The sequence below is a fragment of the Rhodosalinus sp. FB01 genome, from assembly GCF_041365715.1.
Taxonomy (GTDB): domain Bacteria; phylum Pseudomonadota; class Alphaproteobacteria; order Rhodobacterales; family Rhodobacteraceae; genus Rhodosalinus.
Genome location: NZ_JBGFSH010000005.1, coordinates 53,250 through 164,205 on the forward strand (window position 1 = coordinate 53,250; position 110,956 = coordinate 164,205).

At 69.2% G+C, this 110,956-nt stretch carries 110 protein-coding genes, 2 tRNA genes and 1 pseudogene (2 of these 113 only partly in view); 59 read left to right on the plus strand and 54 right to left on the minus strand.

The window, feature by feature from the left end:
- Both aroC and AB6A65_RS09005 read left to right on the plus strand, forming a co-directional pair.
- A protein-coding gene (gene aroC, locus AB6A65_RS09000) for a chorismate synthase (RefSeq protein WP_371038039.1) crosses the window boundary here: on the plus strand, positions 1–380 show its final stretch. Its footprint begins 724 nt before the window's first position; the window shows 380 of its 1,104 coding nt (coding positions 725–1,104); its start codon lies off the left edge, out of view; the stop codon is at positions 378–380.
- 5 nt (positions 381–385) lie between these two features.
- Complete coding sequence (locus tag AB6A65_RS09005) at positions 386–1,330, plus strand: AEC family transporter (RefSeq protein ID WP_371038040.1); 945 nt, start codon at positions 386–388, stop codon at positions 1,328–1,330.
- Here AB6A65_RS09005 and AB6A65_RS09010 read toward each other — a convergent pair.
- The 3 genes from AB6A65_RS09010 to AB6A65_RS09020 form a co-directional block, all read right to left on the minus strand.
- A complete protein-coding gene (locus AB6A65_RS09010; RefSeq protein ID WP_371038041.1) occupies positions 1,327–2,217 on the minus strand; it encodes a DMT family transporter in 891 nt (296 codons plus the stop codon). The genes AB6A65_RS09005 and AB6A65_RS09010 overlap by 4 nt on opposite strands.
- A gap of 175 nt (positions 2,218–2,392) precedes the next feature.
- On the minus strand, positions 2,393–2,680 hold the full coding sequence (locus AB6A65_RS09015) for an HU family DNA-binding protein (RefSeq protein ID WP_371038042.1): 288 nt from the start codon (positions 2,678–2,680) through the stop codon (positions 2,393–2,395).
- Between the two features lie 140 nt (positions 2,681–2,820).
- Positions 2,821–4,299 carry an AMP nucleosidase gene (locus AB6A65_RS09020; RefSeq protein ID WP_371038043.1) on the minus strand — a complete coding sequence of 493 codons (1,479 nt, stop codon included), beginning with the start codon at positions 4,297–4,299 and terminating at the stop codon, positions 2,821–2,823.
- Between the two features lie 92 nt (positions 4,300–4,391).
- On the opposite strand from AB6A65_RS09020, the gene AB6A65_RS09025 reads away from it, so the two are divergent.
- Together AB6A65_RS09025 and AB6A65_RS09030 are read left to right on the plus strand one after the other, a co-directional pair.
- The gene (locus AB6A65_RS09025) at positions 4,392–4,835 is read left to right on the plus strand and encodes a VOC family protein (RefSeq protein WP_371038044.1); all 444 of its coding nucleotides are present in this window, start codon (positions 4,392–4,394) and stop codon (positions 4,833–4,835) included.
- Complete coding sequence (locus tag AB6A65_RS09030) at positions 4,832–5,584, plus strand: class II aldolase and adducin N-terminal domain-containing protein (RefSeq protein WP_371038045.1); 753 nt, start codon at positions 4,832–4,834, stop codon at positions 5,582–5,584. Before AB6A65_RS09025 ends, AB6A65_RS09030 begins: the two co-directional genes overlap by 4 nt.
- A gap of 7 nt (positions 5,585–5,591) precedes the next feature.
- Here the strand turns inward: AB6A65_RS09030 and AB6A65_RS09035 are convergent, their stop codons facing one another.
- Together AB6A65_RS09035 and AB6A65_RS09040 are read right to left on the minus strand one after the other, a co-directional pair.
- Positions 5,592–6,524, minus strand: coding sequence for a calcium/sodium antiporter (locus AB6A65_RS09035; RefSeq protein WP_371038046.1), 933 nt, complete (start codon positions 6,522–6,524; stop codon positions 5,592–5,594).
- Between the two features lie 129 nt (positions 6,525–6,653).
- A complete protein-coding gene (locus AB6A65_RS09040; RefSeq protein ID WP_371038047.1) occupies positions 6,654–7,292 on the minus strand; it encodes a class I SAM-dependent methyltransferase in 639 nt (212 codons plus the stop codon).
- A gap of 123 nt (positions 7,293–7,415) precedes the next feature.
- On the opposite strand from AB6A65_RS09040, the gene AB6A65_RS09045 reads away from it, so the two are divergent.
- The 5 genes from AB6A65_RS09045 (at position 7,416) to infB (ending at position 14,474) form a co-directional block, all read left to right on the plus strand.
- Entirely contained in the window at positions 7,416–8,687 is a 1,272-nt protein-coding gene (locus AB6A65_RS09045; protein WP_371038048.1) for an MFS transporter, read from the plus strand.
- Positions 8,688–9,042: 355 nt separating this feature from the next.
- Positions 9,043–9,615, plus strand: coding sequence for a ribosome maturation factor RimP (gene rimP / locus AB6A65_RS09050; RefSeq protein ID WP_371038049.1), 573 nt, complete (start codon positions 9,043–9,045; stop codon positions 9,613–9,615).
- A 6-nt stretch (positions 9,616–9,621) separates the two neighbouring features.
- Positions 9,622–11,334 carry a transcription termination factor NusA gene (gene nusA, locus AB6A65_RS09055; protein ID WP_371038050.1) on the plus strand — a complete coding sequence of 571 codons (1,713 nt, stop codon included), beginning with the start codon at positions 9,622–9,624 and terminating at the stop codon, positions 11,332–11,334.
- A 23-nt stretch (positions 11,335–11,357) separates the two neighbouring features.
- Positions 11,358–11,978, plus strand: a complete 621-nt coding sequence (locus tag AB6A65_RS09060) for an RNA-binding protein (protein WP_371038051.1) — start codon at positions 11,358–11,360, stop codon at positions 11,976–11,978.
- A gap of 9 nt (positions 11,979–11,987) precedes the next feature.
- Positions 11,988–14,474, plus strand: a complete 2,487-nt coding sequence (gene infB, locus AB6A65_RS09065) for a translation initiation factor IF-2 (RefSeq protein ID WP_371038052.1) — start codon at positions 11,988–11,990, stop codon at positions 14,472–14,474.
- A gap of 265 nt (positions 14,475–14,739) precedes the next feature.
- Here the strand turns inward: infB and mutT are convergent, their stop codons facing one another.
- Genes mutT through AB6A65_RS09080 form a run of 3 tightly spaced genes read right to left on the minus strand, consistent with a single transcriptional unit; the run spans position 14,740 to position 17,228 of the window.
- Positions 14,740–15,141 (minus strand): 8-oxo-dGTP diphosphatase MutT, encoded by a 402-nt coding sequence (mutT, locus tag AB6A65_RS09070; protein ID WP_371038053.1) that lies wholly within the window; start codon positions 15,139–15,141, stop codon positions 14,740–14,742.
- Positions 15,138–16,367, minus strand: coding sequence for a bifunctional glutamate N-acetyltransferase/amino-acid acetyltransferase ArgJ (gene argJ, locus AB6A65_RS09075; protein WP_371038054.1), 1,230 nt, complete (start codon positions 16,365–16,367; stop codon positions 15,138–15,140). Before argJ ends, mutT begins: the two co-directional genes overlap by 4 nt.
- A 3-nt stretch (positions 16,368–16,370) precedes the next feature.
- Positions 16,371–17,228, minus strand: a complete 858-nt coding sequence (locus AB6A65_RS09080; protein ID WP_371038055.1) for a peptidylprolyl isomerase — start codon at positions 17,226–17,228, stop codon at positions 16,371–16,373.
- Between the two features lie 176 nt (positions 17,229–17,404).
- On the opposite strand from AB6A65_RS09080, the gene secA reads away from it, so the two are divergent.
- The 4 genes from secA to AB6A65_RS09100 all read left to right on the plus strand — a co-directional run bounded on the left by secA (position 17,405) and on the right by AB6A65_RS09100 (position 25,637).
- Positions 17,405–20,170: a preprotein translocase subunit SecA gene (secA, locus tag AB6A65_RS09085; protein WP_371038056.1), complete on the plus strand. Its 2,766-nt coding sequence runs from the start codon at positions 17,405–17,407 to the stop codon at positions 20,168–20,170.
- A gap of 138 nt (positions 20,171–20,308) precedes the next feature.
- On the plus strand, positions 20,309–21,343 hold the full coding sequence (locus AB6A65_RS09090) for a hypothetical protein (RefSeq protein WP_371038057.1): 1,035 nt from the start codon (positions 20,309–20,311) through the stop codon (positions 21,341–21,343).
- 22 nt (positions 21,344–21,365) lie between these two features.
- Positions 21,366–22,931, plus strand: a complete 1,566-nt coding sequence (locus AB6A65_RS09095; RefSeq protein ID WP_371038058.1) for a substrate-binding domain-containing protein — start codon at positions 21,366–21,368, stop codon at positions 22,929–22,931.
- Between the two features lie 126 nt (positions 22,932–23,057).
- Positions 23,058–25,637 carry a response regulator gene (locus AB6A65_RS09100; RefSeq protein WP_371038059.1) on the plus strand — a complete coding sequence of 860 codons (2,580 nt, stop codon included), beginning with the start codon at positions 23,058–23,060 and terminating at the stop codon, positions 25,635–25,637.
- Positions 25,638–25,694: 57 nt separating this feature from the next.
- Here the strand turns inward: AB6A65_RS09100 and yaaA are convergent, their stop codons facing one another.
- From yaaA to AB6A65_RS09115, 3 genes are all read right to left on the minus strand, one after another.
- Positions 25,695–26,477 (minus strand): peroxide stress protein YaaA, encoded by a 783-nt coding sequence (gene yaaA, locus AB6A65_RS09105; protein WP_371038060.1) that lies wholly within the window; start codon positions 26,475–26,477, stop codon positions 25,695–25,697.
- 31 nt (positions 26,478–26,508) lie between these two features.
- Positions 26,509–28,554 (minus strand): DNA helicase RecQ, encoded by a 2,046-nt coding sequence (gene recQ / locus AB6A65_RS09110; protein WP_371038061.1) that lies wholly within the window; start codon positions 28,552–28,554, stop codon positions 26,509–26,511.
- Between the two features lie 93 nt (positions 28,555–28,647).
- Positions 28,648–28,935 (minus strand): YggT family protein, encoded by a 288-nt coding sequence (locus tag AB6A65_RS09115; protein WP_371038062.1) that lies wholly within the window; start codon positions 28,933–28,935, stop codon positions 28,648–28,650.
- Between the two features lie 129 nt (positions 28,936–29,064).
- Between AB6A65_RS09115 and AB6A65_RS09120 the strand changes: the two genes are divergently transcribed.
- From AB6A65_RS09120 to AB6A65_RS09150, 7 genes are all read left to right on the plus strand, one after another.
- Positions 29,065–29,637, plus strand: coding sequence for an acyl-CoA thioesterase (locus AB6A65_RS09120; protein ID WP_371038063.1), 573 nt, complete (start codon positions 29,065–29,067; stop codon positions 29,635–29,637).
- A gap of 33 nt (positions 29,638–29,670) precedes the next feature.
- Complete coding sequence (locus AB6A65_RS09125; RefSeq protein ID WP_371038064.1) at positions 29,671–31,035, plus strand: MFS transporter; 1,365 nt, start codon at positions 29,671–29,673, stop codon at positions 31,033–31,035.
- Positions 31,005–31,919 (plus strand): penicillin-insensitive murein endopeptidase, encoded by a 915-nt coding sequence (gene mepA / locus AB6A65_RS09130; protein ID WP_371038065.1) that lies wholly within the window; start codon positions 31,005–31,007, stop codon positions 31,917–31,919. Before AB6A65_RS09125 ends, mepA begins: the two co-directional genes overlap by 31 nt.
- A 92-nt stretch (positions 31,920–32,011) precedes the next feature.
- Positions 32,012–32,620, plus strand: coding sequence for a VUT family protein (locus AB6A65_RS09135; protein ID WP_371038066.1), 609 nt, complete (start codon positions 32,012–32,014; stop codon positions 32,618–32,620).
- 258 nt (positions 32,621–32,878) lie between these two features.
- Positions 32,879–33,301 carry an alternative ribosome rescue aminoacyl-tRNA hydrolase ArfB gene (gene arfB / locus AB6A65_RS09140; RefSeq protein WP_371038067.1) on the plus strand — a complete coding sequence of 141 codons (423 nt, stop codon included), beginning with the start codon at positions 32,879–32,881 and terminating at the stop codon, positions 33,299–33,301.
- A gap of 362 nt (positions 33,302–33,663) precedes the next feature.
- On the plus strand, positions 33,664–34,278 hold the full coding sequence (locus tag AB6A65_RS09145) for a hypothetical protein (RefSeq protein WP_371038068.1): 615 nt from the start codon (positions 33,664–33,666) through the stop codon (positions 34,276–34,278).
- Entirely contained in the window at positions 34,275–35,270 is a 996-nt protein-coding gene (locus AB6A65_RS09150) for a DUF262 domain-containing protein (RefSeq protein WP_371038069.1), read from the plus strand. The genes AB6A65_RS09145 and AB6A65_RS09150 overlap by 4 nt, the downstream gene beginning before the upstream one ends.
- 4 nt (positions 35,271–35,274) lie before the next feature.
- On the opposite strand, the gene pncB is transcribed toward AB6A65_RS09150, so the two are convergent.
- From pncB to pncA, 3 genes are read right to left on the minus strand one after another with little or no spacing between them, the layout of a single operon-like run.
- A complete protein-coding gene (gene pncB, locus AB6A65_RS09155; protein ID WP_371038070.1) occupies positions 35,275–36,567 on the minus strand; it encodes a nicotinate phosphoribosyltransferase in 1,293 nt (430 codons plus the stop codon).
- Positions 36,568–36,620: 53 nt separating this feature from the next.
- Positions 36,621–37,340, minus strand: coding sequence for a YkgJ family cysteine cluster protein (locus tag AB6A65_RS09160; protein ID WP_371038071.1), 720 nt, complete (start codon positions 37,338–37,340; stop codon positions 36,621–36,623).
- The gene (gene pncA / locus AB6A65_RS09165) at positions 37,337–37,942 is read right to left on the minus strand and encodes a bifunctional nicotinamidase/pyrazinamidase (RefSeq protein WP_371038072.1); all 606 of its coding nucleotides are present in this window, start codon (positions 37,940–37,942) and stop codon (positions 37,337–37,339) included. Before pncA ends, AB6A65_RS09160 begins: the two co-directional genes overlap by 4 nt.
- Positions 37,943–38,049: 107 nt before the next feature.
- Between pncA and AB6A65_RS09170 the strand changes: the two genes are divergently transcribed.
- From AB6A65_RS09170 to AB6A65_RS09190, 5 genes are all read left to right on the plus strand, one after another.
- Positions 38,050–39,030: a rhodanese-related sulfurtransferase gene (locus AB6A65_RS09170; RefSeq protein WP_371038295.1), complete on the plus strand. Its 981-nt coding sequence runs from the start codon at positions 38,050–38,052 to the stop codon at positions 39,028–39,030.
- Positions 39,030–40,145 (plus strand): DUF4147 domain-containing protein, encoded by a 1,116-nt coding sequence (locus tag AB6A65_RS09175; RefSeq protein ID WP_371038073.1) that lies wholly within the window; start codon positions 39,030–39,032, stop codon positions 40,143–40,145. The genes AB6A65_RS09170 and AB6A65_RS09175 overlap by 1 nt, the downstream gene beginning before the upstream one ends.
- Before the next feature lie 6 nt (positions 40,146–40,151).
- A complete protein-coding gene (gene thpR, locus AB6A65_RS09180) occupies positions 40,152–40,694 on the plus strand; it encodes an RNA 2',3'-cyclic phosphodiesterase (protein WP_371038074.1) in 543 nt (180 codons plus the stop codon).
- Between the two features lie 177 nt (positions 40,695–40,871).
- Entirely contained in the window at positions 40,872–42,332 is a 1,461-nt protein-coding gene (locus AB6A65_RS09185) for an amidohydrolase family protein (protein WP_371038075.1), read from the plus strand.
- On the plus strand, positions 42,332–43,063 hold the full coding sequence (locus AB6A65_RS09190; protein ID WP_371038076.1) for a hypothetical protein: 732 nt from the start codon (positions 42,332–42,334) through the stop codon (positions 43,061–43,063). The genes AB6A65_RS09185 and AB6A65_RS09190 overlap by 1 nt, the downstream gene beginning before the upstream one ends.
- Before the next feature lie 159 nt (positions 43,064–43,222).
- On the opposite strand, the gene gyrB is transcribed toward AB6A65_RS09190, so the two are convergent.
- The 6 genes from gyrB to AB6A65_RS09220 all read right to left on the minus strand — a co-directional run bounded on the left by gyrB (position 43,223) and on the right by AB6A65_RS09220 (position 50,583).
- Positions 43,223–45,640 carry a DNA topoisomerase (ATP-hydrolyzing) subunit B gene (gene gyrB / locus AB6A65_RS09195; protein ID WP_371038077.1) on the minus strand — a complete coding sequence of 806 codons (2,418 nt, stop codon included), beginning with the start codon at positions 45,638–45,640 and terminating at the stop codon, positions 43,223–43,225.
- Between the two features lie 85 nt (positions 45,641–45,725).
- On the minus strand, positions 45,726–46,346 hold the full coding sequence (locus AB6A65_RS09200; protein WP_371038078.1) for a LysE family translocator: 621 nt from the start codon (positions 46,344–46,346) through the stop codon (positions 45,726–45,728).
- Positions 46,347–46,383: 37 nt separating this feature from the next.
- On the minus strand, positions 46,384–47,487 hold the full coding sequence (gene recF, locus AB6A65_RS09205; RefSeq protein WP_371038079.1) for a DNA replication/repair protein RecF: 1,104 nt from the start codon (positions 47,485–47,487) through the stop codon (positions 46,384–46,386).
- Between the two features lie 99 nt (positions 47,488–47,586).
- Positions 47,587–48,243, minus strand: a complete 657-nt coding sequence (locus tag AB6A65_RS09210; protein ID WP_371038080.1) for a GntR family transcriptional regulator — start codon at positions 48,241–48,243, stop codon at positions 47,587–47,589.
- Positions 48,240–49,370 carry an acetylornithine deacetylase gene (argE, locus tag AB6A65_RS09215; protein WP_371038296.1) on the minus strand — a complete coding sequence of 377 codons (1,131 nt, stop codon included), beginning with the start codon at positions 49,368–49,370 and terminating at the stop codon, positions 48,240–48,242. The genes AB6A65_RS09210 and argE overlap by 4 nt, the downstream gene beginning before the upstream one ends.
- Positions 49,270–50,583 (minus strand): M24 family metallopeptidase, encoded by a 1,314-nt coding sequence (locus AB6A65_RS09220; protein ID WP_371038081.1) that lies wholly within the window; start codon positions 50,581–50,583, stop codon positions 49,270–49,272. The genes argE and AB6A65_RS09220 overlap by 101 nt, the downstream gene beginning before the upstream one ends.
- Before the next feature lie 185 nt (positions 50,584–50,768).
- On the opposite strand from AB6A65_RS09220, the gene AB6A65_RS09225 reads away from it, so the two are divergent.
- The 9 genes from AB6A65_RS09225 (at position 50,769) to AB6A65_RS09265 (ending at position 60,458) form a co-directional block, all read left to right on the plus strand.
- Positions 50,769–51,050: a hypothetical protein gene (locus tag AB6A65_RS09225; RefSeq protein WP_371038082.1), complete on the plus strand. Its 282-nt coding sequence runs from the start codon at positions 50,769–50,771 to the stop codon at positions 51,048–51,050.
- The gene (locus AB6A65_RS09230) at positions 51,040–51,270 is read left to right on the plus strand and encodes a hypothetical protein (protein WP_371038083.1); all 231 of its coding nucleotides are present in this window, start codon (positions 51,040–51,042) and stop codon (positions 51,268–51,270) included. The genes AB6A65_RS09225 and AB6A65_RS09230 overlap by 11 nt, the downstream gene beginning before the upstream one ends.
- Positions 51,270–51,749, plus strand: coding sequence for an Lrp/AsnC family transcriptional regulator (locus AB6A65_RS09235; protein ID WP_371038297.1), 480 nt, complete (start codon positions 51,270–51,272; stop codon positions 51,747–51,749). The genes AB6A65_RS09230 and AB6A65_RS09235 overlap by 1 nt, the downstream gene beginning before the upstream one ends.
- A gap of 107 nt (positions 51,750–51,856) precedes the next feature.
- Entirely contained in the window at positions 51,857–53,341 is a 1,485-nt protein-coding gene (locus tag AB6A65_RS09240; protein ID WP_371038084.1) for an NAD-dependent succinate-semialdehyde dehydrogenase, read from the plus strand.
- Between the two features lie 156 nt (positions 53,342–53,497).
- A complete protein-coding gene (locus AB6A65_RS09245; protein ID WP_371038085.1) occupies positions 53,498–54,868 on the plus strand; it encodes an aspartate aminotransferase family protein in 1,371 nt (456 codons plus the stop codon).
- A 154-nt stretch (positions 54,869–55,022) separates the two neighbouring features.
- On the plus strand, positions 55,023–56,159 hold the full coding sequence (locus tag AB6A65_RS09250) for an ABC transporter ATP-binding protein (protein WP_371038086.1): 1,137 nt from the start codon (positions 55,023–55,025) through the stop codon (positions 56,157–56,159).
- A 222-nt stretch (positions 56,160–56,381) separates the two neighbouring features.
- Complete coding sequence (locus AB6A65_RS09255; RefSeq protein WP_371038087.1) at positions 56,382–57,449, plus strand: extracellular solute-binding protein; 1,068 nt, start codon at positions 56,382–56,384, stop codon at positions 57,447–57,449.
- A gap of 114 nt (positions 57,450–57,563) precedes the next feature.
- Entirely contained in the window at positions 57,564–59,261 is a 1,698-nt protein-coding gene (locus AB6A65_RS09260; protein WP_371038088.1) for an ABC transporter permease, read from the plus strand.
- A gap of 3 nt (positions 59,262–59,264) precedes the next feature.
- On the plus strand, positions 59,265–60,458 hold the full coding sequence (locus tag AB6A65_RS09265) for an ABC transporter permease (RefSeq protein WP_371038089.1): 1,194 nt from the start codon (positions 59,265–59,267) through the stop codon (positions 60,456–60,458).
- A gap of 298 nt (positions 60,459–60,756) precedes the next feature.
- On the opposite strand, the gene AB6A65_RS09270 is transcribed toward AB6A65_RS09265, so the two are convergent.
- Positions 60,757–61,623, minus strand: coding sequence for a branched-chain amino acid aminotransferase (locus tag AB6A65_RS09270; protein WP_371038090.1), 867 nt, complete (start codon positions 61,621–61,623; stop codon positions 60,757–60,759).
- A 169-nt stretch (positions 61,624–61,792) separates the two neighbouring features.
- Here AB6A65_RS09270 and AB6A65_RS09275 point away from each other — a divergent pair, with 169 nt between their 5' ends.
- The 6 genes from AB6A65_RS09275 to dxs are packed head-to-tail and all read left to right on the plus strand — an operon-like array spanning position 61,793 to position 67,066.
- Complete coding sequence (locus tag AB6A65_RS09275; RefSeq protein WP_371038091.1) at positions 61,793–62,305, plus strand: MarR family winged helix-turn-helix transcriptional regulator; 513 nt, start codon at positions 61,793–61,795, stop codon at positions 62,303–62,305.
- Positions 62,305–63,018, plus strand: a complete 714-nt coding sequence (locus tag AB6A65_RS09280; RefSeq protein ID WP_371038092.1) for a response regulator — start codon at positions 62,305–62,307, stop codon at positions 63,016–63,018. The genes AB6A65_RS09275 and AB6A65_RS09280 overlap by 1 nt, the downstream gene beginning before the upstream one ends.
- A gap of 51 nt (positions 63,019–63,069) precedes the next feature.
- Positions 63,070–63,999 (plus strand): histone deacetylase family protein, encoded by a 930-nt coding sequence (locus AB6A65_RS09285; protein ID WP_371038093.1) that lies wholly within the window; start codon positions 63,070–63,072, stop codon positions 63,997–63,999.
- Positions 63,996–64,241: an exodeoxyribonuclease VII small subunit gene (locus AB6A65_RS09290; protein WP_371038094.1), complete on the plus strand. Its 246-nt coding sequence runs from the start codon at positions 63,996–63,998 to the stop codon at positions 64,239–64,241. Before AB6A65_RS09285 ends, AB6A65_RS09290 begins: the two co-directional genes overlap by 4 nt.
- Entirely contained in the window at positions 64,241–65,110 is an 870-nt protein-coding gene (locus AB6A65_RS09295; RefSeq protein WP_371038095.1) for a polyprenyl synthetase family protein, read from the plus strand. The genes AB6A65_RS09290 and AB6A65_RS09295 overlap by 1 nt, the downstream gene beginning before the upstream one ends.
- A gap of 27 nt (positions 65,111–65,137) precedes the next feature.
- A complete protein-coding gene (gene dxs, locus AB6A65_RS09300) occupies positions 65,138–67,066 on the plus strand; it encodes a 1-deoxy-D-xylulose-5-phosphate synthase (RefSeq protein ID WP_371038096.1) in 1,929 nt (642 codons plus the stop codon).
- Positions 67,067–67,160: 94 nt separating this feature from the next.
- Here dxs and AB6A65_RS09305 read toward each other — a convergent pair whose 3' ends face one another.
- The gene (locus AB6A65_RS09305) at positions 67,161–68,021 is read right to left on the minus strand and encodes an SDR family oxidoreductase (protein WP_371038097.1); all 861 of its coding nucleotides are present in this window, start codon (positions 68,019–68,021) and stop codon (positions 67,161–67,163) included.
- A 108-nt stretch (positions 68,022–68,129) separates the two neighbouring features.
- Between AB6A65_RS09305 and paaA the strand changes: the two genes are divergently transcribed.
- The 6 genes from paaA (at position 68,130) to AB6A65_RS09335 (ending at position 71,765) form a co-directional block, all read left to right on the plus strand.
- Positions 68,130–69,128: a 1,2-phenylacetyl-CoA epoxidase subunit PaaA gene (gene paaA, locus AB6A65_RS09310; RefSeq protein ID WP_371038098.1), complete on the plus strand. Its 999-nt coding sequence runs from the start codon at positions 68,130–68,132 to the stop codon at positions 69,126–69,128.
- A gap of 64 nt (positions 69,129–69,192) precedes the next feature.
- Positions 69,193–69,477 (plus strand): 1,2-phenylacetyl-CoA epoxidase subunit PaaB, encoded by a 285-nt coding sequence (gene paaB / locus AB6A65_RS09315; protein ID WP_371038099.1) that lies wholly within the window; start codon positions 69,193–69,195, stop codon positions 69,475–69,477.
- Entirely contained in the window at positions 69,477–70,214 is a 738-nt protein-coding gene (gene paaC, locus AB6A65_RS09320; protein WP_371038100.1) for a 1,2-phenylacetyl-CoA epoxidase subunit PaaC, read from the plus strand. The genes paaB and paaC overlap by 1 nt, the downstream gene beginning before the upstream one ends.
- Positions 70,214–70,705, plus strand: a complete 492-nt coding sequence (gene paaD / locus AB6A65_RS09325; protein ID WP_371038101.1) for a 1,2-phenylacetyl-CoA epoxidase subunit PaaD — start codon at positions 70,214–70,216, stop codon at positions 70,703–70,705. Before paaC ends, paaD begins: the two co-directional genes overlap by 1 nt.
- 11 nt (positions 70,706–70,716) lie before the next feature.
- Positions 70,717–70,917, plus strand: a complete 201-nt coding sequence (locus tag AB6A65_RS09330; RefSeq protein ID WP_371038102.1) for a hypothetical protein — start codon at positions 70,717–70,719, stop codon at positions 70,915–70,917.
- Between the two features lie 2 nt (positions 70,918–70,919).
- On the plus strand, positions 70,920–71,765 hold the full coding sequence (locus tag AB6A65_RS09335; RefSeq protein WP_371038103.1) for a 2Fe-2S iron-sulfur cluster-binding protein: 846 nt from the start codon (positions 70,920–70,922) through the stop codon (positions 71,763–71,765).
- 91 nt (positions 71,766–71,856) lie between these two features.
- On the opposite strand, the gene AB6A65_RS09340 is transcribed toward AB6A65_RS09335, so the two are convergent.
- The 3 genes from AB6A65_RS09340 to AB6A65_RS09350 all read right to left on the minus strand — a co-directional run bounded on the left by AB6A65_RS09340 (position 71,857) and on the right by AB6A65_RS09350 (position 74,143).
- Positions 71,857–72,438, minus strand: coding sequence for a hypothetical protein (locus AB6A65_RS09340; RefSeq protein ID WP_371038104.1), 582 nt, complete (start codon positions 72,436–72,438; stop codon positions 71,857–71,859).
- A gap of 81 nt (positions 72,439–72,519) precedes the next feature.
- Positions 72,520–73,920 carry a selenium-binding protein SBP56-related protein gene (locus AB6A65_RS09345; protein ID WP_371038105.1) on the minus strand — a complete coding sequence of 467 codons (1,401 nt, stop codon included), beginning with the start codon at positions 73,918–73,920 and terminating at the stop codon, positions 72,520–72,522.
- Between the two features lie 146 nt (positions 73,921–74,066).
- Positions 74,067–74,143 (minus strand) — tRNA-Arg (locus tag AB6A65_RS09350).
- 121 nt (positions 74,144–74,264) lie between these two features.
- Here AB6A65_RS09350 and AB6A65_RS09355 point away from each other — a divergent pair.
- Positions 74,265–75,281 (plus strand): LacI family DNA-binding transcriptional regulator, encoded by a 1,017-nt coding sequence (locus AB6A65_RS09355; protein ID WP_371038106.1) that lies wholly within the window; start codon positions 74,265–74,267, stop codon positions 75,279–75,281.
- A 91-nt stretch (positions 75,282–75,372) separates the two neighbouring features.
- Entirely contained in the window at positions 75,373–76,596 is a 1,224-nt protein-coding gene (locus AB6A65_RS09360) for a histidine kinase (RefSeq protein WP_371038107.1), read from the plus strand.
- 9 nt (positions 76,597–76,605) lie between these two features.
- Here AB6A65_RS09360 and AB6A65_RS09365 read toward each other — a convergent pair whose 3' ends face one another.
- Positions 76,606–77,748, minus strand: coding sequence for an alpha-D-ribose 1-methylphosphonate 5-triphosphate diphosphatase (locus tag AB6A65_RS09365; protein WP_371038108.1), 1,143 nt, complete (start codon positions 77,746–77,748; stop codon positions 76,606–76,608).
- A 35-nt stretch (positions 77,749–77,783) separates the two neighbouring features.
- Between AB6A65_RS09365 and AB6A65_RS09370 the strand changes: the two genes are divergently transcribed.
- Positions 77,784–78,467 carry a DUF1045 domain-containing protein gene (locus tag AB6A65_RS09370; protein WP_371038109.1) on the plus strand — a complete coding sequence of 228 codons (684 nt, stop codon included), beginning with the start codon at positions 77,784–77,786 and terminating at the stop codon, positions 78,465–78,467.
- On the opposite strand, the gene phnN is transcribed toward AB6A65_RS09370, so the two are convergent.
- The 4 genes from phnN to AB6A65_RS09390 are packed head-to-tail and all read right to left on the minus strand — an operon-like array spanning position 78,449 to position 81,381.
- Positions 78,449–78,991, minus strand: a complete 543-nt coding sequence (phnN, locus tag AB6A65_RS09375) for a phosphonate metabolism protein/1,5-bisphosphokinase (PRPP-forming) PhnN (RefSeq protein ID WP_371038110.1) — start codon at positions 78,989–78,991, stop codon at positions 78,449–78,451. The genes AB6A65_RS09370 and phnN overlap by 19 nt on opposite strands.
- Positions 78,988–79,677 (minus strand): phosphonate C-P lyase system protein PhnL, encoded by a 690-nt coding sequence (phnL, locus tag AB6A65_RS09380; protein WP_371038111.1) that lies wholly within the window; start codon positions 79,675–79,677, stop codon positions 78,988–78,990. The genes phnN and phnL overlap by 4 nt, the downstream gene beginning before the upstream one ends.
- Positions 79,678–79,702: 25 nt before the next feature.
- The gene (gene phnK / locus AB6A65_RS09385; protein WP_371038112.1) at positions 79,703–80,536 is read right to left on the minus strand and encodes a phosphonate C-P lyase system protein PhnK; all 834 of its coding nucleotides are present in this window, start codon (positions 80,534–80,536) and stop codon (positions 79,703–79,705) included.
- Positions 80,533–81,381, minus strand: coding sequence for an alpha-D-ribose 1-methylphosphonate 5-phosphate C-P-lyase PhnJ (locus AB6A65_RS09390; protein ID WP_371038113.1), 849 nt, complete (start codon positions 81,379–81,381; stop codon positions 80,533–80,535). The genes phnK and AB6A65_RS09390 overlap by 4 nt, the downstream gene beginning before the upstream one ends.
- A 101-nt stretch (positions 81,382–81,482) precedes the next feature.
- Between AB6A65_RS09390 and AB6A65_RS09395 the strand changes: the two genes are divergently transcribed.
- On the plus strand, positions 81,483–81,641 hold the full coding sequence (locus tag AB6A65_RS09395; RefSeq protein ID WP_371038114.1) for a hypothetical protein: 159 nt from the start codon (positions 81,483–81,485) through the stop codon (positions 81,639–81,641).
- A 2-nt stretch (positions 81,642–81,643) separates the two neighbouring features.
- On the opposite strand, the gene AB6A65_RS09400 is transcribed toward AB6A65_RS09395, so the two are convergent.
- Genes AB6A65_RS09400 through phnG form a run of 3 tightly spaced genes read right to left on the minus strand, consistent with a single transcriptional unit; the run spans position 81,644 to position 83,801 of the window.
- The gene (locus AB6A65_RS09400) at positions 81,644–82,753 is read right to left on the minus strand and encodes a carbon-phosphorus lyase complex subunit PhnI (RefSeq protein ID WP_371038115.1); all 1,110 of its coding nucleotides are present in this window, start codon (positions 82,751–82,753) and stop codon (positions 81,644–81,646) included.
- Complete coding sequence (gene phnH / locus AB6A65_RS09405) at positions 82,753–83,328, minus strand: phosphonate C-P lyase system protein PhnH (protein ID WP_371038116.1); 576 nt, start codon at positions 83,326–83,328, stop codon at positions 82,753–82,755. Before phnH ends, AB6A65_RS09400 begins: the two co-directional genes overlap by 1 nt.
- Complete coding sequence (phnG, locus tag AB6A65_RS09410) at positions 83,328–83,801, minus strand: phosphonate C-P lyase system protein PhnG (RefSeq protein ID WP_371038117.1); 474 nt, start codon at positions 83,799–83,801, stop codon at positions 83,328–83,330. The genes phnH and phnG overlap by 1 nt, the downstream gene beginning before the upstream one ends.
- Before the next feature lie 107 nt (positions 83,802–83,908).
- On the opposite strand from phnG, the pseudogene phnF reads away from it, so the two are divergent.
- Both phnF and AB6A65_RS09420 read left to right on the plus strand, forming a co-directional pair.
- Positions 83,909–84,619 (plus strand): annotated as a pseudogene (gene phnF / locus AB6A65_RS09415) (phosphonate metabolism transcriptional regulator PhnF).
- 113 nt (positions 84,620–84,732) lie between these two features.
- Entirely contained in the window at positions 84,733–85,914 is a 1,182-nt protein-coding gene (locus AB6A65_RS09420) for an alpha-D-ribose 1-methylphosphonate 5-triphosphate diphosphatase (RefSeq protein WP_371038118.1), read from the plus strand.
- Between the two features lie 183 nt (positions 85,915–86,097).
- On the opposite strand, the gene AB6A65_RS09425 is transcribed toward AB6A65_RS09420, so the two are convergent.
- The 12 genes from AB6A65_RS09425 to AB6A65_RS09480 all read right to left on the minus strand — a co-directional run bounded on the left by AB6A65_RS09425 (position 86,098) and on the right by AB6A65_RS09480 (position 97,700).
- Positions 86,098–86,712, minus strand: a complete 615-nt coding sequence (locus AB6A65_RS09425; RefSeq protein WP_371038119.1) for a chloramphenicol acetyltransferase — start codon at positions 86,710–86,712, stop codon at positions 86,098–86,100.
- A 19-nt stretch (positions 86,713–86,731) separates the two neighbouring features.
- On the minus strand, positions 86,732–88,081 hold the full coding sequence (gene phnE / locus AB6A65_RS09430) for a phosphonate ABC transporter, permease protein PhnE (protein ID WP_371038120.1): 1,350 nt from the start codon (positions 88,079–88,081) through the stop codon (positions 86,732–86,734).
- Positions 88,082–88,083: 2 nt separating this feature from the next.
- Positions 88,084–88,947 (minus strand): phosphonate ABC transporter, permease protein PhnE, encoded by an 864-nt coding sequence (gene phnE / locus AB6A65_RS09435; protein ID WP_371038121.1) that lies wholly within the window; start codon positions 88,945–88,947, stop codon positions 88,084–88,086.
- A 63-nt stretch (positions 88,948–89,010) separates the two neighbouring features.
- Complete coding sequence (gene phnD / locus AB6A65_RS09440; protein ID WP_371038122.1) at positions 89,011–89,910, minus strand: phosphonate ABC transporter substrate-binding protein; 900 nt, start codon at positions 89,908–89,910, stop codon at positions 89,011–89,013.
- Between the two features lie 64 nt (positions 89,911–89,974).
- Positions 89,975–90,799 carry a phosphonate ABC transporter ATP-binding protein gene (gene phnC / locus AB6A65_RS09445; protein ID WP_371038123.1) on the minus strand — a complete coding sequence of 275 codons (825 nt, stop codon included), beginning with the start codon at positions 90,797–90,799 and terminating at the stop codon, positions 89,975–89,977.
- Between the two features lie 153 nt (positions 90,800–90,952).
- On the minus strand, positions 90,953–91,945 hold the full coding sequence (locus tag AB6A65_RS09450; RefSeq protein WP_371038124.1) for an ABC transporter substrate-binding protein: 993 nt from the start codon (positions 91,943–91,945) through the stop codon (positions 90,953–90,955).
- A gap of 67 nt (positions 91,946–92,012) precedes the next feature.
- Positions 92,013–92,861 (minus strand): ABC transporter permease, encoded by an 849-nt coding sequence (locus AB6A65_RS09455; protein ID WP_371038125.1) that lies wholly within the window; start codon positions 92,859–92,861, stop codon positions 92,013–92,015.
- Complete coding sequence (locus AB6A65_RS09460; RefSeq protein WP_371038126.1) at positions 92,858–93,799, minus strand: ABC transporter permease; 942 nt, start codon at positions 93,797–93,799, stop codon at positions 92,858–92,860. Before AB6A65_RS09460 ends, AB6A65_RS09455 begins: the two co-directional genes overlap by 4 nt.
- A gap of 9 nt (positions 93,800–93,808) precedes the next feature.
- Positions 93,809–94,603: an ABC transporter ATP-binding protein gene (locus tag AB6A65_RS09465; protein WP_371038127.1), complete on the minus strand. Its 795-nt coding sequence runs from the start codon at positions 94,601–94,603 to the stop codon at positions 93,809–93,811.
- Between the two features lie 44 nt (positions 94,604–94,647).
- The gene (hydA, locus tag AB6A65_RS09470) at positions 94,648–96,099 is read right to left on the minus strand and encodes a dihydropyrimidinase (RefSeq protein ID WP_371038128.1); all 1,452 of its coding nucleotides are present in this window, start codon (positions 96,097–96,099) and stop codon (positions 94,648–94,650) included.
- Positions 96,100–96,130: 31 nt separating this feature from the next.
- Complete coding sequence (locus AB6A65_RS09475; protein ID WP_371038129.1) at positions 96,131–96,445, minus strand: hypothetical protein; 315 nt, start codon at positions 96,443–96,445, stop codon at positions 96,131–96,133.
- A 4-nt stretch (positions 96,446–96,449) separates the two neighbouring features.
- Positions 96,450–97,700, minus strand: coding sequence for a Zn-dependent hydrolase (locus AB6A65_RS09480; protein ID WP_371038130.1), 1,251 nt, complete (start codon positions 97,698–97,700; stop codon positions 96,450–96,452).
- A 196-nt stretch (positions 97,701–97,896) separates the two neighbouring features.
- Here AB6A65_RS09480 and AB6A65_RS09485 point away from each other — a divergent pair, with 196 nt between their 5' ends.
- Positions 97,897–98,520 (plus strand): TetR family transcriptional regulator C-terminal domain-containing protein, encoded by a 624-nt coding sequence (locus AB6A65_RS09485; protein WP_371038131.1) that lies wholly within the window; start codon positions 97,897–97,899, stop codon positions 98,518–98,520.
- Between the two features lie 36 nt (positions 98,521–98,556).
- Positions 98,557–98,799, plus strand: a complete 243-nt coding sequence (locus AB6A65_RS09490; protein WP_371038132.1) for a hypothetical protein — start codon at positions 98,557–98,559, stop codon at positions 98,797–98,799.
- 88 nt (positions 98,800–98,887) lie between these two features.
- On the opposite strand, the gene preA is transcribed toward AB6A65_RS09490, so the two are convergent.
- Together preA and AB6A65_RS09500 are read right to left on the minus strand one after the other, a co-directional pair.
- On the minus strand, positions 98,888–100,180 hold the full coding sequence (gene preA / locus AB6A65_RS09495; protein ID WP_371038133.1) for an NAD-dependent dihydropyrimidine dehydrogenase subunit PreA: 1,293 nt from the start codon (positions 100,178–100,180) through the stop codon (positions 98,888–98,890).
- Between the two features lie 34 nt (positions 100,181–100,214).
- Entirely contained in the window at positions 100,215–101,537 is a 1,323-nt protein-coding gene (locus AB6A65_RS09500) for an NAD(P)-dependent oxidoreductase (protein WP_371038134.1), read from the minus strand.
- Between the two features lie 365 nt (positions 101,538–101,902).
- Here AB6A65_RS09500 and AB6A65_RS09505 point away from each other — a divergent pair, with 365 nt between their 5' ends.
- Positions 101,903–102,295, plus strand: a complete 393-nt coding sequence (locus tag AB6A65_RS09505; protein ID WP_371038135.1) for a hypothetical protein — start codon at positions 101,903–101,905, stop codon at positions 102,293–102,295.
- A gap of 176 nt (positions 102,296–102,471) precedes the next feature.
- On the plus strand, positions 102,472–102,642 hold the full coding sequence (locus AB6A65_RS09510; protein WP_371038136.1) for a DUF1127 domain-containing protein: 171 nt from the start codon (positions 102,472–102,474) through the stop codon (positions 102,640–102,642).
- 288 nt (positions 102,643–102,930) lie between these two features.
- On the opposite strand, the gene AB6A65_RS09515 is transcribed toward AB6A65_RS09510, so the two are convergent.
- The 7 genes from AB6A65_RS09515 to leuC form a co-directional block, all read right to left on the minus strand.
- A tRNA-Pro gene (locus AB6A65_RS09515) sits at positions 102,931–103,007 on the minus strand.
- A gap of 55 nt (positions 103,008–103,062) precedes the next feature.
- On the minus strand, positions 103,063–104,169 hold the full coding sequence (leuB, locus tag AB6A65_RS09520; RefSeq protein ID WP_371038137.1) for a 3-isopropylmalate dehydrogenase: 1,107 nt from the start codon (positions 104,167–104,169) through the stop codon (positions 103,063–103,065).
- 35 nt (positions 104,170–104,204) lie between these two features.
- Positions 104,205–105,164, minus strand: coding sequence for an endonuclease/exonuclease/phosphatase family protein (locus AB6A65_RS09525; RefSeq protein ID WP_371038138.1), 960 nt, complete (start codon positions 105,162–105,164; stop codon positions 104,205–104,207).
- Between the two features lie 131 nt (positions 105,165–105,295).
- Complete coding sequence (locus tag AB6A65_RS09530; RefSeq protein ID WP_371038139.1) at positions 105,296–106,117, minus strand: hypothetical protein; 822 nt, start codon at positions 106,115–106,117, stop codon at positions 105,296–105,298.
- 289 nt (positions 106,118–106,406) lie between these two features.
- The gene (gene leuD / locus AB6A65_RS09535; RefSeq protein WP_371038140.1) at positions 106,407–107,012 is read right to left on the minus strand and encodes a 3-isopropylmalate dehydratase small subunit; all 606 of its coding nucleotides are present in this window, start codon (positions 107,010–107,012) and stop codon (positions 106,407–106,409) included.
- 225 nt (positions 107,013–107,237) lie between these two features.
- Entirely contained in the window at positions 107,238–107,777 is a 540-nt protein-coding gene (locus AB6A65_RS09540) for a class I SAM-dependent methyltransferase (RefSeq protein ID WP_371038141.1), read from the minus strand.
- Between the two features lie 167 nt (positions 107,778–107,944).
- The gene (leuC, locus tag AB6A65_RS09545; protein ID WP_371038142.1) at positions 107,945–109,348 is read right to left on the minus strand and encodes a 3-isopropylmalate dehydratase large subunit; all 1,404 of its coding nucleotides are present in this window, start codon (positions 109,346–109,348) and stop codon (positions 107,945–107,947) included.
- A 410-nt stretch (positions 109,349–109,758) separates the two neighbouring features.
- On the opposite strand from leuC, the gene rsfS reads away from it, so the two are divergent.
- The 3 genes from rsfS to gpmI form a co-directional block, all read left to right on the plus strand.
- Positions 109,759–110,124: a ribosome silencing factor gene (rsfS, locus tag AB6A65_RS09550; protein WP_371038143.1), complete on the plus strand. Its 366-nt coding sequence runs from the start codon at positions 109,759–109,761 to the stop codon at positions 110,122–110,124.
- Between the two features lie 4 nt (positions 110,125–110,128).
- Positions 110,129–110,599 (plus strand): 23S rRNA (pseudouridine(1915)-N(3))-methyltransferase RlmH, encoded by a 471-nt coding sequence (rlmH, locus tag AB6A65_RS09555; RefSeq protein ID WP_371038144.1) that lies wholly within the window; start codon positions 110,129–110,131, stop codon positions 110,597–110,599.
- 105 nt (positions 110,600–110,704) lie between these two features.
- Positions 110,705–110,956, plus strand: partial view of a 2,3-bisphosphoglycerate-independent phosphoglycerate mutase gene (gpmI, locus tag AB6A65_RS09560; protein ID WP_371038145.1) — the beginning only. Its footprint extends 1,272 nt past the window's final position; only the first 252 of its 1,524 coding nucleotides appear in the window; it begins with the start codon at positions 110,705–110,707; its stop codon lies beyond the right edge, outside the window.

The window sequence follows — 110,956 nt, forward strand, 5'->3', positions numbered from 1 at the left end:
CCGTGAAGGGCGTGGAGATCGGCGAGGGCATGGCGGCGGCCGAACTGACCGGCAGCCAGAACGCCGACGAGATATTCATGGGCAATGACGGCGAGCCGGTCTATTCCTCCAACCACGCGGGCGGGGTGCTGGGCGGCATCTCCACCGGGCAGGAGGTCGTGGTGCGCTTCGCGGTGAAGCCCACCTCGTCGATCCTGACGCCGCGGCGCACCGTCACCCTCTCGGGCGAGGCGACCGAGATCGTCACCAAGGGCCGCCACGATCCCTGCGTCGGCATCCGCGCGGTGCCGGTGGGCGAGGCGATGATGGCCTGCGTCCTGCTCGATCACCTGCTTCTCGACCGTGCGCAGACCGGCGGCGCGCGGGGGCCGATTGGCTAGACCCCGTGCTCGACATCCTGGCGATCACCTTTCCCATCTTCGCGCTGGTGGGGCTCGGATACGGCTCGGTGCGCTTCGGGGCCTTCCGCCCCGAGGACATGCGCGTTCTGGGCCTTTTCGTGATGAACGTGGCGCTGCCCGCGCTGCTCTTTTCCGCGGTGGCGGGCCGCAAGCTCACCGAAAGCGTGAGCCCCAACTACATGGCGGTCTTTCTCGCGGGCGGGCTGGCCACCATCGCGCTGGCCTGGACCTGGCACACGCTGCGCGGCACAGGCCCGGCGCGCAAGGCCATCGCGGTGATGGGGTCGAGCTGTCCGAACTCGGGCTATGTGGGCTACCCGCTGATGCTGCTGCTGCTGCCGGAGGACGCGGGGCTCATCCTCGCGATGAACCTCGTGGTCGAGAATTTCGTGCTCATTCCCCTCACGCTGTTGTTGCTGGAAGGCTCGCGCCCCTCGCATGTCGGCAGCATCTGGCCGCGGCTGAAGGCCCTCATCTGGGGCGTGGTGCGGCGGCCCATGGTGCTGGGGCTGCTCGCAGGGCTCGCGGTGTCGCTGGCCGGGCTCTCGGTGCCCTCCGGCGTGGCGCGGCTGCTCGACCTTCTGGCGTCCTCCACCGGGGCGATCGCGCTTTTCGTGATAGGCGGCTCGCTCGTCGGGCTGCCGGTGCGCGGCAACCGGATGCTCGCCGCGGAAATCGTCGCCGGAAAGCTCCTGCTGCATCCGGCGATGACGGCGCTCGCGCTGGTGGTGCTGCCGCTCATCGGGTTCCACGTCGCCGACCCGGATCTCCGCCTCGCCGTCGTGCTGTCGGCGGCCATGCCGATGTTCGGGATCTACGCGCTCTTCGCCCAGGATTACGGCCACGAGGGCATCGCCTCGCTCGCGCTCCTCGGCGCCACGACGGGCGCCTTCTTCACGCTGACGGTTCTTCTGGCGATCCTCGGCTAGCCGCGCCGCGCCGCGGCCGGCACGCGCTGCTGGCGCGACAGTTGCACCGCCAGGATGCCGAAGGCGATCACGGTGACGCCCACGATATCGAGCGGACCGAGCGCCTCGCCCAGCAGAAGCGCCGCGATCGCCACGCCGAGAAACGGGTTGAGAAAGTGGAAGGTGGCCGCCTTCACCGCGCCCACGCGATCCACCAGCAGGAACCACACCAGCGTGGCGGCGAGGCCCGGGACGAGGATCGTGTAGGCGTAGGCCAGCCCCAGCCGCCACGACCAGTCGACCTCGATCGTCTCCAGCATGGCCGCGGGCACGGCCAGTGCCGCCGAGCCCACGAGCATCTGAAGCCCGACGACCATCAGGAAGTTGCCCCCCGACGAGGCGCCCCGCACCGAGAGCGTCGCCACGGTCAGCGCCCCCACCCCGACGACGCAAAGGGCCAGGCCGTAGGGATCGACCCCGCCCTGGAAGCGTGCGCCCATGATGAGCGTGACGCCCACGAAACCCGCCACGAGGCCGGCGAGGCCGAGCGGCCGGATCCGCTCGCCGAGGAAGACCCGCCCGGACAGCGCCACCAGAAGCGGCATGGTCGAGGCGATGATCGCGGCGAGCGAGGCCTCCACCGTCTGCATGGCGATCCAGTAAAGCCCCAGGTAGAGCGCGTTCTGGCAGACGCCGAAAACGACGGTGGCGCGCCACTGCGCCGGCGTCAGCCGCCAGGACTGCCCGAGATACCGGGCCACGGCGACGCCGATCAGACCCGAGATCAGGAACCGCAGCGAAAGCGACGAAAGCGGCGGCGCCGAGGCCACGATGATCCGCGCCGCACTGAAGGCCGAGGACCACATCACCGCGAAGGCCAGCCCCAGAACGATCGCGCGAATGTCCAAGCCGCCGGCCCCCTCCCATCGCGGGCGAAAGCATTCCGGAAGGAAGCCTCGCAAACCCCGCGCCATGCCCGCCCGGCCTGCCGTGGGACAGGCCGGTCCCACGCATGTGCCACGGGGGCGCGGCAAAGAAAAGGGCCGCCCACGGGCGGCCCCTGTCACCCGGACGAGGCGGGCGTCAGCCGTTCGCGCTGTCCTTGAGCGCCTTGGCGATGGTGACCTTCACCTGCTTGTCGGCGGGCTTCTTGAACTGCTCGCCGGTGGCGGGGTTGCGCACCATGCGCTCGGGACGTTCGCGCAGGTAGAACTTGCCGACACCGGGAAGCGTCACCGCGCCGCCATCCGCCACCTCGCGGGTGATCAGCCCGCATACCGCGTCGAGCGCGGCGCCGGCGGTTTTCTTGTCGCTGCCCATTTCCTCGGCCAGCGCGGCCACAAGCTGGGTCTTGGTCATCGGTTTGGCCATTTCCTGGTCTCCTTCCACTGCCCGCAATCTTGGGCCTCGCTTCGATCATATAACTTCATGTGGGCAACAAACACAACAAATGGTGGCCGCATACAAGCGGGTTTAATGGTATTACGGCAACGTTTCGCGCGTTTTCCCGCTCAAAGGAAGGCCGTTTCGTCGAAACTGCGCAGTTTCCGGCTGTGGATCCGCTCCAGCGGCATCGCCGCGATGAGTTCCATCGCCCGGATCCCGATGCGCAGATGCCGCGCCACCTGGGTCTTGTAGAAGTCCGAGGCCATGCCCGGCAGCTTGAGTTCGCCGTGAAGCGGCTTGTCCGAGACGCACAGAAGCGTGCCGTAGGGCACGCGGAACCGGTAGCCGTTGGCGGCGATGGTGGCGGATTCCATGTCGAGCGCGATGGCGCGGGACTGGCTCAGCCGCTGCACCGGCCCGGTGTGCTCGCGCAGTTCCCAGTTGCGGTTGTCGACGCTGGCCACGGTGCCCGTGCGCATGATCCGCTTGAGGTCGTAGCCGGCCATCTCGGTCTCGGTGGCGGCCGCCTCCTGAAGCGCGATCTGGATCTCGGCGAGTGCCGGGATCGGCACCCAGACCGGCAGATCGTCGTCGAGCACCCGGTCCTCGCGCAGGTAGGCGTGGGCGAGGACGAAATCGCCCAGCTTCTGGTTGGTACGCAGGCCGGCGCAATGGCCCACCATGATCCAGGCACGCGGCCGCAGCACCGCGATGTGATCCGTCGCCGTCTTCGCGTTGGACGGTCCGACGCCGATGTTGACGAGCGTGACGCCCTGCCCGTCGGGCCGCTTGAGGTGATAGGCGGGCATCTGCGGCAGTTTCGGCAAGAGCGGGATCTCAGCGTCGGGGCTGGTGATCTCGACGTCGCCGGTGGCGACGAAGCTGGTGTAGCCGCTGCCGCGATCGGCGAGCTTCGCCCGCGCCACCGCCTCGAACTCCTCGACGTAGAACTGGTAGTTGGTGAACAGGACGTGGTTCTGGAAATGCGCGGGATCCGTCGCGGTGTAGTGGCGCAGCCGCGCGAGCGAATAGTCCACGCGCTGCGCCGTGAACGGCGCGAGGGGCGCGGGTTGCGCGCCGCTCGCCCAGGCGAGGCCGTTGACGATGTCGTCGTTCGTCGTGAAGAGGTCCGGAACGTCGAAGACGTCGCGCAGCGTGAAGCTCGCCGCGCCTTCCTGGGGGACGCCCAGAAGGGATTGCTGCGCCACCGCGAAATGGATCGGGATCGGCGTGTCCGAGGGGCCGATCATCACCGGCACGCCGTGGTTCTCGACGATCAGACCGATCTGCTGCCGCAGGTAGTTCGCGAAGAGGTCGGGCCGCGTCACCGTGGCGGCATAGGTTCCGGGCTCGGCGACGTGGCCGAAGCTCAGGCGGCTGTCGACTTGGGCGAAGGTGGTCGTGGTCAGCCGGATCTCGGGATAGAAGGCGCGGTAGCGCACGCCCGGATCGCCATCGCGCATCGCCACCTCGAACCGCTCGTGAAGAAAGGCGCAGGCCCCCTCGTAAAGCGCTTTCAGGTGCTCCACCGCCGCATCGGGGTCGTGGAAATCCCGTGGCGCGGGCTGGTCCGGGCTGACGACGCGCGGCGGGGAACTGTGCATGAGGGATCCTGACTGATGGGACGGTCGGGGGAACAGGGGCCAAGTTGACACCTCCGCGGGGGGCGATCAAGCTCCGCTCCGGGAGGCGCGCGATGGATTTCGAGACGGTCAGCCCCGACGCGTTCGGCCGGTCGCTGCGCGGCCTCGGCCTCAACCTGCTCGTGCGCGACGTGGCCCGCAGCGCGGCGTTCCTGCGCCACGTGTTCGGGATCGCGACCCACCGCGAGAGCGCCGATTTCGCCATCGCGGCCTATGGCGCGCAGCTCTTCCAGCTCCATGCCGACGCGACCTACGGCAGCCATCCGCTGCCCGGCCTGCTGCCCGAGGCGGGCGCGCGGGGCGCGGGGCTCGAAATCCGTCTTTACGACACCGACCCCGACATTGCCGCCGCGCGCGCCGAAGCCGCGGGCGGCGTCGTGCTCCAGCCCGCCACCGACAAGCCGCACGGGCTGCGCGAGGCCTGCATCCTGGACCTGGACGGCTACGCCTGGGTCCCGTCGCGCCCCATCCACCCTGCCAAGGAGGACACGCCATGAACGCCCCCGCATCCCGACCGAACCTCGATCACTGGACCGAGCGCTGCGACCTCGCGGCGGCGCTGCGCTGGACCGCGCGGCTCGGCATGCACGAGGCGGTGGCCAACCACTTCTCGCTTTCCGTGAACGAGGACGGCACGCGGTTCCTGATCAACCCGCAGAAGCACTTCGCCCGGGTACGCGCCTCGGATCTCCTGCTCGTGGACGCGAACGATCCCGCGACGCTGGAGCGTCCGGGCGCGCCGGACCCCACCGCCTGGGGCCTGCACGGGGCGCTGCACCGGCGCGTGCCCCATGCGCGCTGTGCCATGCACGTCCACTCGATCCACGCCACCGTGCTCGCCTGCCTGGAGGATCCGCGCCTGCCGCCCATCGACCAGAACACCGCCGCCTTTTACGACCGGACGGTGATCGACACCGGCTATGGCGGGCTGGCCTTCGAGGCGGAGGGCGAGCGCTGCGCCGGGCTTTTCGACGACCCGAAGCGCAAGGTGATGATCATGGGCAACCACGGGGTCATGGTGATCGGGGACACGGTGGCCGAGACCTTCGACCGGCTCTACTACTTCGAACGGGCGGCCGAGACCTACATCCGCGCGCTGCAGACCGGCCAGCCGCTCAAGGTGCTGTCCGACGACGTCGCCGAGACGACCGCCCGCCAGATCGAGCAGTACGAAAGCGGCGGCGAGCTGCATCTCGCGGAGCTTCGGGCGATCCTCGACGAGGAAGGCGCCGACTACGCGTCCTGACCCGGCCTCAGACGAGGCCGAGCTGGAGCGCCAGCACGCCCGCGTAGGCGGCCAGAAAGGCCGCGCCCTCGCGGCGGTCGATACGCCACCCGGTCACCCCCGCCGCGGCGAGGGCGAGAGCCGCGGCGAGCATGACCCACACGTCGCGGCCCGCGATCTCGGGCGGCACGGGAAGCGGCGTCACCATCGCCGTGACGCCCGCGATGCCGAGGATGTTGAACAGGTTGCTCCCGAGGACATTGCCGAGCGCCAGCGCGCTCTGGCGCCGCAGCGCCGCGACGACGGAGGTGGCGAGCTCGGGGAGCGAGGTGCCGACCGCCACCAGCGTGAGGCCGATCACGGTCTCGGAAACGCCGAAGCCGCGGGCGAGCACGAGGGCCGACCGCACGAGGAACTCCGCGCCGATGACGACGCCCGCGATGCCGAGCGCGGCCAGCCCGAGCCCGCGCCAGAGCCTGCCCTGGGGCGTGTCTTCTTCCGTCGCCACATCCTCCCAGCCGGTGCGCTCGGAGCGCAGCGCGTTCAGCGTGTAAAGCGCGAGCGCCACCAGAAGCGCCGCGCCGGCGAGGCGCCCGACCGTGCCGTGGAGCGCGAGCGCCGCGAGGGCGAGGCTCGCGCCCACCACCGCGGCGCCGTCGCGCAGGAAGGCGCCCCGCGACGCGGCGACCGGCGCGATGACGGCCGCGAGGCCGAGGATCAGGAGCACGTTGGCGATGTTGCTTCCGACGACGTTGCCGAGCGCGAGCCCCGGCGCGCCCGCCGCTGCGGCCTGAAGGCTCGCCACCAGCTCGGGCGTCGAGGTGCCGAAGCCCACGAGCGTGAGGCCGATGACGAGCGGCGACACGCCGAGGCGCGTGGCGGCGAGCACGGCGCCGCGCACCAGCGCCTCGCCTCCCGCCAGAAGCAGGACAAGTCCCGATGCCAGAAGAAGCCATGTCATGGTCGCGTCTCCCGGGGGGCGGCACGGCGATGTCGCCGCCGGCGCGCAGCCCCCGAAGGCGTCCGGCAGCGCCTCACATCGTGTCGCGCGGTCCGCGTTCAAGACGGCCGTGCCGGCGGGGGCGAAAAATCAACCCGGGCGCTTGCGAAAGCTCAGCACGCGCGCCGTGTCGCCGGCGTGGGCGCCCGTGGCGCCGGGGCCATAGATCGGCTCCTCCACCGTGGCGAGATCCTCGATCGCGGGCGCGAGCGCCGCCATCTTCGCCGCGAAGCCGTCGCTCTCGAAGGCGCGCGCGTTGACCGAGATCACCAGCAGGGCGCCCGGCGCGGCCACGCGCAGGAGTTCGTCGAAGCCCGCGGGCCCGACATGGCCCAGCGTGAACGTCCCGGCGCTGACGACCCCGGCATAGGCGCCGTCCGCGATGGGAAGCCCGGCGAGGATGTCGCCCTCGACGAGGGCGCGGTAGACGCGCTTGCGCTCTGCCACCGCGAGCATCTCGGGCGAGAGGTCCACCGCGTCCACCGGTCCGATCCCGTGCGCGGCGAGGGCGACCCCGCCGAGCCCGGTTCCGGCGCCGGCGTCGAGGACAGGCCCCGTCCCGCCGGCCTCCGCGAAGAGCCGCGCCACCACCCCGGGCGGGCGGTAGTCGTTCGCCTCGGCGAAGGCGGCGTCGTAGGTGTCCGCCCAGTCGGCGTATAGCCGCCGGGCGTCCGCGGCCCCGGAGAGCGCATAGGCGTCGCCGAGGCCCGGTTGCTTGCTGTCCGACATGGCCACCATGAAAGCGCGCCGGGCGCGCGAATGCAATCGCGTTGACCGGCTCTCGCGAATCGGGTTGGCGTCATACGGTCAGACCGCCCGGCCGAACGGGGCCGCCCGTCGGAGGAGAGCGCGATGCTTCAGGTTCTGGGCGGCGTCTGGGCGCTACTGCTCGGCATCACGCTCATCATGATCGGCAACGGCATGCAGTCCACGCTGATCGGCGTGCGCGGCGGGCTGGAGGGCTTCTCGGCCTCCGCGCTCGCGGTCGTGACCTCGGGCTATTTCGCGGGCTTTCTCGCAGGCGCGCGGCTCGCGCCACGCCTGATCCGGAACGTGGGCCATGTCCGGGTGTTCGCCGCGCTCGGCTCCTTCATGTCCGCGGGGCTCATCGCCTTTCCGCTGCTGACGGAGCCCTGGGCCTGGACGCTTTTTCGCCTCGCGCTCGGCTTCTGCATGTCGGGCGTCTACGTCACCGCGGAAAGCTGGCTCAACAACGCCGCCACGAACGAGAACCGCGGCAAGCTGCTGTCGGCCTACATGCTGGCGCAGACGCTGGGCATGATCGCGGCCCAGGGGCTTCTGACGCGCGCGGACGCGGGCGGCGCCACGCTTTTCATCGCGGCCTCGATCCTCGTGTCGCTTTCCTTCGGGCCGATCCTCCTGTCGGCCACGCCGGTGCCCGCGGCCGAGATCACCAAGCCTATGAGCCTGCGGCGGCTTTACGAGGCCTCGCCCCTCGGAACGGTGGGCATCTTCCTGCTCGGCGGCGTTTTCGCGGCGCAGGCCGGGATGGGGGCGGTCTACGGGTCGCAGGCGGGCCTCACGGTGGATCAGGTGGCGCTTTTCGTCGCGATGCTTTTCGCGGGCAGCCTCGTGCTGCAATACCCGATCGGCTGGGTCTCGGACCGCATGGACAGGCGGCTTTTGATCCTTTCGCTCGCGGCGATCGGCGCGGCCTCCTGCCTGCTCGGCTACCTCTCGGACCTTGCGCTCTGGCCGCTCATGGCGGCGGCCTTCGTGATGGGCGGCATGGCCTCGCCGCTCTATTCGCTCTTCGTCGCCTACACGAACGACTACCTCGAGGTGGAGGACATGCCGGCCGCCTCCGGCAGGCTCGTCTTCGTCTACGGGCTGGGCGCGATCTCGGGGCCGCTGATCGCCGGGTGGGCGATGCAGGCGGCGGGGCCGCAGGCGTTCTGGCTGTTCCTGATCGCGCTCTTCGCCGCGATCTCCGCTTATGCCGGCTGGCGCATGACGCGCCGCCCGTCGCTGCCCGCCGGGGAGACCGGCGCCTATGTGGGCGTCATGCCGACATCGTCGCCCATGGCGCTGGAAGCGGCGCAGGAATGGTCCTACGAGCGTGCCGAGCAGGAGGAGGCGAAATCGGAAAGCGGCGCGCCCTGAGCGCGGGTCGCGCCGCCGTGGCGGACCGGCGTGCCGGAGGCCGGGCGCGGCGAAAGCCCCCCGGCACGAACGGGACCGAGGCGGCATGAGCAGGCCGCCGGTCGCAACGCCGGGCGCGGTGCGATGCCGGCCGGTCCAGAAACCCGGGCGACGTGACAGGGGGCGGTCGGGCAGCGCTTGCCGGGGCCGACCGGCGCCCCGGTCGTTCCGCGCGCGTCCGGCCGACGCGTCGGCCCTTGCATCCCCTGCCGGCCGCGCGTATATGCGGTGCCAACAGCGGCTCGTCGGGCATCGCACGGCGAACCACCGGGAAAGATCGACGGGCCGCGCGCCCGTTTTTTCGTTCCGGAGGCCCATGTCCACCCTCGTCGCCAAATCCCCCATCGACCGGCGTATCGCCGAGATCGTCCAGCCCGTGATCGAGGGGCTGGGATACGAACTCGTGCGCGTGCGCCTGATGGCGGGCAAGACGCAGACGCTGCAGATCATGGCCGAAAGGCCCGGGGGCGGCATCGAGGTGGACGACTGCGCGGCGATATCCAACGCGGTGAGCGCGGTGCTCGACGTGGAGGATCCGATCCTCGACGCCTACACGCTCGAGGTCTCGAGCCCCGGGATCGACCGGCCGCTCACGCGGCTGAAGGATTTCGCCGATTACGAGGGCTACGAGGCGAACCTCGAGACCGCCGAACTCATCGACGGGCGCCGCCGCTTCAAGGGCGTGCTCGCCGGCGTCGAGGGCGACGAAATACTGGTGAACCTGGACGAGGGCACGGTCGGCCTGCGCGTCGACTGGCTGTCCGACGCCAAGTTGGTGCTTACCGCCGAGTTGATCCGCGACATGCTGAAGGCGCGCAAGGCGCAGCCGGTGGACGCGGACGCGTATGACGAGATCCGGTCGGACATGTCCGACCCCGAAGAGGACTGAAGACAGATGGCGATTACTTCTGCGAACCAGCTCGAGCTCTTGCAGACCGCGGAAGCGGTAGCCCGCGAGAAGATGATCGATCCCCTGCTCGTGGTCGAGGCGATGGAAGAAAGCCTCTCGCGGGCGGCGAAGTCGCGCTACGGCTCCGAGATGGACATCCGCGTGAGGATCGACCGCAAGACCGGCCGCGCGGACTTCACCCGCGTGCGCACCGTGGTACCCGAGGAAGAACTCGAGAACTACCAGGCCGAGATGACCGCCGAGCAGGCGAAGCCCTATTTCGCCCCGGCGAAGCCCGGGCGCGACGAGTTCTGGATCCGCGAGGGCCAGCGCATCGACCCCGCCGAGGCCGGCGCGCCGCAGGTCGGCGACGAGTTCCACGAGGCCGTCCCGCCGGTGGAGATGGGCCGCATCGCCGCGCAGTCGGCGAAGCAGGTGATTCTCCAGAAGGTGCGGGAGGCCGAGCGCGACCGCCAGTACGAGGAATTCCAGGACCGCGTCGGCACGATCATCAACGGGATCGTCAAGCGCGAGGAATACGGCAACATCATCGTGGACGTGGGCCGCGGAGAGGCGATCCTGCGCCGCAACGAGAAGATCGGCCGGGAAAGCTACCGCAACGGCGACCGCATCCGCTGCTACATCAAGGACGTGCGCCGCGAGGCGCGGGGCCCGCAGATCTTCCTGTCGCGCACGGCGCCCGCGTTCATGGCCGAGCTCTTCAAGATGGAGGTGCCGGAGATCTACTACGGCATCATCGAGATCAAGGCCGTGGCCCGCGACCCCGGAAGCCGTGCCAAGATCGCCGTGATCTCCTACGATTCGTCGATCGCCCCCGTCGGCGCCTGCGTCGGCATGCGCGGCTCGCGCGTGCAGGCCGTGGTCAACGAGCTTCAGGGCGAGAAGATCGACATCATCCCGTGGAACGAGGATCAGGCGACCTTCCTCGTCAACGCGCTTCAGCCCGCCGAGGTCTCCAAGGTCGTGATCGACGAGGAGGCGCAGCGCATCGAGGTGGTGGTGCCCGACGAGCAGCTTTCGCTGGCGATCGGCCGGCGCGGTCAGAACGTCCGCCTGGCGAGCCAGCTGACCGGGCTCGACATCGACATCCTCACCGAGGAGGAGGAGAGCCGCCGCCGCCAGAAGGAGTTCGAGGAGCGCACCCAGCTCTTCATGGAGACGCTGGACCTTGACGAGTTCTTCGCGCAGCTCCTCGTCTCCGAGGGGTTCACCAACCTCGAGGAGGTCGCCTATGTCGAGCTCGACGAGCTTCTGGTGATCGATGGCGTCGACGAGGACACGGCGACCGAGCTTCAGACCAGGGCCCGCGAATACCTCGACGAGCAGGCGCGCCAGGCCCTCGAGCGCGCCCGCGCGCTCGGTGTGGAGGACAGCCTGATTGACTTCGAGGGCCTGACACCCCAAATGATCGAGGCGTTGGCGCAGGACGGCGTGAAGACGCTCGACGATTTCGCGACCTGCGCCGACTGGGAGCTTGCCGGCGGCTGGACGACGGTGAACGGCGAGCGCGTCAAGGACGACGGTGTCCTGGAGCCTTTCGACGTATCGCTCGAAGAGGCGCAGAACATGGTCATGACCGCACGGGTCATGCTGGGCTGGGTGGATCCCGAAGAGATGCTCGGCACCGCGTCCGAAGAGGGTGACGGCGAAGAGATCGTTTCCGACGAGGCCGCCGCCACCGACGAGGCGCGCCCCTGAGCCGGTCGCCGGAGATCCGCGAGATGCCGCGCGGCGGGCGTGAGAAGACGCGGGGCGACGGGCCCGAGCGCAAGTGCATCGCGACGGGCCAGGTGCTGCCGGCCGCCCGCATGGTGCGCTTCGTGGTGAGCCCCGACGGCGTGGTGGTGCCCGACATTCTGGGCAAGCTGCCCGGTCGGGGGATCTGGGTCGCGGCCGATCGCGCGGCGCTGGAGCGCGCGGCGTCCAAGGGGCTTTTCGCCCGGGCGGCCAAGGCCCCGGTGACGGTGCCGGAAGGGCTCGTCGACGAGGTGGAGCGCCAGCTCGCGCAGCGCGTGATCGGGCTCGTCAGCCTGGCCCGGAAATCCGGGGCGGCCGTGACGGGCTACGAAAAGGTGAAGGCCTGGCTGGCGAACGGCGAGGCCGAGGTCCTGATCCAGGCCAGCGACGGCTCGGAGCGGGGCAAGACGAAGCTGAGCACGCCGCATGACGGAAGCTGGCTCGGCTGGATGACGGCGTCCGAATTGGGTTTGGCCTTCGGACGTGAAACTGTGGTACATGGCGCGCTGGCGTCTGGCGGTCTGACGAAGCGTGTTGTAGAGGAGGCCGCAAGACTTAAAGGCTTGCGCGCCAGCGACGGTGGCACCGGCCACCGGAAAGGATAAGACGGCTTTATGAGCGAGAACGACGGCAAGAAGACCCTCGGGCTGCGGAGCGGCCCGCGTTCGGGCAGCGTGAAACAGAGCTTCAGCCACGGCAGGACGAAGAACGTCGTGGTGGAGACGAAGCGCAAGCGCGTGGTCGTGCCGAAACCCTCCGCGGCCAAGAGCGGCGGCGCCGGTGGCGCCGGCGGCAGCGGCACCACGCCGTCCGCCGGCGGCGCGAAACGTCCGGGCGGCATTTCCGAAGCGGAAATGGACCGTCGTCTCAAGGCGTTGCAGGCCGCCAAGGCGCGCGAAACCGAAGAGGCGAAGGAGCGCGAGGAAGAAGAGCGCCGCCGCGCAGAGGAGCGTGAGCGCCGCCGCGCGGAACAGGAGGCGAAGGAGCGCGAGCAGCGCGAGGCCGAGGAGCGCGCGCGCCAGAAGGCCGAGGAGGAAGAACAGCGCCGGGCCGAGGCGGAGCGCGCGAAGCAGCCGCAGCCGCCTGCCGAGCCCGGCGATGTGGCCAAGCCGGCCAAGGCGGTCCCGCCCGTCGCCCGCAAGAAGGAGCGGGAAGAGCCCCGAGAGGCGAAGAATCGCAAGAGCGAACGCGACAGCGCGCGCCGCTCCGGCAAGCTGACCCTGAACCAGGCGCTGGCCGGCGGAGAGGGCGGGCGCCAGAAATCGCTCGCCGCGATGAAGCGCAAGCAGGAGCGCGCCCGCCAGAAGGCGATGGGCCAGCAGGCCCCGCGCGAGAAGGTGGGGCGCGACGTCCAGCTTCCCGAGACGATCGTCGTGTCGGAACTCGCCAACCGCATGGCCGAGCGCGTGGCCGACGTGGTCAACGCCGACATGCAGAATGGCATGATGGTCACGCAGAACCAGGTGATCGACGCCGACACCGCCGAACTCATCATCGAGGAGTTCGGCCACAAGGTCGTGCGCGTTTCGGACGCCGACGTGGAGGACGTGATCAAGGAGGTGGAGGACAAGTCCGCCGACCTGAAACCGCGCCCGCCGGTCATCACCGTGATGGGGCATGTCGATCACGGCAAGACCTCGCTGCTCGACGCGATTCGCGAGGCCAAGGTCGTCTCCGGCGAAGCGGGGGGAATCACCCAGCACATCGGCGCCTACCAGGTCGAGGCGCCCAACGGCGACGCGCTGACCTTCCTCGACACGCCGGGCCACGCGGCCTTCACCTCGCTGCGCTCGCGCGGCGCGCAGGTGACCGACATCGTGGGCCTGGTGGTGGCGGCCGACGACGCGGTGATGCCGCAGACCATCGAGGCCATCAACCACGCCAAGGCGGCGAAGGTGCCGATGATCGTCGCCATCAACAAGTGCGACAAGCCGGAGGCGAACCCGGACAAGGTGCGGACCGATCTTCTCCAGCACGAGGTGATCGTCGAGAAGCTGTCCGGCGACGTGCAGGACGTCGAAGTCTCCGCCATCACCGGCAAGGGCCTCGGCACGCTGCTCGAGGCGATCGCGCTGCAGGCGGAGATCCTGGAGCTTCAGGCGAACCCGGCCCGCGCCGCCGAGGGCGCGGTGATCGAGGCCCAGCTCGACGTCGGCCGCGGGCCGGTGGCGACGGTGCTCGTCCAGAAAGGCACCCTGCGCCAGGGCGACATCTTCGTCGTCGGCGAGCAGTGGGGCAAGGTGCGCGCGCTCGTGAACGACAAGGGCGAGCGCGTGAAGGAGGCCGGCCCCTCCGTGCCGGTCGAGGTGCTCGGCATCAACGGCACCCCGGAAGCCGGCGACGTGCTCAACGTCGTAGAGGCCGAGGCGCAGGCGCGCGAGATCGCCGAGTACCGCCAGGAGAAGGCGAAGGAGAAGCGCGCCGCCGCCGGTGCCGCGACCTCTCTCGAGCAGCTTCTGGCCAAGGCCAAGGAAGACGAGAACGTCACCGAGCTTCCGGTGATCGTGAAGGCCGACGTGCAGGGCTCTGCCGAGGCGATCGTCCAGGCGCTGGAGAAGGTCGGCAACGAAGAGGTGCGCGTGCGCGTGCTGCACTCGGGCGTCGGCGCCATCACCGAAACCGATGTCGGCCTCGCGGAAGCCTCCGGCGCGCCGGTGATCGGCTTCAACGTGCGCGCCAACGCGCCGGCGCGCAACTCCGCCAACCAGAAGGGCGTGGAGATCCGCTACTACTCGGTGATCTACGACCTGGTGGACGACGTGAAGGCGGCAGCGTCCGGACTTCTCTCGGCCGAGGTGCGCGAGAACTTCATCGGCTACGCGGAGATCCGGCAGGTCTTCAAGGTGTCGGGCGTCGGCAAGGTGGCGGGCTGCCTCGTCACCGAGGGCATGGCGCGCCGGTCCGCCGGTGTGCGCCTCCTGCGCGACGACGTGGTGATCCACGAGGGCACGCTGAAGACGCTCAAGCGCTTCAAGGACGAGGTGCCGGAAGTTCAGTCGGGTCAGGAGTGCGGCATGGCCTTCGAGAAATACGAGGACATCCGCGAAGGCGACGTCATCGAGATCTTCGAGCGCACCGAGGTCGAGCGCAAGCTGGACTGAGCCGCGGAAGAAAACGCGTAAGGGAACGCCCGGCCGATGATACGGCCGGGCGTTTTCGTGTCGGCATCGCGGGCCTTGGGTGTTTGTCTTGCGCAAGCGCGGTGAGTCCGCCACCGCCCATTCTCGGCAGGTTACGCCCAAAGGCGCGGCGGCATCGCCGTTGGTGCTTGTCCGGCGCGCACGACCTGGCGGGGTCGTCCCGACACCGCTATTGACCTGCCACGGGATTTTCGCGCCGTCCGTGTCGCGCGAGCGTCAGCGGCCGCTAGAGCCAGTCGCGGAGAATCGGTATCAGCGGGACATCGGCGGGCGGCATGGGATAGTCCCGCAGCTCCGCCGCGCGTGCCCAGGAAAGGCGCTGCCCCTCCTGGCCGACGGGCACGCCCTCCCATTTCCGGCACGCGAAGAGCGGCATGAGCAGGTGAAAATCGGCATAGCCGTGGCTGGCGAAGGTCAGAGGCGCGAGACAGCTTTCTTCCGTGTCGATGGCGATCTCCTCGCGCAGCTCCCGGATGAGCGCGGCCTCGGGCGTCTCGCCTGGTTCCACCTTGCCGCCCGGAAATTCCCAGAGCCCCGCCATCGGCTTGCCCTCGGGGCGTTGGGTGAGCAGCACGCGGCCGTCCCGGTCCACCAGCGCCACGGCGGCGACGAGCACGACCGTCGTCACGAGCGGTAATCCGCGTTGATGTCGATGTAGCCGTGGGTCAGGTCGCAGGTCCACACCGTGGCGCGGCCTTCCCCCAGGCCGAGATCCACGGAGATCCGCAATTCCTGCCCTTTCATGTACTCCGCCGCGGCGGCTTCGTCGTAGCTTTCGGCCACCCAGCCCTTCTCGGCCACGAGGATGTCGCCGAAGCGGATCGCCAGACGGTCGCGGTCGGCCGGGGCGCCCGATTTCCCGACGGCCATCACCACGCGCCCCCAGTTCGCGTCCTCGCCCGCGATCGCGGTCTTCACCAGCGGAGAGTTGGCGATCGACATGGCGTGGCGCCGCGCGTCGCTGCGCGAGGTGGCGCCGGTCACCGTGACCTCGACGAATTTCGTCGCGCCCTCGCCGTCGCGCACGACCTGCTGCGCGAGGTCGAGCATCACCATCCCGAGCGCTTCGCGGAAGGCGTGGGTGTCGGCCCAGACCCGCGCCCCGCTCGCCCCGGTGGCGCCCATCAGCAGCGTGTCCGAGGTGGAGGTGTCGCCGTCCACCGTGATGCAGTTGAAGGTCCGGTCGGCCAGTTCCGCGACGATGGACTGCAGCACGGGCCGGTCCACCGCCGCGTCGGTGAACAGGAAGACGAGCATCGTGGCCATGTCGGGGGCGATCATGCCCGAGCCTTTGGCGATCCCGGAGATGGAGACCGTCCGCCCGTCGACCTCGACCTGCGCGCCCGCGCCCTTGGGGAAGGTGTCGGTCGTCATGATCGCGCGGGCCGCGGCCTCCCAGCCGCCCGGGGCCAGGGCGTCGGTCAGCGTGTCGAGCCGGGCGCGGATGCGCTCGTGCGGGAGCGGCTCGCCGATCACGCCGGTGGAGGCGGTGAAGACGCGGCGCGCGGGAAGTCCCGCCGCCTCGGCCACTGCGCCGGTCAGGGCGTCCACCGCGGCCGCGCCGGCCTTCCCGGTGAAGGCATTGGCGTTGCCCGCGTTTACGAGGAAGGCCGCGCCGGCCCGGTCGTCCCCGGCGATCTTCGCCTCGCAGTCGAGGACTGGCGCGGCGCGCGTCGCGGAGCGCGTGAAGACGCCCGCCACGGTGCGGCCGGACGCGAGGCGCGCAAGCATCACGTCGTCGCGCCCGGCGTAACGGACGCCGGCCGAGGCGACGGCAAGCTCCACGCCCGCGACATCGGGCAGGTCCGGGAAACGGTCGGGCGCAAGCGGCGAGCGCGGCGGCGTGGCGCCCATCCGTCAGTTCTCCAGGATCGAGGTGTCGCTCAGCGCGGAGGGATCCATCGCCCCCTCGTCGGGCATCGTGATCTCGGCCTCGGCGCGCAGCGCCTCCAGCCGTTCGGTCACCGCGGCCTGGCGGATCTCCTCGGCCAGTTCCTCGCGGACCTCGTCGAGCGGCGGCGCCGCCTGGCTCCGCGTGTCGTTGAGCGTGATGACGTGCCAGCCGAACTGCGTCTCGACGGGCTCGGACACCGCGCCCACCTCCATCGCCATCACGGCTTCCTCGAAGGGCGGCACCATCATCCCGGGTCCGAACCAGCCAAGCTCGCCGCCCGACGGGCCGGAGGGGCCGGTGGAATGCGCCATGGCCAGTTCGCCGAAATCCGCGCCCTGCTCGAGCTGGCGGACGAGATCGCGGGCCTCCTCTTCCGTCTCCACCAGGATGTGCGAGGCGTTGTACTCGGTGCCGAGATCGGCATCGGCGCTGCGCGCCTCGTAGGCGGCGCGCAGCGCCTCGTCGGTCACGACCTCGCCGATGATGGTTTCGACCGCGTCGCCGGCCCTGAGCAGGCGGCGCTCGTTCTCGAGCGCGACTCGCGCCCGCGTCGACAGCGTGTCGCCGGTCTGCTGGGCCAGAAGCGTCTGCTGGATCATCTGGTCGAGGATCCCCTCGAAAAGCACGTCGTCGGGAAGTTGCCGATACTGCTGCGGCAGGGAGGTCCGCGCGACCACCATGTGCCCCAGCGTGATCTCCTGGCCGTTGACGGTGGCGACGACGGTGTCGGCGCCCGGCGTCGCGGCGGTGTCCTGGGCCGTGGCGGGCAGCGCGACGGCGAGCGCGAGCGTGGCGGCGAGAGAGCGAATCGGAGCGATCATGGGGTTTCCTTCCGGGCGGGCCGCGGGGGCGGCGTTGACACTCAAACAGGCGCCGCTTACATCCGGTGGCCAAGGCCAGTCGGCGCCGTCTTCCCCCAACACCTATGGGCTCCGGATCGGACGGGCAAGCCGATGCGGCGCCACCAGAACGTCAGCCAAGGACGGAGACATCACGCATGGGCCTCGGACGTATCGCCAGAAAGGTGTTCGGCACGCCGAACGACCGGAAGATCAAGGCGACCCGCCCGCTGATCGACAGGATCAACGCGCTGGAACCCGAGATGCAGGCGCTTTCCGACGATGCGCTCACCGCGAAGACCGCCGAATTCAAGAAGCGCCATGGCGATGGCGAGTCGCTCGACGACCTGCTGCCCGAGGCGTTCGCCGCCTGCCGCGAGGCGGGCCGTCGCGCTCTGGGTCTGCGCGCCTTCGACGTCCAGCTCATGGGCGGCATCTTCCTTCACCAGGGCAACATCGCCGAGATGAAGACCGGCGAGGGCAAGACGCTGGTCGCGACCCTGCCCGCCTACCTGAACGCGCTGGCGGGGCGCGGCGTACACATCGTCACCGTGAACGACTACCTCGCCCGCCGCGACGCGGAGTGGATGGGCAAAGTCTACGGCGCGCTGGGCCTGACCACCGGCGTGGTGGTGCCGATGCAGGATCACGAGGAGAAGCGCGCCGCCTACGAGGCCGACATCACCTACGCCACCAACAACGAGCTGGGCTTCGACTATCTGCGCGACAACATGAAATCGTCGCTCAAGGAGATGTATCAGCGCGGCCACTATTACGCGATCGTCGACGAGGTCGACTCGATCCTGATCGACGAGGCGCGGACGCCCCTCATCATCTCGGGCCCGAGCCAGGACCGGTCCGAGCTCTACGTCTCGGTCGACCGGCTGATCCCCGACCTCAAGGACGAGCATTTCTCGATCGACGAGAAGACGCGCAACGTCACCTTCACCGACGAGGGCAACGAGTTCCTCGAGGAGTTGCTGCACGAACGCGGCCTGCTCGAGGAGGGCCGCTCGCTCTACGACCCCGAGAGCACGACGGGCGTTCACCACGTCAACCAGGGCCTGCGCGCGCACAAGCTCTACACCAGGGACAAGGACTACATCGTCCGCGATGGCGAAGTGGTGCTCATCGACGAGTTCACGGGGCGGATGATGCCGGGCCGGCGCCTGTCGGACGGTCTGCACCAGGCGATCGAAGCCAAGGAAGGCTGCGAGATCCGGCCGGAGAACGTCACCCTCGCCTCGATCACCTTCCAGAACTATTTCCGTCTCTACGACAAGCTCTCCGGCATGACCGGCACCGCCTCGACCGAGGCCGAGGAGTTCGGAGAGATCTACGGGCTTGGCGTCGTCGAGGTCCCGACGAACAAGCCGATAGCGCGGACGGACGAGGACGATCAGGTCTACCGCACCGGCCGCGAAAAGTATGCCGCCATCGTCGAGGAGATCCGCAAGGCGCACGAGAAGGGGCAGCCGGTCCTCGTCGGCACGACGTCGATCGAGAAGTCCGAGGCGCTTTCGACGCTGCTGCAGAAAGAGAAGATCCCGCACAACGTGCTGAACGCGCGCCAGCACGAGAAGGAGGCGCAGATCGTCGCGGACGCGGGCCGCCTCGGCGCGGTCACCATCGCGACGAACATGGCCGGCCGGGGCACCGACATCCAGCTCGGCGGCAATGTCGACATGCAGGTCATGGAGGAACTCGCCGCGGATCCGGAGGCGGAGCCCGACGCGCTGCGCGCCCGCATCGCGGCCAAGCACGCCGAGGAGAAGCGCAAGGTCATCGAGGCGGGCGGCCTTTACGTCCTGGCCACCGAGCGCCACGAGAGCCGCCGGATCGACAACCAGCTGCGCGGCCGGTCCGGCCGCCAGGGCGATCCCGGGCGGTCCTCCTTCTTCCTCAGCCTCGAGGATGACCTGCTGCGCATCTTCGGCTCCGAACGGCTGGAAAAGATGCTTGCCCGGCTCGGGCTTCAGGAGGGCGAGGCCATCATCCACCCCTGGGTGAACAAGAGCCTCGAGCGGGCGCAGGCGAAGGTCGAGGGGCGCAACTTCGACATCCGCAAGCAGCTGCTGAAGTTCGACGACGTGATGAACGACCAGCGCAAGGTCATCTTCAGCCAGCGGCGCGAGATCATGGAGGCGGAGGATCTGTCCGACGTGGTGCGCGACATGCGCCACCAGGTCGTGGACGATCTCGTCGACACCTACCTGCCGCCCAAGACCTACGCCGACCAGTGGGACGCCGAGGGGCTTTACGCGGCGGCGATCGAAAAGCTCGGCGTCGATGTGCCCGTGATGGAGTGGGCCGAGGAGGACGGGGTCGACCAGGAGGTCATGCGCGAGCGGCTCGAAAAGGCGGCGGACGAGCATATCGCCCGGAAGGCGACGGAATTCGGCGCCGAGAACATGCGCCAGATCGAGAAGCAGATCCTGCTTCAGACCATCGACGGAAAGTGGCGCGACCACCTCCTGACGCTCGAGCACCTGCGCTCCGTCGTCGGGTTCCGCGGCTACGCGCAGCGCGATCCGCTCAACGAGTACAAGTCCGAGGCGTTCCAGCTTTTCGAAAGCATGCTCGACAGTCTGCGCGCCGACGTCACCCAGAAACTCGGCCAGATCCGCCCGCTCACGGAGGAGGAGCAGCGCCAGATGGTCGACGAGATCCGCGCGCAACGCGCGGCGATGGCGCAGGCGGCGCAGGCGGCCCATCCCGACGCCCCCGCGCCCCAGCCGGAGATGGCCGGCGCGGACGCGCCGCCACGACCGGCTGCGTCCGGTGCCGCCCCCCAGCTTGCCGCGGAGCCGGCGGCCGGCTTCGACGAGGCCGATCCGTCCACCTGGGGCGATCCGGGACGGAATCAGCTCTGCCCCTGCGGCTCGGGCAAGAAGTTCAAGCACTGCCACGGCCGCCTCGCCTGACGGCGCAGGCGACCCCCGGTTGCGTAAAAACGCCCCAATCTATCCCCCCGCTCGCCTCATGGGTGCCCCGATTGGACGGAAACATGACCCAAGATTGCACAGGGCGTGGTATGTCTGCCGCGGGCCGAGGAGGCGAATATGCTGATGTCGAACCGCTTCATACTGTCAGGCGCGACGGTTCTCGTCGCTCTGGGGATTGGCGCCGTCATGCAGTGGGGCGGCTTGCCCGCGCAGATATCCGAGCGCGATGGCGCACGAACGGGGGGCGACGGCCTCGCCGACGGGTCCGGGCCAGCGGGTGAAGGGCCCCGCGCCCTCAGCGCCCCCGACCTGACGGATGCCCCGCGCCTGAGCGGCATCACCTTCACCTCCGCGCCCCCGGTCGCGCGCGACGCGGTCCGGCCGCTTCCGGTGCCGGGCCTGCCCGAAAAGGCGGTCGCGCCCCCGCCGGACAAGGCGCCGGTCATCGACGCGCGGGAGCAGGAAGAAAGCGCCGTCGCCGGGACCGGCTGCGAGATCGGCTTCGCCGCCACGCCGGCCGAGGGCGGCGTGGTCCGGCTCGACCTCGACGCGCCGTGCCTGCCGGGAGAGCGTGTCACCCTGCACCACAACGGCCTGATGACGACGGCGGTGACCGACGAGGCCGGGGCCCTCGCGCTCGACATGCCGGCCTTCGCGCCGGCGGCAGTCTTCATCGCGGCCTTCGCGAACGGCGATGGTGCGGTCGCGCAGGCCAGGGTCGACGGCATGGAGGACCGCGCGCGCGTGGCGCTTCAGTGGCGCGGCGATACGGGCATCGCGCTCCATGCCCGCGAGAACGGCGCGCGCTACGGCGAAGAGGGGCACGTCCACGCGGACCGCGCGGGTGTGCCGGGGTCCGAAGGGTTCCTGGTGCGGCTCGCGCGGGACACGATGCCCGCGGCGCTGGGCGCGGAAGTGTACACCTTCCCCGAAGGTGTCGCGCCCGGCGATCCGTCCGTCCTCGTGACCATCGAGGCCGAGGTGACGGAGGCGAACTGCGGCAAGGACCTCGACGCGCAGCTCCTCGTGCGGCGTGACGGGGTGCTGGAGGTCCGCGACATCGCCCTTTTCATGCCGGCCTGCAGCGCCGTGGGCGACTTTCTGGTGTTGAAAACCCCCTTCGCAGACCTGAAACTCGCCCGAAACGACTGACGCGTTTCGGCCGAGGGAAAACATGAAGGCATGGCGTGCGGCGGGTTTCGTCGCACTTTTTCTAACGGCTGCCGTGATGCCGCATGGCGGGGCCGCGCAGGACGTGACGCTGAGCTCGCCCGACGGCGCTGTGGAAATCTCGGGCACGTTGCTCGGCTTCGACGGGGAGTTCTACCGGGTCGAAACCGTTTACGGCGAACTGACGGTCGACGGCTCGGGTGTCCGCTGCGAGGGGCCGGGGTGCCCCAACCTGGAGGCTTTCGTGGCCGAGCTGCGCCTGTCGGGCGCGTCCTCCGCCGGCGACGTGCTGCTTCCCGCGCTGATCGAGGCGTTCGCCCTGCGCTCCGGATACGGCATCCGGACAGAGCGCTCCGACGAAGACCAGGTCACACATGTCCTGACAGAGGGCGAGGACGAGACACCGGTGGCCCGCTTTCGCATCCGTGCCACCACCACCGACGAGGGGTTCGCCGATCTGCTTGCGGACGAGGCGGACATCGCCATGGCGGTCCGCGAGATCCGGGGCGCCGAGGCGCGGCTCGCCGCGGCGGCGGGTCTGGGCGATCTGGACGCGGCGGGCCGCTCGCGCGTGCTCGCCCTCGACGCGCTGGTGCCGGTGGTGGCGCCCGGGAATCCGCTGCGGGCGATTTCGATGCGCCAACTCGCCCGCGTCTTCGGCGGGATCATCGACAACTGGAAGGATCTGGGCGGGCCCGATGCGCCCATCGTGCTGCATCTTCGCGATGCCGGGTCGGGACTGGCGCAGGCCGCCGAAGACCGCCTTCTCGCGAATGCGGGCCTGTTGCTGTCCAGCACGGCGTTGCGCCATGCATCGGACGCCGATCTGGCCCGCGCGGTCGCGGACGACCCGCTGGCGCTCGGCCTCGCCAGCCTGGCCGAGACGGGCAACACGCAGCCCCTGGCGGTCCGGGGGGCCTGCGGCTTCACGCTGCGGGCCGAGCGCCACACCATCAAGACCGAGGATTACCCGCTCACCGCGCCGCTCTTTCTCTACCTTCCCGCGCGGCGCCTGCCGAAGATCGGGCGTGATTTCCTGGGCTATCTGGGAAGCGGGCCGGCGCAGATCGTCATCCGCCGCGCGGGCTTCGTGGACCAGGCCCCCGAGGAGGTGCCGGTGGCCGAACGGGGCGACCGCTTCCTGAACGCCATCGTTCAGGCCGGCCCCGAGGTGGGCCTCGACGAGTTGCAGCGCATGGCCGAGACGCTCGCGCCGATGCGCCGTCTCACTACGTCCTTCCGGTTTCGCCCGGGCTCCGCCCGTCTCGATGCGCAGTCGCTTTCGAACGTGGAACAGCTCGCCCGGGCGCTGGAAGAGGGGCGCTACGACGCGCGCCGCATGGTCTTCGTGGGCTTCAGCGACGGGCAGGGGCCGGCCGCCGGGAACCGCCGGATCGGGATGGATCGCGCGGAGGCCGTGCGCGCCGCGGTGGTCGCCGCCGCCGACGGCGCCGACCTCGACCGGGTGGCGCTGGACGTCGAGGCCTTCGGAGAGGCGCTGCCGATGGCCTGCGACGACAGCGCCTGGGGCCGGCAGGTGAACCGCCGCGTCGAAGTCTGGGTGCGCTGAGGGCCGGTGCAGGCCCACCCCGGATCCGGTCGGCGCGTCGGCCGCGCGCAACGCGCGCGTTAAGCGGCGATTCACCCCGCCGCGCCATCCTCCCGCCCGAAGAACGGGGTCGGGAGACAGGCGCCGATGGATCTGACCGGCAAGCTTGCCGAGGAACGCCGCGCGCGGCTCGCCGCCGAGCGGCTTCTGGAACAGAAGCAGACGGAACTCTTCGCGGCCAACCGCAAGCTGGCCCGGCAGGCGCGGCAGCTTTCCGCCGAGATCGTGGAAACCCGCGCCGAGGGCGCGACCATGCGCGACGAGAATCGGCGCGTCAGGTCGGATCTGACCCGGGCCAACGAGAAGATCGCCATCGTCGAAACCCAGCTCTGGAGCGCGCTCGAGACGGTCCGGGACGGCTTCGCCATGTTCGACGCCGACGGGTGCCTGGTTCTCGCCAACGCCGCCTATCTGTCTGTCTTTGACGGGCGCGAATCGATCGCCGCGGGGACAAGTTTCACCCATCTCGTGGACGTCATGATCGCGGACGGCATCGTCGATCTCCGGGACGAGCCGCCGGCCCGCTGGCGTGAAAGGATGTTGGGCCGCTGGGAGATGGACGAGATCCCGCCCGAGACCATCCGGCTATGGAACGGCCAGTTCGTGCAGCTCATGGACCGGCGCATGCCCGATGGCGGGCTCGTCACGCTCGCGGTCAACATCACCGACCTGATGCGGATGTGGTCCGCCGTCGAGGAGCTGCCCGACGGTTTCGTCGTCTATGACGCACAGGACCGGCTTGTCACCTGCAACGCCCGTTACCGGGAGCTCTACGCCAGAAGCGCCCCCGCGATGGTGCCCGGCGCACGGTTCGAGGATATCCTGCGTTACGGTCTTGCCCGTGGACAGTACGCCGACGCCATCGGCCGCGAGGAGGCGTGGCTCGAGGAACGCCTGGAGCATCACCGCAACGCGCCCGGGGAGATCGAGCAGCAACTCGACGACGGGCGCTGGCTCAGGATCTTCGAGACCCTGACCTCCGACGGCGGGCGCGTCGGCCTGCGGGTGGACATCACCCAGTTCAAGGAACAGCAGCGCGCGCTCGAGGTGGCGACGGAACGCGCCGAGGCGGCAAATCGCGCCAAGTCGGCGTTCCTGGCCAACCTGACCCACGAGATCCGGACGCCGATGAACGGGGTCGTGGGAATGGCCGAGCTTCTGTCGGACACCGAGTTGACCGAAGAGCAGCATCTCTACGTGGGCACCATCCGGCGCTCGGGCGAGGCTCTTCTCGTCATCATCAACGACGTGCTGGATTTCTCCAAGATCGAGGCGGACAAGCTGACGCTTCACCCCGAGCCCTTCGACCTGGAACGCTGCATCCACGAGATCGTGATACTTCTGCAGCCCGCGGCCCGCGACAAGGGGCTGGCCGTTCTCGTGGACTACGACCTCTTCATGCCCACCCGCCTCGTCGGGGATCCGGGCCGCATGCGGCAGGTTCTCACGAACCTCGTCGGCAACGCGGTGAAGTTCACGGACGCCGGCCATGTCCTGGTGCGGGTCACCGGATTTCAGGACGGGGAGGGCGCGGCCGCCGTGCACGTCACGGTCGAGGATACCGGTATCGGGATCGCCGCGGAAAAGGTCGATCACATCTTCGGCGAATTCAACCAGATCGAGCAGGGCCGCGACCGCCGCTTCGAGGGCACCGGGCTGGGCCTGTCGATCACGAAACGGCTGATCGGTCTGATGGGCGGCGAGATCTGGGTGCACAGCGAACGGGGCAAGGGCGCCTGTTTCGGCTTCCGCGTGACGTTGCCGATCGCGGCGCCGGCCGTGGGCGCCCCGGAATTGCCGCCCATGCTCCGCACGGCGCTCGTGGTGGATGATCTCGACGTGAACCGCGAGATCCTCGTCAGGCAGCTCTCCGCCCTCGGGCTCGAACTGCGCGCGGCCGCAAGCGCCGAGGCGGCGCTTGCGCTGCTCGACCCGCCGCCCGATCTCGTGCTCGCGGATCACCGGATGCCCGGGCTCGACGGGCTCGCCTTCGCCCGCCGGCTCCGTGAACTCGGGCACGACATGCCGGTGCTGTTGCTGTCCTCGGAGGTGGGCGTGGACGAGGCCGAGATGGCGCAAGCCGGGCTTCAGGGCGTGCTTCAGAAACCGGTGCCGCGGCATGCGTTGTTCGAGCGGCTCTGCGCCCTCGGCACGCCCGCGCCGGTGCAGGCCGCGCCCGGGCGCGCGATGCGCGTCCTCGTCGCGGAGGACAACGGCACCAACCGGCTCGTGCTGTCCAAGATGCTGAAGAACCTCGACCTCGACCTCGAATTCGCGGTGAACGGAACCGAGGCGCTGGAAGCGCACGGGCGTTTCGCGCCCGATCTGATCCTGATGGACATCTCGATGCCGGAGATGGACGGCCGCGACGCCGCGCGGGAAATCCGCCGCAGGGAGGACGGCAAGGACCGCCGCGTTCCCATCGTGGCGGTGACGGCCCACGCGCTCCGGGACGATCGGGATTCGATCCTGGAGGCGGGCATCGACGGCTACCTCACGAAGCCGATCCGGAAAGCGGCGCTGGTCGAGACGATCCTCGCCCACTGCCCCGAGGAGGCGCGCCGCCCCGAAGCGCCGCGCGGGGACATGCGCGCCGGCGAGACCACAAAGAACGGGCAGGCCGCCCGCCAGCCCCGGCCCGAGTGTCCGACCTGCCGGGGCGGGTGAACGGCCTTCGTCCCCCGCGCGGCGTCCGGCGCGATTCGAAACCGCTTGACCTGCGGGTCAGGCGGACCGCTTTCGGGCCTCCGCCTCGGCGCCGCGCAGGAAGGCGGGCTGCCCCGGCTTCGACAGCTCCGGCGCGAAGGCGTAGCCGCCGCTGTCGAACTCCGCCAGCGCCTCGGGATCGGTCAGCCGGTTCTCCACGATGAAGCGGGCCATCGCACCGCGCGCCTGCTTCGCGTAGAAGCTCACGACCTTCGGGCCCCCCTCGCGGTCCTCCAGGAAGACCGGCGTGATGACGGGCAGGCCGAGCGCGTCCGTATCCACCGCGCCGAAATATTCCTGGCTCGCGCAGTTCACCAGCGCGACGGCGCCCACGTCGCGCGCAGTATCCTGCAGAGCGTGCCCGAGGCGCGCGCCCCACCAGTCGTAGAGCGTGCGGCCCCGCTCGGTCGCAAGGCGGCTGCCCATCTCCAGCCGGTAGGGTTCGATGAGGTCGAGCGGGCGCAGCAGCCCGTAAAGCCCGGACAGGATGCGCAGATGCCCCTGGGCCCAGCGCAACGCATCCGCGTCGAGCGTGCCCGCCTCGAGCCCGCGATAGGTGTCGCCCGCGAAGGCAAGCGCGGCGGGCTTGCGGGGCTGTTCCCCGAATTCCGCGAACCGGTCCCGGTTGAGCCGGGCGAGATCGTCGCTGATGCCCATGAGCTTTTTCAGCCCGGTCACGTCGAGGCCGCGCGCCACCTTGGCGAGCTGCGCCGCGTCCTCGGCGAAGGCGGGTTCCGTGGTCCCGGCGACCTCCACCGGGGTCATGTCCATCTTCTTTGCGGGCGATATCACGGTGAGCATGGGATGTCCTCTTCCGCTGCGCCCCGCCGATCTAGTCCGCCGCGCGCAGAACGTCCAGAAAGGCCGGTCCGAAGCGTTCCACCTTCTGCTCGCCCATGCCGGGGATCCGGGCGAGCGCCTCGAGCGTTTCCGGACGCCGCTCGGCGATGTGGCGCAGCGTGCTGTTGGTGCAGGAAAGCGGCTTCTCCACGCCGTCGGCCCCGCGGGCGAGACGGTTCTGCGTCTCGGCCAGCCGGTCGTAGAGCGTGCCGGCGGCCCGCCCCGCGAGCTTGCGGCGGGGCGGATGCATCGCCTGCACCTCGCCCGCGATCACCTCGAGGAAGGCCGCGCCGTAGCTTTCGAGCTTCTTCGCGCCCACGCCCGGCACGCCCGCCATCTCGTCCAGCGTCGAGGGGCGGCGTTCGGCCATCTCGATCAGCGTGCGGTCGGGAAAGACGATGTAGGCGGGCACACCCGCGGCCTCGGCAAGCGCGCGCCGCCGGGCCTTGAGCGCGGCCAGAAGCCCTGCGTCCTCCTCGGCCACGAGTGCGCGCGGCGCCGGCCTGGGGCGCGTTTCGCGCAACGTGTCGCGGCGCAATTCGACGGCTTCCTCCCCGCGCAGCACGGGCCTTGCGGCCTCCGTCATCACCAGTGCGCCGTGGCGCTCGGGATCGGGGCGCAGCAGGTCGCGCCCCATGAGTTGCCGGAAGATCGCCTGCCATTCGGGTTTCGAGAATTCGCGCCCGACGCCGTATGTGGGCAGCCGGTCGTGCCCGCGCTGCCGGATCCTGTCGTTTTCGGCGCCGAGGAGGATGTCGATCAGGTGGCCCGCGCCGAAGCGTTCGTCGGTGCGCAGCGCGGCCGAGAGCGCCTTGCGCGCGGCCTCCGTGCCGTCGAAGCGCTCGGGTGGCGTGTCGCAGAGATCGCAATGGCCGCAGGGGGCGGCCTCTTCGCCGAAATAGGCCAGCAGCCTCTGCCGCCGACAGCCGAGCGCCTCGGCAAGTCCCAGCAGCGCGTTGAGCCGCCCGTGATCGGCGGCGCGCCGCTCGGGCGGGGCGAGCCCCTCGTCGATCTGTGCGCGGCGCAGGCGGATGTCGTCGGGGCCGTAGAGGGTGAGCGTCTCGGCCGGCGCGCCGTCGCGCCCGGCGCGGCCGATTTCCTGGTAGTAGGCTTCGATGGATTTCGGCAGGTCGGCGTGGGCCACCCAGCGGATGTCGGGCTTGTCCACCCCCATGCCGAAGGCGACCGTGGCCACCACGATCAGCCCGTCCTCGTTCGCGAAGCGCGCCTCCACCGCGCGGCGGGCCTCCGCCTCCATCCCGCCGTGATAGGCCGCCGCGGCATGACCCGCCTCGCCGAGCGCGGCGGCGAGGCTTTCGGTCTTCGCCCGCGTGCCGCAATAGACGATCCCCGAAAGTCCGCGCCGGGCATCGGCGAAATCGAGGATCTGCCGGCGCGGCTGGTTCTTCGGGCGGAAGGCGAGGTGGATGTTGGGCCGGTCGAAGCCGCGCAGGAAGATGTCCGGCACGGCATCGCCGAAGAGCCGGGAGACGATCTCGGCTTGCGTTTCCTCGTCCGCGGTGGCCGTGAAGGCGGCGAGCGGGACGCCGAGATCGCGCCGAAGCGTGCCGATCCGCAGGTAGTCGGGCCGGAAGTCGTGACCCCACTGGCTGACGCAGTGGGCTTCGTCCACGGCGATGGCGATGGCGTTCGCCCGGCGCAGCATCCGCAGTGTTCCGGACGATGCGAGACGTTCGGGCGCGAGGTAGAGCAGCCGAAGCCGCCCCTCCTCCAGCGCCTCGTGGACGGCGCGGGTCTCTTCCTCGGTGTTGCCGGAGGTGAGCGCCCCCGCGCTGACGCCTGCGGCGCGAAGCCCGCGCACCTGGTCGCGCATCAGTGCGATGAGGGGCGAGATGACCACCGTCAGCCCGTCCCGCATGAGCGCGGGAAGCTGGAAGCAAAGCGACTTGCCGCCGCCGGTGGGCATGATGGCCAGCACGTCGCGTCCCGACGCGACCGCTTCCACGATTTCCGCCTGGCCGGGGCGGAACGCGTCGAATCCGAATACCTCGCGCAGAAGCGCTGTGGGGTCCGTCATTGGGCCTGTCGTGGTTTTTTGCGGCTGCTCTTGCAGGTGATCGTAACCCCGTGCCTCGCGGGCGGGCAAGGCGGGATCACGACCCGTCGCGCGCTAGTAGAATACGGCGGCGTTGTTCACCAGGATGATGCGGAGCGCATAGACGCCGATCAGCGTCACGAGGGGGGCGAAGTCGATCCCGCCCATGGGGGGGAGGATCCGCCGGATCGGCTGGTAGATCGGCTCCATGATGCGGTTGAGGCCGTCCCAGATCTGCGCGACGAGCTGCTGGCGCAGGTTGAGCACCTGGAAATTGATGAGCCAGCTCATGATGACATGCGCCAGGACGAGGAACCACAGCACGTCGAGCAGAAGCATCAGGATCTGGAAGAGCGATTGCATGGAATCCGTCCTTGGGCCGCGTCAGCGCAAGACCTAGCGGCCCGGCGCCCGGGGGGCAAGAGTGCCGCGCCGTCGAGGGTTGACGCCGTCGCCGCAGCGCGGCATCCCGGCCCTTGAACGGAGGCCCGAATGTATCCTTTCTTCCGCCTCGCCCTCGAATACCGGACGCATCGCGGCGCCTCGGCTCTGCCGCTGACCGGAACGCATGTCTCGCATCATCGCTGCTGGCCCTGGGATCTCGACATGTGGGCCGAGCTCAACAACGGGCGCACGCTTACGCTCTACGATCTCGGCCGCATCCCGCTCGCCATGCGCACGGGCCTCGTGATGGCGATGCGGGAGCAGGGCTGGGGCCTGACGATCGCGGGCTCGTCGGTGCGCTACCGCCGCCGCGTGCGCGCGTTCGAACGCCTCGAGATGCGGTCCCGCGTCGTCTGCTGGGATGCGCGTTTCATCTACCTCGAGCAGTCGATGTGGCGGCGCGACGGCGAGTGCACGAGCCATGCGCTCTATCGCTCCGCGGTGACCTCGGCGGACGGCATCGTGCCGCCCGAAAAGGTGCTCTCGGCGATGCGGCAGACGGCGACCTCGCCGCCGATGCCCGACTGGGTCGCGGCCTGGAGCGCGGCCGAGGCCCTGCGCCCCTGGCCGCCCATGCAGGACGAGACGCCGGAAGCGCTTGCCAGACGGGCACACGCATAGTCTTGTGAGCCCGCAGGCGGGAACGGGGCGGCCATGGGGCAGATATCGGCGCGCAAGCGCATCTGGGGCTGGTTCTTCTTCGACTGGGCGAGCCAGCCCTACAACACGCTTCTCATCACCTTCATCTTCGCGCCATACGTCAAGGAACTGATGGGCGACGGCAGCGCGGCGCAGACGGCCTGGGGCTTCGGGATCGGGCTCGCGGGCATCGTGATCGCGCTGCTCGCCCCCTTGCTGGGCGCGATGGCCGACACCGCGGGCGACCGCCTGCGCTGGATCTGGGGCTTCTCGGCCATGTATGTCGTGGGCTCCGCGGCGCTCTGGTTCGCGGTGCCGGGCGATTTCAGCATCTACCTCATCCTCTTCTTCTTCGCGGTCGGCATGATCGGGATGGAGTTCGCGACGATCTTCACCAACTCCATGCTGCCCGACCTCGGCCCGCGCGAGACGATCGGCCGCATCTCGGGCAATGGCTGGGCGTTCGGGTATCTGGGGGGGCTGACGGCGCTCGTGATCATGCTGGGGTTCTTCGCGGAAAGCGGCGAGACGGGGCGCACGCTTCTCGGCCTCGCCCCGGCCTTCGGGCTCGATCCCGCGATGCGCGAGGGCACCCGCTTCGTGGGGCCGCTCACCGCGCTCTGGTACATGGCCTTCATGGTGCCTTTCTTCCTGTGGGTCCGCGATCCGAAGCCGGTGGGCACGCCGCCCGGCGCGGTGCGGCGCGCGCTGGGAGAGGTGGTGTCCACCCTCCGCGGCCTGCCGCGCAACCGCTCGCGCTTCGCCTACCTCGCCAGCTCCATGTTCTACCGCGACGCGCTGAACGGCATGTACACCTTCGGCGGCATCTACGCCGCGGGCGTGCTCGGTTGGACGGTGGTGGACGTGGGCATCTTCGGCATCCTCGCCATCGTCACCGGCGCGGTCTTCTGCTGGATCGGGGGGATGGCGGACACGCGGTTCGGGCCGAAGCCGGTGATCGCCGCCTGCATTCTCGCGCTGACCCTCGTCGCGGTCTCCATCCTCTTCATCGCGCCGGACTCGCTTTTCGGCATCGCGCTGCCCGAGGGCTCCGCCCTGCCCGACATCGCGTTCTACCTCTGCGGCGCGGTGATCGGCGCGGCGGGGGGCGTTCTGCAGGCGGCGAGCCGCACGATGATGGTGCGCCAGGCAGATCCCGCGAAGATGGCCGAGGCTTTCGGGCTCTACGCGCTCGCGGGAAAGGCGACCTCCTTCCTCGCGCCGCTCTCCATCGGGGTCGCCACCTGGGCCACGGGCAGCCAGCAATTGGGGGTTACGCCGCTCATCGCGCTTTTCCTGTTGGGGCTGTTTCTGCTACGCTGGGTGAGACCTGAGGGAGACAGCACGCCATGGCACGCCTCGCAGCCAGCCTCTGCCTGATCCTCGGCCTCGCCGCCTGCGGCGACGGGCGCGACATCCCGACCAGCGGCGCGGATCTTCCCGTCTATGACGGCGTGCTCTCGACCCGCGAGGCGAAGCATCTTTTCGGCGCCGAACGCGGTGCATCGCCGCAATCCCCGCAGGTGATCGGCGGCTACGCGAAGGGCTGCCTTGCCGGCGGCGTGGAACTGCCCGAGACCGGCCCGACCTGGCAGGCCATGCGCCTTTCGCGGAACCGGAACTGGGCGCATCCTGTCACCGTGGATTTCGTGCAGGCTCTCTCGCGCGCGGCGGCGCGCCAGCCGGGATGGCAGGGCCTCTACGTGGGCGACATGAGCCAGCCCCGCGGCGGGCCGATGCTCACGGGCCACCGGAGCCACCAGTCAGGCCTCGACGTGGACATCTGGATGCGGCCGGCGGACCGGCTGACCCTCTCCCGCGCCGAGCGCGAGCGCCTCTCCTCGATCTCGCTCCGGCGCGCCAACGGCGCCTACACCAACGGCAGCTGGAGCCGGGCGCATCACGAGATCATCAAGGCCGCCGCCTCGGACCCGCGGGTGGCGCGCATCTTCGTCTTCCCCGGCGCCAAGGCGCGCATGTGCGCCGACGAGACGGGCGACCGGGCGTGGCTGCGCAAGGTGCGCCCGTGGTGGGGGCACCACTACCACTTCCACGTCCGCCTCGAATGCCCGAGGGGCGAGGCCACCTGCGTCGCGCAGGATCCGCCGCCGCCCGGCGACGGCTGCGCCGAGGCGGACGAGTGGGTGCGGAACATCCTGAACCCGCCGCCGCCCTACCCGGACGCGCCGCCGCCCACGCCCCGGCGCGAGCTCACCATGGGCGACCTGCCGGCGCAGTGCGCCGCGGTGCTGGCCGCGCGCTGAGCCTTGCATCCCGGCCCGCGGGGCTGTATGCGCCGCCCGTCCGCCATGAGGGCGGGCCAAGTCCCCGCAACCTTGCCAAAACGGGATAACCCATGACTCGCGCGCATCTGCCCGGCATCGCCGCCATGGCCGCCATCGTGGTGGCCTCCAACATCCTCGTGCAGGTCCTCTTCGGCCAGTGGCTGACCTGGGGGGCCTTCACCTACCCGCTCGCCTTCCTCGTCACCGACGTGATGAACCGCGTCTACGGCGTCGCCGCCGCCCGGCGCGTCGTCTTCGCGGGCTTCGTGGTGGGCGTGCTCTGCTCCCTCGTGGCCTCGGCCTTCGACGCCACGACCTTCCGCATCGCGCTGGGCTCGGGCCTGGCCTTCCTCGCCGCGCAGATGCTCGACGTGGCGGTGTTCGACCGGCTGCGCGGCGGGCGCTGGTGGCGCGCGCCGCTCGTCTCCACGCTCGCGGGTTCCACGCTCGACACGGCGATCTTCTTCTCGGTGGCCTTCGCGGCGGGGCTCGCCTTCCTCCAGCCCTCGGCCGATGTGGGCTGGGCGAACGAGGCGCTGCCGCTCCTGGGCCAGGGGCCCGTGGCGCCGCTCTGGGTGTCGCTCGCGGTGGCGGACTGGATGGTGAAACTGTCGCTCGCACTCCTGGCGCTTGTGCCCTTCCGGCTGCTGGTGAAGCGCCTCACGGCACAACCGGTATGATTTCGCTTTGCGTGGCGCACAAACTGTGCCACGCTCACCTCAGGTCGCAACAGAATTGAAAGGAGGTGGTCCAGTGTCGAGAGAAACATTGGAGCGGGGTGTCGGGACAGTCCGGGAGGCGCGCCTCTGAGGCAGCCCTGAGGGGCGAGGCCACCGGATTGGCGCCAGCCTGAACCGGCGCCACCTCCGAAGTTCTCGAAAGGGCCGCCCGCACGGGCGGCCCTTTTTCGTGGCGCGATTGCGCCCCATACTGGGCCCATGTTGCGGATCACCGATCAGATCGAACTGGAAGAGTGGGAACTGACCGAGCACTTCACCCGCTCGGGCGGACCCGGCGGGCAGAACGTGAACAAGGTGAGCTCGGCGGTGGAGCTGCGCTTCGAGGCCGCGCGCTCGCCCAACCTCCCCGAGCCGGTGAAGCGGCGGCTGCGGCGGCTGGCGGGCTCGCGCTGGACGAAGGAGGGCGCGGTGGTGATCCGCGCCGAGGACACCCGCCACCAGTCCCGCAACCGCGAGATCGCCCGCGAACGCCTGGCCGAGCTGGTGCGCAAGGCCACGGTGGCGCCGAAGAAACGCAAGCCCGCCCGCCCCACCCTCGCCTCCAAGCGCCGCCGGCTGGAGGCGAAGAAGAAGCGCGGGGAGGGAAAGGCGCTGAGGGGCACGCCGGGGGAGGGGGAGTGACCGCGGCGGCCCGGGTGGCAGGTGCGAAGCGCGGCACGGGAAGCGAGATGACCGCGAACACGCTCGAAGGGACGGTAGAGGTCGTCCAGTCGCATCACGCGGGGAACGCGGGGGTGTGGGGGTGGGGTTCCGGGGTATTCTCTTTGTAAAGTCACCAAGATTTGTATGGAGACCGATACTTGCGGAACCGAAAACTCGTCGAACGAAGCGTTCCTTCGCCGAAAGGAACTGAAGGAGGTAGAAGCCTTGCCGGGGTCGCCCGATGGAGATCCAAGGGCTTGCCAAGGCGCCAAGATCAGGCAAGGATCTGTCAGCGCTTCTGCGCAATGCCAATGTGAAGCTTGTGTTAGCACTGGATCTCGATGGCGCTCGACGAGTTTTTACGCGAATTGATGGATCAAGATGGTCAAGAGGCACTCCGTGCTTTTTGCCAAGCGCGTGTGCTTCACGGCACACCTTACTGCTTTACTGGGCGTGAGGACGAATGGTTCCAGTTTAAACTGGAGATCTCCAGATTTTTTGGAATAAATCATACGGACGTATTTATTGCCGGCTCGGCGATGCTTGGATTCAGTCCGGTAAAGAGAACAGATTTTTCAGTCGAATCTGACATAGATGTCGCAATTGTGTCGCCAGCGCTTTTCGGGAGAATTTCGGATATGGCTTGCGAGCTTGAGTATTCTATGCGAGACGCACAACTTCATCTGCCAAACCACCAATTCAGAGCATACATCCGTTTCCTTAGGTACTTGGCTATCGGGTGGGCTCGACCAGACTTGGTGCCTCCTGAGCGTGAAATCGGCGCGTGGAAGAGGGAGTGGTTCGACTTCTTCAAAAGTGTTTCATACGAGCGTTGCAAGGCCGGCAATCATAAGGTTTCGGCGGGTGCATTCAGTTCATACGAAAGACTGGAGAGGTATTCACTGAATTCCTTCGAGAAGATAAGATCTACGCTAGTTGCGGAGGCTCAAGGATGAGCAAGCAAATTCGACCATCCGTCACGAACCCTCCGATCTCTTCAATTATTAGGGATATAAACGAGGGATTGCTAGTGCTCGCACCAGACTTTCAGAGGAAGTTTGTGTGGACCCAAGAGCATCAAGAGGAGTTTATTGATACGATCCTAAACGGACTTCCGTTTCCTGAGATTTATGTCGCCTCGGGCAGTGTCGATGTTGAAAAAATGACAACTATCCGAGACGTTATTGACGGTCAACAGAGGTTGACGACAATAAGAAACTACATAACGGGCAACTTCAAAGAGAAACTTTCCAAAATCCCTTCTTACGCTGATCTTTCTAAAGAAAGAAAGTCTGAGTTTCTTTCGTATGAAATTGTTGTGCGTGACCTTGGGCGCATAGATGAGGAAACTATTCGAGAGGTATTCAGAAGAATAAATCTGACGAAGTTCAAGCTGGACACGATTGAAATACAGAACGCCATCTATGACGGCGAGTTCATCCAGGCCGCAAAGTACGTCTTGGATCATGTGGATTTGAGTATCGTTGGCGTTGTTCGTGAGTCTGAATACACAAGGATGGCGGATCTTCATTTCTGCCTACTGTTAATGGCAACAATAGAGAGCGAGGGTTACTTCGCTGCGGACCGCGAAGTGGAGTTTTATATTGAGCGGTACAATGAAGAATACCCAAATTTTACGCGCATGGTAGAACGCTTGGTTTCGGTCTTTAACTTGGTTGAGAATCTTGATCTACCTTCGGATTCTATGTGGTTTAGAAAGTCCAACTTTTTCACGCTTTGTGCCGAAATCGGCATCAACAAGGGCAGGCTTGTTGAAGATCTAAGGGAAAAACTGGTTGATCTGGAAAAACAGGTAATGCTCGCGAAGGGGCAATCGGCGACGGAATTTGGGGAATATTATTCATATATGTACCAGAACACAAACGGGAGAAAGGCACGCATAGTGCGCTCGAATCTGTTCAGAAGGTTTTGTCTAGCCCAAGCTTAGCTTCCTAAACCACCACCTCCCGCCGCACCTGTTCCCCCACCCCGAACACCCGCTTGTAGCGGGCGATCTCCTCGGCCGGGCCCATGGCCTTTTCGGGGTTGTCGGAGAGCTTGACGGTCGGGCGGCCCTCGGCGGCGGCGGCCTTGCAGACGAGGGAGAAGGGGGCGAGGCGGTCGCCCTCCACCAGCCCGCGGAAGTCGTTGGTCAGGAAGGTCCCCCAGCCGAAGCTTACCCGCACCCGGCCCGAGAAGCGCTGGTAGAGGTCGAGGATCACGTCGGTATCGAGCCCGTCGGAGAAGATCACCAGCTTCTCGCGGGGATCCTCGCCCATCCTCTCCCACCAGCGGATGGCGATCTCCGCCCCCTCCGCCGGGTCGCCCGAGTCCACCCGCACCCCCGTCCAGCCGGCAAGCCAGGCGGGCGCGTTGTCGAAGAAGGACTGCGAGCCGTAGGTGTCGGGCAGGATGATGCGCAGGTTGCCGTCATGCTCCTCGTGCCAGTCCGAGAGCACCTTGTAGGGCGCGCGGGCCAACGCCTCGTCGGTGTCGGCCAGCGCGGCGTAGACCATGGGCAGCTCATGCGCGTTGGTGCCGATCGCCTCCACCTCGCGGCGCATGGCGATGAGGCAGTTGGAGGTGCCGACGAAGCGCTTGCCCAGCCCCTCGAGCATCGCCTGCACGCACCAGTCCTGCCAGAGGAAGGAATGCCGCCGCCGCGTGCCGAAATCGGCGATGCGCAGGCCCTCGTGCGGGCGCAGGCGCTCGATCTTCTCCCAGAGCTTGGTCATGGCGCGGGCGTAGAGCACCTGAAGCTCGAAGCGGCCCATGTCGCCCAGCACGGCGCGGCCGCGCAGTTCCATCAGCACGGCGAGGGCGGGGATCTCCCACAGCATGACCTCGGGCCACTTGCCCTCGAAGGTCAGCTCGTACTGGTCGCCCACGCGCTCCAGGTGGTAGGGCGGCAGGCGCAGGTTCTCGAACCACTCCATGAAATCCGGGCGGAACATCTGACGCTTGCCGTAGAACATGTTGCCGCGCAGCCAGGTGGATTCCCCGCGCGACAGACCGAGGGAGCGGATGTGGTCGAGCTGTTCGCGCAGCTCGCCCTCGTCCACGAGCCTGGCCAGCGGCACCTCGGTGGAGCGGTTGATCAGGCTGAAGGTGACGGTCGTCTCCGGCTTGTTGCGGAAGATCGACTGGCACATCAGCAGCTTGTAGAAATCCGTGTCGATCAATGACCGCACGATCGGATCGATCTTCCACTTGTGGTTGTAGACGCGCGTGGCGATGTCGACCATGAGGCCGCGCTCCTTCCCTACGAGGCGTCACCGGTTAGAGCAAGCACGCCCCCTCAGGGCAACCCCGCACGGCTCCGGTCGCGCCGGGACCGCGACAGTTCCGCGTCGAGCGCGCCGGGCTTGTGGCGCGATGCGGCGAGCGCGTCCTCAAGGCTCGCGCCCTCCACCGCCGCGGCGGCGAGGCGCGACAGCGCATGGGTGGAAACGCGGCGCACGCCCCGGAGCGCCGCGCGGCTCAGCCCCAGCGCGGCGAGATAGGTGTGATAGGGGCCGAGCGTGCCCGGCCCCTGCGCCGGAATGCCGCCGGCCACCCGCTCGCAGGCGGCGGCGTCGGTGGAGACGTAGCTGCGGCAGATCACCGGCCGTGCGTCATAGGCCCGGCAGGCGCGCGTTTCGGGATCGAGCGCCGGGCAGGCCCGGGGATGCCAGGCGCGCCCGTCCGGCTGACCCGCCAGCGGGCGAAGCGCCGCGTGGAGCGCGCGCGCCTCGGCTTCGGTGATCGTGGCGCCATCCTCGCCGCCCAGGATGCAGCAGAAGGCGCAGCCCCGGGTGCAGGCGAGGCCCGCGGGGGCCGCCGTGGCCGACAGCGCGACGCGGGCGATCCCCGTCGCCGCCTTTCCCTCCGCGATCTCGGCCAGAGCGGTCTCGGGCGCGGCGCCCTGCGCGGCCATCCCGTCGACATAGGCGAAGAGGCCCGCCCGCGCCCGTTCCGCCACGGCCGACGGCGCGGCGACACGGGCCGCACCGATGCGCGCGCGGAGCGACCTTTTCATGCGAGCGTGACGCCCGCGGCGCGCATCCTCGCGATCGCGTCGGACAGCGACCCGTCGAGGTCGATGGCCCGGCAGAGATCCTGGCGCACCTCCACCGCGACGCCGAGCCGTGCCGCGTCGAGCGCCGACCACGTCACGCAGAAGTCCGTGGCGAGGCCGGCGAGGACGATCCGTTCGATCCCGCGCGTGCGCAGGTAGCCCTCGAGCCCGGTGGGCGTCTCGTGGTCGTTCTCGAAAAAGGCGGAGTAGCTGTCGATCTCGCGGCGGAACCCCTTGCGCAGGATCATGTCGGCCTCGCCGGTGCGGAGATCGGGGTGGAACGCCGCGCCCGCGCTGTTCTGGATGCAGTGGTCGGGCCAGAGGACCTGCTCGCCATAGGGCATCCGCGTCGTCTCGAAGGGCGCCTTGCCCTCGTGCTCGCTGGCGAAGGAGGAATGGCGCGGCGGGTGCCAGTCCTGGGTGAGGATCACCGCGCGGAACTCGTCCATCAGCGCGTTGACGCCGGGAACGATCTCGTCACCGCCCTCCACGGCGAGCGCGCCGCCCGGGCAGAAATCGTTCTGCAGGTCGATGACGACCAAGGCTTCGGTTGCAGGGCGCATCGGTGCTCCTCCGGACGCTTCCGCGATGAAGGCGTAGGCCGCGGGGCCGCTCCCGTCAACGTCCGCGCCTCTTGCGCTTGCACTGGTGGCGCCCCTAGATGCGCGCCATGTTCACCGTGGCCACGCTATACCGTTTCACGCCTTTCGACGATCCCGGAGCGATCCGCGCACCCCTCGAGCGGGTCTGCGCCGCGCACGGCGTCACCGGCACGCTTCTGCTGGCGCGTGAAGGGATCAACGGCACGATCGCGGGCTGCCGCGCGGGGATCGACGCGGTGCTCGCCCATATCCGCGCGCTGCCCGGCTGCGCCGGGCTCGAATGGAAGGAAAGCGCCGCCTCGGCGGCGCCATTCGGCAAGCTCAAGGTCCGGGTGAAGCGCGAGATCGTGACCATGGGCCAGCCCGACGTGGATCCGCGCGCGCGCTCCGGACGCTACGTGGAGGCGCGGGACTGGAACGACCTGATCCGCCGGCCCGACGTCGCGGTGATCGACACGCGCAACGACTACGAGGTGGAGATCGGCACCTTCGAGGGCGCGGTGGATCCCGGCACGGCCAGTTTCCGCGAATTCCCGGAATGGTGGGAAAGGAACCGGCACCGCTTTCACAACAAGCGCATCGCCATGTTCTGCACCGGCGGCATCCGCTGCGAGAAATCCACCAACTGGCTGCTGTCGCAGGGGGTGGAGGAGGTCTATCACCTCAAGGGCGGCGTGCTGAAATACCTCGAGGAGGTGCACGAGGCGGAAAGCCTCTGGCGCGGGGCCTGCTTCGTCTTCGACGAGCGGGTTTCCGTGGGCCACGGCCTCGTCGAGGGACCGCACGAGCTCTGTCATGCCTGCCGGCGGCCAATCCTTCCGGAGGATCGCGCGCGTCCCGGTTTCGAGGAAGGCGTCAGCTGCCACCATTGCATCGGGGAGACGAGCGGGGAGGACAAGGCGCGTTTCCGCGAGCGCCAGCGCCAGATCGCGCTCGCCCGGGCGCGGGGAGAGCGGCATCTGGGCCGGCACGGCGCGACCGCACCGGGCGCCGGCACGGAAGTCGCGGACGCCGCCCCGGGCCCGGACCGCGCGGAAGGCGCGGACTGATGGAGGCACGGGCACGCCTCGAGCGCATCTGGCGGGCCGGTGTCGCCGCCGTGGGCGGGCATGCCGCCGTCGCGCGCGCGCTGGGCTCCGAGGACGTGCCGCGGCCCGACCGGATCCTCGCCGTGGGCAAGGCCGCCGTCGAGATGGCGCGCGCCGCGCTCGACCGGTACGGCGCGGTTCCGGCCCTTGCGGTGACGAAGCACGGCCATGGCCAGCCCGTTCCCGGCCTCGACGTCATCGAGGCGGGCCATCCCGTCCCCGACGCCACGAGCCTGAAGGGCGGCGCGGCGCTGATTGCGGCCGTGAACGACTGCGGCCCGGAGGATCATCTGCTTCTGCTGGTCTCCGGCGGCGCCTCCGCGCTTGCCGAGGCGCCCGAGGACGGGCTCTCCCTGAGCGACGTGGTGGCCGAAACCCGGCGCCTTCTCGCCTCCGGGGCGGATATCGCCACCATGAACGCCCGCCGCCGGGAGCTTTCCCGCATCAAGGGCGGGCGGCTTCTGGAAGGCTTTGCCGGCGCGCGGGTCACGGTGCTTGCTATCTCGGACGTCGAGGGCGACGGGATCGGGGTGATCGGGTCAGGGATCGGGCGGGTTCCCGACGGCGCGCGCTTCGCGTCGCTGACGCGGATCGTGGCGTCGAACGCCCACGCCCGGGCCGCCTGCGCCCGGGCGGCGCGCGCCGAGGGCCTGGCCGTCGTGACCGACGAGGAAAGCCTTTACGCCGATGTCGCCGACTGCGCGGCGCGGATCGGCGCGACGCTTCGGGCCGCACCGGCTGGTCTGCACATCTGGGGCGGGGAGCCGACGGTCGTGCTGCCCGATGCGCCGGGTGAAGGCGGGCGGAACCAGGCGCTCGCCCTCATGCTGGCCCGAGAGATCGCGGGCCGCCCCGACCTTGCCGTGCTCGTGGCCGGGACGGACGGCACGGACGGACCCACCGACGCCGCGGGAGGCCTCGTCGATGGCCGAAGCTGGGAGGCGGGCGCCGACGCGGCCCTGGCCGCGGCCGACAGCGGGCGCTGGCTCGCGGCGCGCGGTCTGACCTTCGCGCCCGGGCCCACCGGCACGAACGTGATGGACCTGGTGCTCGCGCTAAAGTCGGACACGGGCTGAGGCGGCATGCGGCTCTTCCTGGCCCTCGACCTGCCGGAACCCGCGCGCGACGCGCTGGAGGCGCTTCAGGCCGAGATGCCGGCCGGACGCCCGGTCGACCCCGAGACCATGCACCTGACCATGGTCTTTCTGGGCGATCTCGACGAGGAGACGGCCGAGGCCGCGCACACCGCGCTCGAGGGGCTGCGCCACCCGCCGGTCGAGATGACGCTTCGCGGGCTCGGCACGTTCGGCGCGCGGCGGCCGCAGGTGCTTTTCGCGGGCGTCCGGGACGCCCGGCCGCTCGCCGCGCTGCGGGCGAAACTTCTCGCGCGGCTGCGTGCGGCCGGTATCGCGCCCGAGCGCCGGCGCTTCCGGCCCCACGTCACCCTCGCCCACTTTCCCGGGCGCCTGCCGGCCTTCGATCTGGACCGGCTGCGGGATTTCCTCGAAGCGCGCGCCGATGTGGCGTTCGCGCCGTTCACCGCCGAGGCGGTGCTGCTTTTCCGTTCGCATCTGCGACCCGGCGGGGTGGAGCACGAGGCGCTGGCAGCCTACCCGCTGGCGTAAGGCGTGACCTGCTCCCCTTGAAGTCCGCCCGGGCGTGGCGCCTCCCCCTTTCGCATGCTTTTCCCGCGCCCCGAGTTTCCGTTTTCCTTCGTTTTGCGCGGCAAGTCGTGTAGGGTTCCTGCAAATATTGCGTGTCGCGCCCCGATACGCGGAACCGATGACGGGAGATCAGGTTTCATGTGTCTTTCCTGCGTTCAGGCAGATCCCGCGACGGGCGGGGCCGCGATCGATTGTTGCCTTTGCGGCGCGCCCACCACTCAGGCCGCATTCGCCCGGATCGAGGCCGATCTCAAGCGGCGTGAACTGATCGGCGGCGCTGCGGCGGTGGTGGGCATGTTCGCGGGGTTCGGGCTTCAGCCGTCCGAGGGGCGCGCCCAGACGCCGGGGCGGCCGCTTCTGCTGACCAATCTTCGCTATTTCGACGGCACCACCTTCTCCATGCAGGAGGGGCGCGACATCCTGATCGAAGGCGGCCGCATCTCGGCGCTTCCGCCGGCGGGCGAGGGGCCCGAGGACGCCCAGCGCGTCGATTGCGGCGGGCGCGCCGTGATCCCCGGCCTGATCGACGCGCACTGGCACTCCACCCTTGTCGCCGTCACCCAGACGCAGGCGATGGCCGCCGATATCGGCTTCGTGCACCTCATGGCGGGGCGCGAGGCGGGGGCGACGCTGATGCGCGGCTTCACCACGGTACGCGACACCGGCGGACCGGCCTTCGGGCTGAAGCTCGCCATCGACCGTGGGGCATTGCCCGGCCCCCGCATCTTTCCCTCCGGGGCGATGATCTCGCAGACCTCGGGCCACGGTGATTTCCGGTTCCTGAACGAGTTGCCCCGCGCCGCCGGCGACCTGTCCTACGCCGAGCACATGGGGGTCGCGGCCATCGCCGACGGGCGCGCAGAGGTGCTGCGCCGCGCCCGCGAGCAGCTGATGAAGGGCGCGAGCCAGATCAAGATCATGGCGGGCGGCGGCGGCTCCTCGCTCTACGATCCGCTGGAATCGCTCCAGTTCCTCGAGGAGGAGATGGAGGCCGCCGTGCGCGCCGCCGCCGACTGGGGCACCTATGTCTGCGCCCATGTCTACACCTCCGAGGGCATCCAGCGGGCGCTGCGCGCGGGCGTGAAATCGATCGAGCACGGGCAGCTGGCCGATACTGCGACGATCCGCATGATGCGCGAAGAGGGCGCGTGGTGGTCGATCCAGCCCTTCCTGGCCGACGAGGACGCGAATCCGAAATCCGATCCGCGCCAGCAGGCCAAGCAGATCGAGGTTGCCGAGGGGACGGTCCGCGCCTTCGAGGAGGGCCGCGCAGAGGGCGTGCAGATGGCCTTCGGCACCGACATCCTGATGAACCCGGCCGGAACCGCCAGCCATGGTCGCCAGCTCGGCAAGCTCACGCGCTTCATGCCCCCGCTCGAGGCGCTTCACCTCGCAACCGGCGCGGCGGGCGAGCTGCTCGCGCTCTCGGGCGCGCGCGCGCCCTATGACGGGCGTCTGGGGGTGATCGCGGAGGGCGCGCTGGCCGATCTTCTGGTCGTGGACGGCGACCCAGAGGCGGGGCTCGACTGGCTCGACACGCCGGAGACGAGCCTGCCGCGCATCATGAAGGGCGGCGCGATCGTGAAGGACCGGCTGTGATGCTGGGTCGGGGCAAGGCGGCCCTCGCCCTTCTCGCCATCGGGGCAGCCCCGGCTGCGGCGCAGGACTGGAACGTGCAGATCACGCCCTATGCCTGGGGCACCGGGGTGGGCGGTGACGTGCGGCCCGTGCCCGGCGGGCCGACGCTCTCGTTCGATCAGGGCCTGTCGGAGGTGCTCGAGGATCTCGACGCCGCGTTCTTCCTCACGGGATACATGCGCAGCGGCCGGTTCGTGTTCCTGGGCGACTACTCCCGCTCCGTCAGTTCGCGCTCCGGCCGGGTGCCGGTGCTGGGCCTGCCCGCGCGCGGCGAGGTCGAGCAGAGCTCCATCACGCTCGCGGCCGGCTACCGGGCCTATAGCGGGCCCGAGCTGACCCTCGATGTGCTGGCCGGCATCCGCCACTGGTCGATCGAGGCGGAGGCGACGACCCCGGTCGTCCCGGGCCTCTCGGCGGGCGTGGACATCGACTTCACCGATCCGATCCTCGCATTGCGCACCAACATCCCGCTGTCCGAGCGCTGGTCGCTTATCGCCTACGGCGATCTGGGCGGCTTCGGGGCAGGGTCCGAATGGACGGGGCAGGTCGTCGCCACCGTGAACTGGCAAGCGAACGACTCGCTTTACCTCTCCGCGGGCTACCGCCACCTTTTCGTCGATTACGACGATGGCGGCCCGGCGGTCGATGTCTCCTTCTCGGGGCCGCTTCTGGGCCTGACCTACAGGTTCTGAAGCGCGCCTCGGGCCGGCCTCGCCGGCAGAAACGGCGGGGCCACGGACCTGCCGCCGGGTGCAGCGAAAGCCCGAGACCGCCAGCGTGAACGCCCCCGGAACGATCCCCGTCGGGGCCCGCCCGGCGGCACCCGACGCGCAGCCCGGACGCCCCCTCGCTTAGAAATCCAGGTTCTCGACGCTCAGCGCGTTTTTCTGGATGAATTCCCGGCGCGGCTCGACCACGTCGCCCATCAGCTTGGTGAAGAGGTCGTCCGTCTCGGCCACATCGTCCACCTGGACCTGCAGCAGCGTGCGCGCCTCCGGATCCAGCGTCGTTTCCCAGAGCTGGTTCGGGTTCATCTCACCGAGGCCCTTGTAGCGCTGAAGCGTCAGGCCCTTCTCGCCCTCCTCGAGGATCGCCTTCAGCAAGTCTAGCGGGCCGTAGATGTCGGTGCCGCGCTCCTTGCGCATCAGCCGGGCGGGACCGCGATAGACCTCCTGCAACGGCTGCGTCATGCGGCCGAGCTTGCGCGCCTCGCCCGAGCGCAGCGCCTGCCCGTCGAGCGTGCGCGCCTCCTCGACGCCGCGCACGATCCGCGACAGCCGGATGCCGCGGTCCTGCGTGGGCCGTCCCTGCCAGCCGCGCTCGTATTCCGGGGCGATGAGGTCGAGCCGCTCCGCCACGCGCTCGGCCACGCCGTGCAGATCGATGTCGGCCTGCCCCTCGAGGAAGGCGCCGGCGATGGCGGCCTGCTCGAGGATGTGCCTGGGGTAATGGGTCGGGAAGGCGTCCAGGATACGGCGGACCTGCCGGGCCTCCTCGACCACCCGGACAAGGTCGGGGCCGGCGATCTCTTCCCCGTCGGCGAGCCGGAGCATGGCGCCATCTGTGCCCTGGTCGATCAGGTAGTCGTTGAGCGCGCTCTCGTCCTTCAGGTAGACCTCGGACTTGCCGCGCGCGACCTTGTAGAGCGGCGGCTGCGCGATATAGAGGTGCCCGTGTTCGACCAGCTCGGGCATCTGCCGGTAGAAGAAGGTCAGCAGCAGCGTGCGGATGTGGGCGCCGTCCACGTCTGCGTCCGTCATGATGACGATCTTGTGGTACCGCAGCTTCGACAGGTCGAACTCGTCGCGCCCGATCCCGGTGCCCAGCGCCATGACGAGGTTGCCGATCTCCTGGCTGGAGAGCATCCGGTCGAAGCGCGCGCGCTCCACGTTGAGGATCTTGCCGCGCAGCGGCAGCACGGCCTGCGTGCGCCGGTCGCGGCCGGACTGCGCCGATCCGCCGGCGCTGTCGCCTTCGACGAGGAACAGCTCGGTCTTGGAAGGATCCTTCTCGGAGCAGTCCTTGAGCTTGCCGGCGAGGTAGTTCACGTCCATCGCCGTCTTGCGCCGGGTGAGTTCGCGGGCCTTGCGCGCCGCCTCGCGGGCGAGCGCGGCCTCGACGATCTTGCCGACGATGGTCCGCGCCTCGTTCGGGTGCTCCTCGAACCACTCGTTGAGCCGCTCGTTCATCATGCCCTCGACCGCCGGGCGCACCTCAGAACTGACCAGCTTGTCCTTGGTCTGGGACGAGAATTTCGGGTCCGGCACCTTGACCGAAAGCACGCAGGTCAGCCCCTCGCGCGCGTCGTCGCTGGTGAAGCTCACCTTCTCGCGCTTGGCGATGCCGCTGTCGGCGGCGTATTTCTGCAGCGTCCGCGTCAGCGCGCCGCGAAAGCCGGCCATGTGGCTGCCGCCGTCGCGCTGGGGGATGTTGTTGGTGAAGGGCAGCACCGTCTCGTGGTAGCTGTCGTTCCACCACATCGCGATCTCGACGCCGATGCCGTCTCGCTCGCCGGTCATGTAGATCGGCTCGTCTATCAGCGGATGCTTGGAGCGGTCGAGGTAGCGCACGAACTCGCGCACCCCGCCCTCGTAGAACAGTTCGCTGCGCAGCGCCTCCGCGGGGCGTTCGTCCTCGAGGATGATGCGCACGCCCGAATTCAGGAAGGCCAGTTCGCGCAGGCGCTTTTCCAGCGTCTCGAAGGAGTAGTCGAGATTCGAGAAGGTCTCGAGCGAGGCGAGAAAGCGCACCTCGGTGCCGGTGCGGTCCCCGGCGTCGCCCACCTCGTGCAGATGCACCACCGTGTCGCCCCTCTCGAAGCGGGCGTGATACGCCTTTCCGCCGCGCCAGATCCTCAGCTCCAGCCAGTCGGAAAGCGCGTTCACGACCGAAACGCCGACGCCGTGCAGGCCGCCCGAGACCTTGTAGGAGTTCTGGTCGAACTTCCCGCCCGCGTGAAGCTGGGTCATGATGACCTCGGCCGCGCTGACCCCTTCGCCGGCATGGATGTCGACGGGGATCCCGCGACCGTTGTCGGCGACCGAAACGGAGCTGTCGGCGTGGATCTTGACGTGCACATGGTCGGCATGGCCCGCGAGGGCCTCGTCGATGCCGTTGTCGACGACCTCGTAGACCATGTGATGCAGGCCCGAGCCGTCATCGGTGTCACCGATATACATGCCGGGCCGCTTCCGCACGGCATCCAGACCCTTGAGAACCTTGATGGATTCCGCGCCGTATTCCTGCGGCGCCCCAGCGTTTGCGGCCATGCCTGCGAACCTCTTGTTTGCCCGCGGGTTATAGGCCCTCCGGGCCGGAATGTCACGCGCATGACACGGTTTTCGGCGGATGCGCTCAGGCGAAGGGAATCGCGACGCCGACCGCCACCAGAAGCCCGCCTGCCACCAGGTTCGTGCGCCGCAGCGCGCCGGGGGAGGTGAGCCGCTGCTTCACGCGATCGACCAGGAGCGCGAAGCCCAGGTTGCAGACGAACGGCACCGCCATGGAGATGAAGACGATCGCCGCGATGTCGGGCGCGCGCACCGCCGCCAGGTCGAAGAAGCCCGGGAGCATGCCCATGTAGAACAGGATCGCCTTGGGGTTGCCGAGAATGGCCGCCAGCCCGGCGAGGAAGCCCGCCCACATCCCGGGCCGGACCAGGCGGCTGTCGGCGCCGATCGTGCGGTCCGCGTTGCGCAGCACCGTGACGCCCAGCCAGACGAAGACGGCTGCGGCGACCCAGCGCAGCACCGTCATCGCGGCGCCGTAGGTGGACACGACCCAGGCGAGGCCGAGCAGCGCGAGGAGCGACCAGAGCGCGTCGCCGATCACCACGCCCGCCGCGAGCGGCCACGCGGCCTGCACGCCGCCCGCGAGCGTGCGCGCGGTCAGCGCCATCCAGACCGGCCCCGGCGTCATGAAGAGCACGAAGACGGCGGCGGTGTATAGGGTGAGCTCAGCGGCGGTGACGGTCATCTTGCGGACTCCGGTGACCGGGCGAGCCTACGTCGCTTCAGTGCGCGCGCAAGCGGCTTTCTCCGGCCGCGTCCGTCACCTCGATCCGTTGCGCCCGCTCCCCCGGCGCGGTGAAGAGTTCGGGGCCGGTCCCGGTCATCCACGCCTGCGCGCCAAGGGCGCAGAGCTCGTCGTAAAGCGCGGCGCGCCGGTCCGCGTCCAGATGCGCGGCGACCTCGTCCAGCAGAAGGATCGGCGGCGCGCCCAGCTCGTCCGCGAGCGCACGGGCATTGGCGAGGATGAGCGAGATGAGCAGCGCCTTCTGCTCGCCGGTGGAGCAGTCCTGCGCCGGCATGGATTTCGGGGCGTAGACCGCGGCGAGATCCGCGCGGTGCGGGCCGGCAAGCGTGCGCCCGGCCTGAAGGTCCCGCCCGCGGCCGCGGGCGAGCGCCTCGGCGAGCGCGGTCTCGTCCTCCGGCATGTCTTCCTCGCCGTAGGCCACCGACAGCTCGGCCGCCGGAAAGGCGGTCCGGGCGTCCGCCTGCGCCGCCATCACCCGGTCGATCGCGGCGCGCCGCCCGGCGGCGATCGCGGCGCCCGACCTCGCCATTTGCGCCTCCAGCGCGGCATACCACCTCGCGTCGCGCACCTGCTCCTTCAACAGGCGGTTGCGCTCGCGCATCGCCTTCTCGTAGCCCAGCGCGGCGTCGGCATGTTCGGGAAAGAAGCTGAGCGCCACCCGGTCGAGAAAGCGCCGCCGGCCCTCCGCCCCCTCGATCCACAGCCGGTCCATCGAGGGCACCAGCCAGAGCACCCGCGCGAGCCGGCCCAGCGCGACCTGCGGCGCGGGCTTGCCGTCGATGCGCAGCTCGCGGGGACCGCCGGCCTCGCAGCGCATCTCGATCCCGTGGCCAATGCCGAAGCTCTCGAGCCGGCCCTCGACCTTCCAGCCCAGCGCCTCGGGCTTGCGCGCCATGTCCGCCGCGGCGGCCCGCCTGAGTCCGCGCCCCGGCGAGAAGAGCGAGACCGCCTCGAGAAGGTTGGTCTTGCCCGCGCCGTTTGGCCCGAAGATCGCGACGGGCCGCGCGTCCGCCTCGACCACCGCGCGGCGGTGCGAGCGGAAATGCGACAGGGCGAGATGGGTGAGATGGAGGCCGGGCACGCCCAGTCCTTCTGTTGTCTAAGCCGCTGCGTCCGACGGCGCGCCCCTCGTATGATAGGGGCAGGGACAGGCGCGCAACCCCCGCCGGGCCCGGTTCCCTCAGAAGCGGCTGAGTCGCGCGAAGCTCATCGACAGATGCGCCCGGCGCAGCAGCGCCGCGGCCTGAAGGTCGCCGGCGCGGAGCGCCTCCGCCGTCCCGGACATCTCCGCGCGGAAATGCGCGATCTCGGCGGCGAGGTCCATGCGCGGGATCGCCTGCAGCCAGATCCGCGCGGTGCGGTAGTAAAGCCGCTCGGAAACTTCGCGCAGCGGCTCGTTCCGCGTCAGGGCGAGGCCGAAGCCGAAGAAGGCCATGTTGAGCCGCGCGAAGCCGCGCGGGTCGGGCGCGGCGGCGAGACGGTCGCCGTCGGCGACGAGCGTATCGAGAGCGTCGAGCGTGGCCTGCGTCACCGGCGCGGGGGCGAGCATGCCGACGAGTTGCGCGAGTTCCAGCCGCAGCGCGTAGGTCTGGCCCATCTCCGAGATGTCGACGTCCGTCACCAGCGTGCCCACCCCGTGGACCGCGCGCACCAGCCCCTCGTCCTCCAGCCGTGCCAGCGCCCGGCGGAGCGGCGTGCGCGAGGTGCCGTGCTCTGCGGCCAGCGCCTCCTCCGAGAGCTTCGCGCCGGGCGGGTAGTCGAGAAGGCAGATGCGCTCGCGCAGTTCGGCATGCAGGCGGGCGAGGCGTGCGGCGGCGTCGGAAACCGCCTCGTTCATGCCGCCAGGCGCCCGCCCAGCCGGTCCAGCATGTCGAGGCAGGCGGAAAGCTGGTCGAGGCTCACGTATTCGTCGGGCTTGTGCGCCTGCTCGATGCTGCCCGGCCCGCAGACCACGGCGGCGAGACCCAGCTTCTGGAAGAGGCCGGCCTCGGTGCCGAAGGACACGACCTCGGCGCCGTTGGCGCCGGTGAGTTCGGCGACGAGCCGTCGCGCCGCGTTCTCGGTCATGGGCTCGAGCCCCTCGACCTCGCCGATGGTCTGGGTGGAGATGTCGGCGCCGGGCCAGACCGACCGCATCGCCGGAAGAAGCTCCTCCTCGACATAGGCGGCCATGGTCCGTTTCACGAAGGCCTGGTCGGCCGCGCTGACGGGGCGCGTCTCCCATTCGACATGGGCGTGCGCCGCGATCACGTTGTGCGCCACGCCGCCCTCGATCCGGCCCACGTTCACGGTGCTCCAGGGCGGATCGAAGGGGCTGCCCTCGGGCGCGCGCGCCACTAGGTCGCGGCGCAGCTGCAGCAGCCGCCCGACATAGGCCGCGGCGTATTCCGCGGCGTTGACGCCCCGTTCGGGTTGCGATCCGTGCCCGGCGCAGCCCCGGAAATGGGTCGTGTACTCGCAGCAGCCCTTGTGCCCTTCCACGATCCGCATGGAGGTGGGTTCGCCGATGATCGCTGTCGCGGGGCGGACCTCGCGCCGCGCCAGCTCCTCGACGAGGGCCCGGGCGCCGAGGCAGCCCACCTCCTCGTCGTAGGTGAAGGCGAAATGCACCGGCCGGGTCAGGGCGGCGGCGTCCAGCCCCTCCGCCGCCGCGAGCGTGGCGGCGATGAACCCCTTCATGTCGCAGGCGCCGCGACCGTAGAGCCGGCCCTCGCGCTCCACCATCTCGAACGGGTCCGAGCTCCCGTCCTCGGCCACGGCCGGCACGACGTCGGAATGGCCAGAAAGCACCACGCCGCCCTCGCGATCCGGCCCGAGCGTGGCGAAGAGATTGGCCTTGTGCCCGGTCTCGTCGTGGAAGAGGTCAGTTCTGGCGCCGAGGTGGCTCAGCCTGTTCGCCAGGTAGACCATCATCTCCAGGTTCGAGTCCGACGAAACCGTCGGGAAGGCGATCAGGTCGGCCAATGTCTGCCGGGCGCGGGATAGCTTGTTCATGCTCTTTCACGAACATCTTTCTGGGTCGGTTGCAAAGGGTCTCGGCCGGGCCGTCCTCGCGGATCGTGATGGATTCGGTGATTTCCATCCCCCAGTCGCGCATCCAGAGACCGGGCATGAAGTGGAAGGTCATGCCCGGCATCAGCACCGTCTGGTCCTCGGGGCGCAGCGACACCGTCCGTTCGCCCCAGTCCGGCGGGTAGCTCAGACCGATGGCGTAGCCGCAGCGCGCGCCGCGCTCGATGCCCGCCCGCTCCAGCGGCAGGGCGAGCGCGTTGGCCACGTCGCAGGCGCGGTTGCCCGCGCGCGCAGCGTCGAGCCCGTCCTCGAGCCCTTCGATCAGCGCGGCCTCGGCGTGGCGGATCTCGTCGGGCGGCGTTCCCAGGAAGATCGTCCGGCAGAGCGGCGCATGGTAGCGCCGGTAGCAGCCCGAGACCTCGAAGAAGGTGGCCTCGCCGCCGGCGAACGGGCGCCCGTTCCAGGTCAGGTGGGGCGCGGCGGCGTCGGAGCCCGACGGCAGCAGCGGCACGATGGCCGGGTAGTCGCCCCAGTGGCCGTCCGCGCCGCGGATCGCGTCGCCGTAGGCCTCCGCCACGATCTCGTTCTTGGGCACGCCCGCGCTCACGCGTTCCACCAACCCGTCGATGATGCGCTCGGAGATGCGCGCGGCGCGGCGCATGAAGACCAGTTCCTCTTCCGACTTCACCGCGCGCTGCCAGTTCACGAGCGCGGTGGCGTCCTCGATCGTGGCGCGGGGCAGGGCTTCGGTCAGCGCGTGGTGCGCCTTTGCGGTATAGTAGTAATTCTCCATCGCGACGCCGATCCGGGCCTCGCCCTGCCCGAGTTCGGCCAGCTTCGCGGCAAGGTCCTGCATCGGGTGACGTTCGATCGACTGGACGTAGTTGTCGGCGTAATCGAGGACATGCGCGTCCTCCATCCAGACGGTGCGCAGCGCGCCCTGCGCGTCCTGCCGGCGGCCCCACCAGTAGGGGTCGGCATCCTTGAGCACGATCACGCCCTGGTGCACGTAGAAGGACCAGCCGTCATAGCCCGTGAGCCATGCCATGTTGGACGGGTCGGTGACGAAGAGTGCGTCGAGACCCGAGGCCTCCATCGCGATGCGCGTCCGGTTGAGCCGACGTTCGTATTCGGCGGCGCTGAAGGGAATGTCCTTGCGAATCACTGGCGCACCTCCTGGATCGAAGCAACTGTGCAATCCTGCGGCAGTTGTGCACAACAGGTCAGGTCAAAGAGCGACATGCAGCATGCCGCTTTCAGGATATTCATTGAATGTCTTAAGTTTGTGCGGCCGCGCCCTGGGCAGAGACGAATTGTTGTGCACAACTGAAACGATCCTGGGGGGAGATCATGATCGAGCCCTGCGACATCCCCGCCGCCGCACGCCGGATCCGGCGCGTTGCGGACGCCACGCCACCGGTGCCGCTCCGCCGGCAGGACCGCATGGTGGCAGAATGTGCCGGCGTGATCGGGATCGCGGCGGTGCTGGCGGGAAACTGCCCGCGCTTGCCGTCCCGTCGCGACCCTCCTGGCCGGCCGCAACCCGACATGGCCTTGTTAATACGCGTCGTCACCGGGCAGGATATCGTCCTTGGCGATACCGTCGTGAAGGGACGACCCCATGCCGCATGACAGTCACATCACGACGGAGGCCGGGCCGCGCGCGCCGGTGCAGCTCGTGCCGGCGGTCTTTCTCGACAACGGATGCCTGACCGGCCTGCAAGCGCCGGGCCGGCGCACGGAGGAGGAGATCCCCCGCGCCGACCTCACCGGCACGGGCGCGCAGGATGCGGCGATCGTCGTCCACGCCGCCCGGGCGATCGGGACGGCGGGCCCGGGCGCGCGGGCATGATCCGGCTGGACGCGCGCGATATCGAGATCCTGCGCACGCTCGTGGCGGAGGGGCGGATCACCAAGGCCGAGCTCGCCGAGAAGGTGGGGCTCTCGCCGACCCCCGCCTGGGAGCGGATGAAGAAGCTGGAGCGCGCGGGCGTGATCGAGGGCTACGGGGCGCGCGTCGCGGCCCGGGCGCTCGGCCCGCATGTCACCGTCTTCGTGGCCGTGGAGCTCTCGCACCACACCGCTGCGAGCTTCCAGACCTTCGAGCGCGCGGTGCAGGGCTACGAGGAGGTGTCCGCCGTCTGGGCGCTCGGCGGCGGCTTCGATTACCTCATGCAGGTGGTCGCGCGTGACATCGACGCCTACCAGCGCCTCATCGACGGGATGCTGGCGGCGCGGATCGGCATGGCGCGCTATTACACCTACATCGGGACGAAGCCGGTGAAGGGGCCGCCCGCGCCGCCGCTCTGGCTTCTCGGGCAGACCGATTGATCCCGCCCGGCGGGTGCGGGCAGACGGATCTTCTGCCAGGGCGGCGCATTTCAGACCCCACCCCCGCCGTCGTGGCGCCATGATGGCGGGGAAAGGAGGGCCCGCCCATGTCCCTGCATCAGCACCTCGCCGCCTCGCCGCTCGACGGTCTCGCCGACCCGCGCCTCGCGCGGAGCTTTTCCTACGTGAATGGAAAGTGGGTCGGCGGCGACCGCGCGGCCATCGCCGTGACCGACCCCGCGACGGGGGCGCGGCTGGGCGAAGGGGTCAGCCTGGACGCGGCGCAGTCGCGGGCCGCCGTTGACGCCGCCGCGGCGGCGTTTCCGCACTGGTCGGTCGCGCTGCCGCAGGAGCGCGCGGCGTTGTTGCGGCGCTGGTACGAGCTGATGATCGCGCATCGCGAGGACCTCGCCCGGATCATGGTCATGGAGCAGGGCAAGCCGCTCTCGGAAGCCCGCGGCGAGATCGACTATGCCGCGAGCTTCGTGGAGTTCTACGCCGAGGAGACACGCCGGCCCAACATCGAGGGCGTCACCAGCCACCTCCCCGACGCCGAGGTGGAGCTCTGGCGCGAGCCGGTGGGCGTCGCCGCGCTGGTCACACCGTGGAACTTCCCTTCTGCGATGCTGACGCGCAAGGCCGCCGCCGCGCTGGCCGCCGGATGCACCGTCGTGGCGCATCCCTCCGCCGAGACGCCCTTCTCGGCGCTGGCGCTTGCCGAGCTCGCCGACCGGGCGGGGATGCCCGCGGGCGTCTTCAACGTGGTGACGGGCGAGGCGCCGGTCGTCGTCGGCCCCTGGACGGAGGACGCGCGCGTGCGGGCGCTCTCCTTCACCGGCTCGACGGAGGTGGGGCGGCTCCTTTACCGCCAGTGCGCGGACACGGTGAAGCGGCTGGTCCTGGAACTGGGCGGCCATGCGCCGGTTCTCGTCTTCGCCGACGCCGATCTCGACAAGGCCGTGGCGGAGACGATGAAGGCCAAGTTCGCGACCTCGGGTCAGGACTGCCTCGCCGCGAACCGGATCTACGTGGAGCGTCCCGTCTACGAGGCGTTCTGTTCGCGGCTCGCGGCCGCGACCGAGGCGCTGGGCGTCGGGCCGGGGATGGAGGATCCCGACATCGGGCCGCTGACCAACGCGGCGGCGCTCGCCAAGCAGGAGGCGCATGTCGCCGACGCGGTGGCGCGTGGCGCGCGGGTGCTCGCCGGCGGCGGGCGCCGGGCGGATCTGGGCGATCTCTTCTTCGCGCCGACGATCCTGGCGGATGTCCCGGACGCGGCGACGATCATGGCCGAGGAAACCTTCGGGCCGGTCGCGGCGGTCGCGCCCTTCGACACCGAGGACGAGGTGGTGGCGCGCGCGAACGCGACCGAATACGGTCTCGTCGCCTATCTTCACAGCCAGGACCCGCGCCGCATCTACCGTATCACGCGGGCGCTGCAGTTCGGCATGGTGGCGGTGAACCGGACCAAGGTGACCGGCGCGCCCATCCCCTTCGGCGGCATGAAGCAGTCCGGGATCGGACGCGAAGGGGCCCGGCAGGGGATGGAGGCCTTCACCGAGATCAAGTACGTCTGCCGCGACTGGGGGTGAGGCGCAAGACGCTTCGAAGCGTCTTGCCAAGGGGTTTCGAAACCCCTTGGCCCCTTCGACCGGGCGTCGCGGCCGAATGGCCGGCGCGCCGCGGCGGACGGGGTCCGACAGGAAAAGGCAGCGGGGGTGCGACCCCGCGCAAGCAAGAGGACGAAGATGCTGAAGAACGACATGCTCGACCAGTGGGACCGGGAGAATTTCTTCCATCCCTCCACCCATCTCGCGCAATTCGCGCGGGGCGAGGCGCCGAACCGCGTCATCCGGACCGGCGAGGGCAGCCATATCGTGGACCGCGAGGGCAATCGCCTGCTCGACGCCTTCGCCGGGCTCTACTGCGTGAATGTCGGCTACGGCCGGACCGAGATCGCCGACGCCATCGCCGAGCAGGCGCGCGAACTCGCCTACTACCACGCCTATGTCGGGCACGGCACGGAAGTCTCGATCCGTCTCGCCAAGATGGTTCTCGACCGTGCGCCCGCCAACATGAGCAAGGTCTATTTCGGTCTCTCGGGATCGGACGCCAACGAGACCAACGTGAAGCTCGTCTGGTACTACAACAACGTGCGGGGCCGTCCTGAGAAGAAGAAGATCATCTCGCGCTGGCGCGGCTATCACGGTTCGGGGCTGATGACCGGCTCGCTCACCGGGCTGGAGCTTTTCCACAAAGCCTTCGACCTGCCGCTCGTGCAGGTGCTGCACACCGAGGCGCCCTACTACTACCGCCGTGCGGACCCGGCGATGAGCGAGACGGATTTCGTGGCGCACTGCGCGGCCGAACTCGAGGCGCTGATCGAGCGCGAGGGCGCCGACACGATCGCCGCCTTCTGGGCCGAGCCCGTGCTGGGCACGGGCGGCATCGTGCCCCCGCCGGCAGGCTACTGGGAGGCGATCCAGCCGATCCTCGAACGGCACGACATCCTGCTCGTGGCCGACGAGGTGGTCACCGGCTTCGGCCGGCTCGGGACGATGTTCGGGTCCGAGCATTACGGTCTGCGGCCGGATCTCATCACCATCGCCAAGGGGCTGACCTCGGCCTACGCGCCGCTGTCGGGGTCCATCGTGTCCGAGCGCGTGTGGAAGGTGCTCGAGGAGGGGACCGACGCGATGGGGCCCATCGGGCACGGCTGGACCTATTCGGCGCACCCGGTGGGCGCGGCGGCGGGCGTGGCCAACCTCGAGCTCATCGACAAGCTCGATCTCGTCAGCGCCGCGGGCGAGACCGGCGCCCATTTGAACGCCGCGCTGCGCGACGCGCTGGCTGCGCACCCGCATGTCGGGGAGGTGCGCGGCGAGGGGATGCTGGCCGCGGTGGAGTTCGTCGAGGACCGCGACGCGCGGCGTTTCTTCGACCCCGCCCGGAAGGTCGGTCCGACCGTCGCGGCCGCGCTTCTGAAGCATGGCGTGATCGCCCGGGCGATGCCGCAGGGCGACATCCTGGGCTTCGCACCGCCCTTCTGCCTGAGCCGCGCGGAGGCCGAAGAGATCGCCGCCAAGACCGCGAGGGCGGTGGCCGACGTTCTCGGTTGACCCGCCGCCGCCCGGGCCATGGCAGTCCGATCGACTGCCATGGCCCGAAAATTAAGCCGATCGGGCCTGAAAATCGGGGTTGGCTTGGGAAACCGCTAGGCTATGCTTGAAACACCATCGGCGTCGCGGTTTTAATCGTCGCCGACAAAGCAGGATGCAAAACCTGCGAAACAACAACGGGGAGCCAGACTTGGCCGAGTCGCAGAACGACGAAGCGTTCGTCGCATTCGAGCGCGTGCAGAAGAGCTATGACGGCGAAACGCTCGTCGTCAAAGACCTGAACCTCAGCATGCCCAAGGGCGAGTTCCTGACCATGCTGGGGCCCTCGGGATCCGGCAAGACGACGTGTCTGATGATGCTGGCGGGCTTCGAGACCGCCACGCATGGCGAGATCAAGCTGGACGGCGTATCCATAAACAACATCCCGCCGCACAAGCGCGGCATCGGCATGGTGTTCCAGAACTACGCGCTGTTCCCCCACATGACCGTGGCGGAGAACCTGGCCTTCCCGCTGGAGGTGCGCGGGATCGGCAAGTCCGACCGGGAGGCGAAAGTCCGCCGCGCCCTCGACATGGTACAGATGGGCGACTTCGGCGGCCGCCGCCCCGCGCAGCTTTCGGGCGGGCAGCAGCAGCGGATCGCCCTTGCGCGCGCGCTCGTCTTCGAGCCGGAGCTGGTGCTCATGGACGAACCGCTCGGCGCGCTCGACAAGCAGCTGCGCGAACACATGCAGTTCGAGATTACCAACCTCGCCCACGATCTCGGGATCACCACGGTCTACGTCACCCACGACCAGACCGAGGCGCTGACGATGTCGGACCGGGTCGCGGTCTTCAACGACGGCAAGATCCAGCAGCTCGCACCGCCCGACGAGCTTTACGAAAGCCCGGAAAACAGCTTCGTCGCGCAGTTCATCGGCGAGAACAACACGCTTCTCGGCACGATCAAGGAGTTGCGCCAGGGCTACGCGCTCGTGGAGCTCGACGATGGTGAGGTGATCGACGCGAAGCCGGTCAACGTGGCCAAGCCGGGCGAACGTACCCTCGTTTCGATTCGCCCCGAGCGGGTGGAGATCGACAAGAACCGCCTGAAGCCGGACGCGCACACGCTTCCCGCGGAAGTGCTGGAGTTCATCTACATGGGCGACATCTTCCGCACGCGGCTGCGCGTCGCCGGCAAGGACGACTTCATCATCAAGACGCGCAACGCGCCGGACCAGCGAAGGATGAAGCCGGGCGAGAAGATCGAGATCGGTTGGCTGCCAGAGGACTGCCGTGCGCTCGACGCGTGATCCGCAGAACCGCTTTTCCGAAACACGCGCCGCAACGGCGCGGCAACATCGTCGCGGCCCGATGGGCTCGCCGACGCACCGAGGGCCAGGCCGTCCCGCCCGTGACGCCGGCCCCGTCAACGCAAGACGGGCGTTACAAGGGAGTATCCAAGGAAACTCGCGAAGACATTTCTGGCCACGACGGCGCTGACCGTCGCCGCCGGCGGTCTTGCCGCACAGGACATGGAAAGCCCGGTCGCGGGTGAGCCGATGGCCGACAGCATGACGCTCGTCTCCTGGGGCGGCGCGTATCAGAACTCGCAGCAGAAGGCCTATGTCGAGCCCTATCTCGAGATGAACCCCGGCGTCTCCGCGACCTGGGACGAAAGCTCGAACGAGGCCGTCGCCAAGCTGCGCGCCATGGACGAGGCCGGCAACATCACCTGGGACCTCGTGGACGTGGTGGCCTCCGACGCCATCCGCCTCTGCGACGAGGGCCTCGCGATGGAAGTCGATCACGACGACATCCTCCAGCCCGCGCCGGACGGCACCGATGCCTCCGACGATTTCGGCGACCTGATCGTGTCGGACTGCTTCATCCCGCAGATCGTCTATTCGACGACCTTCGGCTACCGCACCGACATGGTGCCGGAAGGCGTCGATGCGCCGAGCAGCGTCTGCGATGTCTGGGACACCGAGACCTACCCGGGCAAGCGCAGCCTCGAGCGCCGTCCGATCAACAACATGGAATGGGCGCTCTACTGCGACGGCGTGGCCAAGGACGAGATCTACGACGTGCTCGCGACCCCGGAGGGCCAGGATCGCGCGCTCGCCAAGCTCGGCGAGATCAAGGACGACGTGATCTGGTGGTCGGCCGGCGCCGACACGCCGCAGCTTCTGGCCGACGGCGAGATCTTCATGGGCTCGACCTACAACGGCCGCCTCTTCTCGGTCATCGAGGAGCAGGACCAGCCCGTGGGCATGATGTGGGACATGCAGGTGTTCGACCTGGATGGCTGGATCATCCCCGAAGGTCTGGAAGATGAAGAGCTGAACCGCGTCATGGATTTCCTGTGGTTCGCCACGGATACCCAGCGTCTCGCGGACCAGGCGAAGTACATTTCCTACGGCCCGGCACGCGACTCCTCGGCGCCGCTGGTGGACAAGCATGCCGAGCTCGGCATCGAGATGGCACCGCACATGCCGACGGATCCGGACAACGCGTCGAACACCCTGCTCTACAATTACGAGTTCTGGGCGGACTTCCGCGACGACATCGACGCGAAGTTCCAGTCGTGGCTCGCGCAGTAAGCGCCGGACGACCGTGACACCGCGAGGGAGCGCAACCGCGCTCCTTCGCTTCCGGGCACCGGACCAGACCGGCCGGTGCCCGGTTTCCCCAGGGCGCAGGGCACAGGGCGACACATGACCGACGTGACGGACACCACAACGGGCAAGCGCGCACCGACACCGGACGACGCGCTTCGAATCGCCTCGAGCGACGATTCGGGGCCGGTGCTTGCCGCCGATGGCACGCCGCTCAAGAAAAGCCTGCAACGCGCGCTGCGCGCACAGAAGCTCAGGGCGCTCGCGCTGATCGCGCCGCTGCTGATCTTCGTGCTCATCACCTTCATCGCGCCGATCGTGGACATGCTGTTCCGGTCGGTCGAGAACCAGATCGTGTCCGAGACGCTGCCGCGCACCACCGCGGAGCTCCAGGACTGGCCGGCCGACAGCGGCGAGCTGCCGCCCGAAAGCACGTTCGAGGCGCTTTACGCCGACCTCTTCCTCGCCGCCGAGCGCAAGGAGCACACCCGGCTCGGCAGCCGGCTCAACTACGAAAGCACCGGCATGTCGTCGCTCTTCCGGCGGTCGGGACGCGGGGTGGACGACCTTGGCGAGCTCTATCAGGACCAGTTCGAGGATCTGAACGAAGCCTGGGACGAGGCGTCGACCTGGATCGACATCATGGCGGATCCCGGCTGGGTGGAGCGCGACGCCGGCGTCGATTACGACGAAGAGAGCCCGCCGCCCTTCGAGCTGCGCGACGGCATCGCGGAGGTGCTGCCCCGCACCGCCGAGGCGTACCGCCTCTATGCGGAGTTCATGCAGGCCGAGGAGGAAGAGAGCCCCGCCGAGGACGAACCGTGGAGCTACGTCTACACGCAGCTCTACGAGGATCTGACGGGCGGCGCCGACCTCGCCGCCTATGACGGGCCGCACGCCGACCTTCTGCGCGCTGCGGCCGAGGCCGCGCCCGGGTTCGAGACGATGACCTACCGCGAGGCGATGATCGAAACCCATGAGGGGTGGGGCACGATCGAGCCGTGGCGGACGATCCAGACCTACTCTCCGCCCTACACGACGGGGTATTTCCTGAACGCGGTGGACATGCAGAAGAGCCCCGACGGCCCCGAGCTTCGTCCCGAGAACGAGCGGATCTACGGGCTGCTCTTCCAGCGCACGATGTTCATGAGCCTGATGATCACCTTCTCGTGCATTCTGCTCGGCTACCCGGTGGCGTGGATCCTGGCCAACCTGCCGATGCGGCAGGCCAACCTGCTTCTCATCCTGGTGCTTCTTCCCTTCTGGACGTCGCTGCTGGTCCGAACCTCGGCCTGGAAGGTGATGCTTCAGCAGCAGGGCGTTATCAACGACACGCTGGTCTGGCTGGGCCTCGTGGCCGACGAGTCGCGTCTCATCATGATCAACAACCAGTTCGGCACCATCGTGGCGATGACCCACATCCTGCTGCCCTTCATGATCCTGCCGATGTATTCGGTGATGCAGACGATCCCGCCCAGCTACCTGCGCGCCGCCAAATCGCTCGGCGCGACGGACTGGACCGCATTCTGGCGGGTCTATTTTCCGCAGACCGTGCCGGGGATCGGGGCGGGTTCCATCCTCGTCTTCATCCTGGCCATCGGCTACTACATCACGCCCGAGATCGTCGGCGGCACCACCGGCACGTTCATCTCGAACCGGATCGCCTATCACATCTCCAGTTCGCTCAACTGGGGCCTCGCGGCCGCGCTGGGCTCGATCCTGCTGGTCGTGGTTCTGGTACTCTACTGGGCCTACGACAAGATCGTGGGCATCGACAACGTGAAGCTTGGGGGCTGACAGATGTCCGACGGGGTCGTCATCACCGAAACGAAGACGCTGCCATTCTCGTTCACGCTGCCCGTCGTGGCCGCCGCGGGGGCGTTCTTCGGGATCTTCGTGGGCACGGCGCAGGGCTCCACGCTTCTGGGCATCGTCGTCGGCGCGGCGGTCTGCGCGGCGCTGGCCTACGCGGCCCTCGCGGTTGCCGGGGTCGAGCGGGAACGCAGCCTCAGGTGGGGGCTGATCGCGCTCTTCGGTGTGGCCGGCTTCGCGGTCGGTGCCATACCCGGCGCCATCGTCGGTGCGCTTTTCGGGTGGTTCATCGGCTGGTTCATCTACTGGATCGGCCGCGGCCGCTACCGCATGTTCCTGCCACCCTACCTGACCGCGGGACAGGTGCTCTGGTACTACACCTTCCGCGTGATCTGCGGCGCGGTCTTCGTTTTCCTGATCACGCCGATTCTCGTCGTGATGCCGCTGAGCTTCAACGCCGAGAACTTCTTCACCTTCACGCCCGAGATGCTGGCCTTCGATCCCGAGGGTTACAGCCTCAAGCACTACCGCGACTTCTTCACCTCGTCGGACTGGCAGCAAGCGCTGCGCAACTCGCTTCTGATCGCGCCCGTCGCCACGCTGCTCGCGGTGAGCTTCGGCACGCTGGCGGCGATCGGCCTTTCCTCCGAGCATGTGCCGTTCCGCCAGGCGATCATGGCGATCCTGATCTCGCCGATGATCGTGCCGCTGATCATCTCGGCGGCAGGGATGTACTTCTTCTACTCGCGGGTCGGCTTGCAGGGCACCTATCTGGGCGTGGTTCTGGCCCATGCCGCGCTCGGCATTCCCTTCGTGATCATCACCGTGACGGCGACGCTCGTGGGCTTCGACCGCTCGCTGACGCGGGCCGCGGCCAATCTCGGGGCGGACCCGGTGACGACCTTCCGGCGCGTGCAGATGCCGCTCATCCTGCCGGGCGTGATCTCCGGCGGGCTCTTCGCCTTCATCACCAGCTTCGACGAGGTGGTGGTGGTGATCTTCGTCGGGTCCGCGAACCAGCAGACGCTGCCCTGGCAGATGTTCACGGGCCTGCGCGAGCAGATTTCGCCCACGATCCTCGCGGTGGCGACGATCCTCGTCTGCATCTCGATCGCGCTTCTGACGACGGTGGAAGTGCTGAGGCGCCGGTCGGAGAAGCTGCGCGGGATGTCGCCGGGCTGACGTCGCGCTGGCCGGCCCGGCGCGGCCCGCAAACCGCGCGCACCCTCCCGAGGCCCGGGCGCGGAGACGGCCGGTCCGTCGCCCGGCCGCCGTACCCGAACTGCGCCGCGGCGCAAGGCCACTCTTTCCCCGACACCCGTATCGCATGCGCTGCGGATACACGCTGCACCCTGTCCGGAAATCCTGACCAAATGATGAGCGTGGCGGGTTGTTTTCGCGCAAGTGTCGGGCGGCTCGCCGGGGTCGCGCGGGTGCGCCGTGGCGAAGGCCCGCCGATGTCCGGACGGCCCGCCGAGCCCTAGCTGCGGACCAGCGCCTCGTAGGCTTCGGCGATCTCGCGCGTCAGCGCACCCACCTCGAAACCATAGTCGCCGATCTGGCCCACGGGCGTGACCTCGGCCGCCGTGCCCGTCAGCCAGCATTGCTGGAAGCTCTCGAGTTCCGCCGGCTCGATATGCCGTTCGTGCACGGGCACCTGCCGGTCCTTCAGCATCCTGATCACGGTCTGCCGGGTGATCCCGTTCAGAAAGCAGTCGGGAAGCGGCGTGTGTACCTCGCCACCCTTGACGAAGAAGATGTTGGCGCCGGTCGCCTCGGCCACGTAGCCGCGATAGTCGAACATCATCGCGTCGGCGCAGCCCTTCGCCTCGGCCGCGTGCTTCGACATGGTGCAGATCATGTAAAGGCCCGCCGCCTTGGCGTGGGACGGAATCGTCTCGGGGCTGGGCCGCTTCCACTTGGAAATGTCCAGTTTCGCGCCCTTCATCTTCGAGGCGCCGTAATACGCCCCCCATTCCCACGCCGCCACGGCCAGGCGCACCGGGTTGCGCGCGGAACTGACCCCCATGTCCTCGCCCGCGCCGCGCCAGGCCACCGCGCGGACGTAGGCGTCTGACAACCCGTTCGCCTCCATCACGGCGGACTTGGCCGCCTCGATCTCGTCCACGGTCCAGGGCAGCGGCATGTCGATCGCCGCGCCCGACGCGATCAGCCGTTCGGAATGCTTGCGGCTTTCGAAAATCCGGCCGCCATAGGCGCGCTCGCCCTCGAAGACGGAGCTTGCATAATGCAGCGCGTGGCTGAGGACATGAACTTTCGCGTCGCGCCAGTCCACGAGCGTCCCGTCCATCCAGATCTTGCCGTCGCGATCGTCGTAGCCTGCCATGTCGGATCCTTTCCCAGACGAGCCTTCACGAATGTTGCGCCGGATATGTCCGCAGCGGACACAAAATTGCGCAAAAATCGGGAATCGCTACCAGCCACCCCTTGGAATGTCAATAAGGCTGACGTAAGCTGCCATGGAAGACGGCCCCTTGCGAGCGTGGGAGGGCGGCATGAACGACGGACGCGGCGGCGCGGGCCACGGCGGGGGGGAAACGCTCCTCTTCCTGACCGATGATCAACTCCGGCAGGGGATCGAGGCGATGTTCTTCGCCTATCGCGGCTTCACGGCCGACCCGGACCGGATACTCGCCGACTACGACTATGGCCGGGCGCATCACCGGGCGATGCATTTCATCGGCGTCGCGCCCGGAACGACCGTGAACAACCTGCTGACCATTCTCGGCATCACCAAGCAATCGCTGAACCGCGTGCTCAGGCGGCTGATTTCCGACGGTCTCGTGCAAAGCCGCGTCGGCCGGTCCGACAAGCGCGAGCGTCACCTCTACCTGACGGACAAGGGCGCCGCGCTGGAGCGCGAGCTTTCCGACGCCCAACGCGCGCGGATGCGCGCCGCCTATCGCGCCGCGGGCCCCGAGGCGGTGGCCGGTTTCCGTCAGGTGCTGGAGGCGATGATGGACCCCGAGATGCGGCGCCTTTATCACCGCCTGCGGGAGGGCCGCTGATGGGAGACGCCGCGCCGCATCTGCTGGTGGTGGATGACGACGAGCGCATCCGCGGCCTTTTGCAGAAGTTCCTCATCCGGCACGGGTTCCTCGTCACGGCGGCCCGCGACGCGGCGCATGCGCGGCGCCTTCTTTCGGGGCTCGACTTCGATCTCGTGGTGCTGGACGTGATGATGCCCGGCGAGGACGGCGTCTCCTTCACCGCCTGGCTGCGCGAGAGCCGGGCGACCCCGGTGCTTCTGCTGACCGCCCTGGGCGAGACCGAGCACCGGATCGCCGGGCTCGAGGCCGGGGCGGACGACTACCTGTCCAAGCCGTTCGAGCCCAAGGAACTGCTCTTGCGGATCAACGCGATCCTGCGGCGCATGCCGGAAACGCCCGCCGATGTCGCGATGCCCAAGCTGCTGCAGCTGGGGCCGCTGCGCTACGACATCGAGCGCGGCGAACTCTGGCGCGGCGACGAACCGGTGCGCCTGACCGCGACCGAGGACCAGCTCATGCGGATCTTCGCCGCCGCGCCCGGCGAGCCCATCGGCCGCGCCCGCCTCGTGGAGGAACTTGGCCGCGTCGCGGGGCGCGACGGGGCGCAGGCGCAGGAACGCGCGGTGGACGTGCAGATCACGCGGCTGCGGCGCAAGCTGGAGGCCGACCCGAAACAGCCGCGCTACCTGCAGACCGTGCGCGGCTCGGGCTACATGCTCGCCCCCGACTGACCGGGCGCGGCCGGCTTGTGTCCGCCGGGCGGCTGGGGTTTAGATGCGCCCATGACAACCGCCCTTCTCACCCATGACGACGGTTTTCGTCACGTCACGCCGCCGGGCCACCCCGAACAGGTCGCCCGGCTGGAGCATGTGCTGCACGCCCTCGCACCGATGAGCGACCTCAGGCGCGTTTCGGCCCCGATGGCCAGCGAAAGCGACCTGCTGCGGCTTCACCCGCGCAGCTACCTCGACATGCTGCGATCCGCACTGCCCGAAGAAGGCTTCGCGCAGCTCGACGCCGACACGTTCCTGTCGCCCGGCTCGCTCGACGCGGCGTTCCGCGGCGCCGGCGCCGCGGTCAAGGCCGTGGACATGGTGGTCGCGGGCGAGGCCGGGAACGCGTTCTGCGCGATGCGTCCGCCGGGGCATCATGCCGAGACCGAGACGCCGATGGGGTTTTGCCTCTTCGGCAACGCGGCGCTCGCCGCGCGCCACGCCCTCGACCATCACGGGATGGAGCGTGTGGCGGTGGTGGATTTCGACGTGCATCACGGAAACGGCACGCAGGACCTTCTGTGGGACGAGCGGCGCGCCCTTTTCATATCGTCCCACCAGATGCCGCTATGGCCCGGCACCGGCGCGCCGGACGAACGCGGCGCCTTCGACAACGTTGTGAACCTTCCGCTCGCGCCCGGAACGGGCGGCGCGGAGATGCGCGCGCTTTACGAGGCGCAGGTGTTCCCCCGGCTGCGCGCCTTCGCGCCGGAACTCGTCGTCGTCTCGGCCGGCTTCGACGCGCATGCCGACGACCCGCTCGCCAATCTCGAATGGCGGACGGAGGATTTCGCCTGGGTGACGCGGGAACTCTGCGCGTTCGCGGCGGAGCTCTGCGGCGGGCGGCTCGTCTCGGTCATGGAGGGGGGCTACGATCTGGAAGCGCTGGCCGCGAGCGTGGCGGCGCATGTCACCGAACTGAGGGAGGCCGCGGCATGAGCGAGGAAACGCCCGTCGAGAAGATGAGTTTCGAGGAGGCCATGGCCGAACTCGAGAAGCTGGTGACCCAGCTCGAGCGTGGCGACGTCGCGCTCGAACAGTCGCTCCGGCTCTACGAACGGGGCGCCGCGCTCAAGGCGCGCTGCGAGCAGAAGCTCAGGGAAGCCGAGGACAAGGTCGGGCAGATCCGCCTCGACGCCGAAGGCAAGCCCACCGGCACCGCGCCCGCCGACGGACTTTGATGTTCCGCGTCCGGCTGGAGGCCGCCGCCGCGGCGGTGGAAACGCATCTCGCCGCGGCGCTTGCGGGCTACGGCGATCTTCCGGTGGCGCGGGCCATGGCCTACGCGGCGGCGGGGGGCAAGCGGCTGCGGGGGTTCCTCGCGCTGGAGGGCGCGCGGCTTCACCGGGTGGAAGAGGCTCGCGCACTCTGGCCTGCTGCCGCGATCGAGGCGGTCCACGCCTACAGCCTCGTGCACGACGACCTGCCCTGCATGGACGACGACGACCTGCGCCGCGGCCAGCCCACGGTGCATGTCAAATGGGACGAGGCGACGGCCGTGCTGGCAGGTGACGCGCTGCAAAGCGCGGCGTTCGAGATGGTCCTTCGCGAGGAGTGCCACCCGGACCCGGCGGTCCGCGCCGCGCTCGCCCTGACCCTCGCCCGCGCGGCAGGCGCGGCGGGCATGGTGCGCGGGCAGGCTCTCGACATCGCGGCGGAAAGCGCCGAGCGGCCGCTCGGACTTCGGGAGATCGAGGCGCTGCAGGCCGACAAGACCGGCGCGCTCTTCGGCTGGGCGGCCGAGGCCGGACCGCGCATGGCGGGCGCGGATGCCGCGCCGATGGCCGCCTATGCCCGCGCGCTGGGCCTGGCCTTCCAGATCGCCGACGACGTGCTCGACGTCGAGGGCGACGCGCGGAAGGCCGGAAAACGGCTTCAGAAGGACGCGGCGGCGGGCAAGGCGACCTTCGTGTCGCTCATGGGGCTCGCCCCCGCCAAGGCCCGCGCCGCCGCGCTTGCCGAAGAGGCGTGCGACGCCGTGGCGCCCTATGGCGCGGAGGCCCGAACCTTGCGGGAGCTTGCGCGCTTCGTTATCTCCCGCGAAAGTTGACGGCCCGGCCGAGGAGGCCCGACACCCATGACGTCCGTTCCAGCGACCCCGCTTCTCGATCGCGTCGAAAGCCCGGCAGACCTCAAGCGGCTCAGCGATGCCGAGCTGACCCGTCTCGCCCACGAACTGCGCGAGGAGACCATCGCGCAGGTCAGCCGGACGGGCGGCCATCTCGGCGCCGGGCTCGGCGTGGTGGAACTCACCGTCGCGCTGCACGCGATCTTCGACGCGCCGCGCGACAAGATCATCTGGGACGTCTCCCACCAGTCCTACCCGCACAAGATCCTGACGGGGCGGCGCGACCGGATGCGGACGATCCGCCAGAAGGGCGGGTTGTCGGGCTTCACCAAGCGCTCGGAAAGCCCCTACGATCCCTTCGGCGCGGCGCATTCCTCCACCTCGATCTCCGCCGCGCTCGGCTTCAAGGTGGCCGCCGATCTCGGTGGTGCGTGCCCGACCGGCCACGGCGACTCGATCGCCGTGATCGGCGACGGCGCGATGAGCGCGGGCATGGCCTATGAGGCGATGAACAACGCCGGCCATCTCGGCCGCCGTCTCATCGTCATCCTGAACGACAACGAGATGTCGATCGCGCCCCCCGTCGGCGCGATGTCGAGCTACCTCTCGCGGCTTTACGCCGAGGCGCCGTTCCAGGACCTGAAGGCGGCGGCCAAGGGGGCGGTGAGCCTCCTGCCCGAGCCGTTCCGCGAGGGCGCGAAGCGCGCCAAGGACCTGCTCAAGGGCATGGCGGTGGGCGGCACGCTCTTCGAGGCGCTGGGCTTTTCCTACATCGGGCCGATCGACGGGCACGACATGGACCAGCTCCTGCCCGTCCTGCGCCCGGTGAAGGCGCGCGCCACCGGGCCGGTGCTGATCCACGCGATCACCCGCAAGGGCAAGGGCTATCACCCGGCCGAGACCGCGCCCGACAAGGGCCACGCTCGTGCGACCTTCGACGTGGTGACCGGCGAGCAGAAGAAGGCGCCCTCGAACGCGCCGTCCTACACCAAGGTCTTCGCGCGCGCGCTCATCGACGAGGCGGGCCGCGACCCGCGCATCTGCGCGGTGACCGCGGCGATGCCCGACGGCACCGGCCTCGACCTCTTCGGCGAGCGCTACCCCTCGCGCTGCTTCGACGTGGGCATCGCCGAGCAGCATGGCGTGACCTTCTGCGCGGGCCTCGCCGCCGGGGGCATGCGGCCCTTCGCGGCGATCTATTCGACCTTCCTGCAACGCGGCTACGACCAGGTGGTGCACGACGTGGCGATCCAGCGCCTGCCGGTGCGCTTCGCCATCGATCGCGCCGGGCTCGTGGGGGCGGACGGCGCGACCCATGCCGGCAGCTACGACATCGCCTATCTCGCCAACCTTCCGGGCTTCACCGTGATGGCGGCGGCCGACGAGGCGGAGCTCGTGCACATGGTCGCGACGGCGGCCGCGCATGACGAGGGGCCCATCGCCTTCCGGTATCCGCGCGGCGAGGGCATGGGCGTGGAGATGCCCGAGCGCGGCGTGCCGCTGGAGATCGGCCGGGGCCGGATGATCCGCGAAGGCGGGCGCGTGGCGCTCCTGTCTTTCGGCGCGCGCCTGAAGGAGGTGCTGGAGGCCGCCGAGGCGCTGGAGGCGCGCGGCGTCGCGCCCACGGTCGCCGACGCGCGCTTCGCCAAGCCGCTCGACCGGGAGATGATCCTGGCGCTTGCCCGCGGGCACGAGGCGCTCATCACCATCGAGGAAGGGGCCGTGGGCGGTTTCGGGTCCCATGTGGCGCAGCTTCTGGCCGAGGAAGGCGTCTTCGACACCGGGCTCAAGTATCGCTCGATGGTGCTGCCCGACATCTTCATCGACCAGGCGAGCCCGCGCGAGATGTACGAGGTGGCGGGCATGAACGCGACCGACATCGAGGCAAAGGTACTGGAGACCCTCGGCGTCGCACGGGTGGCCGGCCAACGCGCCTGAGGACAACGCCGGCGCGCGATGCACATCCCCGCGGCTGGGCTTCGCCTCTGGCGGGCGTCCGGGCAAGAGGTTTGGAAACCTCTTGCCGCGCCGCTCAGTCGCCGTGCTCTGCGTCAAGCAGCGCGCGCAGCCCCGACCTGTAATCTGGATGAAGGAGCGACACGCCCAGATCCTCCTTGATGCGGTCGTTCCGGACGCGCTTCGAGTCGGAGTAGAAGCTGGCGGCCATGGGCGAAAGCTCGGCCTCCTCGAAGGGGATGGCGGGGGGAACCGGCAGGCCCAGCAGTTCGGCGGCGTGTTCTATCACGTCCTGCGGCGGGGCCGGCAGGTCATCGCAGACATTGTAGACCGCGCCGGGCGCCGGCCTCTGCATGGACGCGGCGAGGACCTGCGCGATGTCGTCGACATGGATGCGGCTGAAGACCTGTCCGGGCTTCACGATCCGCCGCGCCGTCCCGGCGCGGAGCCGGTCGAGGGCGCTGCGGCCGGGGCCGTAGATGCCGGCCAGCCGGAAGACGTGGATCGGCAGGCCCGGGATCGCGCGCCATGCCGCCTCGGCCTCGGCGCGGCGGTACCCGCGCTCGGTCGCGGGCGCGACCGGTGTCGTTTCGTCCACCCAGCCACCGTCCCGATCGCCGTAGACACCGGTCGTGGAGAGGTATCCCGCCCATTCGAGCCCCGGCGCCGCCTGGGCAATGGCCGCCCCGAGCGCCGAGAGCACCGGGTCGCCATCCGCGTCGGGCGAGACCGAGCTGAGAAGATGCGTGGCCTCGGCGAGCGCCGGGCCGAGGTCGTCGCCGGGCCACACGCGCGCGTCGATCCCGTCTTCGGCGAGGTCCCGCGCCTTGTCCGCGCTGCGCGTCGTCCCGATGATTCGCCAGCCGGCGCCGTGCAGCCGCCGTGCCAGGGCCTGCGCCGTGTAGCCGTGCCCGATGGAAAGAAGCGTTTTCTGCATGGCCACTTGATGGGCGCCGGATGGGCGCGATGCAAGTATTACAAAAATCTCTTGGGAGACGCGGTTTCGTAATATATACTGAAAGTGTTCATTTGGAGGAGGCGTGGCATGTACGCACAGGGTCTGATCGGCGCCGACGCGCGCACGGAGGAAAGCCCGGAATTCCTGGCGGCGTTCCAGAAACGGATCGACGCGGAAGAGAAGATCGAGCCCAACGACGCGATGCCCGAGGGCTACCGCAAGACGCTGGTCCGCCAGATCGGTCAGCACGCGCATTCCGAGATCGTCGGGATGCTGCCCGAGGGCAACTGGATCACGCGCGCGCCCTCGCTCAAGCGCAAGGCGGCGCTGCTGGCCAAGGTGCAGGACGAGGGCGGCCACGGGCTCTATCTCTACTCGGCGGCCGAGACGCTGGGCGTCTCGCGCGAGGAGATGACCGAGGAACTGCACTCCGGCAAGGCGAAGTATTCGTCGATCTTCAACTACCCAACGCTCACCTGGGCCGATATCGGCATCATCGGCTGGCTCGTGGACGGCGCGGCGATCATGAACCAGATCCCGCTCTGCCGCTGTTCCTACGGGCCCTACGCCCGCGCGATGATCCGCGTCTGCAAGGAAGAGAGCTTTCACCAGCGCCAGGGCTACGAGATCGTCATGACGCTGGCGCGGGGCACGCCTGCGCAGCGCGAGATGGTGCAGGAGGCACTGAATCGCTGGTGGTGGCCGGTTCTGATGATGTTCGGGCCTCATGACAGCGAGAGCCAGCACTCGGACCAGAACATGGCGTGGAAGATCAAGCGCTTCTCGAACGACGCGCTGCGCCAGAAGTTCGTGGACGCCACCGTGCCGCAGGGCGAGTACCTCGGCCTCACCTTCCCGGACCCCGACCTGACGTGGAACGCGGAGAAGGGCGGCTACGATTTCGGAACCATCGACTGGGACGAGTTCTGGCGCGTGGTGAAGGGCGGCGGCGTGATGAACCGGGACCGCGTGAAGGCACGCAAGGCGGCTTGGGAGAACGGCGCCTGGGTCCGCGAGGCGGCTCTCGCCCATGCCGAGAAGCGGCGGCAGCGGGCGGCCGAGGCGGCCCCGATCGCGGCAGAGTGATGCGCTCGGGCGACGGGGCTGGCCCCCCGGGAGTATTTTCATCCAAGAAGAAGGAGTGGGCGCGATGAGCGGTGAAGTGCCTCTTTGGGAAGTGTTCATCCGGCCCCGCAACGGGCTTTCGCACAAGCATGTCGGCAGCCTTCACGCGACGGACGAGGTCATGGCGCTCGACGCCGCACGGGACGTCTACACGCGCCGCGGCGAGGGCACCTCGATCTGGGTGGTGCCGTCGAAGGCGATCACCGCCTCCGACCCGGATCAGGCGGCGGAGAATTTCGAGCCGACAGCGGGCAAGGTCTATCGCCACCCGACCTTCTACGACATTCCCGAAGACGTGGGGCACATGTGATGGCGCTGTTCGAGGCCCTGCTGGAGCTTGCCGACGATCACCTGGTGCTGGGCCACCGGGTGAGCGAGTGGTGCGGCCATGCGCCGATGCTGGAGGAGGACCTGGCGCTGCCCAACATGGCGCTCGATCTGATCGGCTCGGCGCGCTCGCTCTACACCTACGCGGGCGAGGTCGAGGGGGCGGGGCGCGACGAGGACGCGCTGGCCTATCTTCGCGACGAGACGGACTATCGCAACTGCCTGCTGGTGGAGCGTCCGAACGGCGACTTCGCCCAGACCATGCTGCGCCAGCTCTATTTCGCGGCCTTCATGGAGCCCTACTGGAAAGCCGCGCCGGAGAGCCCGGACGAGACCGTGCGGGGCATCGCCGGCAAGGCGGTGAAGGAGATGGCCTATCACATCCGTCATTCCGGCGAATGGGTGATCCGCCTCGGCGACGGCACGGAGGAGAGCGCGCGCCGCATGGCCGAGGCGGTCGAGGAGCTGCACCGCTACACCGACGAGCTCTTTCATACCTCCGAAGCCGCGAGCGGCGTGGCGGCGCTCCCTGACCGGGCTGCGATGCGCCCCGAATGGGATCGCGTGATCGGCGATATCTTCGCCGAGGCGAAGCTGACGATCCCGGAGGTGCGGTTCCCGCAGCAGGGCGGGCGCGAGATGCGCCATGGCGAGGCTCTGGGCCACATGCTGGCCGAGATGCAGGTCACGCATCGCGCGCATCCGGGGGCGGTCTGGTGATGGCCGAGGCGGCGACGATGGAAGAGGCCCGTGCCTGGGAGGCCGCGGCGGCCGTGCCCGACCCGGAGGTGCCCTGCGTCACGGTGGCCGATCTGGGTATCCTGCGCTGGGTCAGGATCGAGAACGGGGCCGCGGTGGCGGGTGTCACGCCCACCTATTCCGGCTGTCCCGCGACGCTCGCCATCGAGTTCGCGATCGAGCAAGCCCTGCGCGAGGCGGGGTTCGAGGCGCGCGTCGAGCGGGTGATGAGCCCGCCCTGGACCACCGACTGGATCACCGAGGAGGGGCGCGAGAAACTGCGCGATTACGGCATCGCGCCGCCCGTGGAAAGCGGCGGCAAGGCCACGCTTTTCGGCGCGCCCACGGTCGCCTGTCCGCGCTGCGGCGCCACGGACACCGAGCGGCTGTCGGAGTTCGGCTCCACCCCCTGCAAGGCGCATTACCGCTGCCGGTCCTGCGCCGAGCCCTTCGACTATTTCAAGTGCCTCTGAGGAGGAGCCCGATGTTTCACGAACTGACCATCGCCGAGGTACGACACGAGACCCCCGACAGCGTCGCGCTGAGCTTCGCGGTGCCCGACGAGCTGAAGGACGCCTTCGCCTGGCAGCCGGGGCAGTACCTGACCCTGCGCGCGGAGGTCGGGGGCGCGACGAGCGCCGGTCCTATTCCATCGCGTCGGCCCCCGGGGCGCCGCTTACCGTAGGCGTGAAGCATGTCGAGGGCGGGGTCTTCTCCACCTTCTGCCAGGATCTCGCGCCGGGTCAGCCCATCCGCGTGATGCCGCCCGAGGGGCGTTTCGTGACCCGGGACGAAGGCAGCGTGGTGCTGATCGCCGCGGGCTCCGGCGTGACCCCGATGGTATCCATCGCGGCCGAGCGGCTGGCGGCCGGCGCCGAGGTGACCCTGATCTACGGCAACCGCGACACGGCGCATATCATGTTCCGCGATGCGCTCGAGGCGCTCAAGGACCGTTACGTGGACCGTTTCACGCTGATCCATGTGCTCTCCCGCGAGCCGCAGGACGTGGAGCTTCTGAACGGGCGCGTGACGGGGGAGCGCGTCACGCGCCTCGCCAACGCGGGGGCCGTGGACATCGACGGGGCCGACGGGATCTTTCTCTGCGGGCCGGGCGGCATGATCGACGACGTGTCCGAGGCGCTGACCGCCCGCGGCGTGCCCGCGGAGCGCATCCATTTCGAGCGTTTCTTCACCGAGGGCGAAGGGCCACGGCCCACCCGCTCGGAGGCCGCACAGGCCGCGGCCGAGAAGGGCGTTCAGGTCGAGGTCGTGCTCGACGGCGCCCGGCGGCTCTTCAGCGTTGACGCCGAGGACGACACCGTGCTCGAGGCGGCGGAGCGGCAGGGGCTGGAACTGCCCTATTCCTGCCGGGGGGGCATGTGCTGCACCTGCCGGTGCAAGGTCGAGGAGGGCAGCGCCGAGATGGCCGTGAACTACTCGCTCGAGCCATGGGAGATCGAGGCCGGCTTCGTCCTGGCCTGCCAGTCGCGCCCGACCTCCGACAAGCTGGTCCTCGACTTCGACGCGGCGTGACGCACGCCCGGCGCGCGGGTCCACCCGCGCGCCCCGCGCACAGGCCCCGGCCATGCCGGGGTGCCGCCTGCCCGACCGGGGCCGGGCCGCTTCAGTGCGCGATGGCCAGCGATATCGTCCCGACCATGAGCAGGCTCGACGCCCAGACCATGTCCAGGTTGAACCAGCTTCTGGAAAGAAAGCGCAATCCGAGCCAGCGGTGGACGCCGACGGCAAGCAGCCCGCCCGAAAGCGTCATGGCCATCGTGTGCGCTGCCGCGACGAGCACCGCGAGACCGGCATTGCCCGCCATGAGGTCCGACGCGGCGGCGTGGCCGGCATCCGTTTCCACCGTGCGGCAGATCCCTAGGTAGATCGGCACCAGCATGAGGCCCGCGCCATGCGCCATTGCCGACAGGAATGACCAGAGCGCCAGCCGCGACGGCGGCACGCGGGCGAGAAAGCGCGGATGCCTGCGATTGACGAGCAGGTAGATCCCCAGCCCGATCAGAAGGCAGGCGGCGCCGATCTGTATCTCCCGTTGCCATTCCGCGAGGAACAGAAGCGCCGTGAAGGGAAAAAGGATCGCCGCCATGGCGACCAGGTGCCCTGCCGCGAGCGCCGTCAATGCCCGGTAGAGGCTGCCGCGCGACCGCTCCATCAGGGCGGCGGACACGGCCAGGGGCCACCCCATGCCCGGGTTGACCCCGTGGTAGACGCCGGACGCGACAACGGCCCACCAAAGGGCCGTTGCTGTATCGAGGCCGTTCACGCCTCAGACGGAGGGGTAGCAGAAACTGTCGGTCGAACAGTCGCCGCCTTCGAGCCTGATCTGATGGCTGCGGTACCCCTTGGGAAACGCGATGTAGAACGCCTCGTCGAGCTCCAGCCCGCCCTGCTCGCCGACATTCGCCATCACCATCTGGCCGCCCTCGTCGTCGGGATAGAACTGGTCGTCCCAGGTCGAGTAGAGCGAGTTGGTCCAGTAGACGCGCTTTCCGTCGCGGCTGATCTCCACCATCTGCGGGCCATAGGCGAAGGGTTTGCCGTTGGGATGCTTCGTGCCCCGGGCGATGCCGCCGATCTCGACCTTGCCGGCGAGCGTGGGGTTCATCGGGTCCGAGACATCGTACTGGTGCATCTCGCCAAGGCCCCAGCAGGCGACGTAGAGGTACTTGTCGTCGAGGCTCAGATCGATGTCGGTGACAAGCGGCGGCACCGCTTCGAACCCCTTCAGCAGCGGCGGCAGGTTCTCGGGTTTCTCGGGGCGCGGGTCGATGGTGAGCGTCTTTTTCGCCTCGAAGGTCCCGTCCTCCTTTTGCCACCAGGTGAAGATCGCGCCCTGCAGGTTCGTGGTGTCCACCACCACGCCGCAGAAGCCGTAATCCTTGGCCGGGTCGTGCGCCGGCCGGATTTCAAGCGCCATCTGGTGATTCTCGCCAAGGTCGATGGTCTGGACGTTGCGGCGCTCGCGCAGGTTCCAGAAATGGATCGAATGCCCGTACTTGTTGGACAGGAGGTCCTCGGCCACGAGGCCGTTCTCGAATTGCGGCGGCAGGCCCCATTCGGAGCTCACCATGTAATCGCGCGGCAGGTTCCACCAGAAATCGTAATGCATCTCCTGCTTGCCACGGTCCATCTCGTAGCGGCCGAGGATCTCGAAACTCTCGCAATCCATGATGAAGATGCCGGGGGGGCCGTCCGTGCCGTCCTCCCCGCCGCCGCCGAGCGTCGAGACGTAGATGCCTTCGGGGCCGCAATGGATGGTGTGGGGCCGCGAATAGCCGGTTTTGGCGAACACCTCCTCGGGCTCGATGATCTTGTGGATCTTCGCCTCTCTCGGCTCCTTCACGTCGATGACGTAGATCCGCGAAGAGCGGATGCCGGGAATGATCAGATAGCGCCGCTCGAGAAAGGCATGGCCCGTCAGGGGCGACAGCGCCGAGGAACAGGCGTTCCAGCCGAAATGGTGAAACTCGTCGCCCTTGTTCGGCATGATGAGCTGGTGGACGATCTGGCCGTAGCTGTCGGACGTCGGGTCGACGTCGATCACCGCCAGCCCGTCCGGCTGCGAGCCGTCCGGGCTCAGCATGAGCGTGAAGGCGAGCGTCTCCGCCGGCGCCTCCATGGCGAGTTTCGGGGTCGCGTGGAATGTCGGATCGGGTCTCAGGTTCATCTTCGGCTCCTCCCAGGTCTCGAGCGCCCCCGCGCGATTTGGATCTTTTCAGGGCGCTCTCGGGAAACTCTGCCACATCTCGCAGGGAGTCGGGGCATGGAATCTGCCACGGACGGTCATCTGCGATCCGGCGGTAAAGGGGGTTTTGGCGACCCCGGCAGGATTCGAACCTGCAACCTGCCCCTTAGGAGGGGGCTGCTCTATCCGGTTGAGCCACGGGGCCGTGGCGTCTGTTTAGCGCGCCCGTCGGGCTTTGTCACCGCCTCGCGCCACCCCTTCCAGCCCCCGGCGAATGGGGATACCCTGCGCCGGTTCCGAACCGCGACGCGAGGGCGCCGACCCGCATGACCGACCAGCCCCGACCGCTCACGCTGCGCGACGTGTCCGAGGCCGCGGGCGTGTCCGAAATGACGGTGAGCCGGGTCCTGCGCAACCGCGGCGACGTGTCCGAGGCCACGCGCGAGAAGGTGCTGCGCGCGGCGAAGCGGCTTGGCTACGTGCCCAACAAGATCGCCGGCGCACTGGCCAGCCAGCAGGTGAACCTCGTCGCCGTGATCATTCCGAGCCTCGGCAACATGGTCTTTCCCGAGGTGCTTTCGGGCATCTCTTCCGTGCTCGACGGGGCCGGGCTTCAGCCCGTGGTGGGCGTGACCGACTATCTTCCCGAAAAGGAAGAGCGGGTGCTTTACGAGATGCTCTCGTGGCGGCCGTCCGGGGCGATCGTGGCGGGGCTCGAACACTCCGACGCGTCCCGCGCGATGCTGCGTGCCGCCGGCATCCCGGTGGTCGAGATCATGGATCTCGACGGTACGCCGGTGGATGCGATGGTGGGCATCTCGCATCGTCGCGCGGGCCGCGAGATGGGCCGCGCCATCCTGTCGGAGGGCTATCGGCGGATCGGCTTTCTCGGGACGAAGATGCCGCTCGACCACCGCGCGCGCAAACGCTTCGAGGGGTTCGTCGAGGCCCTGGCCAAGGGCGGCGTCGAACTGGCCGACCACGAGTTCTACTCGGGCGGCTCGGCGCTCGCCAAGGGGCAGGACATGACGCGGGCCATGCTCGCACGCACGCCGGACCTCGATTTCCTGTATTACTCCAATGACATGATCGCGGCGGGCGGGCTGCTCTGGCTGCTGGGCGAGGGCATCGACGTCCCCGGCCGCATCGGCCTTGCGGGGTTCAACCGCGTCGATCTTCTGGACGGGCTGCCACGGCGGATCGCGACGATGGATTCCTGCCGCCGCGAGATCGGCCGCCGCGCCGCCGAGATCGTGCTGGCGCGGATGGAGGGCCGCGCGATCGAGCGCATCGTCGCGCTGGAGCCCCGTATCGACCCGGGCGACACGCTCCACCGCGGCTGAGCCGCGCGGGATCCGGAAAACCGCCGGGGCGACTTCCCCGGCGGCACGGGCGCGCTATCTCCTGACGCGGCGTCAATCCGGGGGCAGTCCGATGCTCGACCAGAACAGCGCGGCGATCGGCCGGTTCGACAAGTCCTTTCTCATCCACATGATCCGCGACTTCTTCGTGATCCTCCTGCTCGTCACGGTGGCGGAGTTCGTGATCAAGGCGGGCCTCGTCTGGACGAACTACATGACGAACGGCGAGGACGAGGCGCGCGCCGTGGCCGACGATCTTGCCGAGAACGTGCGCGAGATCATGCGCAACGAAGGCGGGCCGGTCGCCGCCCGCACCGTCTATCCGATCCTCGAGCGCAACTGGGACGATCTGGGCTACCTCATCGCCATAGAGCCGTCGCCGGTCACCGTGCGCTCCATCGAGGCGGGCTTCGGCTTCACGCCGAAGGGCATCCCGGCGGGCGACTGGCCCGAGGGCGCCGCCCGCGCCGCGAGCCTCGACATCGAGGCGGAAAGCTTCTGCCTCGCCTGCCACACGGAGGCGCGGGTTGGCGAAGTGCTGGGAACGGTCACGGTACGCAACTACCTCGCCCGGGATTTCGCGCTCTGGTTCGAGGACGTGCAGCTGACGGCCGGCTTCGCGGTGGGCAAGATCGTCCTGCACTCGGTCCTTCTTTTCCTGATCCTGCGCGCGCGGCTCGAACCGCTCATGGGGCTGCGCTCGGTCGTGAGCAATCTCGCGCGCGCCTATGGCGGGCTCGACCACCGTGCCGAAATCCGCACGGCGGACGAGTTCGGCGCGCTGGCCCGCGACCTCAATCTCTTCCTCGACCGCGTGACCCGCCTCGTGGCCGAGCTCGATGCGGTGCTGCAGCGCGTCTCGGCAGTGAACGACGATATCCTTAAGGTCCAGGGGGATCTGCGCGACCGGATCGACGGGGTCGTGGGACGTGTCAGGCGGCTCGAGCGCGAGGCGATGCTCGCGGCCAAGCGCGAGCCACGTCTCTCGAACGCCTGGTTCGACGCCATGCGCGGCACGGTGAGCGACCTCGAGGCCGCGCTTCAGGAGGCCGACGGGCGCCCCGGTGCCGGCGCGCTGATGGAGGATCTGCGGGCGGTCGTCGCCAACGCCGAGGCGCAGATCGCCACCAGCGAGAAGGTTTTCGAAGGTCTCGCCGAGCTTGGCGATGAAAGTGAGCGTCTGAAGGGCGCGATGGCGGAGATGACCCGGCTCGAGGAGCGCATGAAAAGCATCGTGGAGACCTGCGGCGGGCTCGTACGCCGCATCCGTCCCGGGACGGGCGCCGCTGCCGAGTGACCCGCGCGCTCAGGCCACGCGCACGCCCCTGCACCAGACCCCGCCGAGGCGCGGCGTGTCGCCGTCCAGCGCGAACCGGATCACGTCCGCCCGCTGCCCGGGGGCAAGGCGCCCCCGGTCGCCGAGGCCCACGGCCCGCGCCGGCGCCGCCGTCACCGTCGCCATGCCGCGGGCCATGTCGCCCCAGAGCGCGCCGAGCCGGACCGCGGCGAGCAGAAGCGCCGCGGGCACGTAGTCCGAGGACAGGATATCGAGAAGCCCGGCCTCGGCCAGCGATGCCGCCGCGACGTTGCCGGAATGGGAGCCGCCGCGGATGAGGTTCGGCGCGCCCATCATCACCGCGATGTCGTGGCGTCGGCACGCCGCCGCGGCCTCCTCGGTCGTGGGGAACTCGGCGAGGCGCGCCCCGTGGCCGGCCGAGATCGCGACATGTGCCGTGGTCGTGTCGTCGTGGCTTGCCAGAACGGCGCCGTAGCGGCGCGCCTCGGCGACGGCCCGCGCCTCGTGCGCCGCCCCGTGGCGTGCCTGGAGCGCGGCCAGCCGGTCCACATGCTCTTCGAACTCGCGTTCGGAGAGGCCCTGCTTGCCCATCACGTAGCCCTTCAGTTTCTCCAGGTCGCGGAACTGGCGCTGCCCCGGCGTGTGGTCCATCAGGCTCACGATCCCGACCCGGTCCTCCTGGCCGAAGGCCGCCATCTCCTCGGGCAGCGTTTCCGAGCAGACCTCGGCGCGAAGGTGCAGGAAGTGGCTGATGCGCAGCCCGCCCGTCTCGCGCAGCGCCCAGAGTTCCGAGGCGAGGCCGCGGGCATAGGCGTCGTAGCGCGCCTTGCCCCCGGGGATGGAGCCCACGCGCATGGCGTCGAAGACGGTGGTGATTCCGCATCCGGCGAGTTCGGCGTCGTGGGCGAGGATCGCGGCGTCGTGGGGCCAGTCCACGCCCGGGCGCGGCTGGATGTGGCGCTCCAGGTTGTCGGTGTGAAGCTCGACGAGCCCCGGCGCGACGAAATCGCCCTCGCAGTCCACCGCGCCGGGCGGCACGGTGGCCCCGCTGTCGATCGCGGCGATCTCGCCGCCCGAGAGGCGCAGGCTTCCGCGCACCGTCTCGTCCGTCAGCACGAGCGTGGCGTTGGCGAGCACGGTATCCTGTGTCATGACGCGCCTCGCGGTCTCGGGGGAAAGGGGCGGTGATGGGCTGGCGACGCTACGCGATCTACTTCACGCCGGAAGGCGCGCTCGCCGAACGGGGCGCGGCGTGGCTCGGCTGGGATGCCGCGGCGGGCGCGGCGCGGGCGCATCCGGGCGTCTCCGGCCTGCCGCGGCCGGTGGACGAGATCACCGCGCGGCCGCGCGCATACGGCTTCCACGCCACGCTGAAGCCGCCCTTCCGGCTGGCCGCGGGGTGCAGCGAGGCCGATCTCGGCGCCGCGCTCGAAGCCTTCGCCGCGGGCCGTCCGGCCGTCGTCCTCGACGGGCTCGAGGTTGCGCGGCTGGGGCGCTTCCTGGCGCTTCGGCCTGCCGGGGACGCGGCCGCGCTGAGCGCGCTCGCCGCCGCCGTGGTGGAAGGTCTCGATCCCTTCCGCGCGCCCCCCGCCGACGAGGAGATCGCGCGCCGCCGCGCCTCCCGCCTCACGCCGCGGCAGGAGGCGCTGCTGGTGCGCTGGGGGTATCCTTACGTGATGGAGGAGTTCCGCTTTCACATGACTCTCACCGGGCCGCTCGGGCCGGACGAGCTTGCGCAAACCGAGACGGTCCTCGCCCGGCATTTCGCGCCGGTGCTGCCGGCGCCCTTCGTCGCGGACGCGGTGACGCTTCTGGCCGAGGACGACGCCGGCCGCTTCCATCACCTCCATCGCTACGCCCTCACCGGGTAGAGCCGCGCGAGGGCGGCGTCGGCCGCCTGCCCGACGGGCCCGGAATTGTCGATTTCGACGGCCTCGATCCCGTCGGGCAAGGTCCGGTCGGCCCGCGCGAGCCGCGCGGCGATCTCGGTTTCCGACTCGCGCCCGCGACCGGCAAGGCGCGCGGCCAGAACCTCGGGCGGCGCGGTGAGGTGCAGCACGACGAACCCCGCAAACCGCGCCCGCGCCGTGGCCAGCGTCCCGCGCGAAAGGTTGGCGAGCGCGTCGCGGCCATCGGCGAGACAGGCGATCTCGGCCGTGGGGATGGCGTAGGCGAGCCCGTGGGCGCGCCAGGCGAGGGCGAAATCGCCGGCCGCCTCGCGGCGGTCGAACTCGGCCTCGCTCACCGGTTCGTGGCGCTCCGCGCCGGGAAGGGAGGGCCGCGTGATCACCCGTCGCACGGCATGAAGCCCCGCGCGCCGCGCGGCGAGCGCCGCGATCACCGTGTCCTTGCCCACGCCCGAGGGGCCGACCACCGCGACGAGCCGCCCGCTCATGCGGCCTCCGGCGTGAAGGCCGAAACGTCCACCTCCCGGTCGGCCACCTGCGCGCGTGCCCCGGCGTCGTGGAAAATGCCGAGGATCGCGGCGCCCCGCGCCTTCGCCTCGTCGATCATGGCCAGCACCACCGCGCGGTTCCTTGCGTCGAGGCTCGCCGTGGGCTCGTCGAGCAGTAGCGCCGGGTAGGGATGGGCGAAGCCGCGGGCGATGTTCACGCGCTGCTGCTCGCCCCCCGAGAAGGTGGTGGGCGAGAGGCCCCAGAGCCGCTGGGGCAGGTTGAGCCGCGCGAGAAGCGCCGCGGCCCGGTCGCGCGCGGCCTCCCGCCGCAGTCCCGTGGCAAGCAGCGGCTCGGCCACCACGTCCAGGGTCGGCACGCGCGGCACGACGCGGAGGAACTGGCTGACATAGCCGAGACGGTCGCGGCGGAGCGCGAGGATCTCGCGCGGCGCGGCGCGCGCCACAGCCACCCCGCAGACCGAAATCCGGCCGGACCCGGCGAGGCAGTTGCCGTGGATCATCCGCATCAGCGTCGACTTGCCCGCCCCCGAGGCGCCGGTGAGCGCCACGCATTCGCCCGCCGCGACCAAAAGCCGTGCGCCGGCCATCACCGGGATCACCGCGCCGCCCTGGTTGTGAAGCGTGAACGCCTTGTGGACGTCCTCGATATCGATAATCGCCGTCATCCCGCGCCGTCCCTGCCCCCGTCCGTCATGCCTGCAGCACCGAGCTGACCAGAAGCTGCGTGTAGCCGTGCTGCGGGTCGTCGAGTACCTGGTCTGTGAGCCCCTGCTCCACCACGCGCCCGTCCTTCATCACCATGAGCCGGTCCGCGAGCAACCGCACCACGGCGAGGTCGTGGGTCACGATCACCGCCGAGAGACCCATTTCGCGCACGAGGCCGCGGAGAAGGTCGAGAAGCCGCGCCTGCACGCTCACGTCGAGCCCGCCGGTGGGTTCGTCCATGAAGACAAGGCGCGGGCCGGTCACGAGGTTCCGCGCGATCTGGAGCCGCTGCTGCATGCCGCCGGAGAACTGCGCCGGCCGGTCGTCGATCCGGTCGGCGCCGATTTCGACGCGGCCCAGCCAGTCGAGCGCGGCGTCACGGATGCGCCCGTAATGCCGCGCGCCCACGCCCATCAGCCGCTCGCCCACATTGCCGCCCGCGCTCACGTTCATGCGCAGCCCGTCGCGCGCGTGCTGGTGCACGAACGCCCAGTCGGTCCGGGCGAGGCGGCGGCGCGCGGGCTCGGGCAGGGCGAGCGTGTCGGCAAGCCGTCCCTCCATCTCGAAGAGCACGCGCCCCGCGTCGGGGGCGAGCTGGCCCGCGAGGCAGCCGAGCAGCGTGGACTTGCCCGACCCGCTCTCGCCGACGACGCCCATGACCTCGCCCGGCCAGAGTTCGAAGGACACCTCGGCGCAGCCGATCCGCGCGCCGTAGCGCTTCGTGAGCCCGTCGACCCGCAGACGCGGCGTGTCCGGGGCGGGGCCAAGGGTCTTGGAAGACCCTTGGCAAGCGTCTTGCAAGACGCTTGCGCCGCTCATGCCGCCGCCTCCCCGCGATGACCCGACGCGCGGCGCGCGCGGCAGTAGTCCGTGTCCGAACAGACGAACATCCGTCCCCCCGTATCGTCGGTGATGACCTCGTCGAGGTAGCTGTCGGCCGCCCCGCAGAGCGCGCAGGGGTGATCCGCCTTCGAGGGATCGAAGGGGTGGTCTTCGAAGTCGAGGCTTTCGACCCGCGTCCAGGGGGGGAGTGCGTAGATCCGCTGCTCGCGCCCGGCACCGAAAAGCTGGATCGCCGCGCTTTCGAGCTTCGGGTTGTCGAATTTCGGGATCGGCGAGGGATCCATCACGTAGCGCCCCTCCACCTTCACCGGATAGGCGTAGGAGGTGGCGATCGCACCGTGGCGGGCGATGTCCTCGTAAAGTTTCACGTGCATGAGCCCGTATTCCTCCAGCGCGTGCATCTTCCGCGTCTCCGCCTCGGATGGCTCAAGAAAGCGCAAAGGCTCTGGAATCGGCACCTGGTAGACGAGGATCTGGTCCTCGCCGAGCGGCGTTTCGGGCACGCGGTGGCGGGTCTGGATCACCGTGGCGCGCGCCGTCTCCTCGGTCGTTTCCACGCCCGACACGCGCTGGAAGAAGCGCCGGATCGAGACCGCGTTCGTGGTGTCGTCGGCGCCCTGGTCGATCACCTTGAGCCGGTCCTCGGGCGTGAGCGTCGCCGCCGTGACCTGCACGCCGCCGGTGCCCCAGCCGTAGGGCATCGGCATTTCCCGACTGGCGAAGGGCACCTGGTAGCCCGGCACCGCGAGCGCCTTGAGAAGCGCGCGTCGGATCATGCGCTTCGTCTGCTCGTCGAGATAGGCGAAATTGTAGTCCTTCATGGCGCAGCTTCCCCGGAATCGGCCGAACAGGGCCCTCTCACGGTCAAGGATTCGCCCCGCCCGGCGGCGAGGATCGGGGCGACGCCACCAGGGAGCCCGCCATGGATCTCTTCGCCTTTCTGCTCGGCACGCCCGCGGGAACGGTCCTGATGCTCGTGGGTGTCGCGCTGGTGGCCCGCGCCATTCTCTTCGGCGGCCCGGCGGACACCGGCGGCGGCGACGGATGGGGCGGCGACGGCGATTGCGACGGCGGCGATTGAGGTCATTCCGCGGCCTCCCCGTCGCGGGCCGCGCTCTGCGCCTCTGCCCGCAGCCGCCGCACGAGTTCCAGTTCGGACTGGAAATCCACGTAGTGCGGCAGCTTGATATGCTCTAGGAAGCCCGTCGCCTGGATGTTGTCGGCGTGGTAGAGGACGAACTCCGCGTCCTGCGCCGGCGCGCCGCTGTTCTCCTCGCCCAGCTCCTCCCAGCGCAGGCTCCGGTCCACGAGCGCCATGGAGATCGCCTTGCGTTCGGCATGACCGAAGGCCAGGCCGTAGCCGCGGGTGAACTGGGCGGGCTCGGTCCGGGAGCCGGTGAACTGGTTCACGGTTTCGCACTCGGTCAGCTCCACCTCGCCGATCTCGACGGCGAAGCCCAGTTCGGGAATGTCGAGGCTGACCGGGACCATGCCGACGCGCAGCTCGCCGACGAAGGGGTGCGTGCGCCCGTAGCCACGCTGGCTGGAATAGGCCAGCCCGAGCAGGAAACCTTCATCGCCGCGCGCGAGGGCCTGCAGCCGAAGCGCGCGCCCGGCGGGCAGTTCGAGCGGCTCGCGGGTCAGGTCCGGCGGGTCGTCCGGGCCCGGGTGTTCCTGCTGCAAGAGCCCTTCGCGCCCGAGAAAGCCCGAGACGTGGGGAAGCTCCGCCGGCGCCGCGTCGGCGACCGCGCCGCCATGCTCGGGACGGACCGGCGGTGCCGTGCCTTCGGCGGCGAGCGTGAAATCCAGCAGGCGATGCGTGTAGTCGAAGGTGGGGCCGAGGATCTGCCCCCCGGGCAGGTCCTTGAAGGTGGCCGAGATCCGGCGCGCGATCCGCATCGCCGCCGTCTCCACGGGTCGGCTCGCCCCGAAGCGGGGCAGGGTGGTGCGGTAGGCGCGGATGAGGAAGATCGCCTCGATCAGGTCGCCGCGCGCCTGCTTGATCGCGAGTGCGGCGAGGTCGGGATCGTAAAGCGACCCTTCCGCCATCACCCGGTTGACGGAAAGCGCCAGCTGCTCGCGGATTTGCGCGAGCGACAGTTCCGGCACCGCCGGATCCCCGCGCCGCGCGGCGCCGAGCCAGTCATGGGCCGCGTCGATCGCGCGCTCGCCGCCTTTCACCGCGACATACATCAGCCCTCCTCCCCGTGGATGCGGGTGGAGCGTGGCACCGCCGCGAGGTGGTGACCCGCCGTCAGGAAGACGTCCCGGCCCAGCGGGTAGAGCGCGGCGTTGGCGCGGAACGCCGCCGGATCGGGCAGCGGCAGGGCCGCGCGCTCGCGGATGCCCGGCCCGGTGAGGGGCGTGCCGCGGGGCTCGAGCCCGTCCAGCTCCACGATCAGGGTCGCCGAGCGATCGGGATATTCCGGCGTTCCGACCGCGAAACGCTCCACCGGGACGAGCGCGTCCCAGGATCCCAGCGCGAAGACTGCCGCCTCCGCGGGGACCAGCGGCGCGCCGGTGTGAAAGCGGATCCAGTCGCGCGCATCTGCGGTGTCGTGGCGACCGGCAAGGTGCAGCGGCGTCTCGCCGTCGCAAAGCGTCAGGACGAGTGCCGCCGCCGCCGGGGAAAGCGGGCCGGGCGGCGTGGGCCCGGCCACGCGCTCGATCCGGCCCGGTCGCGCCATGGCGTTGAGCGCGGCGCGAAACGCGCGCGCGGCGTCCACCGCCGGGTCGGCGAAGCCGCCGGACAGGGCCACGGCGCCCATCAGTCCTCTCCCCGCGCCACGGTGAAGAACTCCACCTTCGTGGCGGCGGCCCGCGCGGCGGTGTCCCGGTGGCGGCGGGTTTCCGCCTCGGCGAGCGGGTCCAGCAGTTGCGCGCGGATCGTCGGGGCCGCGGCGGTCTGCATCAGCGCATCAACGAGCGCGGCGATCCGCGCCTTCTCGCGGTCGCGGCCCTGCACGTAGGCGTGGCCCGTCTCGCCGCTGTCCAGCTGGAGGGCGCAGCGCGTCACCGTCATCTCGCCGAGGTTGAACGGCGCCCCGGTGCCGCCCGCGCGGCCGCGCACCATGACCGATCCGGTTTCCGGCGCGCGGAGCCAGGCGTGCCCGGGCTCTTGCCCCGTCGCCGCCCAAAGCTCGGCGAGCGCCTGCTCCGGGGCGCGCGCCAGAAGCCCCATCCAGCCTTGCCGGTCCGTCGGCGGCGCCGGGGTTGCGGTGTCGTGCGGCATTGCTGACATCTTGCGGGTTTGTCCATGTTACTATACAACTATACAAATCAATACATCGCGGCCGGCGCGAACGCAGCCGCTCTCGGCCCGCGCGACTGTGAAGGTTTCTTGACGCCATGCCCCGCACCGCCATCTGGACCTCGATCGCGGAGGCGCTGACCGCGGACATCGGCGCGGGGCGCTACGGTCCCGGTGACAAGCTTCCGACGGAGGCCGAACTCTCGGTGCGCTTCGGGGTGAACCGGCACACCGTCCGACGCGCGCTCGCCGCGCTGGCCGATGACGGGCTCGTGCATTCGCGCCGCGGCTCGGGCGTGTTCGGCACCCATTCCCCCACCGACTAGCCCATCGGGCAGCGGGTCAGGTTCCACCGCTCGCTGCAGGCCGCGGGCAGGATCCCGGGCCGGGACATCCAGCTTCTGGAAACGCGCATGGCGGACGCGCGCGAGGCCCGCGCGCTCGACCTGTCCGAGGGCGCGCCAGTGCATGTCTGCGAGGGGATCTCGCTGGCCGCCGATCATCCGATCGCACTCTTCCGGAGCGTCTTTCCGGCCGAATGGCTGCCCGCCCTGCCCGGGGCCTTGCGGCGGACGGGATCGGTGACGCAGGCGCTCGCGGCATGCGGTTTGCCCGATTATGTCCGCGTCTCGACCCGGATTTCGGCGCGTCCGGCGACGGCCGCGCAGGCACACAAGCTGCGGATGCCGGAGGGTGCGCCGATCCTGCGCACCGTCGGTCTGAACGCCTGTCCCGAGGGCCGGCCGGTGGAGTTCGGCACCGCCTGGTTCGCGGCCGACAGGGTCACGCTCACCGTTGCGGGGCCTTGACCCCGTACCGGCCTGCCGGCGCGGCGGGATTTGTCACGGGTGCGACACAAACCCCTGATATCAATTCGGGAACTATCCACAGGCCAAGCATTGACCCCGCGGGACACCGTGCCATGAGCGCATCGCTTCCTTCCTTCCGCCTCACCGGCGCCACCGTCCTGCGGGACGGCGCGTTGCAGCGCCGCTCCGTGGCCGTGGCCGAGGGACGGATCACCAAGGGACCGCTGCCCGCCGTGGACCTGACGGGCTACCTGATCCTGCCGGGCATCGTCGATCTGCACGGGGACGCGTTCGAACGGCATCTCGCGCCGCGGCCCTCGGCCCCGTTCCGGCTCGACATCGCCCTGCGCGCCACCGACCGCGACGCCGCCGCGAACGGCGTGACGACCGCCTGGCTGGCGCATGGCTGGTCCTGGGAAGGCGGGCGGCGCGGCCCGGACCATGCCGAGGCCTTCCTCGCCGCGCTCGACGCCTACCGGCCGCAGGCGCTGGTGGACCTGCGGGTGCAGCTGCGTTGCGAGACGCATACCGTCGAGACCGCGGACCGCCTGCTCGCCGCGGTGCGCCGGCACGGTGTCGATTACGTCGTGTTCAACAACCACCTCGACGAGGCGCTGATCGAGGCCGAGCGGTCCGGCCCGGACTTCGCCCTCTGGGCGCGGCAGGCCGGGCGCAGCCTCGAGGATCATCTCGAGGCGCTGAAGGCGGCGCGGGCGCAGGCGAGGACCGTGCCGCGCTACCTGTGCCGCCTGGCGGAAGCGTTCGACACGCTGGGCGTGAGTTACGGCAGCCACGACGACGCCGACGGAGAGACCCGCGAGATGTTCTCGATGATCGGGGCGAAGATCTGCGAGTTTCCCACCCGCCGCTCGGCCGCGGCGCTTGCCCGCGCGGTGGGCGACCCCGTCGTCATGGGTGCGCCCAACGTGGTGCGCGGCGGCTCTCAGGCGGGCAACGTCTCGGCCGCGGACCTGCTGCGCAAGGGGCAGTGCGACGCGCTGGTGTCGGATTACTATTACCCCGCCCTCGCGGCGGCGGCCTTCCGGCTGGTCGACGACGGGACGATGAGCCTGCCGCAGGCCTGGTCGCTCATCTCGGCACGGCCGGCGGAGATCCTGCGGCTCGCCGACCGCGGGGTGATCGACTACGGCAAGCGCGCCGATCTTGCCGTCGTCAACGAAAGAACCCGCGTGGTGGAAGCCACCATCGCGGGCGGGCGCGTCGGCTATCTCGCGGGCGAGGCGGCGCATCGCTTCTTCGCGGCGGGGGCCCCGCTCGCACTCGCCGCGGAATAGACGCGCCGCCGTCATCCGCGCTTCACTGTCGTGTCGTGGATCGTGTGTATCCCCTGCATCGGGCGGATCGCCCGAATGTGATGCCAGTCGATTTTCGGTTCTGGTGCGATCTCTTCCGGGTGCGATTGCGGGGCGGGCGGCTTGCGGGCCGCCCGTTTTCGCATCTGCGGGGGCTGCACCGCATCAGCCCCCGTATCTTTCGAGAAACGCCTCGGCCGGGAGCGTGCGGAAATCCTCCAGCGCGGCGCGCAGCGCGTCATGGCTCCAGTCCCACCAGGCCAGCGCCATGAGGCGCTCGGCGATCTCCGGGGGCTGGCGCGGCCGGACCGGGCGCGCGGGCACCCCGGCGACGATGGTGTAGGGGTGCACGTCGCGCACCACGACGGCCCCCGCGGCCACGACCGCGCCGTGGCCCACGCGCACATCGGGCTTCACCTGCGCGTTGTGTCCGAGCCAGGTGTCGTGCCCGATCCGGGTGCGCCGGGCGCGGCGGCGCGCGAACCACGCCGCGTCGTCCTCCGCGTCGTTCCAATAGCTCGCCGAGCGATAGAGGAAGTGATGCAGGCTGGCCTTGTCGAGCGGGTGATCCGTGGCGCCGATGCGCACCTGGCTCGCGATGTTGGAGAAGCGGCCGATCTCGGCATTGGCGATGTCGCAGCCGCGATCGCAGTAGGAGTAATCGCCGAACCCGACATGCGTCAGACGGGTGCCGCGCCCGATCTCGGTGTAAGCGCCCAGCCTTGCGTCCGTCAGGTCGCAGTCGGGATGGACGACGGGCGTTTCGCTCAGGCGGGCCATGCGGTTCCGAAAGCCACCCTTACTGTCCGCCCTCGCCGCCCTTGATGAGGCGGCTGCGAAGAAGCCCCGACACCCAGTCCATGAAGATCACCATGAGCACGATCAGCACGATGTAGTAGCTGACCTCTTCCCAGTCCTTCTGGGTGATGATCGCCTGCGTCAGCAGCAGGCCGATCCCGCCGCCCGTGATGGCGCCGATCACGGTGGCGCTGCGCGTGTTGGATTCGAGGTAGTACAGGATCTGGCTCAGGAAGATCGGCGTCACCTGCGGGATCACGCCGAAGCGATAGCGCTGCAACGGCTTCGCGCCGGTGGAGGACACGCCCTCGATCTGCTTGTCGTCCACGTTCTCGAGCGCCTCCGAGAACATCTTGCCGAAGCTGCCGGTATCGGTGACCAGGATCGCGAGCGCGCCCGTGAGCGGGCCCGGTCCGAAGGCGCGCGCCAGGATGATCGTCCAGATCAGCGCGTCCACGCCGCGCACGAAGTCGAAGACGCGCCGCGCGGCAAAGCGCAGCGATTGCAGCGGGGTGAAGTTCTTCGCCGCGAGGAAGGCCAGCGGCAGCGCCACCAGCGCCGCGCCCATCGTGCCTAGGAACGCCATGAGGATCGTCTCGAAAATCGCCCACATGACGTCCTTGTGCCGCCACATGGCATTGTTCCAGAAATCCCCCGCCATCGCGGCGAGGTTGCTCTGCCCCTCGACGAGACGCTCGCCCGAGACGGCCAGCGCGGCAAGTTCGCCGAAGGACTTGCCGTGGAACGGGCTGTCCAGCGTGAACCAGAACAGCTCCCACCCGAAGGCGTAGCGATAGACCTCGGTCCTGGCCCGGGTGACGATGGCCCGCCCGCCATCGGTTCTGATATCCACGCGCGCGCCGCTTGCGCTGATCCAGTCCGGCACCTCGTCCGAGGGCAGGTCGAGCACGATGTCGCGCCCGTCGACCGTGACCGTCACGTCGCCGTATCCGGGGACCGAGAAGACCAGCGTGGACCCGTCGATCACCGCCGAATGATCGTGCGGCAGGGCGATCTCGGCCCGGTCCTCGCCGGTCAGCGTCACGAAATCGGGCACCATGCCGGGGGGATAGGTGCCCTTGTTCTCTCCTTCCACGGCGAAGCTCAGTCCGCCGTTCCGGTTGTCGTGGGTGACGTGGGTCTTGTAGCTGTAGCTGTCGGCGATCAGCACGCGGGCGTTGTCCATCCGCGCGCGTTCCGCGAGGCCGGGAAGGTCGAAGGCGAAGAAGATGTAGACGAAGTAGATCAGGATCGCGGCGGGCAGGCCGAAGGCGATCCGCCGCTTGCGCGCGAAAAGCCGGGCGACCTCGCCGCGCATGCGGTCGGTCTGGGGGATGTCGGTCACGGACATGCTCAGTGCCCCCTGGTCAGCTTGTTGCGGTAATGGCTCGACACCTGGTCGAAGGTCACGATCGTCAGGAACAGCAGGATGAAGATCGCGGCCACCTCGTCGTAACGGCCCTGCCCCCAGCTGAAGGCGTTCTTCAGGTCGTAGCCGATGCCGCCCGAGCCCACGAAGCCCAGGATCGCCGAGGCGCGGATGTTGATCTCGAAGCGCAGGAGCCCGTAGCTGAGGTAGTTCGGCGCCACCTGCGGCAGCACGCCCAGCCACATGCGCTGCCCCCAGCTCGCGCCCACGGAGTGCAGCCCCTCGACCGGCTTGAGCGAGGCGTTCTCGTTCACCTCGGAGAAAAGCTTGCCCAGCGCGCCGGAGGTGTGGATCGCGATGGCGATCATGGCGGGCACCGGTCCGCCGCCGAGGATGAAGATCAGCACGAGCGCGATGACGATTTCCGGGATCGCGCGCGCGATGTCCATGATCCGGCGGAAGACGCCGATCAGCCGCGGCCAGCGCGCCAGCCCCCGGGTCGAGAGCAGCGACAGCACGATCCCGGCGAATGCGCCCAGAAGCGTCGCCGCGGCGGCGATGTTCACGGTCTCGATCAGCGAGGGCAGGAATTTCCACATCAGCCCGGGCAGGTTGGCCGCTTTCTCGGCGGCCTCGGACAGCACTTCGCCGGGGAAGTCGAAGATGCTGGTGATGCCGCGCCAGAACCCGCCCGCGTTGCGGTCGTTCGCCAGCATGAAGCCCGAGGCCATCAGCGCCACGAAGATCGCCATCAGGATGCCGCCATACATCCGCTTGCGGCGCGTCATCTCCATGTAGGCGGTGCGGACATCCGCCGTGCCGCCCGCGCCGAACGCTACCTCTGCCATGCCATGCCCCCGGTAATGAAACGGCCGGGCCGCAAGGGACCCGGCCGGAGACTGCGGATGCGCTTACATCTTCGACTTGCGCGCCTCGATGATCGAGATGTAGGCGTCGTGGTTGATGGGCTGCATGCCCAGAGCCTCGCCGGCCATGAAGTTGTAGGCGCAGTCCGGGTCCATGTAGGGCAGCGACGCCATCAGCGCGATCATGTCGAGCTTCACGCGCTCGGGCAGGTCGGTGCGCAGCACGATCGGACCTTCCGGGATCGGCTTCGACTTCCAGATCTCGACGAGCTCGTTCATGTCGACCAGACCCGCGTCCGACGCCTTGCGCAGCGCGCCGGAATTGTAGCCGTCTTCCCACTCTCCCAGGCCGTCGGCCCAGGTCACGCCGGCATCGATGTCGCCGTTGAAGACCGCGACGATGGTCTGCTCGTGTCCGCCGGTGAACTTGACCTCGCCGAAGTAGTCGCCCGACTCCATCGATGCGCCGGTCATCTCGGGGATCTCGATCGAGGGAATGAGGTAGCCCGAGGTCGAGTTCGGGTCGCCGAAGCCGAAGACCTTGCCCTGCATGTCCTCGAGCGAGGCGATGCCGCTGTCCTTGCGGGCGAAGCCGACCGAGTGGTAGCCGTAGGAGCCGTCCACGTTGACCTTGACCAGAACGGGCTCGACCGCGTCGGGGTCGGTCAGATGGGTCTTGGCGTAGGCCGAGGCGCCAAGCCACGCCATGTCGATGGTGCCGCCCAGAAGGCCCTGGATCACGCCGTCGTAGTCGGCGGGCGTGAAGAGCTTCGTCTCGACGCCCAAGAGCTCCTCGGTCTTGGCGCGGAAGCACTCGTTGGAGGTCATGCGGTCCTGGGCGTTCTCGCCGCCAAGGATGCCGATGCGGAATTCCGTGATCTCCTGCGCGGCCAGCGGGCCCGCGAGCATGGTGGTCGCCAGTGCGGCGGCAACGAAGTGTTTCATGGTCTTGCACTCTCCTGTGGATGGGCCCCGGCTGTGCGGGGCCGGGGTTGAAACGGGGTGTCGGTCAGACGGTGGCCTCGGCCTCGCGCAGGGCGCGTTCCTGCCGCGCCTCGAGAGCCTGGAGCGACGTCGAGGTGGCCGCCTCCGAGAAGCTCGCGTCGGCGCCATAGATGTCGCGCGCCACGCCGGTGGTCAGCTGGTCCGGCGTGCCGTCGAACACCACGCGCCCGTCGCGCATGCCGATGACGCGCTCGCAGTAGCGCCGCGCGGTATCGAGCGTGTGCAGGTTGCAGATCACCAGGCGCCCGTCCTCGTCGTGGATGCGGCGAAGCGCGTCCATCACGATCTGCGCGTTCATCGGGTCCAGGCTGGCGATGGGCTCGTCGGCGAGGATGATCCGCGGGTCCTGCATCAGCGCCCGGGCGATGGCCACGCGCTGCTGCTGGCCGCCCGACAGCGCCTCGGCGCGCTTCGGCGCGTGCTCGGCGATGCCGAGCCGGTCGAGGATGTCGATCGCGCGGTGGATGTCGTCCGCGGGGAAGAGGTTGAACATCGTCGCGAGGACGGAGCGCTGGTTCAGCGTGCCGTGCAACACGTTCGAGACGACGTCCATCCGCGGCACGAGGTTGAACTGCTGGAAGATCATCGCGCAGTCGGATTGCCAGCGGCGCTTGGCGGCTCCGGTCAGGGCGGTGATCTCGAGATCCTCGTAGAACACGCGCCCTTCGGAGGCGTCGGTCAGCCGGTTCAGCATGCGCAGAAGCGTCGACTTGCCCGCGCCCGATCGGCCGATGATGCCCACCATCGTGGGCTTGTCGATGGTGATGTCGGCGGCGTCCACGGCCGTGTTCACGCCGAAACGCCTGGTCAGTTTGTCGATACGTAGCAAGCGGCGACCTCCAGAGCGGTTGCCGCCGCAGTACGGGCGCGCCGCAACCGCTTCATGTCAGTTCCGCAAAAGTTTTGTGACGGCCCTGCCCGCCCGCCGGGCAACGAAAAGGGGCCGGCGCGAACGCCGGCCCCTTGCCCGGTTTCCGTGCGCTCAGTTCAGCGCGGCATCGGTGATCGCGTGGGTCCAGGCGCCGTTGCCCGGATGCGCGCTGATCACCGGGTCCGAGCCGCCGGAGAGCAGGCTTTCCACCGTGCGCTCGAAGTCCGCGGGGTCGAGCGCGCCGTTCGAGCCCGCGGTCAGCTTGGCCACCTCGCCCATCATCCGCTTCTGGTGCTTTTCGGTCTGCGCGCCGGTGGCGTCGTTCTCGAGCACGATCATCGCCGCCTCGTCCGGGTTCTCCTCGGCGTATTTCCAGCCCTTCATCGAGGCGCGCACGAAGCGGACCATCTTGTCCGCGAACTCCGGATCCTCGAGCCGGTCCTCACGCACGTAAAGGCCGTCCTCCAGAGTGGCGACGCCCTGGTCCTCGTACTTGAAGGTCACCAGCTGCTCGGGCGTGATGCCCGCGTCGATCACCTGCCAGTACTCGTTGTAGGTCATGGTCGAGATGCAGTCGGCCTGGCCCTGGAGCAGCGGATCGACGTTGAAGCCCTGCTTGAGCACCGTCACGCCGTCCTCGCCGCCCTCGGTCGGGACGCCGAGCTGGCTCATCCAGCTGAGAAACGGGAACTCGTTGCCGAAGAACCAGACGCCGAGCGTGCGGCCCGGGAAGTCCTCGGGGCCGGTGACGCCGGTTTCCTCGAGGCAGGTGAGCATCATGCCCGAACTCTTGAAGGGCTGCGCGATGTTGACGAGCGGCAGGCCCTTCTCGCGCGCGGCGAGCGCGGCGGGCATCCATTCCACCGTGACGTCGGCGCCGCCGCCCGCGATCACCTGGGTGGGCGCGATGTCCGGCCCGCCGGGCTTGATCGTGACGTCGAGGTTCTCTTCCTCGTAGAAGCCCTTTTCCTGGGCGACGTAGTAGCCCGCGAACTGGGCCTGGGTGACCCACTTCAGTTGCAGCGTCACCTCGTCGGCGGCCTGGGCGATCGTGCCCGCCGCCATCAGCGCGCCCGCGATCACGGAAGTCTTCAGATGTTTCATGGCTCTCTCCTTGTTGGACCTTTTGATCTTTCGATGCTCCACGGTCTTGCCTGCCGTCTTTTCCGCCTCACGCCCGGCTTCGCTGCGAGGGATGCCAGAAGGTCACCGCCCGCTCGATCAATGCGACCGCGCCGTAGAAGGCCGATCCGGCGAGCGCTGCCACCACGATTTCCGCCCAGACCAGGTCAAGCGCAAGCTGGCCGACGCTGGTGGAGATGCGAAAGCCCATGCCTTTCACCGGAGAGCCGAAGAATTCGGCGACGATGGCGCCGATCAGGGCGAGCGTGGTGCAGATCTTGAGCCCGTTGAAGATGAACGGCATCGCTGCGGGCAGGCGCAGCTTGAGAAGGGTCTGCCAGTAGCCCGCGCCGTAGGTGCGCATGAGGTCGCGTTGCATCGGTGCGCTTTCGCGCAGCCCCTGCACGGTGTTCACCAGCATCGGGAAGAACACCATCACCACGACCACGGCGGCCTTCGACTGCCAGTCGAATCCGAACCACATCACGAGGATCGGCGCCATGCCGATGATCGGCAGCGCCGCGACGAAGTTGCCCACGGGCAGGAGCCCGCGCTGCAGGAAGGGCACGCGGTCCACGGCGATGGCCGTCAGCACCGCGGCGCCGCAGCCGAGGACATAGCCGGTGAGCGCGCCGCGGATCACCGTCTGCACGAAATCCTCCCAGAGAATGTCGGTGGAAGCGGCGAAGCGCGCCGCGATGGCCGAGGGCGGGGGCAGGAGAACGGCGGGGATCTCGAGGCCGCGAACGACGCTCTCCCAGATCACCACGAGCGTCAGCCCGAAGACGGCGGGCACGGCGAGGGAGGTGACACGGCTCCTCGGCAACCGCGCGAGGCGGACGTTCGTCCACCACCCCAGCCCCCATGCGAGGAGGCCGAGCGCGAGCCAGCCGGTCATCCCTGCGCCTCCATGCCCATGCGCCGGAGCACCATCTTCTGCAGGACGCCGATCAGCCCCACCAAGAGGGCCGCCAGGATCGCCGCCATGATCAGCGCCGACCAGATCTGGATCGTCTGGCCATAATAGCTGCCGGCGAGAAGGCGCGCCCCCAGCCCCGCCACCGCGCCCGTGGGCAGTTCGCCCACGATCGCGCCCACGAGGCTCGCCGCCACGGCGACCTTCAGGGAGGCGAAGAAATACGGCATCGAGGCCGGCAACCGAAGCTTCCAGAAGCGTTGCCGGTCCGAGGCGTTCCAGGTGTGCATCTGGTCGAGCTGCATCACGTCCGGGCTGCGCAGCCCCTTCACCATGCCCACCACCACGGGGAAGAAGGAAAGATACATCGAGATCACCGCCTTGGGCAGGAGCCCGGAGATGCCGACGGCGTTCAGCACCACGATGATCATCGGCGCGAGGGCGAGGATCGGGATCGTCTGGCTCGCGATGACCCAGGGCATCACGCTCATGTCCATCACGCGGTTGTGGACGATCCCCACGGCCAGCGCGATGCCGAGCGCGGTGCCCATGAGGAAGCCCAGAAGCGTGGAGCTGAGCGTGACCCAGCTGTGATACACCAGCGAGCGCTTCGAGGTGACGGCCTTCTCGGCCGTCGTCTCCCAGAGTTCGATCGCCACCTGGTGCGGGGCCGGGAGCTTGGGCTTGTCCTGGCTCCAGGTGTCGGCGACGAGTTCGATCGTCGAAAGCTCGACGCCCGCGCGCCGGGCCTGGTCCTCGGCCCATTGCGCGTTGAGGAAGACCGCCGCGACATACCAGATCGCGACGATCGCCGCGACGACCGTCAGGACGGGCAGCACCCGGTCGCCCAGGCGGCCGAGCCAGGCGGCGCTGCGGCCGGTGCCCGCGCCCGGGGCGGCGATCTCGGCGGCGCTGCTCATCGGCCGCTCTCAGTCATGGCCGTGCCCCGCCCGAAGCCCCTCGCGCACGCGGTGGGCGACCTCGATGAATTCCGGCGTGTCGCGGATGTCGAGTGGCCGCTCGGCGGGCAAGGGGCTTTCGATCACGTCGGTGATCCGGCCCGGTCGCGGGGACATCACCACGATCCGCGTGGACAGATAGACGGCCTCGGGGATCGAATGGGTGACGAAGGCGATGGTCTTGCCCGTCCGCGCCCAGAGCGCGAGAAGCTGCTCGTTCAGATGGTCGCGCACGATCTCGTCGAGCGCCCCGAAGGGTTCGTCCATCAGCAGGATGCCGGCGTCGAAGGCGAGCGCGCGGGCGATCGAGGCGCGCTGCTGCATGCCCCCCGAAAGCTGCCAGGGGAACTTGTTCTCGAACCCCGAAAGATCGACGAGCTCCAGCACGCGGCGGGTGCGCTCGGCCTGCTCGGCCTTGGAATACCGCATGATCTCGAGCGGCAGGCGCACGTTGCGCCCGATGCTGCGCCAGGGATAGAGCCCGGCGGCCTGGAAGACGTAGCCGTAGGCGCGGGCCTGCCGCGCCTCGTCGGGCGTCATGCCGTTGACGGTCATGGAGCCTGAGGTCGGGTGCTCCAGCGCCGCGATCACCCTGAGAAGCGTGGTCTTCCCGCAGCCCGACGGGCCGATGAAGCTCACGAAATCGCCCTTGCCGATGGCGAGGTTCACGTCCTTCAGCGCCTGCACCGGGCCGTCGCCCGTCTCGAAGACGAGGTCGAGGCCCTGCGCCTCGATCACCGCCTCGCTCGCGCGCGTGTCCTTCATGCCGCCGGTCTCTCCCCTCGCCGCCAATCCCTTGGCCGGTGCGTTCACACGCCGCTCGCCGGAATGCCGGTCCGCTCCACCTTGCGGGGCGCGGTGAGCTCCTTCCAGGTGGACAGCGCGGTGTTCACCGGCCCCATCGGCGGGCGTTCCACGAACTGGCCGTGGCCTTCCTCGGTGCGGATCTCGCCGTCATGCATGGCCACCTTGCCCCGGGTGAGCGTGAAGCGCGGCAGCCCTTTCACATGCTTTCCCTCGAAGACGCTGTAGTCGATGGCGGATTGCTGCGTGTCGGCCGAGATCGTCTTTTCCTTCGCCGGATCCCAGACCACGATATCGGCGTCCGCGCCTTCGAGGATCGCGCCCTTCCGGGGATAGACGTTCAGGATCTTGGCGATGTTGGTCGAGGTCACCGCCACGAATTCCTGCATGGTGAGCCGGCCGGTGTTGACCCCGTGGGTCCACAGCATCGGCATGCGGTCCTCGAGCCCGCCGGTGCCGTTCGGGATCTTGGTAAAGTCGCCCACCCCGTAGCGTTTCTGCTCGGTGGTGAAGGCGCAATGGTCGGTGGCGACGACCGAGAGGCTCCCGCTCGCCAGCCCGTTCCAGAGGCTGTCCTGATGCTTCTTGTCGCGGAAGGGGGGCGACATCACGCGCCGCGCCGCGTGGTCCCAGTCCTTGTCGAAATACTCGCTCTCGTCGAGGGTGAGGTGCTGGATCAGCGGCTCGCCCCAGACGCGCTTGCCCTGCATGCGCGCCCGCCGCACCGCCTCGTGCGCGTCCTCCGACGACACGTGCACGACGTAGAGCGGGACGCCCGCCATGTCGGCGATCATGATGGCGCGGTTGGTCGCCTCGCCCTCCACCTCTGGCGGGCGGGAGTAGGCGTGGCCTTCCGGCCCGTCGTTGCCCTCGGCGAGAAGCCTCTGCTGGAGATCGGCCACCACGTCGCCGTTCTCGGCGTGGACGAGGGGGATGCCGCCCAGTTCGGCGCAGCGCCGGAACGAGGCGAAAAGCTCGTCGTCGTTGACCATCAGCGCGCCCTTGTAGGCCATGAAATGCTTGAACGTGTTGATGCCGCGCTCCGTCGCCTGCTTCATCTCGTCGAACACCTGCTCGCCCCACCAGGTGATCGCCATGTGGAACGAGTAGTCGCAGTTCGCCCGCGTCGACTTGTTGTCCCACATCTGTATGGCGTCCATCAGCCCCTGCCCGGGCTGGGGCAGCGCGAAATCGACGACCATGGTGGTGCCGCCCGCCAGAGCGGCGCGCGTGCCGCTTTCGAAGTCATCGGCGGAATAGGTGCCCATGAAGGGCATCTCCAGATGGGTGTGCGGGTCGATCCCGCCCGGCATGACGTAGCAGCCCGTGGCGTCGAGCACCTCGTCGCCTGTCAGCTCCGCGCCGATCTTCGCGATGCGCCCCCGCTCGACCAGCACGTCGGCCTTGTAGACCAGATCGGCCGTGACGATTGTGCCGCCCTTGATGACCTTGCTCATTGGCGTCGTCTCCCTGTTGTCCTCTGTCCGTTCAGACCGAGCCGAAGCAGTCGATGGCGGGGCCGTGCACCCCGATGTCCAGCGGGCCGAAATCGCTTTCCACGCAGAGCGAGAAATAGCCTGCCGTCGGCAGATAGATGACCCGGTAGGATCCGTTCGTGCGCGTCACCGACCAGCAGGTCTGCGTGATCCCGCCGGAGAAGTTGACCGTGACGGGACGCGGCGGGCGGCGGTGCCGGCGGAACTCGTGCAGCGTGCCCGCACGGGGTGGCCCGGCGCCGTCCCACGCTGCTTCCTCGGCGTCCAGCATCGCGTCGATGCGCGCCGCCATGGCGCTGTCGCGCACGCCGTCACTCCACGATCTCCGCCGTCTCGAGCACCGCGTGCCTCAGCACGTCGATGCCTGCCCGGGCCCAGTCCTTGCTGATCTCCTCGGCCTCGTTGTGCGAGAGCCCGTCCACGCAGGGGCACATCACCATCGCCGTGGGCGCCACGCGGTTGATCCAGCACGCGTCGTGCCCCGCCCCCGAGACGATGTCGCGGTGCGAGTAGCCCAGCCGCTCGGCGGCGTGGCGCACGGCCTTCACGCAGTCGGGGTCGAATTCCACCGGGGCGAAGCCGCCCACCTTCTCGAAGGCGACCTCGGGCCCCATGTCGGCGCAGATCTTCCCGGCGCCGGCGCGCAGGCGCGCCTCCATGTCCTTGATGACCGCCAGTTCGGGCGAGCGGAAATCCACGGTGAAGACCACCTTGCCCGGGATCACGTTGCGCGAGTTCGGGTAGACGTCGATGTGGCCCGCGGCGCCCACCGCGTCGGGTGCGTGCGAAAGCGCGATCTCGTCCACCAATTCCAGCACCCGCGCCATGCCGAGGCCCGCGTTCCGGCGCATGGGCATCGGGGTCGAGCCCGTATGCGCGTCCTTTCCGGTGATCGTGACCTGCGTCCAGGAGAGCCCCTGCCCGTGGGTGACGACGCCCACGTCCTTGCCCTCGGCCTCGAGGATCGGGCCCTGCTCGATGTGCAGCTCGAAGAAGGCGTGCATCTTGCGCGCGCCCACCGGCTCGTCGCCCTTCCAGCCGATGCGCTCCAGCTCGTCGCCGAAGCGTTTGCCTTCGGCATCGGTGCGGTCCTTCGCCCAGCTCTCGTCATGCATGCCGGCGAAGACGCCGGACGAAAGCATCGCCGGGGCGAAGCGCGTGCCTTCCTCGTTGGTCCAGTTGGTCACCACGATCGGGTGCTTCGTGCGGATCCCGAGATCGTTCATCGTGCGGATGATCTCCAGCCCGCCGAGCACGCCCAGAACCCCGTCGTACTTGCCGCCGGTGGGCTGGGTGTCGAGATGGCTGCCGACATAGACCGGCAGGGCCGCGGGATCCGCGCCGTCGCGGTGGGCGAACATGTTGCCCATCGAGTCGAGGCCCATCGAAAGCCCCGCCGCCTCGCACCATTCCCGGAAAAGCGCGCGGCCCTTCGCATCGGCATCGGTCAGCGTCTGGCGATTGTTGCCGCCCGCGACGCCGGGGCCGATCCTTGCCATGTCCATCAGGCTGTCCCAGAGCCTGTCACCGTCGATCCTGAGATTCTCGGCCGGTGCCGCCATCCCGCGCTCCCTGTCGTGGTCGCGGTCGCGCGGGCGCAGCCTGTGTCCGGGCTTGCGTCGCGCGCCGCAACTTTTTACCGTTTGGTCAATCGAGCATTGCAACCGCCCCATGGCCTGTCAAGGTTTGACAGGTGGCACTCTTGCCGGCAGGCGCACGACCGGTGACGCTGCCGCGAAAATCATCAGGACCCCGGCATTGGATCAGAGCCCGCCGCAAAAGCAGACCCGCATCCAGCGCCGGAACCGCGCCCGTATCCTCGAGGCCGCGCTCGAGGTGTTCTCGACGGAAGGGTACCGCGGCGCGACGCTGGACCAGATCGCCGCGGCGGCCGGGCTGTCGAAACCCAACATCCTCTACTACTTCGACGGCAAGGAAGAGATCCACGTCACGCTTCTGGCCCAGCTCATGCAAACCTGGCTGGAGCCGTTGCGGCGGCTCGACCCGAAGGGCGAGCCGCTGGAGGAACTCATGGGCTATATCCGCCGAAAGCTCGAGATGAGCCGGCAATTTCCGTCCGAAAGCCGTCTTTTCGCGAACGAGATCGTGCAGGGCGCGCCGCGCATGCGCCCGCATCTGAAATCGGAACTGAAACCGCTGGTGGACGAGAAGGCGGCGCTGATCGCGCGCTGGGTGGCCGAGGGGCGGCTCGCGCCCGTGGATCCGCGGCACCTCATTTTCTCGATCTGGGCGACGACGCAGCACTACGCCGATTTCGAGGCCCAGATCGCGGTGCTGATGCCCGAGGGAGACGTGTGGGATCGGGCCGGGGCGCATGTCGAGACGCTGTTCCGCAAGCTGCTGACGCCGCAGCAGGATTAAGGCGCCGTTTACGCTGATCGGGCAAGGGTCGGGGCCATGGCCCACGATCTCGCCCCGCCCGCCCTGCCGGTCCGGCACCCCTCCTGGGGCCGGCGCATCTTCCACGCCAAGGCGGCGGCGCGCGGGGGCGTGCTGCGCCGCTCGGTCCGCGATGTCGAGCGCGAGATCGGGCGCGAGGCGCTGATCGAGGAGGTGCGCGCGCGGGGCTTTCACCTGATCGAATGCGGCGGACAGTTCATCATCATCTGCAACGCCGGCGACATGCGCGTGATCTGCTGACGGGTCCGAAGATTTTTCGATCGAAAAATCTTCCGTCTCTCACCCGGGTCGCCCGCCATCTTTCGATCGAAAGATGGCGGGCTCCGGCTCACTCCGCCGCGGCCGGGTTGTTCGGATGCGTCGTCCAGTTGGCATACGCCTCCCGCACCACCTCGCCGGTGCGCGGGTCCACTGCGCCCGCCTCCATGCGCACCATTGTGATGCAGTCCTGCACCGGGCAGACGTTGACGCAGAGGTTGCACGCCACGCATTCGCTGTCGTCCACCTCGAACACGCGCTCCGGCGACATTGTGATCGCCTGGTGGGACGTGTCCTCGCAGGCGGCGAAGCAGCGCCCGCACTTGATGCACATGTCCTGGTCGATCCGCGCTTTCGTCACGTAGTTGAGGTTGAGCGCGTTCCAGTCCACCACGTTGGGCACCGCGCGTCCGATCAGGTCGGGCAGCGCGATCTCCTTTTCGTCGAGATACTGCGAGAGGCCCGAGATCATCTCCTGCACGATCTTGAAGCCGTAGGTCATGGCGGCCGTGCAGACCTGCACGTTGCCCGCGCCCAGTGCCAGGAACTCCGCCGCGTCGCGCCATGTGGTGACGCCGCCGATGCCGCTGATGGGCAGATGTGCGAGTTCCGGCGTCCGGGCGATCTCGGCCACCATGTTGAGCGCGATGGGCTTCACCGCGGGGCCGCAATAGCCGCCATGCGCGCCCTGGCCGTCGATGGTCGGTTCGGGCGCGAACAGGTCGAGATCGACCGCGGTGATCGAGTTGATCGTGTTGATCAGGCTCACCGCATCCGCGCCTCCGGCGAGCGCGGCCGCGGCGGGTTTGCGGACGTCGGTGATGTTGGGCGTGAGTTTCACGATGCCCGGCATCCGGGTGTTCGCCTTGCACCAGCGGGTCACCATCTCGATGTACTCGGGCACCTGGCCCACGGCCGAGCCCATGCCCCGCTCGCTCATGCCGTGGGGACAGCCGAAATTCAGCTCCACCCCGTCGGCGCCGGTGTCTTCCACCTGTTTCAGGATCCAGGCCCAAGGCTCCTCCTCGCAGGGAACCATGAGCGAGACGACCATCGCCCGGTTGGGCCAGTCGCGCTTGACGGCCTTGATTTCGCGAAGGTTCACCTCCAGCGGGCGGTCGGTGATGAGCTCGATGTTGTTCATGCCCAGAAGGCGCCGGTCCGCCCCCCAGATCGCGCCGTAGCGCGGGCCATTGACGTTCACGATGGCCGGGTCGAGGCCGAGCGTCTTCCAGACCACCCCGCCCCAGCCCGCCTCGAAGGCGCGGCGGACGTTGTATTCCTTGTCCGTGGGCGGCGCGGAGGCCAGCCAGAAGGGGTTGGGGGATCTGATCCCCACGAAGTCGGAGGCGAGATTGGCCATGATCGGTGTTCCCTGGCTGGTGGCGGCCCGGCGGTCAGCCCGCGAGCGCGCGGTGGATGTCCTCGGCGGCGTCGCGACCCTGGGCCACGGCCGTCACGGTGAGGTCGTCGCCCCCCGCCGCGCAGTCGCCGCCCGCCCAGACGCCCTCGAGGCTCGTGCGCCCGGACCCGGTGACGGCGATCCTGCCGGCGTCGAGGGCCGGCAGCGCGTCGCTTGCAAGGCGCTGGCCGATCGCCTTGAAGACCTGATCGGCGGGAAGGCGGAAGCGCGCGCCGGTCGGGGCCAGGTCGTCCACGACGAACTCGAATTCGACCTCGCGCACTGCGCCGTTGCCGTGCACGGCGACCGGGACCGCGTTGGTGACGATCTTCACGCCGCGCCGCGCCGCGTGGTCCTGTTCCTTGCGGCTCGCGTTCATCCGGTCGCGCCCGCGGCGATAGACCATGGTGACGTTGAGCGCGCCGAGGAGTTTCGCCTGCACCGCGGCGTCCACCGCGGTCATCCCGCCACCGATCACCACCACGTCGCGCCCGATCGGCAGGGCGGCCAGGTCTTCGGCCTGCCGGAGTTCCGCGATGAAATCGACGGCGTCGTCGACGCCCTCCCGGTCCTCGCCGTCGAGGCCGAGGGCGTTGACCCCGCCGAGACCGATGCCGAGGAACACCGCGTCGTAGGCGTCGCGCAGCGTGTCGAGGGTCATGTCGGCGCCCAGCGCCCGACCCTGCTCGAGCGTGATGCCGCCGATCCGCATCAGCCAGTCGACCTCGCGCTCGGCGAAGCCGTCGACGGTCTTGTAGGCGGCGATGCCGTACTCGTTGAGGCCGCCGGGCTTCGGCCTCGCGTCGTGGATCACGACGTCATGTCCCTTCATCGCCAGCCGGTGCGCGCAGGCAAGGCCGGCCGGTCCCGCGCCGACGACGGCGATGCGCTTTCCCGTCGGCGCGTCGCGCCGGAAGGGGTGACTGCCGGCCGCCATCAGCGTGTCCGTCGCGTAGCGCTGAAGACGCCCGATCTCGACCGGGTTGCGTTCCGCCGTCTCGCGGACGCAGGCGCCCTCGCACAGGGTCTCGACCGGGCAGACCCGCGCGCACATGCCGCCGAGGATGTTCTGCTCGAAGATCGTCTTCGCCGCCGCCTCGGGGGTGCCCGTGGCGATCTGGCGGATGAAGAGCGGGATGTCGATCTCGGTCGGGCAGGCGGCGATGCAGGGCGCGTCATGGCAGAAATAGCAGCGGTCGGCGGCGACCATCGCCTCGTGCGGATCGAGCCGGGGGTGGACGTCGCAGAATCCTTCCAGAAGGCTCTCCTCGTCCAGTCGGCCGGGCCTGATGCCCTCGGCCAGCGCGTTCGGGGTCATCGTCCACCTCTCTGTCGGTCTTTTCTTGAAGAAAACGTCTCACAGCCAAAAATTTTTATCAAGCGGTAAAAGATTTGCGGCCCTTTCGCCGACGTCCTTGCGTCCGGTCTTGCCGAAGAAAACGCCGATCGGGGGCAATGACTGCCTCTTTCGGCGCGTTTCCGCGAAGCGTGGCGCATCAGTGGCCGAGTGGACTCACATGCTGGGGGCCAGTGTCATATGTAGGAAACATGCGGGTGCTACCGCCGTCACCGCTTCAACCGGTGGCTGTCCGATGCCCGCGCAGCGGTCCGACGCCCGGCCCGCGCACGAAAGGCGTCGGCGGTCCCGGACCGGGCCGCAACGCCTCGACAAGGGAGAGATGCATGAAAACCGCCGCAGACCCGGTCGCCATGTCGGTCGCCGCCTTCCGTCTTTGCAGCCACACGATCGAGGCGCAGATGCGCATCGGCACGCTCATCGCGCGCAGTTGCTTCGACGTGATGTTCGCCTCGCCCTGGATGCACGGCGCGCAACCGGCCGCGCCGCGGCCCGCGCGGCCCACGCCAAGCGCCCGCAAGGCGAAAGCGCCCGCGCGCAAGCGGCCCGCCGCCAAGCCCGCGACGCCGACCGCGACGATTGCGGCGCGGCCGGCGACGCCGCGGATCGTCGCGTCCACCGACACGCCGGCCAACCCGCCCCGTCCGAAGCCCAAGCGCGCACCGTCTCCGCCGCCGCCGATGCCGGAGCGCGCCTCCACCGGCACCGACGAAGGCTGACGCGCGGCCGCCAGGCTTGCGCCAGGCGTCATCCGGCTATGCAGCGCCGCCCGTGGTCATGCGGGCGGGCGCTGTCTATCTATCCGGGCAGGGAGGAAACACGCAAACCGAAGCGAGGTTTCCAGATGACGGACTCGACAGCAACAGACTTCGCGCCAACCCGGCGCAGCGGCTTCATGGCTTTTCTCGTGGCGATCGGCGACGCGCTCGCGATGGCCAGCGACGTGGGCCGGCGCGTGCACCGCGTCGACACGCTGAACGACATGACCGACGATGAACTCGCCGCGCGCGGACTGAAGCGCGACGAAATCGTCCAGCACGTCTTCCGCGATCTCTACTACATCTGAGGCCGGGCCCGGGCAGGGCCCGCCCCACTCCGGCGTGCCGGACCGCACAAGGTCGCAGGCGGGACGCCGCATCGGTCTTTCGACGCAGGGACGGACAGGCCCGGGGCTGCATCCCGCCGCCGCGAGTGGGGAGGCTGTCGGCGGCGCAAGCCGTACCCTGGAGTGTGACGCCTGGCCCGACGCGGCGCGCCACGGCGCGTCTTCCGGGCGCGGATCTCTGGCCCGAACAGCCTTGCAGCGCCTGCGCCCTTGCGGCCTTCGGCCCCGCCGTCATTCCTGTCCGATGAATGGTCGGAGTGGCAGGATTCGAACCTACGACCCCCGCCTCCCGAAGACGGTGCTCTACCAGGCTGAGCTACACTCCGATCGTGACGCGCCGCATAGCCCCTCGCGCGGGGCTTGGCAAGAGCGGATCGCGGCTCAGAGGCTCTCGTCGAGAGCGGCGAGAACGGCGTCTCCCATCTCCCGCGTGGAGGCGGGGGCGCGGCCTTCCGCGTTCATCAGGTCGGCGGTCCGCACGCCCTTTGCGAGCACGGATTCCACGGCGCGCTCCAGCCGGTCGGCCTCCGCGCCTTCGTCGAAGGAGTAGCGCAGCGCCATGGCGAAGGAGAGGATGCAGGCGCAGGGATTGGCCTTGCCCTGGCCCGCGATGTCCGGCGCCGAGCCGTGGACCGGCTCGTAAAGCGCCTTCGGCTTTCCGTTCGCCATCGGCGCGCCGAGCGAGGCCGAGGGCAGCATGCCGAGCGAGCCCGTCAGCATCGCCGCGAGGTCGGACAGCAGGTCGCCGAAGAGGTTGTCGGTCACGATCACGTCGAACTGCCTGGGCCAGCGGGTGAGCTGCATTGCGCCCGCGTCGGCATACATGTGCGACAGCTCCACGTCGGGGTATTCCGCGTCGTGCACCTCCTGGACCACCTGCCGCCAGAGCACGCCGGATTCCATCACGTTGGCCTTCTCCATCGAGCAGACCCTGTTCGAGCGCCGGCGGGCGAGTTCGAAGGCCGAGCGCGCGACGCGCGCGATCTCGCTTTCGGTGTAGCGCTGGGTGTTGATGCCCACGCGCTCGTTGCCGTCCTCGATGATGCCGCGCGGCTCGCCGAAATAGACGCCCGAGGTCAGCTCGCGCACGATCATGATATCGAGCCCGGCCACGACCTCCGTCTTGAGCGACGAGAACTCCGCCAGCGCGTCGAAGCACTGCGCCGGCCGGAGATTGGCGAAAAGATCCATCTGCTTGCGCAGGCGCAGAAGCCCGCGCTCGGGCTTCACCGAGAAATCCAGATCGTCGTATTTCGGGCCGCCGACGGCGCCCAGAAGCACCGCGTCCACCTCCTGCGCCTTGGCCATGGTGGCGTCGGCGAGGGGCGTGCCGTGCATGTCGTAGGCCGCCCCGCCCACCAGGTCCTCCTCCACCTCGAAGGCCAGCCCGCGCGTCTCGCCGAACCAGTCGATGATGCGGCGCACCTCGGCCATCACCTCGGGGCCGATCCCGTCACCGGGCAGGATGAGAAGCGAGCGGGTGGACATGGGCGAGGGCCTCCTTCGACAGGGTTCGCGACCGCCTACTCACTGGCTTCCACGGGGTCAAGCGGGGCGAGGTCCACCCAGACGAGCCGGTGACGGCTGGCGCGCGCCACGGTTTCGGCAAGGGGGCCGTCATCCGGCCAGAGCACGCCCGCGGCGGTCACCTCCCAGTCCGCCGACGGCAGGACGTAGTCGACGCGCAGGTTGCCGGGCGCCGGTTCGCGCCAGTCGGCGGTGTCGCGCGCCGGGTCGCCCGCGTGGCCGGGGCTGGCGGCGGCGCGCCCGCCTTCGCTGCCGGGGCGCGCGTCCTGCAGGCGCGGGTCGTCCAGAAGCGCGCGGATCGCGGCGTGGCGCCCCTCGCCGTCCACGGGATCGAGATTGGCGTTGCCGAGGATCACGAAGCGCGCATCCGGCGCGGGGCCGAAGGCGCCGTCCATCACGTGCCGCCAGAGCAGGATCTCGTCGTGGTTGCGCCGCCCGTTCATGTCCTCGGGGCCGTCGAAGACGGGGGGCGTGGCGGAAAAGGCCATGATCACGAGCAGGGGGCCGGCCGCCGGACGCACCGGCACGATCCAGTGCCCGGTCGTGGACAGGCGGCGCACCGCGCGGTGATCCCCGGGCATCGCGTCCGGCACGAGCGCGCCCGGCACCTCCGCCCAGAGCAGGTCGCTCAGGTCGCGCGCCGCCGAGCCGTCGATCGGGTGGCGCGACAGGAGCGCCATGCCGCCGGCGCCGGCGAAACGTCCCCAGCCCTGCGCATCGCCCGGCCCGCCGAGCCGCCCGTCGCCATCGAGGTCGAGGCCCGTGGCCATGCCGGTATTGGGCCGGCGCGCGAAGAGATGCGGAAACGCGTGGCCCGCCTCCGCGATCCGGTCGCGAAAGGCGCCGAGCGCCGCGAGGCCGTGATCGTAGTCGATGCCGGTCAGCAACAGCACGTCCGGTGCGGCGTGGGCGATCACCTGCGCGGCCGCGGCGATCTGGGGGTCCTCTCCGCGCAAGATGTCGCGCAGCAGAAGGCCGGGCCCGCGGCGCGTGAGTTCCGCGTGGAACGTGGCGATGCGAAGCGGATCGGCGGCGGCGGGCGCGACGAGTGCAAGCAGCGCCAGCGCGGCAAGCGCGGCCGCGCGCCTCAGGCGGCGGCCAGCTCGCCGTAGGTGCGGCGGCGCTTTTCCTCCACGAGGTCGGCGACCCTGTGAAGGGCGATACCGCGCATGATCATGCTGGTGGGCAGGAAGGCCCATACGCTCATCATCCAGATCAGGGTGTGCGGATCGCCGAAATGGAGCGGTCCGAGCAGCACGCCCGCAAGTGCCACGAGCGCGGGAAGGATGAAAGGCACTAGGCAGCCGATCGCGACGTTCAGCCGGGCGTCGCGCCGCAGGCGCAGCAACACGTCCCCGCCGCTCGTCGGGTCGAAGAGCGGCATGTTCACCCAGACGTTGACGGCGCCGGACTGCAACGGCCAGTTCAGGAGGCGCACGGGCAGCGCGAAAGCGGCGAGCGTCGCGGCCGATACCAGAAGCGCGAGACCCGCCGCACTGAGCGCGATGTCCAGGTAGGAGACGGGCGCCGTCTCGGCCAGCGCGATCAGGAGGAGCCGGACCGGGGAATAGGGGAAATCCGCCAGATCGCCGATCAACAGGCCCAGCGAGAACATCGCCCCGGTGAAAAGGGTGGGCTCGATGACGTCGGCGCAGACGACGGCCGTCAGTGCGACGACCCCGAAGAGGCTTGCGAAGCGCAGGCGATTGAAAGGCGGCGCGTCGCGGAATTCCACGAAGCTGGGGTAGTCGGTGGCGTATTCCATGAAGGTGAAGGCGGCCGCGATCAACGCGATGAGCGGGATCAGCAGCCCGGAGGACGGGCTGACCCCCGGAAGCAGAAGCGCCGGCGCGATGACAAGCGCCAGGACGCAGAGCGCGCGCAGAGTTGCGCCGACGAGTCGTCGCATCAAGGACTTATCCCTTCGTACCCGAGGGGAACGATGCAATGCCGTTCCCGCGTTCTTTGCCGTTTTCCGCCGGGACGGACGGCCTGCCTCATTTTTGCCCGATTTCTGCCCTTTTCCGTCCCAACTCTCAAGTTGCCCCGCCACCTAACGGGGAGATTGCGGCGTTTTCGGGGAAAAACTGATGCGACATTGCACCAATCCGGGGTCGGATAGGTGCATTTTTCGCCTTTTTCAACATTTTGTGGGTAAGGGGCGCGGGCCCACAATGCTGGCCTGCGCCGAACGCCCCTCAGACCCAGGGGCGCGCGGCGGAGGCGCGCGATTCGAAGGAATCGATCGCGGCGGATTTCGACAGCGTGAGGCCGATGTCGTCGAGGCCCTCGAGAAGGCAGTGCTTCATGTGGGCGTCGATCTCGAACGGGTAGACCGTGCCGTCGGGCGAGGTCACGGTCTGCGCCTCGAGGTCCACCGCGATGCGGGCATTCGCGCCTTTCTCGGCATCGCGCATCAGCGCGTCCACGGCCTCTTGCGGCAGGGCCACGGGCAGGATCCCGTTCTTGAAGCAGTTGTTGTAGAAGATGTCGGCGTAACTCGGCGCGATGATGCAACGGATGCCGAAATCCTTGATCGCCCAGGGCGCGTGCTCGCGAGAGGAGCCGCAGCCGAAGTTTTCCCCTGCGATCAGGATCTCGGCATCGCGATAGGGTGCCCGGTTCAACACGAAATCCGGGTTCTCTTCCCCGTTCTCGTCGTAGCGCATCTCGTCGAAAAGATGCTTTCCGAGCCCCGAGCGCTTGATCGTCTTCAGGAACTGCTTGGGGATGATCATGTCGGTGTCGACATTGATCAGGGGAAGCGGGGCGGCAATGCCGGTGAGCGGGGTGAATTTTTCCATGTCTCGTCTCCGTCAGGGCCGGCGGACGGCCGGCGATTGCGGCTGTGGGTCAAGGGGATCCGTCGGCAGCGAAGAGCGCCGCGCCGCCGACGCCAAGGGGTGGAGGGCCCGTAGCGCGGCCAAGGACGCGCCGATCCGGCGGGTCCGGCGCCGCCCTTTCCACGGGCTGGCGCCTCGTTCGATCGCGTCGCCACGGTGCCGCCCTAAATATCCCCCGCAGAGGGATCATGCCCGCTTTTCCACCAGGAACACTTCGCGGAACTCTCCGAGCACGCCGATGCGCGGGTCGTTCAGGGTGATCATGCGCACACCGCACGAGGGCGCCCAGGCAAGGATCAGGTCCGAGAGGTCCGTGCCGAAATGGAACGTGACGAGCGCGCCGCGCGAATCGATGGGATTGCCGTGATACTCGGGCTCGGCGAAATGACGCACGCCCTCGGGGCCGTAATGGGCGCGCCGTTCGGTTTTCGGTTTGCCCTCGTAGACGGGGGTCGTGAACAGCATCCGGCCGCCGGGCTTCAGCGTACGCTCCATCTCGGCAAAGCAGGCGGCGGGGTCGTTCACATGCTCGAGCACGTCGAGATGCACATGCAGGTCGATGCTCTCGTCCGCGAAGGTCAGCGCCTCCAGGTTCTCCGAGCGCATGCCCGACCGCGTCTCGCCCGGCGGAACGTCGGGGAAGAACTGCGAGCCGATATACCCCGGGCACTCGGTCCGCATGCGCGCCGAGATCGACCGGTCGGCCGGCGACGACTCGTGCAGCACCAGGCCCCGCCAGTCGGGGCACAGGACGTCGAGGCACCATGCGAAGGCCCGCTCGCGCGGGATGGACCCGCAGGAGGAACACAGCAACCCGTCGCGCAGCCAGTCGTGCGCGCTGACGAACTCGGCATCCGTCCTGCAGACGGGGCAGGTGCCCTGATGGCGGTGGATCAGAGCACCTCGCGCACATCGGTCAGCCGTCCGGTGACCGCCGCGGCCGCCGCCATCGCCGGGCTCATCAGGTGGGTCCGTCCGCCGCGGCCCTGGCGGCCCTCGAAATTGCGGTTGGACGTCGCCGCGCAACGTTCGCCTGGGGCCAGCTGGTCGGGGTTCATGGCCAGGCACATGGAACAGCCCGCAAGGCGCCATTCGAAGCCCGCTTCGGTGAAGATCTCGGCAAGGCCCTCCTCCTCGGCCTGCGCCCGCACGAGGCCGGAGCCCGGCACCACCATGGCGCGAAGGCCCGGCTTGATCTTCCGGCCCTTGAGCACCGCCGCGGCGGCGCGCAGGTCCTCGATGCGTCCGTTGGTGCAGGAGCCGATGAAGACGGTGTCGATCTCGATTTCCGACAGCGGCGTGCCGGGCTCGAGCCCCATGTACTCGAGCGCGCGCCTCGCCGCGCCGGCCTTGCCGCCCGCGAAGCTGTCGGGATCGGGCACGGCGTCGGTGATCGGCAACACGTCCTCGGGGCGCGTTCCCCAGGTGACGACCGGCGCGATGTCCTCCCCGCGGATGGTCACCACCTTGTCCCATTCCGCGTCCGGGTCGGAATGCAGCGTCCGCCACCAGTCCATCGCCTGGTCCCACTGGGCGCCCTTCGGCGTGTGCGGGCGGCCCCTGATGTACTCGAAGGTGGTCTCGTCCGGCGCGATCAGACCGGCGCGCGCGCCGCCCTCGATTGCCATGTTGCAGACGGTCATGCGCCCTTCCATCGACAGCGCGCGGATCGCCTCGCCGCAGTATTCGATGACATGGCCGGTGCCGCCCGCCGTGCCGGTATGGCCGATCACGGTGAGCGTGATGTCCTTCGCCGTGACGCCGGGGGGAAGCTGCCCGGTGATCTCGACCTTCATGTTCTTCGATTTCCGCTGGATCAGCGTCTGCGTGGCAAGCACATGCTCCACCTCCGAGGTGCCGATGCCGTGGGCGAGCGCCCCGAAGGCCCCGTGGGTCGCGGTATGGCTGTCACCGCACACCACCGTCATGCCCGGCAGCGTCCAGCCCTGCTCGGGGCCGACGATATGCACGATGCCCTGCCGGATGTCGTTCACCGGGTAGTAGTTGAGGCCGAATTCGCGGGCGTTGCGGTCGAGCGCCTCGACCTGGATGCGGCTTTCCTCGTTCTCGATCCCGTTCACGCGGTCCGGTGTGGTGGGCACGTTGTGATCGGGCACCGCGATGGTGCGTTGCGGCGCGCGGACCTGGCGGCCGGCCATGCGCAGACCCTCGAAGGCCTGCGGGCTGGTCACCTCGTGGACCAGGTGACGGTCGATGTAGAGAAGGCTGGTGCCGTCCTCGTCCTCGTGCACGAGGTGGGCATCCCAGATCTTGTCGTAAAGCGTCTTGGGGGACATTGCGGTCTCTCCCGGTTTCGGGTGTCAGGGGGCTGGACGGGTCGGCCGGCCCGCGGCGTCGCGCGCCACGGGGCGTCTGCTCATAGCCGGGCGAGCATGCTCCGCGCCGCGCCGAAGAAGCGCCAGGGCAGGCGCGCCCGATCGTCCATGTCGAAGACCCGCATCATGGGGCATGAGATACTACCGCGGCCCGCGACTCGCAAGCCTGTCGGCAGCTGCGTGGTCCCGTCGCGACAGCGCCGCGCCCTGAAGGGTCGCGATGCGAGGTTTCATTGAAATGCGGCCGTCCGCTTGCTACCTTCATAACAGGTCCGGCGCCGGGGCCTACATGCGGCGCGTCAGACAAGGAGGACGATGTCCTGTCTTTTCACGTTGATGCGGCGTCTGCCGCAGACACCGGGATGCCCATGATGAGCCATCCCGCAAACGAGGCTTCGGACATCCCGCTCGCCTCGCTCATCCTTTCCACTCTCGAGGACGCCAAGGCCGAAGACGTCGCGCAGATCGACCTGCGCGGCAAGTCGGCGATGGCCGATCTCATGGTGATCTGCTCGGGCCGGTCGTCCCGCCAGGTGGCGGCGATTTCGGACCGGCTGGTGGACACGCTCAAGCAGGAGCGCGGCGTTCACTGCTCGGTGGAGGGCAAGGAGGCTGGCGACTGGGTGCTCATCGACGCCGGCGACGTGATCGTTCACGTCTTCCGGCCGGAGGTGCGCGAGTTCTACCAGCTCGAGAAGATGTGGATGACGCCCGCGGCGGCGGCCAGCCGCGCCTGAGGGCGTGCGCGTCCACATCTGCGCCGTGGGTCGCCTGCGCGGCGGCCCCGAACGCGCCCTGATCGCCGACTACCTCGCGCGCTTCGATCGCGCGGGCCGGGGGCTGGGCCTGACGCTGGGCGCGGAGCACGAGGTCGAGGCCCGCCGCGGCGGCGGGCCCGAGGCCGAAGCGGCGCTTCTCGTGAAATCCCTGCCCCGCGGCGCCGTCGTCGTCGCCCTCGACGAGCGGGGGCGAACACGCTCCTCACCCGACTTCGCCGATGCGCTTGGCGCCTGGCGCGACGGCGGGCGCCAGGACACGGCCTTCCTTCTCGGCGGCGCGGACGGGCTCTTTCCGCCGCTGCGCCAGCGCGCCGACCTGTTGCTGTCCTTCGGCGCGATGGTCTGGCCGCACGCGCTGGCGCGGGTGATGCTGGCCGAACAGCTCTACCGGGCCGCCACCATCCTTGCAGGGACGCCGTATCACCGGGCATGACCGGGGCCGCCGCGACTTTCCGCATGTCTTTGCCCCGCGCGAGGTTCAATCCCGGCGCCCGGGGCGCTAGAAGGGCCCCGTGGCAAGGAAAGCGAGGGCAGGGCGATGGGCGCTCCGAAACCGGTGGTGCTGTGCATTCTCGACGGCTGGGGGCTGCGCGCGGAGACGGAGGCCAATGCGCCCGCTCTCGCGCACACGCCCAATTTCGACCAGCTCATGGCCGCCTGCCCGAACGCCACGCTGGTGACCCACGGCCCGGATGTGGGCCTGCCGGAGGGCCAGATGGGCAACTCCGAGGTGGGCCACATGAACATCGGCGCGGGCCGCGTGGTCACGATGGATCTGGGGCGGATCGAT

Coding starts and splice junctions, on each gene's coding strand:
- AB6A65_RS09015 (WP_371038042.1), bottom strand. CDS start 2,680: ATGGCCAAACCGATGACCAAGACCCAGCTTGTGGCCGCGCTGGCCGAG.
- AB6A65_RS09020 (WP_371038043.1), bottom strand. CDS start 4,299: ATGCACAGTTCCCCGCCGCGCGTCGTCAGCCCGGACCAGCCCGCGCCA.
- AB6A65_RS09025 (WP_371038044.1), top strand. CDS start 4,392: ATGGATTTCGAGACGGTCAGCCCCGACGCGTTCGGCCGGTCGCTGCGC.
- AB6A65_RS09030 (WP_371038045.1), top strand. CDS start 4,832: ATGAACGCCCCCGCATCCCGACCGAACCTCGATCACTGGACCGAGCGC.
- AB6A65_RS09035 (WP_371038046.1), bottom strand. CDS start 6,524: ATGACATGGCTTCTTCTGGCATCGGGACTTGTCCTGCTTCTGGCGGGA.
- AB6A65_RS09040 (WP_371038047.1), bottom strand. CDS start 7,292: ATGTCGGACAGCAAGCAACCGGGCCTCGGCGACGCCTATGCGCTCTCC.
- AB6A65_RS09045 (WP_371038048.1), top strand. CDS start 7,416: ATGCTTCAGGTTCTGGGCGGCGTCTGGGCGCTACTGCTCGGCATCACG.
- rimP (WP_371038049.1), top strand. CDS start 9,043: ATGTCCACCCTCGTCGCCAAATCCCCCATCGACCGGCGTATCGCCGAG.
- nusA (WP_371038050.1), top strand. CDS start 9,622: ATGGCGATTACTTCTGCGAACCAGCTCGAGCTCTTGCAGACCGCGGAA.
- AB6A65_RS09060 (WP_371038051.1), top strand. CDS start 11,358: ATGCCGCGCGGCGGGCGTGAGAAGACGCGGGGCGACGGGCCCGAGCGC.
- infB (WP_371038052.1), top strand. CDS start 11,988: ATGAGCGAGAACGACGGCAAGAAGACCCTCGGGCTGCGGAGCGGCCCG.
- argJ (WP_371038054.1), bottom strand. CDS start 16,367: ATGGGCGCCACGCCGCCGCGCTCGCCGCTTGCGCCCGACCGTTTCCCG.
- AB6A65_RS09080 (WP_371038055.1), bottom strand. CDS start 17,228: ATGATCGCTCCGATTCGCTCTCTCGCCGCCACGCTCGCGCTCGCCGTC.
- secA (WP_371038056.1), top strand. CDS start 17,405: ATGGGCCTCGGACGTATCGCCAGAAAGGTGTTCGGCACGCCGAACGAC.
- AB6A65_RS09090 (WP_371038057.1), top strand. CDS start 20,309: ATGCTGATGTCGAACCGCTTCATACTGTCAGGCGCGACGGTTCTCGTC.
- AB6A65_RS09095 (WP_371038058.1), top strand. CDS start 21,366: ATGAAGGCATGGCGTGCGGCGGGTTTCGTCGCACTTTTTCTAACGGCT.
- AB6A65_RS09100 (WP_371038059.1), top strand. CDS start 23,058: ATGGATCTGACCGGCAAGCTTGCCGAGGAACGCCGCGCGCGGCTCGCC.
- yaaA (WP_371038060.1), bottom strand. CDS start 26,477: ATGCTCACCGTGATATCGCCCGCAAAGAAGATGGACATGACCCCGGTG.
- recQ (WP_371038061.1), bottom strand. CDS start 28,554: ATGACGGACCCCACAGCGCTTCTGCGCGAGGTATTCGGATTCGACGCG.
- AB6A65_RS09115 (WP_371038062.1), bottom strand. CDS start 28,935: ATGCAATCGCTCTTCCAGATCCTGATGCTTCTGCTCGACGTGCTGTGG.
- AB6A65_RS09120 (WP_371038063.1), top strand. CDS start 29,065: ATGTATCCTTTCTTCCGCCTCGCCCTCGAATACCGGACGCATCGCGGC.
- AB6A65_RS09125 (WP_371038064.1), top strand. CDS start 29,671: ATGGGGCAGATATCGGCGCGCAAGCGCATCTGGGGCTGGTTCTTCTTC.
- mepA (WP_371038065.1), top strand. CDS start 31,005: ATGGCACGCCTCGCAGCCAGCCTCTGCCTGATCCTCGGCCTCGCCGCC.
- AB6A65_RS09135 (WP_371038066.1), top strand. CDS start 32,012: ATGACTCGCGCGCATCTGCCCGGCATCGCCGCCATGGCCGCCATCGTG.
- arfB (WP_371038067.1), top strand. CDS start 32,879: ATGTTGCGGATCACCGATCAGATCGAACTGGAAGAGTGGGAACTGACC.
- AB6A65_RS09145 (WP_371038068.1), top strand. CDS start 33,664: ATGGCGCTCGACGAGTTTTTACGCGAATTGATGGATCAAGATGGTCAA.
- AB6A65_RS09150 (WP_371038069.1), top strand. CDS start 34,275: ATGAGCAAGCAAATTCGACCATCCGTCACGAACCCTCCGATCTCTTCA.
- pncB (WP_371038070.1), bottom strand. CDS start 36,567: ATGGTCGACATCGCCACGCGCGTCTACAACCACAAGTGGAAGATCGAT.
- AB6A65_RS09160 (WP_371038071.1), bottom strand. CDS start 37,340: ATGAAAAGGTCGCTCCGCGCGCGCATCGGTGCGGCCCGTGTCGCCGCG.
- pncA (WP_371038072.1), bottom strand. CDS start 37,942: ATGCGCCCTGCAACCGAAGCCTTGGTCGTCATCGACCTGCAGAACGAT.
- AB6A65_RS09170 (WP_371038295.1), top strand. CDS start 38,050: ATGTTCACCGTGGCCACGCTATACCGTTTCACGCCTTTCGACGATCCC.
- AB6A65_RS09175 (WP_371038073.1), top strand. CDS start 39,030: ATGGAGGCACGGGCACGCCTCGAGCGCATCTGGCGGGCCGGTGTCGCC.
- thpR (WP_371038074.1), top strand. CDS start 40,152: ATGCGGCTCTTCCTGGCCCTCGACCTGCCGGAACCCGCGCGCGACGCG.
- AB6A65_RS09185 (WP_371038075.1), top strand. CDS start 40,872: ATGTGTCTTTCCTGCGTTCAGGCAGATCCCGCGACGGGCGGGGCCGCG.
- AB6A65_RS09190 (WP_371038076.1), top strand. CDS start 42,332: ATGCTGGGTCGGGGCAAGGCGGCCCTCGCCCTTCTCGCCATCGGGGCA.
- gyrB (WP_371038077.1), bottom strand. CDS start 45,640: ATGGCCGCAAACGCTGGGGCGCCGCAGGAATACGGCGCGGAATCCATC.
- AB6A65_RS09200 (WP_371038078.1), bottom strand. CDS start 46,346: ATGACCGTCACCGCCGCTGAGCTCACCCTATACACCGCCGCCGTCTTC.
- AB6A65_RS09210 (WP_371038080.1), bottom strand. CDS start 48,243: ATGAACGAGGCGGTTTCCGACGCCGCCGCACGCCTCGCCCGCCTGCAT.
- AB6A65_RS09225 (WP_371038082.1), top strand. CDS start 50,769: ATGATCGAGCCCTGCGACATCCCCGCCGCCGCACGCCGGATCCGGCGC.
- AB6A65_RS09230 (WP_371038083.1), top strand. CDS start 51,040: ATGCCGCATGACAGTCACATCACGACGGAGGCCGGGCCGCGCGCGCCG.
- AB6A65_RS09240 (WP_371038084.1), top strand. CDS start 51,857: ATGTCCCTGCATCAGCACCTCGCCGCCTCGCCGCTCGACGGTCTCGCC.
- AB6A65_RS09245 (WP_371038085.1), top strand. CDS start 53,498: ATGCTGAAGAACGACATGCTCGACCAGTGGGACCGGGAGAATTTCTTC.
- AB6A65_RS09250 (WP_371038086.1), top strand. CDS start 55,023: ATGCAAAACCTGCGAAACAACAACGGGGAGCCAGACTTGGCCGAGTCG.
- AB6A65_RS09255 (WP_371038087.1), top strand. CDS start 56,382: ATGGAAAGCCCGGTCGCGGGTGAGCCGATGGCCGACAGCATGACGCTC.
- AB6A65_RS09260 (WP_371038088.1), top strand. CDS start 57,564: ATGACCGACGTGACGGACACCACAACGGGCAAGCGCGCACCGACACCG.
- AB6A65_RS09265 (WP_371038089.1), top strand. CDS start 59,265: ATGTCCGACGGGGTCGTCATCACCGAAACGAAGACGCTGCCATTCTCG.
- AB6A65_RS09270 (WP_371038090.1), bottom strand. CDS start 61,623: ATGGCAGGCTACGACGATCGCGACGGCAAGATCTGGATGGACGGGACG.
- AB6A65_RS09275 (WP_371038091.1), top strand. CDS start 61,793: ATGAACGACGGACGCGGCGGCGCGGGCCACGGCGGGGGGGAAACGCTC.
- AB6A65_RS09280 (WP_371038092.1), top strand. CDS start 62,305: ATGGGAGACGCCGCGCCGCATCTGCTGGTGGTGGATGACGACGAGCGC.
- AB6A65_RS09285 (WP_371038093.1), top strand. CDS start 63,070: ATGACAACCGCCCTTCTCACCCATGACGACGGTTTTCGTCACGTCACG.
- AB6A65_RS09290 (WP_371038094.1), top strand. CDS start 63,996: ATGAGCGAGGAAACGCCCGTCGAGAAGATGAGTTTCGAGGAGGCCATG.
- AB6A65_RS09295 (WP_371038095.1), top strand. CDS start 64,241: ATGTTCCGCGTCCGGCTGGAGGCCGCCGCCGCGGCGGTGGAAACGCAT.
- dxs (WP_371038096.1), top strand. CDS start 65,138: ATGACGTCCGTTCCAGCGACCCCGCTTCTCGATCGCGTCGAAAGCCCG.
- AB6A65_RS09305 (WP_371038097.1), bottom strand. CDS start 68,021: ATGCAGAAAACGCTTCTTTCCATCGGGCACGGCTACACGGCGCAGGCC.
- paaA (WP_371038098.1), top strand. CDS start 68,130: ATGTACGCACAGGGTCTGATCGGCGCCGACGCGCGCACGGAGGAAAGC.
- paaB (WP_371038099.1), top strand. CDS start 69,193: ATGAGCGGTGAAGTGCCTCTTTGGGAAGTGTTCATCCGGCCCCGCAAC.
- paaC (WP_371038100.1), top strand. CDS start 69,477: ATGGCGCTGTTCGAGGCCCTGCTGGAGCTTGCCGACGATCACCTGGTG.
- paaD (WP_371038101.1), top strand. CDS start 70,214: ATGGCCGAGGCGGCGACGATGGAAGAGGCCCGTGCCTGGGAGGCCGCG.
- AB6A65_RS09330 (WP_371038102.1), top strand. CDS start 70,717: ATGTTTCACGAACTGACCATCGCCGAGGTACGACACGAGACCCCCGAC.
- AB6A65_RS09340 (WP_371038104.1), bottom strand. CDS start 72,438: ATGGGGTGGCCCCTGGCCGTGTCCGCCGCCCTGATGGAGCGGTCGCGC.
- AB6A65_RS09345 (WP_371038105.1), bottom strand. CDS start 73,920: ATGAACCTGAGACCCGATCCGACATTCCACGCGACCCCGAAACTCGCC.
- AB6A65_RS09355 (WP_371038106.1), top strand. CDS start 74,265: ATGACCGACCAGCCCCGACCGCTCACGCTGCGCGACGTGTCCGAGGCC.
- AB6A65_RS09360 (WP_371038107.1), top strand. CDS start 75,373: ATGCTCGACCAGAACAGCGCGGCGATCGGCCGGTTCGACAAGTCCTTT.
- AB6A65_RS09365 (WP_371038108.1), bottom strand. CDS start 77,748: ATGACACAGGATACCGTGCTCGCCAACGCCACGCTCGTGCTGACGGAC.
- AB6A65_RS09370 (WP_371038109.1), top strand. CDS start 77,784: ATGGGCTGGCGACGCTACGCGATCTACTTCACGCCGGAAGGCGCGCTC.
- phnN (WP_371038110.1), bottom strand. CDS start 78,991: ATGAGCGGGCGGCTCGTCGCGGTGGTCGGCCCCTCGGGCGTGGGCAAG.
- phnL (WP_371038111.1), bottom strand. CDS start 79,677: ATGACGGCGATTATCGATATCGAGGACGTCCACAAGGCGTTCACGCTT.
- phnK (WP_371038112.1), bottom strand. CDS start 80,536: ATGAGCGGCGCAAGCGTCTTGCAAGACGCTTGCCAAGGGTCTTCCAAG.
- AB6A65_RS09390 (WP_371038113.1), bottom strand. CDS start 81,381: ATGAAGGACTACAATTTCGCCTATCTCGACGAGCAGACGAAGCGCATG.
- AB6A65_RS09395 (WP_371038114.1), top strand. CDS start 81,483: ATGGATCTCTTCGCCTTTCTGCTCGGCACGCCCGCGGGAACGGTCCTG.
- AB6A65_RS09400 (WP_371038115.1), bottom strand. CDS start 82,753: ATGTATGTCGCGGTGAAAGGCGGCGAGCGCGCGATCGACGCGGCCCAT.
- phnH (WP_371038116.1), bottom strand. CDS start 83,328: ATGGGCGCCGTGGCCCTGTCCGGCGGCTTCGCCGACCCGGCGGTGGAC.
- phnG (WP_371038117.1), bottom strand. CDS start 83,801: ATGTCAGCAATGCCGCACGACACCGCAACCCCGGCGCCGCCGACGGAC.
- AB6A65_RS09420 (WP_371038118.1), top strand. CDS start 84,733: ATGAGCGCATCGCTTCCTTCCTTCCGCCTCACCGGCGCCACCGTCCTG.
- AB6A65_RS09425 (WP_371038119.1), bottom strand. CDS start 86,712: ATGGCCCGCCTGAGCGAAACGCCCGTCGTCCATCCCGACTGCGACCTG.
- phnE (WP_371038120.1), bottom strand. CDS start 88,081: ATGTCCGTGACCGACATCCCCCAGACCGACCGCATGCGCGGCGAGGTC.
- phnE (WP_371038121.1), bottom strand. CDS start 88,947: ATGGCAGAGGTAGCGTTCGGCGCGGGCGGCACGGCGGATGTCCGCACC.
- phnD (WP_371038122.1), bottom strand. CDS start 89,910: ATGAAACACTTCGTTGCCGCCGCACTGGCGACCACCATGCTCGCGGGC.
- AB6A65_RS09450 (WP_371038124.1), bottom strand. CDS start 91,945: ATGAAACATCTGAAGACTTCCGTGATCGCGGGCGCGCTGATGGCGGCG.
- AB6A65_RS09455 (WP_371038125.1), bottom strand. CDS start 92,861: ATGACCGGCTGGCTCGCGCTCGGCCTCCTCGCATGGGGGCTGGGGTGG.
- AB6A65_RS09460 (WP_371038126.1), bottom strand. CDS start 93,799: ATGAGCAGCGCCGCCGAGATCGCCGCCCCGGGCGCGGGCACCGGCCGC.
- AB6A65_RS09465 (WP_371038127.1), bottom strand. CDS start 94,603: ATGAAGGACACGCGCGCGAGCGAGGCGGTGATCGAGGCGCAGGGCCTC.
- hydA (WP_371038128.1), bottom strand. CDS start 96,099: ATGAGCAAGGTCATCAAGGGCGGCACAATCGTCACGGCCGATCTGGTC.
- AB6A65_RS09480 (WP_371038130.1), bottom strand. CDS start 97,700: ATGGCGGCACCGGCCGAGAATCTCAGGATCGACGGTGACAGGCTCTGG.
- AB6A65_RS09490 (WP_371038132.1), top strand. CDS start 98,557: ATGGCCCACGATCTCGCCCCGCCCGCCCTGCCGGTCCGGCACCCCTCC.
- preA (WP_371038133.1), bottom strand. CDS start 100,180: ATGGCCAATCTCGCCTCCGACTTCGTGGGGATCAGATCCCCCAACCCC.
- AB6A65_RS09500 (WP_371038134.1), bottom strand. CDS start 101,537: ATGACCCCGAACGCGCTGGCCGAGGGCATCAGGCCCGGCCGACTGGAC.
- AB6A65_RS09505 (WP_371038135.1), top strand. CDS start 101,903: ATGAAAACCGCCGCAGACCCGGTCGCCATGTCGGTCGCCGCCTTCCGT.
- AB6A65_RS09510 (WP_371038136.1), top strand. CDS start 102,472: ATGGCTTTTCTCGTGGCGATCGGCGACGCGCTCGCGATGGCCAGCGAC.
- leuB (WP_371038137.1), bottom strand. CDS start 104,169: ATGTCCACCCGCTCGCTTCTCATCCTGCCCGGTGACGGGATCGGCCCC.
- AB6A65_RS09530 (WP_371038139.1), bottom strand. CDS start 106,117: ATGCGACGACTCGTCGGCGCAACTCTGCGCGCGCTCTGCGTCCTGGCG.
- leuD (WP_371038140.1), bottom strand. CDS start 107,012: ATGGAAAAATTCACCCCGCTCACCGGCATTGCCGCCCCGCTTCCCCTG.
- leuC (WP_371038142.1), bottom strand. CDS start 109,348: ATGTCCCCCAAGACGCTTTACGACAAGATCTGGGATGCCCACCTCGTG.
- rsfS (WP_371038143.1), top strand. CDS start 109,759: ATGAGCCATCCCGCAAACGAGGCTTCGGACATCCCGCTCGCCTCGCTC.